This window comes from Stenotrophomonas sp. RG-453, from assembly GCF_033843685.1.
GTDB classification, from domain to species: domain Bacteria; phylum Pseudomonadota; class Gammaproteobacteria; order Xanthomonadales; family Xanthomonadaceae; genus Stenotrophomonas; species Stenotrophomonas bentonitica_A.
In genome coordinates this window covers 57313-172655 of the sequence record NZ_JAMYED010000002.1, presented here as the reverse complement: position 1 = coordinate 172655, position 115343 = coordinate 57313, and the positions used below count along the sequence as shown (strand labels likewise).

The 115343-nt window shown below is 66.9% G+C and carries 92 protein-coding genes, 1 tRNA gene and 1 pseudogene (2 of these 94 only partly in view); 60 read left to right on the top strand and 34 right to left on the bottom strand.

The features are described 5' to 3' along the window. The 3 genes from rplU to obgE form a co-directional block, all read left to right on the top strand. Positions 1-272, top strand: the 3' portion of a protein-coding gene (gene rplU / locus NJD74_RS03330) for a 50S ribosomal protein L21 (protein WP_019184518.1). Its footprint begins 46 nt before the window's first position; only the last 272 of its 318 coding nucleotides appear in the window; the start codon falls outside the window, past its left edge; it ends in the stop codon at positions 270-272. A 15-nt stretch (positions 273-287) separates the two neighbouring features. After that, entirely contained in the window at positions 288-548 is a 261-nt protein-coding gene (rpmA, locus tag NJD74_RS03325) for a 50S ribosomal protein L27 (protein ID WP_019184517.1), read from the top strand. Between the two features lie 194 nt (positions 549-742). After that, complete coding sequence (obgE, locus tag NJD74_RS03320; RefSeq protein ID WP_046272194.1) at positions 743-1795, top strand: GTPase ObgE; 1053 nt, start codon at positions 743-745, stop codon at positions 1793-1795. 184 nt (positions 1796-1979) lie between these two features. Here the strand turns inward: obgE and rpsT are convergent, their stop codons facing one another. Beyond that, positions 1980-2249 (bottom strand): 30S ribosomal protein S20, encoded by a 270-nt coding sequence (gene rpsT, locus NJD74_RS03315; RefSeq protein ID WP_019184515.1) that lies wholly within the window; start codon positions 2247-2249, stop codon positions 1980-1982. Between the two features lie 116 nt (positions 2250-2365). Between rpsT and murJ the strand changes: the two genes are divergently transcribed. The 6 genes from murJ to NJD74_RS03285 all read left to right on the top strand — a co-directional run bounded on the left by murJ (position 2366) and on the right by NJD74_RS03285 (position 11431). Then, positions 2366-3970: a murein biosynthesis integral membrane protein MurJ gene (murJ, locus tag NJD74_RS03310; protein WP_319623809.1), complete on the top strand. Its 1605-nt coding sequence runs from the start codon at positions 2366-2368 to the stop codon at positions 3968-3970. A gap of 75 nt (positions 3971-4045) precedes the next feature. Continuing rightward, positions 4046-4993 (top strand): bifunctional riboflavin kinase/FAD synthetase, encoded by a 948-nt coding sequence (locus NJD74_RS03305; protein WP_019184513.1) that lies wholly within the window; start codon positions 4046-4048, stop codon positions 4991-4993. Further along, positions 4990-7821: an isoleucine--tRNA ligase gene (ileS, locus tag NJD74_RS03300; RefSeq protein ID WP_319623660.1), complete on the top strand. Its 2832-nt coding sequence runs from the start codon at positions 4990-4992 to the stop codon at positions 7819-7821. The genes NJD74_RS03305 and ileS overlap by 4 nt, the downstream gene beginning before the upstream one ends. After that, the gene (gene lspA / locus NJD74_RS03295; protein WP_019184511.1) at positions 7821-8327 is read left to right on the top strand and encodes a signal peptidase II; all 507 of its coding nucleotides are present in this window, start codon (positions 7821-7823) and stop codon (positions 8325-8327) included. Before ileS ends, lspA begins: the two co-directional genes overlap by 1 nt. Before the next feature lie 53 nt (positions 8328-8380). Beyond that, complete coding sequence (gene ispH, locus NJD74_RS03290) at positions 8381-9331, top strand: 4-hydroxy-3-methylbut-2-enyl diphosphate reductase (protein ID WP_319623659.1); 951 nt, start codon at positions 8381-8383, stop codon at positions 9329-9331. Positions 9332-9550: 219 nt separating this feature from the next. After that, the gene (locus tag NJD74_RS03285; RefSeq protein WP_319623658.1) at positions 9551-11431 is read left to right on the top strand and encodes a peptidase M61; all 1881 of its coding nucleotides are present in this window, start codon (positions 9551-9553) and stop codon (positions 11429-11431) included. Positions 11432-11455: 24 nt separating this feature from the next. Here the strand turns inward: NJD74_RS03285 and treA are convergent, their stop codons facing one another. Further along, on the bottom strand, positions 11456-13084 hold the full coding sequence (gene treA, locus NJD74_RS03280; RefSeq protein WP_319623657.1) for an alpha,alpha-trehalase TreA: 1629 nt from the start codon (positions 13082-13084) through the stop codon (positions 11456-11458). 162 nt (positions 13085-13246) lie between these two features. Between treA and NJD74_RS03275 the strand changes: the two genes are divergently transcribed. From NJD74_RS03275 to NJD74_RS03250, 6 genes are all read left to right on the top strand, one after another. Further along, positions 13247-13322, top strand: a tRNA-Thr gene (locus NJD74_RS03275). Positions 13323-13585: 263 nt separating this feature from the next. Continuing rightward, complete coding sequence (locus NJD74_RS03270) at positions 13586-14137, top strand: hypothetical protein (protein WP_319623656.1); 552 nt, start codon at positions 13586-13588, stop codon at positions 14135-14137. Positions 14138-15027: 890 nt separating this feature from the next. Next, positions 15028-15306 (top strand): hypothetical protein, encoded by a 279-nt coding sequence (locus NJD74_RS03265; protein WP_319623655.1) that lies wholly within the window; start codon positions 15028-15030, stop codon positions 15304-15306. Between the two features lie 120 nt (positions 15307-15426). Beyond that, positions 15427-17634, top strand: coding sequence for a hypothetical protein (locus NJD74_RS03260; RefSeq protein ID WP_319623654.1), 2208 nt, complete (start codon positions 15427-15429; stop codon positions 17632-17634). Positions 17635-17843: 209 nt separating this feature from the next. Next, positions 17844-21404 carry an Ig-like domain-containing protein gene (locus NJD74_RS03255; RefSeq protein WP_319623653.1) on the top strand — a complete coding sequence of 1187 codons (3561 nt, stop codon included), beginning with the start codon at positions 17844-17846 and terminating at the stop codon, positions 21402-21404. Beyond that, complete coding sequence (locus NJD74_RS03250) at positions 21394-21972, top strand: hypothetical protein (RefSeq protein ID WP_156785752.1); 579 nt, start codon at positions 21394-21396, stop codon at positions 21970-21972. The genes NJD74_RS03255 and NJD74_RS03250 overlap by 11 nt, the downstream gene beginning before the upstream one ends. Before the next feature lie 235 nt (positions 21973-22207). On the opposite strand, the gene NJD74_RS03245 is transcribed toward NJD74_RS03250, so the two are convergent. The 6 genes from NJD74_RS03245 to NJD74_RS03220 all read right to left on the bottom strand — a co-directional run bounded on the left by NJD74_RS03245 (position 22208) and on the right by NJD74_RS03220 (position 29741). After that, positions 22208-25288, bottom strand: coding sequence for an efflux RND transporter permease subunit (locus tag NJD74_RS03245; RefSeq protein WP_319623652.1), 3081 nt, complete (start codon positions 25286-25288; stop codon positions 22208-22210). Beyond that, positions 25285-26385: an efflux RND transporter periplasmic adaptor subunit gene (locus NJD74_RS03240; RefSeq protein WP_319623651.1), complete on the bottom strand. Its 1101-nt coding sequence runs from the start codon at positions 26383-26385 to the stop codon at positions 25285-25287. Before NJD74_RS03240 ends, NJD74_RS03245 begins: the two co-directional genes overlap by 4 nt. Before the next feature lie 49 nt (positions 26386-26434). After that, positions 26435-27067 carry a TetR/AcrR family transcriptional regulator C-terminal domain-containing protein gene (locus NJD74_RS03235; RefSeq protein WP_070473388.1) on the bottom strand — a complete coding sequence of 211 codons (633 nt, stop codon included), beginning with the start codon at positions 27065-27067 and terminating at the stop codon, positions 26435-26437. Between the two features lie 156 nt (positions 27068-27223). Further along, positions 27224-28558 carry a sensor domain-containing diguanylate cyclase gene (locus tag NJD74_RS03230; RefSeq protein ID WP_070473386.1) on the bottom strand — a complete coding sequence of 445 codons (1335 nt, stop codon included), beginning with the start codon at positions 28556-28558 and terminating at the stop codon, positions 27224-27226. Beyond that, entirely contained in the window at positions 28555-29361 is an 807-nt protein-coding gene (locus NJD74_RS03225; RefSeq protein ID WP_083298812.1) for an alpha/beta hydrolase, read from the bottom strand. Before NJD74_RS03225 ends, NJD74_RS03230 begins: the two co-directional genes overlap by 4 nt. A gap of 35 nt (positions 29362-29396) precedes the next feature. Next, positions 29397-29741 (bottom strand): hypothetical protein, encoded by a 345-nt coding sequence (locus NJD74_RS03220; RefSeq protein ID WP_046272185.1) that lies wholly within the window; start codon positions 29739-29741, stop codon positions 29397-29399. A gap of 69 nt (positions 29742-29810) precedes the next feature. Here NJD74_RS03220 and NJD74_RS03215 point away from each other — a divergent pair, with 69 nt between their 5' ends. The 5 genes from NJD74_RS03215 to cyoD all read left to right on the top strand — a co-directional run bounded on the left by NJD74_RS03215 (position 29811) and on the right by cyoD (position 35258). After that, on the top strand, positions 29811-30815 hold the full coding sequence (locus tag NJD74_RS03215; protein WP_070473384.1) for a 2-hydroxyacid dehydrogenase: 1005 nt from the start codon (positions 29811-29813) through the stop codon (positions 30813-30815). Positions 30816-31190: 375 nt separating this feature from the next. Beyond that, positions 31191-32264, top strand: a complete 1074-nt coding sequence (gene cyoA / locus NJD74_RS03210; protein WP_019184500.1) for a ubiquinol oxidase subunit II — start codon at positions 31191-31193, stop codon at positions 32262-32264. Between the two features lie 8 nt (positions 32265-32272). Beyond that, on the top strand, positions 32273-34270 hold the full coding sequence (gene cyoB, locus NJD74_RS03205) for a cytochrome o ubiquinol oxidase subunit I (RefSeq protein WP_026069991.1): 1998 nt from the start codon (positions 32273-32275) through the stop codon (positions 34268-34270). Further along, the gene (cyoC, locus tag NJD74_RS03200) at positions 34267-34908 is read left to right on the top strand and encodes a cytochrome o ubiquinol oxidase subunit III (protein WP_046272182.1); all 642 of its coding nucleotides are present in this window, start codon (positions 34267-34269) and stop codon (positions 34906-34908) included. The genes cyoB and cyoC overlap by 4 nt, the downstream gene beginning before the upstream one ends. Then, positions 34908-35258, top strand: a complete 351-nt coding sequence (gene cyoD / locus NJD74_RS03195) for a cytochrome o ubiquinol oxidase subunit IV (RefSeq protein WP_019184497.1) — start codon at positions 34908-34910, stop codon at positions 35256-35258. Before cyoC ends, cyoD begins: the two co-directional genes overlap by 1 nt. A gap of 179 nt (positions 35259-35437) precedes the next feature. Here cyoD and NJD74_RS03190 read toward each other — a convergent pair whose 3' ends face one another. After that, positions 35438-37501 carry an EAL domain-containing protein gene (locus tag NJD74_RS03190; RefSeq protein ID WP_319623650.1) on the bottom strand — a complete coding sequence of 688 codons (2064 nt, stop codon included), beginning with the start codon at positions 37499-37501 and terminating at the stop codon, positions 35438-35440. 149 nt (positions 37502-37650) lie between these two features. Between NJD74_RS03190 and radA the strand changes: the two genes are divergently transcribed. From radA to NJD74_RS03175, 3 genes are all read left to right on the top strand, one after another. Further along, the gene (gene radA / locus NJD74_RS03185) at positions 37651-39030 is read left to right on the top strand and encodes a DNA repair protein RadA (RefSeq protein WP_070473530.1); all 1380 of its coding nucleotides are present in this window, start codon (positions 37651-37653) and stop codon (positions 39028-39030) included. Positions 39031-39155: 125 nt separating this feature from the next. Continuing rightward, complete coding sequence (locus NJD74_RS03180) at positions 39156-41012, top strand: ATP-binding protein (RefSeq protein WP_319623649.1); 1857 nt, start codon at positions 39156-39158, stop codon at positions 41010-41012. 51 nt (positions 41013-41063) lie between these two features. Beyond that, positions 41064-43370 (top strand): tetratricopeptide repeat protein, encoded by a 2307-nt coding sequence (locus NJD74_RS03175; protein ID WP_319623648.1) that lies wholly within the window; start codon positions 41064-41066, stop codon positions 43368-43370. Between the two features lie 101 nt (positions 43371-43471). On the opposite strand, the gene ccsA is transcribed toward NJD74_RS03175, so the two are convergent. Then, the gene (gene ccsA, locus NJD74_RS03170; RefSeq protein ID WP_019184492.1) at positions 43472-44266 is read right to left on the bottom strand and encodes a cytochrome c biogenesis protein CcsA; all 795 of its coding nucleotides are present in this window, start codon (positions 44264-44266) and stop codon (positions 43472-43474) included. A 131-nt stretch (positions 44267-44397) separates the two neighbouring features. On the opposite strand from ccsA, the gene ffh reads away from it, so the two are divergent. The 8 genes from ffh to NJD74_RS03130 all read left to right on the top strand — a co-directional run bounded on the left by ffh (position 44398) and on the right by NJD74_RS03130 (position 50448). After that, positions 44398-45777 (top strand): signal recognition particle protein, encoded by a 1380-nt coding sequence (ffh, locus tag NJD74_RS03165; RefSeq protein WP_019184491.1) that lies wholly within the window; start codon positions 44398-44400, stop codon positions 45775-45777. 76 nt (positions 45778-45853) lie between these two features. Next, positions 45854-46930, top strand: a complete 1077-nt coding sequence (locus NJD74_RS03160; protein WP_070473375.1) for a nitronate monooxygenase — start codon at positions 45854-45856, stop codon at positions 46928-46930. Beyond that, a complete protein-coding gene (locus tag NJD74_RS03155) occupies positions 46927-47715 on the top strand; it encodes an aminotransferase class IV family protein (RefSeq protein ID WP_319623647.1) in 789 nt (262 codons plus the stop codon). Before NJD74_RS03160 ends, NJD74_RS03155 begins: the two co-directional genes overlap by 4 nt. Before the next feature lie 127 nt (positions 47716-47842). After that, the gene (gene rpsP, locus NJD74_RS03150) at positions 47843-48103 is read left to right on the top strand and encodes a 30S ribosomal protein S16 (RefSeq protein WP_017356068.1); all 261 of its coding nucleotides are present in this window, start codon (positions 47843-47845) and stop codon (positions 48101-48103) included. A 43-nt stretch (positions 48104-48146) separates the two neighbouring features. Further along, positions 48147-48659 (top strand): ribosome maturation factor RimM, encoded by a 513-nt coding sequence (gene rimM, locus NJD74_RS03145; protein WP_019184488.1) that lies wholly within the window; start codon positions 48147-48149, stop codon positions 48657-48659. Positions 48660-48664: 5 nt separating this feature from the next. Further along, positions 48665-49423, top strand: a complete 759-nt coding sequence (trmD, locus tag NJD74_RS03140; RefSeq protein ID WP_319623646.1) for a tRNA (guanosine(37)-N1)-methyltransferase TrmD — start codon at positions 48665-48667, stop codon at positions 49421-49423. Between the two features lie 154 nt (positions 49424-49577). Then, positions 49578-49985, top strand: coding sequence for a 50S ribosomal protein L19 (gene rplS / locus NJD74_RS03135; RefSeq protein WP_019184486.1), 408 nt, complete (start codon positions 49578-49580; stop codon positions 49983-49985). An 85-nt stretch (positions 49986-50070) separates the two neighbouring features. Continuing rightward, on the top strand, positions 50071-50448 hold the full coding sequence (locus NJD74_RS03130) for a DUF6404 family protein (RefSeq protein ID WP_319623645.1): 378 nt from the start codon (positions 50071-50073) through the stop codon (positions 50446-50448). Here NJD74_RS03130 and NJD74_RS03125 read toward each other — a convergent pair. Next, complete coding sequence (locus NJD74_RS03125) at positions 50445-51932, bottom strand: MATE family efflux transporter (protein WP_319623644.1); 1488 nt, start codon at positions 51930-51932, stop codon at positions 50445-50447. The genes NJD74_RS03130 and NJD74_RS03125 overlap by 4 nt on opposite strands. Before the next feature lie 109 nt (positions 51933-52041). On the opposite strand from NJD74_RS03125, the gene NJD74_RS03120 reads away from it, so the two are divergent. Continuing rightward, positions 52042-52338 (top strand): hypothetical protein, encoded by a 297-nt coding sequence (locus tag NJD74_RS03120; RefSeq protein ID WP_083298810.1) that lies wholly within the window; start codon positions 52042-52044, stop codon positions 52336-52338. Continuing rightward, positions 52331-52735, top strand: coding sequence for a S4 domain-containing protein (locus tag NJD74_RS03115; RefSeq protein WP_046272160.1), 405 nt, complete (start codon positions 52331-52333; stop codon positions 52733-52735). The genes NJD74_RS03120 and NJD74_RS03115 overlap by 8 nt, the downstream gene beginning before the upstream one ends. A 69-nt stretch (positions 52736-52804) precedes the next feature. Here NJD74_RS03115 and katG read toward each other — a convergent pair whose 3' ends face one another. The 4 genes from katG to NJD74_RS03095 all read right to left on the bottom strand — a co-directional run bounded on the left by katG (position 52805) and on the right by NJD74_RS03095 (position 59136). Next, positions 52805-55039: a catalase/peroxidase HPI gene (katG, locus tag NJD74_RS03110; protein WP_319623643.1), complete on the bottom strand. Its 2235-nt coding sequence runs from the start codon at positions 55037-55039 to the stop codon at positions 52805-52807. Between the two features lie 204 nt (positions 55040-55243). Beyond that, entirely contained in the window at positions 55244-55855 is a 612-nt protein-coding gene (locus NJD74_RS03105) for a DUF937 domain-containing protein (protein ID WP_102789047.1), read from the bottom strand. 157 nt (positions 55856-56012) lie between these two features. Further along, on the bottom strand, positions 56013-58568 hold the full coding sequence (gene mutS, locus NJD74_RS03100) for a DNA mismatch repair protein MutS (protein WP_070426887.1): 2556 nt from the start codon (positions 58566-58568) through the stop codon (positions 56013-56015). A 172-nt stretch (positions 58569-58740) separates the two neighbouring features. After that, positions 58741-59136 (bottom strand): barstar family protein, encoded by a 396-nt coding sequence (locus NJD74_RS03095; RefSeq protein WP_319623642.1) that lies wholly within the window; start codon positions 59134-59136, stop codon positions 58741-58743. Between the two features lie 390 nt (positions 59137-59526). On the opposite strand from NJD74_RS03095, the gene NJD74_RS03090 reads away from it, so the two are divergent. Beyond that, on the top strand, positions 59527-59889 hold the full coding sequence (locus NJD74_RS03090; protein WP_019184476.1) for a glycine zipper 2TM domain-containing protein: 363 nt from the start codon (positions 59527-59529) through the stop codon (positions 59887-59889). A gap of 150 nt (positions 59890-60039) precedes the next feature. Here the strand turns inward: NJD74_RS03090 and fabR are convergent, their stop codons facing one another. After that, positions 60040-60702, bottom strand: coding sequence for an HTH-type transcriptional repressor FabR (gene fabR / locus NJD74_RS03085; protein WP_026069985.1), 663 nt, complete (start codon positions 60700-60702; stop codon positions 60040-60042). Positions 60703-60795: 93 nt separating this feature from the next. On the opposite strand from fabR, the gene NJD74_RS03080 reads away from it, so the two are divergent. Both NJD74_RS03080 and NJD74_RS03075 read left to right on the top strand, forming a co-directional pair. Further along, the gene (locus NJD74_RS03080; protein ID WP_319623641.1) at positions 60796-61869 is read left to right on the top strand and encodes a ferredoxin reductase; all 1074 of its coding nucleotides are present in this window, start codon (positions 60796-60798) and stop codon (positions 61867-61869) included. Positions 61870-61871: 2 nt separating this feature from the next. Beyond that, positions 61872-63005, top strand: coding sequence for an acyl-CoA desaturase (locus tag NJD74_RS03075; protein WP_070473362.1), 1134 nt, complete (start codon positions 61872-61874; stop codon positions 63003-63005). Positions 63006-63011: 6 nt separating this feature from the next. Here the strand turns inward: NJD74_RS03075 and NJD74_RS03070 are convergent, their stop codons facing one another. From NJD74_RS03070 to NJD74_RS03060, 3 genes are all read right to left on the bottom strand, one after another. Next, positions 63012-65186, bottom strand: a complete 2175-nt coding sequence (locus NJD74_RS03070; protein ID WP_319623640.1) for a TonB-dependent receptor — start codon at positions 65184-65186, stop codon at positions 63012-63014. 115 nt (positions 65187-65301) lie between these two features. Beyond that, positions 65302-66804: a M23/M56 family metallopeptidase gene (locus tag NJD74_RS03065; RefSeq protein WP_319623639.1), complete on the bottom strand. Its 1503-nt coding sequence runs from the start codon at positions 66802-66804 to the stop codon at positions 65302-65304. Beyond that, positions 66801-67187 (bottom strand): BlaI/MecI/CopY family transcriptional regulator, encoded by a 387-nt coding sequence (locus NJD74_RS03060; RefSeq protein WP_070473360.1) that lies wholly within the window; start codon positions 67185-67187, stop codon positions 66801-66803. Before NJD74_RS03060 ends, NJD74_RS03065 begins: the two co-directional genes overlap by 4 nt. Before the next feature lie 221 nt (positions 67188-67408). Here NJD74_RS03060 and NJD74_RS03055 point away from each other — a divergent pair, with 221 nt between their 5' ends. From NJD74_RS03055 to NJD74_RS03040, 4 genes are all read left to right on the top strand, one after another. Beyond that, positions 67409-69382, top strand: coding sequence for an oleate hydratase (locus NJD74_RS03055; protein WP_319623638.1), 1974 nt, complete (start codon positions 67409-67411; stop codon positions 69380-69382). A gap of 112 nt (positions 69383-69494) precedes the next feature. Then, positions 69495-70097 (top strand): ECF-type sigma factor, encoded by a 603-nt coding sequence (locus NJD74_RS03050; RefSeq protein ID WP_102789156.1) that lies wholly within the window; start codon positions 69495-69497, stop codon positions 70095-70097. After that, entirely contained in the window at positions 70094-72784 is a 2691-nt protein-coding gene (locus NJD74_RS03045; RefSeq protein ID WP_319623637.1) for a serine/threonine-protein kinase, read from the top strand. The genes NJD74_RS03050 and NJD74_RS03045 overlap by 4 nt, the downstream gene beginning before the upstream one ends. Positions 72785-72853: 69 nt before the next feature. Continuing rightward, entirely contained in the window at positions 72854-73129 is a 276-nt protein-coding gene (locus tag NJD74_RS03040; RefSeq protein WP_046272084.1) for a hypothetical protein, read from the top strand. Between the two features lie 32 nt (positions 73130-73161). Here the strand turns inward: NJD74_RS03040 and NJD74_RS03035 are convergent, their stop codons facing one another. Then, positions 73162-74295: a metallophosphoesterase gene (locus NJD74_RS03035; protein ID WP_319623636.1), complete on the bottom strand. Its 1134-nt coding sequence runs from the start codon at positions 74293-74295 to the stop codon at positions 73162-73164. Positions 74296-74422: 127 nt separating this feature from the next. Beyond that, the gene (locus NJD74_RS03030; protein ID WP_319623635.1) at positions 74423-75847 is read right to left on the bottom strand and encodes a diguanylate cyclase; all 1425 of its coding nucleotides are present in this window, start codon (positions 75845-75847) and stop codon (positions 74423-74425) included. Between the two features lie 143 nt (positions 75848-75990). Between NJD74_RS03030 and NJD74_RS03025 the strand changes: the two genes are divergently transcribed. From NJD74_RS03025 to NJD74_RS03015, 3 genes are all read left to right on the top strand, one after another. Then, positions 75991-77037 carry a cation diffusion facilitator family transporter gene (locus NJD74_RS03025; protein ID WP_319623634.1) on the top strand — a complete coding sequence of 349 codons (1047 nt, stop codon included), beginning with the start codon at positions 75991-75993 and terminating at the stop codon, positions 77035-77037. A gap of 87 nt (positions 77038-77124) precedes the next feature. Next, positions 77125-77874 (top strand): 2,3-diphosphoglycerate-dependent phosphoglycerate mutase, encoded by a 750-nt coding sequence (gene gpmA / locus NJD74_RS03020; protein WP_319623633.1) that lies wholly within the window; start codon positions 77125-77127, stop codon positions 77872-77874. A gap of 219 nt (positions 77875-78093) precedes the next feature. Continuing rightward, on the top strand, positions 78094-80187 hold the full coding sequence (locus NJD74_RS03015) for a M13 family metallopeptidase (RefSeq protein ID WP_319623632.1): 2094 nt from the start codon (positions 78094-78096) through the stop codon (positions 80185-80187). An 85-nt stretch (positions 80188-80272) separates the two neighbouring features. On the opposite strand, the gene NJD74_RS03010 is transcribed toward NJD74_RS03015, so the two are convergent. From NJD74_RS03010 to rlmJ, 4 genes are all read right to left on the bottom strand, one after another. Beyond that, positions 80273-80869: an HD domain-containing phosphohydrolase gene (locus NJD74_RS03010; RefSeq protein ID WP_019184460.1), complete on the bottom strand. Its 597-nt coding sequence runs from the start codon at positions 80867-80869 to the stop codon at positions 80273-80275. A 106-nt stretch (positions 80870-80975) separates the two neighbouring features. Beyond that, positions 80976-84443 (bottom strand): transcription-repair coupling factor, encoded by a 3468-nt coding sequence (gene mfd, locus NJD74_RS03005; RefSeq protein WP_319623631.1) that lies wholly within the window; start codon positions 84441-84443, stop codon positions 80976-80978. Between the two features lie 208 nt (positions 84444-84651). Next, on the bottom strand, positions 84652-85197 hold the full coding sequence (locus tag NJD74_RS03000) for a GNAT family N-acetyltransferase (RefSeq protein ID WP_019184458.1): 546 nt from the start codon (positions 85195-85197) through the stop codon (positions 84652-84654). Between the two features lie 127 nt (positions 85198-85324). Continuing rightward, positions 85325-86182, bottom strand: a complete 858-nt coding sequence (rlmJ, locus tag NJD74_RS02995; protein WP_019184457.1) for a 23S rRNA (adenine(2030)-N(6))-methyltransferase RlmJ — start codon at positions 86180-86182, stop codon at positions 85325-85327. Positions 86183-86227: 45 nt separating this feature from the next. On the opposite strand from rlmJ, the gene creB reads away from it, so the two are divergent. The 7 genes from creB to NJD74_RS02960 all read left to right on the top strand — a co-directional run bounded on the left by creB (position 86228) and on the right by NJD74_RS02960 (position 93939). Continuing rightward, on the top strand, positions 86228-86917 hold the full coding sequence (gene creB / locus NJD74_RS02990) for a two-component system response regulator CreB (RefSeq protein ID WP_070473347.1): 690 nt from the start codon (positions 86228-86230) through the stop codon (positions 86915-86917). Between the two features lie 2 nt (positions 86918-86919). Beyond that, positions 86920-88377, top strand: a complete 1458-nt coding sequence (gene creC, locus NJD74_RS02985) for a two-component system sensor histidine kinase CreC (protein ID WP_319623630.1) — start codon at positions 86920-86922, stop codon at positions 88375-88377. 89 nt (positions 88378-88466) lie between these two features. Further along, the gene (creD, locus tag NJD74_RS02980) at positions 88467-89786 is read left to right on the top strand and encodes a cell envelope integrity protein CreD (RefSeq protein WP_019184454.1); all 1320 of its coding nucleotides are present in this window, start codon (positions 88467-88469) and stop codon (positions 89784-89786) included. A 9-nt stretch (positions 89787-89795) separates the two neighbouring features. After that, positions 89796-90227, top strand: coding sequence for a hypothetical protein (locus tag NJD74_RS02975; RefSeq protein ID WP_070473522.1), 432 nt, complete (start codon positions 89796-89798; stop codon positions 90225-90227). 100 nt (positions 90228-90327) lie between these two features. Then, positions 90328-91914 carry a M20/M25/M40 family metallo-hydrolase gene (locus NJD74_RS02970; protein WP_070473520.1) on the top strand — a complete coding sequence of 529 codons (1587 nt, stop codon included), beginning with the start codon at positions 90328-90330 and terminating at the stop codon, positions 91912-91914. Between the two features lie 119 nt (positions 91915-92033). Beyond that, on the top strand, positions 92034-93437 hold the full coding sequence (gene gltX, locus NJD74_RS02965) for a glutamate--tRNA ligase (protein WP_070473343.1): 1404 nt from the start codon (positions 92034-92036) through the stop codon (positions 93435-93437). 16 nt (positions 93438-93453) lie between these two features. Beyond that, the gene (locus NJD74_RS02960; RefSeq protein WP_019184450.1) at positions 93454-93939 is read left to right on the top strand and encodes a Fur family transcriptional regulator; all 486 of its coding nucleotides are present in this window, start codon (positions 93454-93456) and stop codon (positions 93937-93939) included. Positions 93940-94096: 157 nt separating this feature from the next. Here the strand turns inward: NJD74_RS02960 and NJD74_RS02955 are convergent, their stop codons facing one another. From NJD74_RS02955 to NJD74_RS02935, 5 genes are all read right to left on the bottom strand, one after another. Continuing rightward, positions 94097-95281: an HlyD family secretion protein gene (locus tag NJD74_RS02955; RefSeq protein WP_070473342.1), complete on the bottom strand. Its 1185-nt coding sequence runs from the start codon at positions 95279-95281 to the stop codon at positions 94097-94099. Positions 95282-95289: 8 nt separating this feature from the next. After that, the gene (locus NJD74_RS02950; protein ID WP_102789162.1) at positions 95290-96975 is read right to left on the bottom strand and encodes an MFS transporter; all 1686 of its coding nucleotides are present in this window, start codon (positions 96973-96975) and stop codon (positions 95290-95292) included. After that, positions 96972-97538, bottom strand: a complete 567-nt coding sequence (locus NJD74_RS02945) for a TetR/AcrR family transcriptional regulator (protein ID WP_102789163.1) — start codon at positions 97536-97538, stop codon at positions 96972-96974. Before NJD74_RS02945 ends, NJD74_RS02950 begins: the two co-directional genes overlap by 4 nt. A 100-nt stretch (positions 97539-97638) precedes the next feature. Then, entirely contained in the window at positions 97639-98877 is a 1239-nt protein-coding gene (locus NJD74_RS02940) for an MFS transporter (RefSeq protein WP_102789164.1), read from the bottom strand. 151 nt (positions 98878-99028) lie between these two features. Then, on the bottom strand, positions 99029-101242 hold the full coding sequence (locus NJD74_RS02935) for a TonB-dependent receptor (RefSeq protein ID WP_102789165.1): 2214 nt from the start codon (positions 101240-101242) through the stop codon (positions 99029-99031). Between the two features lie 157 nt (positions 101243-101399). On the opposite strand from NJD74_RS02935, the gene NJD74_RS02930 reads away from it, so the two are divergent. Together NJD74_RS02930 and NJD74_RS02925 are read left to right on the top strand one after the other, a co-directional pair. Beyond that, positions 101400-101813, top strand: a complete 414-nt coding sequence (locus NJD74_RS02930; RefSeq protein WP_019184444.1) for a MerC domain-containing protein — start codon at positions 101400-101402, stop codon at positions 101811-101813. 118 nt (positions 101814-101931) lie between these two features. Beyond that, positions 101932-102114 carry a 30S ribosomal protein THX gene (locus tag NJD74_RS02925; RefSeq protein ID WP_019184443.1) on the top strand — a complete coding sequence of 61 codons (183 nt, stop codon included), beginning with the start codon at positions 101932-101934 and terminating at the stop codon, positions 102112-102114. Positions 102115-102185: 71 nt separating this feature from the next. On the opposite strand, the gene NJD74_RS02920 is transcribed toward NJD74_RS02925, so the two are convergent. Further along, a complete protein-coding gene (locus NJD74_RS02920; protein WP_319623629.1) occupies positions 102186-103310 on the bottom strand; it encodes an ectonucleotide pyrophosphatase/phosphodiesterase in 1125 nt (374 codons plus the stop codon). Here NJD74_RS02920 and NJD74_RS02915 point away from each other — a divergent pair. Then, the gene (locus NJD74_RS02915; RefSeq protein WP_254427854.1) at positions 103300-103458 is read left to right on the top strand and encodes a hypothetical protein; all 159 of its coding nucleotides are present in this window, start codon (positions 103300-103302) and stop codon (positions 103456-103458) included. The genes NJD74_RS02920 and NJD74_RS02915 overlap by 11 nt on opposite strands. A gap of 67 nt (positions 103459-103525) precedes the next feature. Here NJD74_RS02915 and NJD74_RS02910 read toward each other — a convergent pair whose 3' ends face one another. Continuing rightward, positions 103526-104017, bottom strand: a complete 492-nt coding sequence (locus NJD74_RS02910; protein ID WP_319623628.1) for a methylated-DNA--[protein]-cysteine S-methyltransferase — start codon at positions 104015-104017, stop codon at positions 103526-103528. Further along, positions 104014-105480, bottom strand: coding sequence for a DNA-3-methyladenine glycosylase 2 (locus NJD74_RS02905; protein ID WP_102789168.1), 1467 nt, complete (start codon positions 105478-105480; stop codon positions 104014-104016). The genes NJD74_RS02910 and NJD74_RS02905 overlap by 4 nt, the downstream gene beginning before the upstream one ends. A gap of 174 nt (positions 105481-105654) precedes the next feature. Between NJD74_RS02905 and NJD74_RS02900 the strand changes: the two genes are divergently transcribed. From NJD74_RS02900 to ubiM, 4 genes are all read left to right on the top strand, one after another. Next, positions 105655-106800 (top strand): hypothetical protein, encoded by a 1146-nt coding sequence (locus tag NJD74_RS02900; RefSeq protein WP_070473324.1) that lies wholly within the window; start codon positions 105655-105657, stop codon positions 106798-106800. Between the two features lie 59 nt (positions 106801-106859). Then, positions 106860-107390, top strand: a complete 531-nt coding sequence (locus tag NJD74_RS02895; protein ID WP_102789169.1) for a DUF4019 domain-containing protein — start codon at positions 106860-106862, stop codon at positions 107388-107390. A gap of 18 nt (positions 107391-107408) precedes the next feature. Continuing rightward, complete coding sequence (locus NJD74_RS02890; RefSeq protein WP_019184437.1) at positions 107409-107798, top strand: MAPEG family protein; 390 nt, start codon at positions 107409-107411, stop codon at positions 107796-107798. Between the two features lie 89 nt (positions 107799-107887). Further along, complete coding sequence (ubiM, locus tag NJD74_RS02885) at positions 107888-109060, top strand: 5-demethoxyubiquinol-8 5-hydroxylase UbiM (protein WP_319623627.1); 1173 nt, start codon at positions 107888-107890, stop codon at positions 109058-109060. 23 nt (positions 109061-109083) lie between these two features. Here the strand turns inward: ubiM and NJD74_RS02880 are convergent, their stop codons facing one another. Next, positions 109084-109314 carry an RNA-binding S4 domain-containing protein gene (locus tag NJD74_RS02880; protein ID WP_019184435.1) on the bottom strand — a complete coding sequence of 77 codons (231 nt, stop codon included), beginning with the start codon at positions 109312-109314 and terminating at the stop codon, positions 109084-109086. Between the two features lie 268 nt (positions 109315-109582). Between NJD74_RS02880 and NJD74_RS02875 the strand changes: the two genes are divergently transcribed. The 3 genes and pseudogenes from NJD74_RS02875 to NJD74_RS02865 all read left to right on the top strand — a co-directional run. Next, complete coding sequence (locus NJD74_RS02875; protein ID WP_070473318.1) at positions 109583-111526, top strand: DEAD/DEAH box helicase; 1944 nt, start codon at positions 109583-109585, stop codon at positions 111524-111526. A gap of 175 nt (positions 111527-111701) precedes the next feature. Next, a pseudogene (locus tag NJD74_RS02870) lies at positions 111702-114130 on the top strand (EAL domain-containing protein). A 102-nt stretch (positions 114131-114232) separates the two neighbouring features. Next, positions 114233-115343 carry the 5' portion of a diguanylate cyclase gene (locus NJD74_RS02865; RefSeq protein ID WP_102789171.1) on the top strand. It continues 524 nt past the right edge of the window, so the window shows 1111 of its 1635 coding nt (coding positions 1-1111); it begins with the start codon at positions 114233-114235; the stop codon falls past the right edge of the window.

Below are 115343 nucleotides of genomic sequence, written 5' to 3'. Positions count from 1 at the left end.
AGGGCGAAACGCTCCGCGTTGAAAAGCTCGAAGTCGAAGTCGGCAACGAGATCAAGTTCGACAACATCCTGATGCTGGGCGACAGCGATGGCATCAAGCTGGGCGACGCGCTGAGCGGCGCTTCGGTCACCGCCAAGGTCGTGTCCCAGGGTCGTGCCGACAAGGTCCGGATCATCAAGTTCCGTCGCCGTAAGCACCACATGAAGCGCCAGGGTCACCGTCAGTACTACACCGAAATCGAGATCACCGGCATTGCCGGTGGCAGCAAGTAATAAGGAGAAGCAGTCATGGCACATAAGAAGGGCGTAGGCTCATCGCGCAACGGTCGCGACTCCAACCCGAAATACCTCGGCGTCAAGATCTTCGGTGGCCAGGCCATCGACGCCGGCAACATCATCGTGCGTCAGCGCGGCACCCAGTTCCACCCGGGTACCGGCGTTGGCCTCGGCCGTGACCACACCCTGTTCGCGCTCGTCGACGGCAAGGTGGAGTTCTCGGTCAAGGGCCCGAAGAAGCGTCGTACCGTCAGCGTCGTCGCCGAAGCCTGATCTTCAGCGGTACGCAGGCGCCCACGCCACGGCGTGGGGTCGCTGACGAAAGCCCCGCTTCGGCGGGGTTTTTCGTTGGTATCGAATATCGGGCGGGACATTTCCCGCCGCCGGCCCTGGATCGTACCGGGGCCGTTAGACTCTGCGGTGGGGTGCACCTCGCGCCCGCCGCCTCCAGATTGGCATCCAGAATCATGAAACTTGTAGACGAAGCAGAAATCCAGGTGATCGCCGGCAATGGCGGCAACGGCTGCATCGGTTTCCGTCGCGAGAAGTTCATTCCGCTGGGCGGGCCGGACGGTGGCGACGGCGGTAATGGCGGCAGCGTGTGGATCCGCGCCGACGAGAACCTCAACACCCTGGTCGACTTCCGCCATGACCGCATCTTCAAGGCGCAGCGCGGCGAGAACGGCATGGGCCGCCAGGCCTATGGCAAGGGCGGCGAAGACCTGGTCATCACCGTGCCGGTCGGCACTGTGATCATGAACGTCAGCACCGATGAGGTGATCGGCGACCTGACCGGTCACGGCGACCGCCTGCTGGTCGCCAAGGGCGGCCGTGGTGGCTTGGGCAACATGCACTTCAAGAGCTCCACCAACCGCTCCCCGCGCCAGGCGCTGCCGGGCGAAGAGGGTGAAGAGCGCCTGCTCAAGCTCGAGCTGAAGCTGCTGGCCGACGTGGGCCTGCTGGGCTTCCCGAACGCCGGCAAGAGCACGCTGATCCGCGCGGTCTCCGCCGCGACCCCGAAGGTCGCCGATTACCCGTTCACCACGCTGTACCCCAATCTGGGCGTCGTGCGCGTGGAGAACTACCGCAGCTTCGTGATCGCCGATATTCCCGGCCTGATCGAAGGCGCGGCCGATGGTGCCGGCCTGGGCGCGCAGTTCCTGCGCCACCTGCAGCGCACCCGCCTGCTGCTGCACCTCGTGGACATCTCCCCGATGGAAGGTGGCGTGGAAGGTGTCTCGCCGATCGAGCAGGTCCGGGCGATCGAGCGCGAGCTGGAAAAGCACGACCCGGAGCTGCTGAACAAGCCGCGCTGGCTGGTGCTGAACAAGGCCGACCTGATGTTCGAGGACGAGGCCAAGGCCGCCGCCGAGAAGATCATCGCCGAGCTGGGCTGGACCCAGCCGTGGTACCTGGTCTCGGCCCTGGGTCGTGAAGGCACCTGGCCGATCATGAACAACATCATGGCCTTCTTCGATCGCCAGAAGGAAGACGAGGCGCAAGCGCGCGATGCGTACTGAGCGCACCCGCGCGCCCCTGAGAAACCCGGCTCCGGCCGGGTTTTTCTGTGGTGCCGCCATCGCCGCCAGCCGCGCAGGACGTCTCAGATCGCAGGCAACAAAAAACCCGGCCGGGGCCGGGCTTTTCTCTGCGGCTGGATCGAAGCCACGCGTGGCGTGGCTCTACGACACCCGCAGCGCCGTATCAGGCGGCCTTGATGGCCTTGATGCGCGCGGTCAGGCGGCTCTTGTGGCGAGCAGCCTTGTTCTTGTGGATCAGACCACGCGAGCTGAAACGGTCGAGGATCGGCTGGGCAACAGCGAAGGCTGCCTCGGCGCCGGCGGCGTCATTGGCATCCAGAGCCTTGATCACCTTCTTGACAGCGGTGCGCAGCATCGAACGCTGAGCCGTATTGCGCGCGTTGCGCACGACGGTCTGCTTGGCGCGCTTCTTGGCGGACTTGATATTGGCCACAGTGGTGGTTTCCTGAAAAATCGGTGTAATGGGAACAGCAAGCTGGAAAGTATGATGGCTCGAAAAATGTACGTCAAGTCAATTGTCAAGAGGGAACACGGGTGAGTTCACCAAGGATGTTGCGGGGCCTGCTGTCTTTCAGCAGCATGACCATGATTTCGCGGGTGTTGGGGCTGGTTCGCGACCTGGTCATCACCACCACGTTCGGCACCAATGCGGTGACCGACGCCTTCTGGGTCGCCTTCCGGGTGCCCAATTTCCTGCGCCGCCTGTTCGCCGAGGGCTCGTTCGCCACCGCCTTCGTCCCGGTGTTCACGGAAGTGAAGGAAACCCGCTCCCACGCCGAACTGCGCGAGCTGATGTCGCGGGTGGCCGGCACCCTGGGCGGGGTCCTGCTGCTGGTCACCGCGCTGGCGCTGATCTTCGCGCCCCAGCTGGCGACCCTGTTCTCCAGCGGGGTGGATACCGACCCGGCCAAGCATGGCCTGCTGGTGGACCTGTTCCGGCTGACCTTCCCGTTCCTGCTGTTCGTCTCGCTGACCGCCCTGGCGGGCGGGGCGCTCAACAGCTTCCAGAAGTTCGCGATGCCGGCGCTGACCCCGGTCATCCTCAACCTGTGCATGATCGCCGGTGCGCTGTGGCTGGCCCCGCGGCTGGGTGGTACGCCGGAGAAGCAGATCCTGGCGCTGGGCTGGGCGGTGCTGGCGGCCGGGCTGCTGCAGCTGCTGTTCCAGCTGCCCTCGCTGAAAGGGATCAACCTGCTGACCCTGCCGCGTTGGGGCTGGCGGCATCCGGGCGTGCGCAAGGTGCTGACCCTGATGGTGCCGACCCTGTTCGGTTCTTCGATCGCGCAGATCAACCTGCTGCTCGATACCGTGATCGCCGCCAAGCTGACCGACGGCTCGCAGTCCTGGCTGTCGCTGGCCGATCGCTTCCTGGAGCTGCCGCTGGGCGTGTTCGGGGTGGCGCTGGGCACGGTGATCCTGCCGGCGCTGGCCCGCCACCATGTGAGCACCGACAAGGCCGGCTTCTCCAGCGCGCTGGACTGGGGCCTGCGCACGACCCTGCTGATCGCCGTTCCGGCCATGCTGGGCCTGCTGCTGCTGGCCGAGCCGCTGATCGCCACGGTCTTCCAGTACGGGCGTTTCACCGCCTTCGATACCCGGATGACCGCGCTGTCGGTGTACGGCCTGAGCTTCGCGCTGCCGGCGTTCGCGCTGCTCAAGGTGGTCCTGCCGGCCTTCTATGCCCGCCAGGACACCCGTACCCCGGTCCGCGCCGGCGTGGCCGCGTTGGTGGCCAACATGGTGTTCAACTTCATTCTGCTGGCCGTGCTGTACCAGGTGATGGTGCCCGACGCGCTCAAGGCGCAGGGCGTGTGGGTCGCGCTGGGCAAGCAGCCGGGCCTGCACCTGGCGCTGGGCATTGCCAGCGCGCTGTCCAGTTATCTGAACCTGGGCCTGCTCTGGTACTGGCTGGGCAAGACCGATGTGTATCAGCCCAAGCCGGGCTGGGGCGGCTATGTCACCAAGCTGGGGCTGGCCTGCGTGGCCATGGTGGCGGTGCTGCTGGCCCTGCGTTACGGGATGGCGGACTTCACCGGCATGGACAAATGGCACCGGATCGGCAACCTCGCGCTGCTGGTCGGCGGCGGTGGCCTGACCTACCTGGTGGCCCTGATCGCGCTGGGCTTCCGCCCGCGCCACCTGCGGGAGCATTGATCCGGGGGCAGCCCGGCTATACTTCATGGCTATCTCTTGCAAAGCATCGGCCCTGGTGGGCCGCATTCCACGTAGATGAGCAGGCTGTTTAGAAGCGTCGAAGGCGGGCAGTTGTTCCCGCACGGAAGCGTGGTCTGCATCGGCGCATTCGACGGCCTGCACCTGGGTCATCGTGCGTTGGTGCGCCACGCCGTTTCGCGCGCGCGCGCATTGGGCGTGGCCGCCGTGGCAGTGGCCTTCGAGCCGCTGCCGCGCGAGTACTTCGCCCAGGGCGAGCCGCCGCCGCGGTTGACCCTGGCCCGCGACAAGGTCGCGATGCTGCGCGAGCTCGGCGTGGACGCGATCGGCCTGCTGCGCTTCGACGCGCGCATGGCCGCGATGCAGGCCGAGGATTTCGTCGAGCAGCTGCTGGTGCACCGGCTGAGCGCGCGCGAGGTGTGGATCGGGCCGGAGTTCTGCTTCGGCAACCGCCGCCGCGGCGATCTGGCCCTGCTGCAGGCGATGGGCCGCGAGCGTGGCTTCAGTGCCGACGAGATCGAGCCGGTGGATCTGCACGGTGAGCGCATCTCCAGCACCCGCATCCGCCAGTTGCTGCGCGCCGGTGATTTCAGCCACGCCGGCGATCTGCTGGGCAGGCCGTATACGATTGGGGGCAGGGTAGTGCGCGGCCGCCAGTTGGGCCGTACGCTGGGGTTCCCGACCGCCAACCTGCGTTTCCCGAAGACGCCGGCGCTGTCGGGGATCTATGCCACCTGGGTCCACGGCGTGTTCGACCAGCCGTGGCCCTCGGTCTCCAGCTTCGGGACGCGTCCCACCGTGGATGGCGTGGAGCCGCTGCTGGAGGCGCACCTGTTTGATTTCCAGGGTGACCTGTACGGTCGCCACATCGATGTCGAATTCGTCGCGAAGTTGCGCGACGAAGAAAAGTTCCACGATCTGGCCGCGTTGACCGACCAGATGCACCGTGACGCCGAACAGGCCCGTCACATCCTTTCCGAACACAGATTGCGAGCCACTGCGTGAGCCAGGACTACAAAGCCACCCTTCATCTGCCGGCAACCGAATTCCCGATGCGCGGCGACCTGCCCAAGCGCGAGCCGGGCATTCTGTCGCGCTGGGAGGACGAGGGCCTTTACGCCCGCCTCCGCGACAACGCGCAGGGCCGCCCGCTGTTCGTGCTGCACGACGGCCCGCCCTACGCCAATGGCCAGATCCACCTGGGCCACGCGGTCAACAAGATCCTCAAGGACATCATCGTCAAGTCGCGCTACCTGGCCGGCTTCGATGCGCCCTACGTGCCGGGCTGGGATTGCCACGGCCTGCCGATCGAGATCGCGGTCGAGAAGAAGTGGGGCAAGGTCGGCGTCAAGCTTGATGCGGTCGCGTTCCGCCAGAAGTGCCGCGAGTTCGCCGAAGAGCAGATCGAACTCCAGCGCCGCGACTTCAAGCGCCTGGGCGTGATCGGCGATTGGGACAACCCGTACAAGACGCTGAGCTTCGATTTCGAAGCCAACGAGATCCGCGCGCTCTCCAAGGTGTTCGCCAACGGTCACATCGTGCGCGGCGCCAAGCCGGTGCACTGGTGCTTCGACTGTGGCTCGGCGCTGGCCGAGGCCGAGATCGAATACCAGGACAAGACCTCGCCGGCGATCGACGTGGCCTACGTGTCGCGTGATTCGCAGCAGCTGGCCGCGCGCTTCGGCGTGACGCTGCCGGCCGATGTCGAGGTCGCGGTGCCGATCTGGACCACCACCCCGTGGACGCTGCCGGCCTCGCTGGCGGTGTCCCTCGGTGCGGAGATCGAGTATGTGCTGGCCGAAGGCCCGGCCCACCACGGCAAGCGCCGTTGGCTGGTGCTGGCCGCCGCGCTGGCCGAGCGTTCGCTGCAGCGCTATGGCGTGGACGGCCTGGTCGTGCACGGCCGTGCCACCGGCGCCGCGCTGGAAAACCTGCTGCTGGCCCATCCGTTCTATCCGCAGCGCGACATCCCGCTGCTCAACGGCGAGCACGTCTCCGACGAAGACGGTACCGGTGCGGTGCATACCGCCCCGGGTCATGGCCAGGAAGACTTCGTGGTCAGCCAGCAGTACGGGCTGATGGACAAGTACAACGCCGGCCAGATCAATCCGGTCGACGGCCGCGGCGTGTACCTGTCCTCGACCCCGCCGGCCGGCGATGTCGAGCTGGCCGGCGTGCACCTGTGGAAGGCGCAGCCGCTGATCGTCGATGTGCTGCGTGCCTCCGGTGCGCTGCTTGCGTATGTCGAGATCGTGCACAGCTACCCGCACTGCTGGCGCCACAAGACGCCGGTCGTGTTCCGTGCCACCCCGCAGTGGTTCATCTCGATGGACAAGGCCAACCTGCGCAGCGATGCGATGGCCGCGATCGACAACGTCGGCTGGTTCCCGAGCTGGGGCAAGGCGCGCATCGGCTCGATGGTCGATGGCCGTCCGGACTGGTGCATCAGCCGCCAGCGCACTTGGGGTGTGCCGATCGCGCTGTTCACCCATCGTGAAACCGGTGAGCCGCACCCGCGTACCGTCGAGCTGATGCAGCAGGTCGCCGACTGCGTGCAGGCCGCAGGCATCGACGTGTGGTACTCCCTGGACAGCGCCGAGCTGCTGGGCGATGAAGCGCCGCAGTACGAGAAGGTCACCGACATCCTCGATGTCTGGTTCGACTCGGGCGTGACCCATGAAGGCGTGCTGCTGGCGCGTGGCTTCGGCAAGCCGGCCGATCTGTACCTGGAAGGCTCGGACCAGCACCGCGGCTGGTTCCAGTCCTCGCTGCTGACCGGCGTGGCCATCGACAAACAGGCCCCGTACAAGCAGTGCCTCACCCACGGCTTCACCGTGGATGAGAAGGGCCGCAAGATGTCCAAGTCACTGGGCAACGGCATCGAGCCGCAGGACATCATGAAGACCCTGGGCGCGGACATCCTGCGCCTGTGGATCGCCTCGGCCGACTACAGCAATGAAATGTCGCTGTCGCAGGAAATCCTCAAGCGAAACGCGGATGCCTACCGGCGCCTGCGCAACACCGCGCGCTTCCTGCTCGGCAACCTGGACGGCTTCGACCCGGCCCAGCATCGGGTGGCCCCGGCCGACATGGTCGCGCTGGACCGCTGGATCGTGCATCGCGCCTTCGAGGTGCAGGAGAAGATCAAGGCGGCGTACACCGGCTACAACATGGCCGAGATCGTGCAGCTGCTGCTGAACTTCTGCAGCGTGGATCTGGGCTCGGTGTATCTGGATGTCACGAAGGACCGCCTGTACACCATGCCGGTGGACTCGCGCGGCCGCCGCTCGGCGCAGACCGCGATGTACCACATCGCCGAAGCGTTCACGCGCTGGATCGCGCCGATCCTGAGCTTCACCGCCGATGAGCTGTGGGGGTACCTGCCGGGCGAGCGCAAGGAGAACGTGCTGTTCGCCACGTGGTACGAGGGCCTGGCCCCGTTGCCGGCCGACGCACCGCTCAACGCGGCCGATTTCGACCAGCTGCTGGCCCTGCGCGAGCAGGTCGCCAAGGTGCTTGAGCCGATGCGCGCCAATGGTGCGATCGGTGCGGCGCTGGAAGCGGAGATCACCGTCGCCGCCGATGCCGAGACCGCCGCGCGCTGGCAGCCGCTGGCCGAGGAGCTGCGCTTCCTGCTGATCAGCGGTGACGTGCAGGTGCGCCCGGCGACCACCGACGAGGTGTTCGTCAGCGCCCAGCCGACCGGCAAGCAGAAGTGCGTGCGCTGCTGGCATTACCGCGCCGATGTCTGCTCGGTCGCTGCGCACCCGGAACTGTGTGGCCGCTGCGTGACCAACATCGATGGGGCCGGCGAAGACCGGCGGTGGTTCTGATGGCCGCCGCCCGTCCGCGTCCGAACGCGCTGATCTGGCTGCTGCTCTCGGCGGCGATCATCATCGCCGACCAGTGGAGCAAGGCCTGGGTGCTGTCCAGCCTGCCCGAGTACGAGCCGGTGGTGGTCATCGAGGGCTTCTGGAACTGGTTCCGCACCTATAACACCGGTGCGGCATTCAGCTTCCTGAGCGATGCCGGTGGCTGGCAGCTGTGGTTCTTCACCGCACTGGCAGTGGGCATCAGCGGCCTGATGGCCTACTGGATGTGGGGCACCGCTCGCGGCGCCTGGCGCAGCGCCGTGCCTTACGCGCTGGTGATCGGCGGGGCGATCGGCAACGTGATCGACCGCCTCATGCACGGTCACGTGGTCGATTTCATCCAGTGGCATATCGGGGACCATTACTGGCCCTCGTTCAATATCGCTGATTCGGCGATCGTGCTCGGCGCGGTGGGTATCGCCCTGTTCGGCCTGTTCGACGGCAAGGCTGCCAAAAAAGCGGGATAATTCCCTCCTGTATCCGTAACAACCCGGCTCACGCCGGCCGGAGTATCTGACCGATGGATGTGTTGCTCGCCAATCCGCGTGGTTTCTGTGCCGGTGTCGATCGTGCGATCGAGATCGTCAAGCGCGCGATCGAGACCCTGGGTGCGCCGATCTACGTGCGCCACGAGGTCGTGCACAACCGGTTCGTGGTCGATGACCTCAAGGCCCGCGGCGCGATCTTCGTCGAGGAGCTCGACGAAGTGCCGGACGACAACACGGTGATCTTCAGTGCCCACGGCGTTTCCCAGGCCGTGCGCCAGGAAGCCGACCGACGTGGCCTGAAGGTGTTCGACGCGACCTGCCCGCTGGTCACCAAGGTGCACCTGGAAGTGGCCCGCCACTGTCGCGCCGGCCGCGACGTGGTGCTGATCGGCCACGCCGGGCACCCGGAAGTCGAAGGCACGATGGGGCAGTGGAGCCGCGAACGCGGCACCGGCCAGATCTACCTGGTGGAAGACGTGGAGGACGTCGCCACGCTGGTCATCGACCAGCCGGAGAACTTCGCCTACACCACCCAGACCACGCTGTCGGTGGATGACACCCGCGGGATCATCGACGCCCTGCGCACCCGCTTCCCGGCGATGCAGGGCCCGAAGAACGACGACATCTGCTACGCCACGCAGAACCGCCAGGACGCCGTGCGCGACCTGGCCAAGCGTTGCGACCTGGTCCTGGTGGTCGGCTCGCCGAACAGCTCCAACTCCAACCGCCTGAGTGAACTGGCGCGCCGTGATGGCGTGGAGTCCTACCTGATCGACGGTGCCGACGAGATCGACCCGGCGTGGGTGGCCGGCAAGAAGCACATCGGCCTGACCGCGGGCGCCTCGGCACCGCAGGTCCTGGTGGATGGTGTGATCGCGCGCCTGAAGGAGCTCGGCGCTACCGGCGTCGGCGAACTGGAGGGCGAGCCCGAATCGATGGTGTTCGCGCTGCCGAAGGAACTGCGCCTGCGGCTGGTCGACTGACCGCGCAGCATTCCGCCACGCATGCCGTGGCGCTGCCCGGTAGTGCCGGCCGCTGGCCGGCAGCGCACCCCGGTTGGTCCTGATCCCGTCCGGCAGACAGAACGTCACTGCGCGCCGCTGTGCCAATCATGGCCGCAACGCGACGCATGACCTTTGGCCATGGGGCAGGGCGCAGGCGGAGGGCTAGGATCAAGAGCTTCCCCCGCTGGAGCCTGCCTGATGAAGATGCGTGCCATTGCCCTGTCCGTGTTGCTGGCCGTGTCCGCCACCGGCGTACAGGCGCAGACACCGCCGCCGCAGGATGTGGCCTTCCCCGGCCTGCTGCGCATCGACGTGGACGCACGTGACATCGGCCGACGGATCTTCAAGGTCAAGGCCACGGTGCCGGCCAGACCCGGCCCACTGACCCTGCTGTACCCGCAGTGGTTGCCCGGGGCACATTCACCGAGTGGCCCGATCGACAAGCTCGCCGGCCTGGTCGTCACCGCCAACGGCAAGCCACTGCGGTGGACGCGTGATCAGTACGACGTCTATGCCTTCACCGTGGAGGTCCCGCAGGGCGCCAGCGAAGTGGTGGCCGAGTTCAAGTTCCTCTCTTCGCAGGGCAGCCAGGGCCGCGTGGTGATGACCCCGGACATGCTCAATCTGCAGTGGAATGCCAATTCGCTGTATCCGGCCGGGGTGATCACCCGCAACATCCAGGCGCAGGCCACCGTCACGCTGCCGCCGGGCTGGTCATATGCCACCGCGCTGGATACCGAGCGCCGCGAGGGTGACACGGTGGTGTTCAAGCCGATCAGCTACGACCACCTGGTCGACTCGCCGCTGTTCGCCGGGCGCCACTTCCAGCGCTTCGACCTGGACCCCGGCGCGAAGGTGCCGGTGCACCTGAACGTCTTCGCCGATGAGGCCAGATCGCTGGCCGCCAAGCCCGAGCAGATCCAGGCGCACCGCGCGCTGGTGCAGCAGATGTACAAGCTCTACGGCGCACGCCACTTCGACCGCTACGAGTTCCTGCTTGCGCTGACCGACAAGCTCGGTGGCATCGGCCTGGAGCACCAGCGCTCCAGCGAGAACAGCGGTGACACGGGTTACTTCACCGAGTGGGACAAGACCTGGCTGGGCCGCGATCTGCTGCCGCACGAGTTCAACCACTCCTGGAACGGCAAGTACCGTCGTGGCGCCGATCTGACCACCGCCAACTTCAACGTGCCCATGGGCGACAGCCTGCTGTGGTTGTATGAAGGCCAGACCCAGTTCTGGGGCCAGGTGCTGGCCGCGCGTTCCGGGCTGTGGAGCCAGCAGCAGACCCGTGACGTGCTGGCCAATGTGGCGGGCACCTACGATCGTGGTCGCCCGGGCCTGGCCTGGCGCAACCTGCAGGACACCACCAACGATCCGACCATCGCCCAGCGCCGCGCATTGGCCTTCCGCAACTACCAGATGAGCGAGGACTACTACTCCGGAGGCCAGATGGTCTGGCTGGAGGTGGAGGGCAAGCTGCGCGCGCTGACGGGTAACAAGCGCGGGCTGGACGACTTCGCCAAGGCGTTCTTCGGCATGAACGACGGCGACTGGAATGTAAATCCCTACACCTTCGACGAGGTGGTGAGCACGCTCAACGGCGTGGCGCCGTTCGACTGGGCCAGCTTCCTGCGCGAGCGCCTGGACGGGCATGGTCCGCTCACCGGGGGCCTGGAAGCGGCTGGCTGGAAACTGGTGTACACCGATACACCGAACGAGGCGTTCAAGGCACAGGAAACCCGCGGCAAGAACAGCAACCTGCTCTACTCCATCGGAATGTCGGTCAGCGAATCCGGCTACATCGGCGATGTGCTGTGGGACAGCCCGGCCTTCAATGCCGGCCTGACCCCCGGCATGAGCGTGGTCGCGCTCAATGGCCGCGTGTTCAAGGCTGAGCAGTTGAAGGAGGCGATCACCGCGGCCAGGACCGACAAGGCACCGCTGACGCTGCTGGTGAAAAACGTCGATCGCATCGACACGGTGACGCTGGATTACCACGACGGGCTGAAGTACCCGGCGCTGGAGCGCATCGCCGGCAAGCCGGATCGGTTGGCGGAATTGTGGAAGGCGCGCTGATCCCGCGCCGCGGCGGCCGCTGGATCAGTCCGCGGCCTCCACATCCTGCGCGCTGTCGCAGACGCGCTTCGGCGCACACAGCCGATCCAGCAGCGTCAACGTGACCCCGTTGCTCCAGCCGAACCCATCCTGCAGCGGGTATTCGCCGCCACCGCCGCCCGTGGCCGAGCCGTCGACCGCATACTTCTCCACCAGCTTGCCCTCGCGCTCATACACGACCTGCACGGTGTGCAGGAAGCGCACGCCGATCCGGCGGGCGAGGGTGTCCTGCCCATGGCGCTGCAGCCCGTCCACGGCGACCCACTGCAGCGGCGCCCAGCCGTTGGGGGCATCCCATTGCTGGCCGGTTGCCACGGTGGTGGTCAGCAGGCCGCCGTCGCGCAGCAACTGTGTCTCCACCGCCTGGGCGGTACGGCGCGCCTGCGCGCGATCCGCCACGTCCAGCCACAAGGGGAACAGCGCCGCCGCGGTCAGGGCAGGGCGGGTCTGCCCCCGCTCCAGATCGCGGTCGACGTACCAGCCCTGGTCGTCATCCCAGAGCAGCGCGTTGATGGCGTGCCGGCGTGCCTTCGCCTGACGGGTGAAGGCGCGTGCCGCCGTGCGGTCACCGGCCGCCTTGCTGGCGCGGGCCAGCGTGGTTTCCAGATGGAACAGCAGGCTGTTCAGATCCACCGGCACGATCGCCGTCGTGTGGATGCTCGCCAATGCCGACGGCTCGGCGAGCCAGCGTGAGCTGAAATCCCAGCCCGATTCCGCACCGGCGCGCAGGTCGCGATACACCTGCGAAGGGGCGCGCTGCGGCGCCAGGGCGGCGGTGGCCAGATCATCCATCCAGGACTCGGTGCGCGGCACCGCGCGGCCGTCCCAATAGCGGTTGAGCAGTTGCCCGTCCGCCAGCCGCACGACGCGTTCGCGTGCCTCGCCCGCTGCCAGCGTTTCCGCGCCGCGCATCCAGAACGCATGCTCGATGCGCAGCTGCGGCAGGTAACGGCGGTAGGCATCATCGCCTTCGTGGGTGGCGAGTAGATCCACCATCAGGCTGAAGAAGGGCGGCTGCGAGCGGCTGAGGTAGTAGCTGCGGTTGCCGTTGGGGATATGGCCGTAGCTGTCGAGCTGGAACGCGGAGTTGTCCACCATGTCGCGCACCTGCTGCCAGCGACCACTGGAGGCCAGCCCGAGCAGGGTGAAATAGCTGTCCCAGTAGTACACCTCGCGGAAGCGCCCGCCGGGCACAACGTAGGGCTTGGGCAGCGGCAGCAGCGAGCCGTTCGGATCCACCGTGTCGGTGGTGCGGGTCAGCACGGGCCACAGCCCCTCGATGTGCGCGCGCAGCGTCTCGCCGGCAGGTGGCACATACGGCGGGGCGTCGCCCGGCACGGTGAAGTGCTCGGAGACGAACCCGGCGAGGTCGAACCCGGGTTGCGTCCTGGCGCGCTGCCACTGGGTCAGGACGGTCGCCGCCGGCTGGCGGGGTACCGCGTCGGCGAAGGTCTTCTGGTCCTTGAACAGGTGCGCGCCCTGGACCTGCTGGAACAGGGGTTGCCACTGCTGGTCCGGTGTCTGCGGCGTCGGTGTCGTGTCGCGTGCCAGCGCAGTGGCACTCAGCAGAAGGGACGAGAGCAGCAGGCCGGCCAGGCGGGGACAGGGGCGCATGGGATGCCTCCGGAAGTGGGGGATTCACTGTAGAGGCTGGTGCGTCAAGGGCTGGTGCGGCAGGAGCAGGTCTTGCCGGGCCATTGGGCGCGCGGGCCGTTCCACGGTGAGCGCTTCCCTGATTGACCAAAGTGGCCCAGACCCCCTAGAATTCACGACCTCGCCGGAATAGCTCAGTTGGTAGAGCGGCGCATTCGTAATGCGTAGGTCGTAGGTTCGATTCCTATTTCCGGCACCAGTTTCAGCAAAAACCCCGGCCCTGGTCGGGGCTTTTTGTTTGTGGCGATACGGCCGTTGGTAGCGCCGGCCGCTGGCCGGCCATCCAGTAGTGCCAGCCCATGGCTGGCACCCCAGAATTTCCGAGCCGCGCGACCTACGCGCCCCAGCGGCTTCCCAGACGCTTAGGTCCTGGCACCGTTCCTGACCTGGAAACTGCAGCCGCCCAGTCCTGTGCTATGAATCCCCGGCCTTGTTGATCCGGTGGCGGCGTATGAACAGCCCGTGGGGCAGTTCATTCGATATCGTTATGCCAACGGGAATCCTTACAATTTCAAGGATCCGGACGGGAGGCAGAGCCTGCCGCGTTCGGTCTATGAGACGGATTGGACCAAGCCTGAAACGAGGCAGGCATTCCGCGATGCTGCCTCGATGGTTGCAGATTTCACCCCCATCGTTGGCGACGCGAAAGGTGCCATTGAGGCAGTCCGCAACGTGGTCGCGGCTACCACCGGTCTCGTTCCGATCATTGGAGATGCCGGAAAATCGGTCCTTAAGCACGGGGACGAGGCCGCACAACTGGGTAAGAAGTTGGCAAGCGAGCAGCAGATGGCTGAGTTGGCGGGTGGGGGCACAGTGACGTACGGTCCGACTACGAAGCAGCCACTGCGACAGAGTGAGCGTCTTGCTGCCCAGCACGGAGGTGAAGCCGTCAGATATCAGAAAGTCTGCAGTTCGTCCTATAAAGCTGCAGATGGCGGGCATGTGGAAACGCATGCGTTCCGCAATTCTGAGACTGGTCATGGCATCGAGCCAAAAACTGTGATCAATCCATAGGTGAGTGTCGTAAGAAAGTACGGGCGTTGAGAATCGGCATGGATGTGTCGCCTTCGTTCGGTACAGATCGGCGGAGGGAATTCCCGATCAACGTTGGGCATGAGTACCTTGTGTGCACGGTTGCCTGCATCTTCAAGAAGGGTGAATACCATGGTTTGACTCTCTACGGAGTCGAAGATGAGTTCGGACGATTGATTCCTGTCCGTTCAGGGTTGTTCGAAATCACCGTTCCCAGAGCTTCACGCTTTTGGGTGGTCACCAGTGAAAGGATCGTTCTATATGCGGCCACGTGAGTTTGTATGCAACGTGTATCTTGCAGACGACATCCATGAGGATCTCCCTGGAGCACGAGCGACGCTTCAGGAGATCAAGGCTCGCCTTGAGGCCGAAAGCTTCGAATAGTTGATGCAGGTCCGGACTTCCTCATTGCGTAGTCGTAGGTTCGATTCCTATTTCCGGCACCGGATACAGCAGAAAGTCCCGGCCTTGGTCGGGGCTTTTTGTTTGGGCATTGACTCGGGTGGGGGGTAGGGCAGGCCCGGGCTCCGCAGAATTATCGGATTAATCTGATTCACATTCAGGCCGGAGCCTGCTATCAAGGGGGCGGGTGCGAAGGGGAATTCGTACCGGCTCCAACGACTGCACTGTCGTCTTTGGTCAAATGTCAGGGACGGGTGAAGGTGTGTCCGGAATCGAGGTTCCAGATCGCCAACGGACGGAGGATTCTTCAATCATTGCGCGCCTCCCGCTCTTGGGGGCATACGTAGGGAGGGGGAAGCATGCAGGAAAGACGGGTGCCTGGGACTGCCAGCACGTACAACTCCCGTAAAAGAGGTGCCTTAAAGGCGCGTGTCCGCAGCTGGATCCTCCTTGTCTCAGCTACCTGTGGCATGACCGCCTTTCACGCACAAGGGCAGGAGGTTCCCAGTTATGCCGAGTCGATCAAGGTTGGAAGTACGGTTGCCCCTCTTGACCAGAATGCCTTCGGCGAGCGCTTGGACAAATACAAGGGGGACCTGTCCTTTCATCAGACCGATCTGGTTCTAAAAGGCACCGGGCCGGATATCGTCATTGGCAGAACCTATGAGCTGGGACGCTATCGAAAAGGCGATGGCCCCCTGGGTTTTGCGGACTGGTCGCCGTCCATACCCCACATGCTCACAAGGTGAAGCGCGGAAAAGCCCTGGCGTGTGGTCCAGCAGGACGCGTTGAAACGCTGCACTTTCTTCTCTGCAAGTGGGCCGGTCATTCCCATCCCTGTGAGGGAATGGTGGGAAGGATACGAACTCGTGGACGAGCTGGGGCGAGTGCAGATGCCGATGCGCCGGGATCCCAACAATCCGGTGGCGCCTTCAAACAATCCGGCAGGCCATCCCGTTGTGACCCAGTCGGGCTGGCAGGCGAGTTGCCTGTCGCAGACATCAAATGGGCAGGAGGGTGAGGGTTTCAGCTTCTTGTCTCCAGCGGGTAACCGCTATCGGTTGGATCGTCTCCTGGTCTCCCGCCGATCGCAGGTCTACATCCTCGAGAGAGATCCGGCGCCGCCTGTACGCGCACGCGTAAGCACGCTCGCCATGGTTGCCAGTCGAATCGAAGATCGCTTCGGGAATTTTGTCGACTACAACTATGACGGCGACAGACTGATCTCGATAAGCGGCAGCGATGGACGTCTGGTCACGTTCGAATGGAAGGACGATGTCATCACTGCGATGAATGCCAATGGTCGTGTGTGGACCTACAGCTATACCATCGAGGGGACATCTACCATCTCCCAGTTCAAGACCCTGAAATCGGTGACCCAGCCGGATGGAAGCCGTTACAGCTTCGATCTGGGCTCGTTCTACTCCCTGGTTGCGCCGCCGCCACCCACGGAATGCGCACCCCCTGATACTTCGGCCATCAATCGGCCCGTACAGGCATCAATGGCCGGACCCTCGGGCCTGTCCGCGACGTATCTGCTGAATGTTGCCCGTCGTGGGCGGTCCAACGTGCCCTACGAATGTGTTCCCGCAAGCGCGATGAGCGAAGAGCACGTGGTGACCCCTTCCGCCTATGACGTGTATGCGCTGAGTTCAAGAAGGTATTCCGGTCCGGGTGTGAACCAGACGTGGCAATACGCCTATGGAGCTCCCAATCCCAGCTGGACTCATCAGTGCGCTGGGGGCTGTATCCGAACTGTGCAGACGACCGAAACGCTGCCGGGCGGCCGCTGGGTGCGCAGCACCTTCAGCAATGAATGGGGAGCGTACGAGGGCAAGCTGGTGGTGGTCGAGGACGGAGGCGCTGGGGCCACGCTTCCCACCAGAACGACTCGGTACCATTACGCTCCGTCCAGCGGGAATGCTTATCCTGCGGTGCTCGGCGCTGTGCCTGCCAGCTCCCCGTGGGCGTCAAATTTCGCTCCGCTGAGCAGCCTTACGCCGGTTCACCAGGTAGACATCGAACTGGATGGTGATTGGTACCGTTCCACTTTCGGGGGCTACAACGTGTTTGCGCAGCCCTCGTTCCGGTCCGATCTGGATTCCACAGGCGGAGGGCGCACTCTGGATTTCGCGCCCGTGAACAACGTGCAGCACTGGGTGCTGGATCTGCCGGGAAGAACATCTCTGGCTGGGAGCGCGGTTGCTTCCGAGCAGGTGACCTACGACGACAAGGCCCGTCCCGTATCGGTAAGCATCTTTGGCCGCATCGACCGCACCGCCGAGTATTGGCCCGACGGAAATCTGCGCAGAGTCGTGGACGGCAGGGGCAATGCGACACTCCTTTCGGAGTGGTACCGGGGAGCGCCGCGCCAAACCGTCTTCGCCGACGGTACCTCCCAGCGTGCCGACGTCGATGCTAATGGCTGGATCACCTCTGTGGTCGATGAGGCCAGCAACAAGACATGCTACGCATTTGATCGCATGGGCCGGATAAGTGGCATCACTTTTCCGGCCGCCACGGCAGGGCTTTGCGACGGCAGCATCAGCAATCCGGTGGCAGTGGTATTCGGACCGATTGGTAGCGCGGAGCATGGACTTGCTGCAGGGCATTGGCGAAGGACGGAGACACGAGGCAATGCAGTCAACGAACAGTTCTTCGATGCCTTGTGGCAGCCGGTTCTTTCTACCCGGCGCGACAATGGGCGTGCGGACTCTGTTGCCTGGATTCGGCGCAGTTATGACGAAGCGGGAAGAACTACGTTCGAGTCCTATCCCACGCGAACGCCGGACGGCACGACGTCAGGTGTATGGACCGAATTTGACGCGGTGGGACGCGTGAGTTCGACATCCCAGGACAGTGAACTTGGACTGCTGACCACAGTCACGACCTACCAGGCCGGCAACTCGGCGCTGACACGGCTCCCTGATGGGCAGGTCACAGCCTATCGATTCGACGGTTACGGTGCTCCGGTGAAAGAGCTTCCTGCCGTCATTGATCGTCCCGAATCCGCCAGGACGTCCATCCAGCGCGACGCGTGGGGCAAGCCCTTGAGCATTGAAAGGAGCCAGCGATGAGCCCTACTGGACCGATTCGGCAATCGTGCTTCGTCTGGCGCCGGGGGCTGCGTGCTGCGGTACTCGTGGTATCGCTTTTGTTGTGCGTATCAGCATTCGCCGCCCCGCCACGATGTGAGGATGGGAGCCGGCCACATCCAACGAAAGGTTGCCCAGAAGACTACGAGCCGCTACCAGGGGCCCGCCCCCGACAGTCGGATATTGCCTCGATGTCGGTGCCCACGCAGATGGTGGTCGGGCAGCTTTATGCAGTCAGTGTCACTTACAAGAACATTGGCAAGGACACATGGACGAATGAACAAAATTTCAGGCTGGGCTCCTGGTATCCCCCTGACAATCTGACCTGGGGTACTTCCCGGGCCAACCTGCCGGGGCCCGTCGCACCCAACGAGACGGTGACTATCCCCTTTACCGTGCGAGCCCCTACGCAGCCCGGTCCGCACGGGTTCCAGTGGCGGATGGTGCAGGACGGAGTGGAGTGGTTCGGCGGTGAAACACCCGCGCCGAGGGTCAACGTCGTTGCGTCCAACGTTACGGGCTACATCGACGGAATCTCTGGAGCCCACCTGGTGGGATGGGCCTGCTCGACGGGAATCGAAACTCCGATTGATGTCCATCTCTATGTGGGGGGCGCTGCTGGGCAAGGGGTTGGTGTCTCCTCGACCCGAGCAGATCTGCCTGCCGGTGCCGGTGTAGCGTCTGCTTGCGGGACGCAGGGTGATGCACACGGTTTCCGCATTCCCATTGATGGCGGGCTGATCGCAGCGCATCAGGGGAAGCCGATCCATGTGCACGGCATTTCGCCCGTTGGAGCAGCCAACTACGCGATAGTGCAGTCAGGCGTATTCGTGGTGCCGGCCAACCAGCAGCCCGTCGTAGCGCTGGTATCTCCGGCGCATGGCGCCGTGTACTCAGAAGGCACGGTCATTCGTCTCTCTGCAACGGCCAGCGATGCGGACGACGGCGTTGCATCGGTGAGCTTCGGCGTGGACGGCGCCACGATCGGCGTGACGTCCCCGCCCAATCACTTCGTTGACTGGGTCGCATCACCGGGCAGCCATACGGTGCAGGCATCTGTACGCGATACGCGTGGAGCCGTGGCGTTGAGCGACTCCCGGACCGTACATGCATCAAAGGTCTCAGGTGCAATCACGGGTCTGCGGGACGGTAATATCGTCGGCTGGGCCTGCTCGACGCATGTGCCTGGGCCGATCAAAGTGCGTGTGTTCATTGGAGGGCCTGAGGGCGCAGGACTGCCTGCTGGAGAGTATCTGGCCGACCGGGCAAGTCCGGCTGAAAGGGCGGCCCAGTGCGCAACAGGGAGCGCGCATGACTTCCTGATCACTCCTTCGGCTGAGGTGCTGCAGGCTGGCTTGGGAAAAACCATTCACGCTTACGGTGTTTCCGCGCTGACCGGACAGCCGGTTGCGCTCAACGGCTCGGGGCATCACGCACTTTCAGCGAACCAAGCGCCAGTCGTCCGCATTAGCGCCCCGCAAGCGACGACTGCGCTGACCTCCCCTGCGACCACGCTCTTCAGTGCCTTGGCGAGCGACGCCGACGGCGTTGTCAGTGATGTCAGGCTTTACCGGGACGGAGTGCTTGTCGCGGAATTGTCCTCGGCTCCCTATCAGGTGCAGCTGACTGGGCTGGGCGAAGGACCGCACACGCTGCGCGCCGTTGCCCGCGACTCTAGTGGAGCATCGGGTAGCGACGAGATCACGATCAGCGTGAGCGCGCCGCAGTCACCCGCCAGTGCGGTCCGGCGATACGTGTATGACGCCCAGCAGCGACTATGCAAGGTGATCGAGCCGGAAACCGGTGCGGCCGTGATGGAGTATGACGGAGCTGGCAATCTGACCTGGTCTGCTGCGGGCCTCGCACTGCCGGATGCCGGGCGCTGTGATCGCGAATCGGCCTGGTCTTCTGGACGTCGGGTCGATCGCGTCTACGATGCGCGAAATCGCCTTGTGGAACTGCGCTTTCCCGACGGCAGGGGCAATCAGCGCTGGGAGTACACGCCGGACGGGCTTCCCTCGAAGGTGATCACCAGCAACGCTGGGCAGAACGCCGCGGTCGTCAACAGCTATCGATACTCACCAAGCCGGCAGCTCATATGGGAAGAGTCGACCCTGGATGGCGGCAGCCCGCTTTCAATAGGCTATGGCCACGATAGAAATGGGAACCTGTCCAGCGAGACGCGACCAGGAGGGCTGATACTGAGCTATGAGCCCGACGCCCTCGGCCAGCCCAGACGAATCTCTGACAGTGCTGGAGCGCTCTATGCCGAGAACATCGCCTGGCATCCCAATGGCGCGCTCGCTGGCATGCGCTATGGCAATGGCATCGAGCATCAGGGCGTGCTCAATGCGCGGATGCTTCCGTCGCAATTAAAGGATGGCACTGCCAGCGAGCTTCTGTATCAGTACGGCGCCAATGGTGATGTTTCGGCAATCATCGATCGGCAGCAGGGAACTGCGCATGACATCCGCATGGGTTACGACGGCCAGGGCAGGCTGACGCTTGCGCAGTCGACTTCCTTCGGGGGCGATGGCGCATTCCGCTACACATATGACGTGCAGGACAATCTACTGAGCGTGCAGCTGGGTGGCGTGCGCAGCCAGCAGTTCTGGTACGACGGGCGCAACCAGCTGACCAATGTCCGCGATGATGCTGGCGCGACGGTGACCGGATTGGCCTGGGATGTTCAAGGCAATCTCTTGCTGCGCAACGGACGCAAGTACGACTTCGACTTTGGCAACAGGCTGCGCGAAGTGCAGGAAGCGGAGCGCTATGCCTACGATGCCTATGGGCGGCGTGCCGTGGCGTACGATGACCAGGGGCAAGGCCTGCGCGCGTTATATTCGTTGGCCGGGAAGGTGGTGCATGAAGATCGGCGAGGGAAGGGCGCCTCGGAGTACATCTATGTAGGTGGTCGACTGCTGGCCACCCGCGGCCCGACAGGGGTTACCTGGACGCATGTGGATGCGCTGGGCAGCCCGGTCGCTGTCACGGATGGCACAGGCAGTGTTGTCGAGCGCCGCCGGTTTGAACCGTACGGTGCCGAGCTGGGCGGGCAGGTCGAGGATGGGCCGGGCTACACCGGGCATGTGAGCGATTCGGCCACAGGGCTGAGTTACATGCAGCAGAGGTACATGGATCCGCAGTTGGGTGTGTTCCTGTCTGTGGATCCGGTGACGGCGTATGAGCAGCCTGTTGGGCAGTTCAATCGGTATCGGTATGCGAACGGGAATCCGTACAAGTTCACGGATCCGGATGGGCGCTCTGGAAAGCCGATCCTTCCGTTCATGGATCGGGTCGAAGTTAGATCGGAGCTCTCCGCGGGGGCCATCAAGGTGGAACGTATGCCTCAGTCGGACATGGGGCCGACAGTGGCTCAAGGGACAGTAGTTTTGCTGCCGCAACGCTCAATGCAGGGTGAGCCAGCCAGTGTCGGGACGGCTGTATTGGATAGCTTGCTGAACTTCAGTCAGTCAGAAGGTAAGTCTGTGGAAGTGACAAGCGGTCAAAGAACCGTGCAGCAGAACTCAGACGTTGGAGGAGCTCAGAAGAGTCAGCACCTGCAGAATAATGCGGCTGATATAAGAATATCGGGTTACACAAAAACGCAGACTGCCGACGCAGCGCATGCATCCGGGAACTTCAATCGAGTGAACGAGTATCCTGATAACCGGGGTGTACATGTGGATCTAAAGTCGGGCGGTAATCAAGGGCGGTTCAATAACTGGAAGCCTCAGCGTGAAAAATAACTTTCTAGTTTTGCTGGCTATCGTTCTTTCAGGTTGCGGCGCAAGCGGGTCACAAGAGTCAGCGGGAAGCAGGGCGCCGCGTACAGAAGAGTCCTCGACGCAACCTTCTGATTGGATGGTGGATCCAGTCAGTGGATCTTTTGGACTGCTTCACGTCGGGATGTCCAAGGAGAGAATTATTTCGCTCGATCTTCCCCTCAAGTGGGGGGAAGACCAGCAGGAGGGGCTGACGTATGAAGTAGTAACCGTGAGTGCGCCGGGCGACATCGCGATTGAATGCGTCCTCAGTGACGATATTGTGTATAGGTGTTCGAGTGAGTCGAAAAGGCTGCGTGATCCAGCGGGGGAGGGGGTTGGTTCATCTCTCCGTGAGCTGAAGCGTGCCCACCCGCAGGGGCGCCTTCTAGTTAGCTATGAGAATGGTAAGAATGCGAATTTCGTCTTGGGTGGGCGAATGATGTTCGCGATGGATGTTCGTTTGATCAAGGAGGAGTGTTTCGAGTTGGAGCAATGCGTTTTCGACGAGGATGCTCTCCGCGTCGTACGTATTGTAATAACGGATGTCTGACGCAGGCACAGACGAGTCCTTGTGGATCCCGCATGACGGGTGCTTCGCAAATGAGTGGCTGGATCAACGCCCCTTCGCGAGCCTGAGGACGTGCGCGACGCAGTGCACTGGTGGATGATCGATTACAACGAGACCCGTCCATGTGACTCCCATTGCGGCGTGAGCCCCGTCGAGTACTGTGCCGCTCACGTCAGAAGCTCTACTTTAGACATGTCTGCTTGACCGGGGGGGGAGCTTACGACTCCGCACCACTCCCCGCCGGATGCGAAGACCGCCGCCGGAACTTCCGCGACAGCCAATCCCCCGCATCATCCACCACGGTGAAGGCCGCCGGAATCACGATCAGGCTCAGCAGCGTGGAGGTGATCAAGCCACCGATCACGGCAATCGCCATCGGGGCCCGGAAACTGGAGTCACCCGCAAAGCCCAGCGCGATCGGCATCATGCCCGCGCCCATCGCCAGGGTGGTCATGATGATCGGCTGTGCACGCTTGCGGCAGGCATCGATCAGCGCGTCGTGCTGGCTCATGCCGTGCTCGTCTTCGGCCATCACCGCGTAGTCCACCAGCAGGATGGAGTTCTTGGTGGCGATGCCGATCAGCATCAGCAGGCCGATCAGCGCCGGCAGCGAGAGCATGTTCTGGGTGATCAGCAACGCGCCGAACGCACCGCCGGCGGACAGTGGCACCGCCGCGAGGATGGTAACCGGCATCAGCGCGTGGTTGAACAGCAGCAACAGCACCATGTAGATGCAGATCAACCCGGCCGCCATCGCCAGCATGAAGCCGATGAACAGCTCGACGAACACTTCCGCATCGCCGGTGTTGAGGAAGGTCACGCCCGGTGGCAGCTGTTTGACGCCCGGCAGCGCCTGCACTTCGGTCATGACATCGCCCAGCGGGCGACCGTTGAGCTCGGCGGTGAGGGTCACGTTGCGCTGGCGCTGGTAGCGCGAGATCTGCGACGGGCCGCTGCCTTGCTGGATATCGGCGACCGCTGCCAGCGGCACCGGGCCATTGCGGCCGGGCACGCGCAGCTGGCTGATCAGGCCCGGGTTGGCCAGCGTGGCTTCGGCAAAGCCGACCCGGATCGGTACCTGCCGGTCGGGCAGGTTGAGCTTGGCCAGGCGCTGCTCGTAATCGCCGGCGGTGGCGATGCGGGCGGCTTCGGCGATGTCGGCGGTCGCGACGCCCAAGTCCGCGGCGCGGGCGGGGTTCGGCACGATCTGGAGTTCCGGGCGCAGCAGCGAGGCGGTGGAGGTGACGCTGCCCAGCCCCTGGATGCCGCGCAGGTCGCGCTCCAGCGCAGTGGCGGCATCCTGCAGGCGTTGCGGGTCGTCACCGGAGAGGACCAACTGCAGCAGGTTGCCGGGCTCGGAGCTGACATAGCTGACGCGCACGCCGGGCAGGTCGGCCAGGCGCTCGCGCGCCTCCCGTTCCAGCGCGCGCTGGTCGCGTTCGCGTTTGTCCGCGCTGCCCCAGTCGAGCACCAGGGTGGCCTTGCGCGGTTCGCCGATGCCGGTCGCACCGGGGTCGCCCAGGTCCAACACGCTGCCGACGGCGGTGTAGACCTGCTTGAGTTCGGGCATGTCCCTGAGCAGGCCGCGCGCGCGTTCGGCGACGGCCACGGTCTCCTGCAGGCGGGTGCCCGGCGGCAGTTCGAGGTTGAGGTTGCTGCGGCCCAGATCTGACTGTGGAATGAAGGTAGCCGGGATGAACGGCACCAGCGCCAGTGAGGCCACGAACAGGCCGGTGGCGATCCACAGGGTGCGGCCGCGATGGCGCAGTGCGGCGTCCACCCAGCCCAGGTACCAGGTCATCAGCCGGGATTCCGGTTTCTCCTCGCCATGTGGTTTGAGCAGGTAGGCAGCCATCATGGGGGTGAGCAGGCGCGCCACCAGCAGCGAGAACAGCACGGCAGTGGCGGCGGTCCAGCCGAACTCGCGGAAGAACTTGCCGGCGATGCCGGGCATGAAGGCCACCGGCACGAACACCGCAGCCAGGGTCAGCGAGGTGGCGATCACCGCGTTGCCGATTTCACCCGCAGCTTCGCGCGCAGCTTCCAAGGGCGGCTTGCCCATGCGCAGGTGGCGCACGATGTTCTCGATCTCCACGATCGCATCGTCCACCAGGATGCCGACCACGACGGAGAGCGCCAGCAGCGTGATGATGTTGAGGGTGAACCCGAAGAAGTACATCACCGCGAACGTCGGGATGATCGACAGCGGCAGCGCCAGCGCCGACACCCACGTCGCGCGCCAGTCGCGCAGGAACAGCCACACCACCAGCAGCGCCAACAGCGCGCCTTCCCAGAGCATGGTCATCGAGGAATCGTAGGAGCGGTGGGTCTCATCGATCGCCGTGGTCACCAGGCGGAAGTCGATGCCGGGATGCTCGGCCTTGATCTTGTCCAGCGCGTCATGCACGCCGGCTTCCACCTTGACCTCGCTGGAGCCGCGCGTACGCGACATCGAGAAGGCCACCACGCCCTTGCCATCCAGCAGGGCGGCCTCGGTGGGGTCAGCGGCGCCGTCGGTCACGGTGGCCAGCGTGGAGAGCCGCACCGCGCGCCCGTCCGGCAGCGCAATGGAGTAGTCACGCAACGCCTGCGCGTCACCGACAGTACCCAGCGTGCGGATGGTCTGCTGCGCGCCTTCAACCTCGGTCTTGCCGCCGGCACGCTCCACTTGGATGCGGGCCAGTTGCTGCGAAACATCGCCGGCGGTGATGCCCATCGCGATCAGCGCATTGGGATCCAGATCCACCCGGACCTGGCGCTGCACGCCGCCCACGCGGGTAACGCGTGCGACACCGGGTACGCCGTACATCGCACGCGAGATATCACGGTCGACGAACCAGCTGGCCTCATCGGTGGTCATGTGCGGGGCGACCAGCGCATAGGTCATCAGCGAACCGCCGATATCGACCTTGGAGATCACCGGTTCCTGGATGTCCTGCGGCAGGTCGGTGCGGATGCGGGTGACTGCGTCGCGGGTGTCGTCCAGCGCGGTGGCCAGATCGGCTTCCAGCTGGAACTCGATGGTGGTGGTGCTGACGCCTTCGCTGACCGAAGACATCACGCGCTTGACGTTGTTGACCGTCGCCACCGAGTCCTCGACCTTGCGGGTCACCTCGGCCTCCAGCTGGCTGGGCGAGGCGCCGGGCTGGGTGACGGTGACGGTGGTCATCGGGAAGGCGATGTCCGGGAAGCGCGCCACCGGAAGCTGATGGAAACCCCACAGGCCGGCCACGCACAGCACGAAGAAGATCAACAGCGCAGGCAACGGGCGTTTGATCGCCCAGGCGGAGATGTTCATCGTGCGGCGGCCTTGGTCGCAGCGACCACACGCACGCGGTCGCCCTCACCGAGGAAGCCGGCGCCATCCACCACGACCTGGTCACCGGCCTTCAGGCCTTCAAGGATCGCAGTGCGGCCCTGCACGGCCTGGCCGGTGCTGACGCGGTGGCGGGTGGCCTGCTGTTTTTCGTTCACGGTGAACACATAGTTGTGGCCGTCGCGCTGCACGATCGCCGCGGTCGGGATGGTCAGCACCGGGCCGTCGCCGGTGACGATGCGGCCGTCCACGTAGATGCCCTGCTTGAGCGGGCCGGGGGCTGGCAGGTCGGCGTAGATCGTGCCGGTGCGGGTCTGTCCATCGACACCCGGGGTGACCGCGCGGATGCGGCCACTGACCACCTGGCCCGCATACGGCAGCTCAACCGTGTTGCCGACGGTGACATCGGCCAGCTGGTTTTCCGGCAACTCCGCACGCCACTCCAGGCGGCCATCGCGGATCAGGCGCAGCAGCTCGGTACCGGCGGAGACCACCTGGCCCGGCTGCACCAGGCGCTTGGAAATCAGGCCGTCGGCGGGTGCGCGCAGGTCGGCGAAGTCGCGGCGCAGCTTGGCCGCGTCGCGCGCGGCACGTGCGGTGGAGGTCTGCGCTTCGGCATTGATGCGTGAGGCGCGCAGCTCATCCAGGCTGCTTTCGCTGATCAGTTGCTGGGCGGCCAGCTTGGCGCTGCGCTCGTAGTTCATGCGGGCCAGTTCCTGCGAGGCCTGCGCCTGTCGCAACGAGGCGTCGGCCTGCGCCAGCTCGCTGTCCAGGGTGCGGTGGTCCACCTGCAGCAGCACCTGGCCCTGCTTGACCCATTGCCCCACGTCCACCAGCAACGCGGTCACGCGCTGGCCGCTGATCTCCACGCCGAGCTGCATTTCTTCATAGGCGGTCACCGGCCCGGAGACCAGCACCGTGCGGGCCATGGTCTGCTGCTGCGCGGGCGCCAGCGAGACCGGCAGCGCGGAGCTGGCGGCCGTGGCGTCGGCCGCGGCCTTGTCGTCCTTGCCGCCGCAGGCGGACAGCAGCGCGACAGCCAGGATCAGGGAAAAACTGCGGAGGTAGGGTGCACGCATCGAGAGGCTTTCCGGGTCGGAACAGCGGGAAAAGAAAGGAATCGGGAAATCAGGATTCGCGCGACAGGCGTCGTTCGATGCCATCGAGCATCAGGCCCAGCCCCTGCTCGAAGCGGGCGTCGAAATCGACCTCGCTCCATGCATCACGGGCCTGCCAGCAATGGGGGAAGCGCGCCTCGGCCAGCGCCATGAAGGCCTCACCCAGCGCTTCCATGCTGCCGTCGCCGGGCCAGGACTGCTCCTCGATCACGAAGCCCATCGTGTAGTACACCAGGTCCATCGCCGCGGTCGCGGCAAAGCGTGCCGGCGCGCCGGCGCCCATCAGCGCGGCGATGCCGGCCTCACCTACCCGCAGCACGTTCTCGGTGGCCAGGAAGGTGCCCGCATACACCCGCGCACCATCGCGGCGCGCTTTGAACGCCCGGCGGAACTCACGCCCGATCTGCAGCAGCGTCTGCCGCCATGGCTGTCCGTCGGGAATCACGCGAGCCACGTCGCAGATCATGGCGTCGGCCATGGCGTCGATCAGCGCCTGTTTGCTCTTGAAGTGCCAATAGAGCGACGGCGCCCGGATGCCCAGCGAGCAGGCCACTTTGCGCAGGGTAATGCCCTCCGGGCCGGCCTCGTCGAGGATCCGGAAGGCCGCCTTGACGATGTCTTCCCGCGCGATGGGTTGGCGCACTGTGCTCTGGCCTAACGTTGTTAGGGGGCGAATCTAACAGTGTTAGGTTCGCGCCGACAAGTGCCCGTGCACAGACCTCCAATGGGCCCGCGGGACGTGGCTGATGGGTTCAGGCGCGCCGAGGGGGGGGGAGGGGGCCCCAGGCGCCCGGTTGGCTCAGAGGTCGATCAGGTCAGGCTGCAGGACCGCCATCCGGACCCGGTTGCGCCCGCTGGTCTTGGCGTCATACAGCGCCTCATCCGCCCGGGCGATCAGCGCCTCCAGCAGCCGCTGGTCGCCACCCGGCAACGCCTCGCCGATCGCGCCCCCGACGCTGACGGAGACGGCAACGCGCTCGCTGCCCACGAGGATCGGCTCAGCGGCCACCGCACTGCGCAGTCGCTCGGCGGCGGCGGGAATCTCATCGACGGCGGACGCCGCCAGCAGGGCGATGAACTCTTCGCCGCCGAAGCGGGCGAACAGATCGCGCTCCCGCAGGGCGTCGCGGCAGCGCTTGGCGACTACTTTGAGGACTTCATCGCCGACCGGATGACCGTAGGTATCGTTGATCTTCTTGAAGTGGTCTACGTCCACCATCAGCACCGCCACCGCGCGGCCGTTGGCTTCGCGGGCGGCGATGATCTGGGCCGAGCATTCTTCGAAATGGCGTCGATTGGGGACGCCGGTCAACGGGTCCGAGGACGCCAGGCGGCGCAGCTCGGCGGCCATCAGCAGGTCCGCGGTGACATCGGTGAACAGCCAGATGCGCCCGTGCGCGCCGTTGCCGCGTACCGGATGGGTGTCCACTTCGAAGGTGCGTTCGCCCAGAGTCCAGTTCTGCTTGGCGGCGAACTGATCGTTGTTCATCTGAGCGCTGTAGGCCAGTTCCAGCTCGGCGTGGTTGTCGCAGCGTTGGCGCAGGGCGCGCATCGGACCGGCCAGATCCGCCGCCCGGTGATTGCCAGCCGTGCAGCCCAGCAGCTCCGCGGCGTGCTCGTTGACCGCCGCGCCGATGCCATCCCCGTCGATCAGCACGATGCCCGCCGGCACGCTTTCAAACAGATCCAGGAACTGATTGCGGACGATCGTGCCGCGCGCGGCTTCGCGCCGTGCGGACAGCAGCCGGGCCACGCTCGTGGCCAGCAGTGGCACCTGTGCCGTCAAGGTTGCCGGGGCAGGGACGCTTCGCCAGAGCAGCAGCAGGCCACTCAGTGGCGCGCCGTGGGAGGGGGCCGGAACGTACAGCAGGCGGGCGGGGCGGCCTTCCAGGGCATGGATGATCGCCGTCGGCAGCCGGAAGTCCGCTGCGTCCATGGCCTCGCCGCTCCAGCGCGCCTCGAGGATGCCGCTGCGCGCCAGGTTGAAGCTCGGCGAGGGCAGTGCCGGGGCCGAGACAGCCCAGGTCGCCCTCCCGCCGGCGTCCACCTCCACTGCCATCACCAGGTCGGCGTGGGAGGCGAGACGGGCGAACTGGCACAGCGCGGCAAGCGCTTCACTGTCGGAGGTCGTCACCGCGTGGGGCCTGCCAGACGCTGTTCGAGAATGCGCATGACGTCATCGGGTGCCGTCATGTGCGGGAGGTGACCGGAAGCATCGATCACATCCAGGGTGGCGCCATCGATCGCGTTGGCCAGCCACTGGCCGACGGCGACCGGTACCGCCACGTCGTGCGCGGTCTGGATCAGGTGGACCGGCGTGGAAACCCGCGCAGCCAGGCTGCGCAGATCTGAGGTGAAGATCGTGCGCGAGGTATTGAGCGCGATGTCCGGGCGCATCTGGAACAGGGTGTTGGAGAAATCGGCAACGACCGCGCTGTCTTCCACGCCGACGACCATCGGGGCGAAGCCTGCGATCCAGGCCTGGTAGTTGGCGCGCATGCTCTCGAACAGTTGCTCCAGGTCCTGCGGTTTGAAACCGCCGGTGTAGCCGTCATCGTCGAGATAACGCGGCGACGCACCGATGATGACCAGGCGCTCGAACAGCTCCGGCCGTGCCACCGCAGCGGCCGCGCCGATCATGCCGCTCATCGAGTGGCCGATGTAGGTGCAGTTGTGCACGTCGAGCTCATCCAGGATGTCGAGCAGATCGTCGGCGTAGCCGAACAGCGAACCATGGCGTTCGAAATCGTAAGTCTGCGCACCTTGCGGGCCACAGCCGGCAAGATCGAAGGAGATCACGTCGTAGCGCGCTTCAAACCACGGGCGCAATGCATTCCATGCGGTCTGATCGGTACCAAAGCCGTGTGACAGGATCGCGACCGCCTTGCCCTCACCACTACGGCGCCCGTTGAACCGCTCGAAACTTTCCACGCACATCCACCCATGGCGTCTTGCAAGGGCCGAATACTAGGTCACGGGCGCGCGTGGGTCCAACGCGTGGCCATGGCGAATACCAGTTGCCGCAGATAGCCGCCGATGAAACTGGCGATGGCACCGGCGAGGGTACCCAGCAGCAAACGCAGGGTGATGCGCGCGATACGACGGGCATGCAGCCGCACCCATGGCAGCAGTGCCATCGCCTGCGCACCCATGAGCAGGACCAGTACATCCAGACCCAGCGCATCCACCACGGGCAGCAAGGGCGCCAGCAATGGATTGCAGGCCATCACGATCACGGCCGCGCACGTGAGCACGAACAGGCCGCGCCGGGCCATCGGCGTGGCGGTCCAGCGGAGAAGGCGGGCAGTCAGGGACACGGCAGGCTCCAGGCAGTTGGCCGGAGTGTACTGCGGTATCGTGATGCTCGAACTCCCGGGGATCGCCTCATGAAGATCGCAGTATTCAGCGCCCGCCCGTACGACCAGCAGTTTCTCGATGAGGCCAAGCAACGCCGCGGGGCAGGGACGTCCTTCGAGTTCCTGTATTTCGATGCCGCGCTGGAGGTACATACCGCGGCACTGGCGCAGGACTGCGAGGCGGTCTGTGTGTTCGTGAACGACCGGTTGAACGCCCCGGTACTGCAGGCGCTGCATGCACAGGGGGTGCGCGCGATCCTGCTGCGCTGTGCGGGCTTCAACAATGTCGACCTGGCCGCGGCGGAGCAGTTGGGCCTGTTCGTGGCACGCGTGCCGGCTTACTCCCCCGAAGCCGTGGCAGAGCATGCCCTGGCCATGGTGATGACGCTCAACCGGCAGACCCACCGCGCCTACAACCGGGTGCGCGAGGGCAACTTCATGCTCGATGGGTTGCTCGGCCGCACCCTGCACCGCAAGACCGTGGGCATCGTCGGCACCGGCCAGATCGGCCTGGCCACCGCCCGCATTTTCAAGGGCATGGGCTGTACCGTGCTGGGCTACGATCCGTATCCATCGCCCGGGTTCGCCGCCGTTGGCGCATCGGTCGCGCTGGAGGACCTGCTGGCCCGATCAGACATCGTCTCGCTGCACTGCCCGCTGACGCCGGACACCCATCACCTGATCGACGACGCCTCACTGGCCGCAATGAAGCCCGGGGCAATGCTGGTCAATACCTCGCGCGGCGGACTGGTGGATACCCATGCGGTGATCCGCGCGCTGAAGTCGCGCCGCCTCGGCCACCTGGCCATCGATGTCTACGAGCAGGAGAGCGGGCTGTTCTTCCAGGACCGGTCCGGCGAAATCATCGACGATGACGCGTTCCAGCGCCTGATGACCTTCCCCAACGTGCTCGTGACGGGGCACCAGGGCTTCTTCACGGTCGAGGCGCTGCAGGAGATTTCCGACATCACGCTGCGCAACCTGGCGGACTTCGCCAGTGGGGCGGCGTGCGCGAATCGGGTGCGGGCGGTCTGAGCGGCGCCGCGGGTGACGTGGGGCGTCGGTACGTGTACCGTGGCCGCCCGCCGGCCGTTGCGCAGCACGCGCCGGGACACTGCAACCGGGTCCGCGCTGGCCAGCCCCGGAACTGACCCGTTCATGTCTATACAAGGGCCGGAATGTTGCCGAATCGGGTCATTGCCCGGCACTGCGACAACGTGTCGCAGCCCAAAACAGGCCTTTCCTGCGCTGGATCATTGTCAATGCCTTTCTTAAATGATGCGTGACGGCCTAAAATTGGAAGGCTGACATGATCGTCCTCCGTGCCTGTCCCCTTGGACCGGCACCACCGGCTTTGGCTGGGACGGAGGCGGGCTTGAACTGGCATTCCCTACGCAATTGGATCGACCGATGATTCCGTTGAAACCCCTTGGACGCTTCCTGCGTCCGGGCCTGCTGTTTGCGTTGTCCGTGTTCCTGACGGGCTGCAACTCGGCCATCCTCAACCCCAAGGGCCAGATCGGCCACGACGAGAAGACCCTGCTCATCACGGCGACCGTGCTGATGCTGCTGGTTGTCGTGCCGGTCATCATCATGACCCTCACCTTCGCGTGGAAGTACCGTGCGACCAATACCAAGGCCCGTTATGAGCCGAAGTGGTCGCACTCCACGGCCATCGAAGTGGTGGTCTGGTCGATCCCGTGCATGATCGTGCTGGTGCTGGCTGTGCTGACCTGGCGTTCCTCGCACGCGCTGGATCCGTACCGTCCGCTGGACTCGGACAAGAAGCCGGTGGTGATCGAAGCCATCTCGCTGGACTGGAAGTGGCTCTTCATCTATCCCGAAGAGAACATCGCCACCGTCAACGAGATCACCTTCCCGGTCGATACCCCGCTGAACTTCAAGATCACGTCCGATTCGGTGATGAATGCGTTCTTCATCCCGCACCTGGGCAGCATGATCTACTCGATGACGGCCATGGAGACCAAACTCCACCTGATCGCCAACGAGACCGGTGAGTTCCCGGGCATGTCCTCGCACTACAGCGGCGCAGGCTTCAGCAAGATGCACTTCTCCGCGCACTCGGTGACCGAGGCGGAGTACCAGCAGTGGCTGACCAAGGTGCGTGCCCAAAGCGCGACCCTGGACAAGACCGCCTTCGCTGCGCTGGTCGCCGAGAAGAACCACGACTGGCACCCGGTGACCTATTACGGCACCACCGAGGCCGGCCTGTTCGACTGGGTCATCGCCAAGCACATGGGCGACAACCAGCACTACGGCATGAAGCACGACCACAAGGCCATGAAGCATGACGGCGCCGAAGGCGAAAGCCATGAAGGCCACGACATGCAGGCCATGAGCGGAGCCCACGACGAAGCGAAGCTGCCGGTCCATGCCGACCAGCCCGCTGCCGCGGACGCCGCACACACTGCAGACGAGCACGCCGCAGCCGGTCACGCCGGTCACGACGGCTCGGGAGAATGACCATGAATCTGTTGGGTAAACTGACCTTTGCCGACATCCCGCACGACCCGATCATCATCACCACGCTGATCGGCGCGGGGATCGGTGGCCTGCTCGTGCTGGCCCTGATCACCAAGTTCAAGCTGTGGGGCTATCTCTGGAAAGAGTGGTTCACCTCGGTAGACCACAAGAAGATCGGCGTGATGTACCTCATCGTCGCCTTCGTCATGCTGCTGCGCGGCTTCGCCGACGCGATCATGATGCGCGTCCAGCAGGCCATGGCCGCTGGCGGCAACGAGGGCGTCCTGCCCCCCCATCACTACGACCAGATCTTCACCGCCCACGGCGTGATCATGATCTTCTTCGTGGCGATGCCGCTGATCACCGGCCTGATGAACGTCGTCGTGCCGCTGCAGATCGGCGCACGCGACGTGGCCTTCCCGTTCGTCAACTCGCTCAGCTTCTGGCTGTTCGTGGCGGGCGCGGGCCTGGTGATGATCTCGCTGGGTGTCGGTGAGTTCGCGCAGACCGGCTGGCTGGCCTTCCCGCCGTTGTCAGGCAAGGAATACAGTCCAGGGGTAGGTGTCGATTACTACATCTGGGGCCTGCAGGTAGCAGGCCTGGGTACCACGCTGAGCGGCATCAACTTCTTCATTACCATCCTGAAGATGCGTACCCCCGGCATGAAGCTGATGCAGATGCCGGTGTTCACCTGGACCGCGCTGGTCACCAACGTGCTGATCATCGCCGCCTTCCCGGTGCTGACCATCACCCTGGTGCTGCTGACCCTGGACCGTTACCTGGGCACGCACTTCTTCACCAACGATGGTGGCGGCAACGCCATGCTGTACATCAACCTGATCTGGATCTGGGGTCACCCGGAAGTCTATATCCTGGTCCTGCCGGCCTTCGGCGTGTTCTCCGAGGTCATCGCCACGTTCTCGCGCAAGGCGCTGTTCGGCTACAAGGGCATGGTCTACGCCACCGCCTGCATCGGCGTGCTGTCGTTCATCGTGTGGCTGCACCACTTCTTCACCATGGGCTCGGGTGCCAACGTCAATGCCTTCTTCGGCATCACGACGATGATCATCTCGATCCCGACCGGCGTGAAGATCTTCAACTGGCTGTTCACCATGTTCCGCGGTCGCGTGCAGTTCACGACCCCGGTGCTGTGGACGATCGGCTTCATGGTCACCTTCACCATCGGCGGCATGACCGGCGTGATGCTGGCGATCCCGGCCATCGATTTCGTGCTGCACAACAGCCTGTTCCTGATCGCCCACTTCCACAACGTCATCATCGGCGGCGTGGTGTTCGGCATGTTCGCCGGCATCACCTACTGGTGGCCGAAGATGTTCGGCTTCCGCCTCAATGAAACCTGGGGCAAGCGCGCGTTCTGGTGCTGGTTCATCGGCTTCTATGTCGCGTTCATGCCGCTGTACATCCTGGGCTTCATGGGCATGACCCGCCGCATGCAGAGCTACCCGAACATGGAATACCAGCCGCTGCTGATCATCGCCATGTGCGGTGCCTTCATCATCGGTGCCGGCATCCTGTGCCAGATCATCCAGATCGCCGTGTCGATCCGCGACCGCAAGAAGACCGCCGACCTGACCGGCGACCCGTGGGACGCCCGTACGCTGGAGTGGGAAACCTCTTCGCCGCCGTCGTTCTACAACTTCGGCTCGCTGCCGCGCGTCACCGAACTGGACGAGTTCTGGGAGCGCAAGCAGCGTGGTGAGGCGTGGGAACGCCCGGCCAAGTACACCGACATCCACATGCCGCGCAACACCGGTACCGGTGTGGTGATCGGCGCCTTCAGCCTGGTGTTCGGCTTTGCGATGATCTGGCACATCTGGTGGCTGGCCATCGTGGGTCTGGTCGGCATGATCGGCACCTTCATCTGGCGCACCTTCGACAAGGACGTGGATTACTACGTGCCGGCCGCGGAAGTGGAGCGGATCGAAAATGAGCACCGTCGCCACCTCGTGGCGCAGGGCCTGGTGAAATCGGAGCTGAAGGCATGAGCACCACTATCCCCAACACCATGAACCATGGGCACGCCGCGCACGCGGCGGCCCACGGCCATGACGACCACGAGCACCACGACACCGGCGGCAATACCGTCTTCGGTTTCTGGGTGTACCTGATGAGCGATTGCCTCATCTTCGCCACCCTGTTTGCGACCTACATCGTGCTGTCCGGCGGCACCGACGGTGGCCCCGGCCCGAAGGACCTGTTCGAACTGTCCTTCGTCGCCTGGGAAACCACGCTGCTGCTGGTCTCCTCGCTGACCTTCGGCCTGGGCATGATCGCCATGCACAAGCAGAAGGTGGGCCAGATGTATGCATGGCTGGCCCTGACCTGGCTGCTGGGCTTTGGCTTCATGTGCATGGAAGTGTGGGAGTTCAACCACCTGATCCATCAGGGCTACGGTCCGGACCACAGTGCGTTCCTGTCGGCGTTCTTCGCGCTGGTTGGTACCCACGGTCTTCACGTGAGCGCGGGTCTGCTGTGGCTGCTGATCATGTTCATCCAGATCAAGCAGAACGGCCTGACCCAGACCAACAAGACCCGCATGGCGTGCCTGAGCCTGTTCTGGCACTTCCTGGATCTGATCTGGATCGGCGTGTTCTCCGTCGTCTATCTGAATGGAGCGCTGTAATGGCCGCACATGACAATCACGCACACGATCATGGCCACGGTGCCGCCGGCGAAAGCCACGGCAGCGTCAAGTCCTACCTGATCGGCTTCCTGCTGGCCGCGGTGCTGACCATCATCCCGTTCTGGGCGGTCATGCATGGCGACCTGCCGCGGTTCACCACCGGCGTCATCATCGTCGTTGCGGCGGTGCTGCAGATCCTGGTGCACCTGGTGTTCTTCCTGCACCTTGACCGTTCCTCGGAACAGCGCTGGAACGTCAGCGCGGCGGCCTTCACCGTCGTGGTGATCGGCATCATCGTCGCCGGTTCGCTGTGGGTCATGCACAACATGAACGTGCACATGATGCACTGACGTCTTCGCGACGTTGCCACACACGGAAAGGCCGCCCTCGGGCGGCCTTTCTGTTTGGCGCGCATGGCGACGCAGCGAACGTTGTTCAGGGTGGTGGCCGTTCCAGATGCGGCCGGTGGGGGATGGCCCAGCGTGTCCAGACTACTGGCGCCCTACGGCAACGGGCTGCTCTCCGCGCGTTACGCCACTTTCGCCAGCCGCATGAACTCGGCGGCGTCGACCGGCCGCCCGAGGTGATACCCCTGCAGCTGGTCGCAGCCCATGTCGCTCAGGTACTGGCGTTGCCCGGCCGTTTCCACGCCCTCGGCGACGATCTGCAGCTGCAGGGACCGGCCCAATGCGATGATCGAGGAAACGATCGCCGCGTCTTCGGCGTTGTCTTCCAGGTCGTGCACGAAGGCGCGGTCGATCTTCAGCTCGGTGGCCGGCATGCGCTTGAGATACAGCAGGCTGGAGTAGCCGGTGCCGAAGTCGTCGATGGAGATGTTCACGCCCATCGCGGTCAGCCCGTGCAGGATCAGCAGGCTGGCTTCCACATCGCGCATCGCGGTGGTCTCGGTGACTTCCAGGGTCAGCCGCTTCGGGTCCAGTCCGTGTTTGTCCAGCGTGCGGCGCACGGTCTCCAGCAGCGTGCTCGACCCGAACTGCAGCGGTGAGAGGTTCACCGCCATGGTCCAGTCCGGGTGGCCGGCGTCGTGCCAGTGCCGCAGCTGCGCGCAGGCCTGGTCCAGCACCCAGTCACCGATGGAGAGGATCAGGCCGCTGCGTTCGGCGATCGGAATGAACGCGTCCGGTGACAACAGGCCCAGCTCGGGATGTTGCCAGCGCACCAGCGCCTCGGCCCCGATCGGCGATGTCCCGCTGGCCTGGAACTTGGGCTGGTAATGCAGCACCAGCTCGCCTCGGCTGACCGCCTTGCGCAGTTCCTGCAGCAGCTTCAGCTGGCGGTTCGCGCTCACGTTGAGCGACTGGGTGAAGAAGGTATAGCCGTTCCGGCCCGAATCCTTGGTGTGGTACATCGCCGCATCGGCGTGGGCCATCAGGTCGCGTTCGGTGGTGGCGTCGGCCGGGTACAGCGCGATGCCCAGGCTGGCACTGACCTGCAGTTCCAAGGCATCGATCTCGAACGGCTCGGCCACGCTGGCGATGATCCGTTCGGCGACCACGGCCGCATCTTCCGGATCCTCCACCTGGAACACGATGACGAACTCATCGCCCCCCAGTCGCGCGAAGGTGTCCTGTGCACGCAGCAGCGCGGTGATCCGCTTGCTGACCTGGATCAGCAGTTGGTCACCAAGCTGGTGACCGTAGGCATCGTTGATCGCCTTGAAGCCGTCCAGGTCGCAGAACATCACCGCGAAGCTGAACTGCCGGCGCTGCGCCTTTTCGATCGCCTGCTCGATGCGGTCCTGCAGCAGCATCCGGTTGGGCAGCTGGGTCAGCGGATCATGCAGGGCGGCCTGCATCAGCTTCTCGTTGGCCTGGGCCAGCGAATCGGCGAGCAGGCCGGTGCGGGTGCGCATCTGGCGGTCGAACACCGATGCGATCAGTGCGATCCCCAGGGTCGCCAGCGTCGTGACGATCACCAGCACCGCCAGCCACTTGGTCTCGATGCCCTCGCCATACGCCGCGCCACACATCGCGCCCTCGGGGAAGTGGGCCGCGGCCATGCCGGTGTAGTGCATGCCGACGATCGCCAGGCCCATCACCAGCGAGGCCAGCCCGCGCAGCACGAACGGGCGGCGCTGTTCCAGGCGCAGGCGGAAGGCGATCCACAGCGCCGCAACGGCCGCGCCGATGGCGATCAGGATCGAGGCGGCAAACCACAGGGGGTCGTAGTCGATGCCCGGCTGCATCTCCAGCGCGGCCATGCCCAGGTAATGCATGGCCGCGATCCCCAGGCCCATCAGCACCGCGCCGGCGCACAACCTCGACCACGGCAGCTCCGCGCGTGAGACCAGCCACAGCGCATAGGCCGAAGCCCCGACCGAGACGGCCAGCGAGTACAGGGTAATGGCCAGGTCATAGCCGACCGGGATCGGCAGGTGGAAGGCGAGCATGCCGATGAAGTGCATCGACCAGATGCCCAGCCCCATCGCACCAGCACCACCGGCCAGCCACCAGCGTGCCACCCGGCCGCGGGTGGTGGCCAGGCGGCCGGCCATGTCCAGCGCGGTGTACGAGGCGAGGATGGCAACCAGCAGCGAGAACACGACAAGACTCTGGCTGTAGGTGCCGGTCATGGAAAAGCCTGGAAAAATGGAAAGGAGGGACAGTGGCCCGCCGGAGTATCGGCAACGGGGCCGGAAACTTGAGCCCACCCGCCCGGCGTCTCGGTTGCTGCGACGCGGCTCGGCTATCCTGCCTGACAATTGATGATGTGGAAGTGGACATGGCCAAGCGACTCACCGCTTACGTCTGCAGCGAATGCGGCGCCGAATACAGCAAGTGGCAGGGCCAGTGCACCGAGTGCGGCGTCTGGAACACGCTGAGCGAGATCACGCTGGAAAGCGCCACGCCCACCAAGGCGTCGCCCGCGTCGCGGCGCTCCGGCTGGGCCGGCAAGGTCGATGCGCCGAAGATCATGGCGCTCAAGGAGGTGCAGCAGACCGAACACCTGCGGGTGAGCACGGGCATCGGTGAGTTCGACCGCGTGCTCGGCGGTGGCCTGGTCGAAGGTGCGGTGGTGCTGGTCGGTGGCGATCCGGGCATCGGCAAGTCCACCCTGCTGTTGCAGGCCGTGGCGAAGATGGCCGCGTCGCTGCCGGTGCTGTACATCACCGGTGAGGAATCGCTGTCGCAGGTGGCCGGCCGTGCAGTGCGTCTGGACCTGCCGCTGGATAACGTCAACGCGCTGGCCGAAACCCAGGTGGAGGCGATCCTCCAGCATGCCAGCGTGGCCAAGCCGCGGCTGATCGTGGCCGACTCGGTACAGACGCTCTGGACCGAATCGCTCACCGCCGCGCCCGGCTCGGTCAGCCAGGTGCGCGAGAGCGCCGCACGGCTGGTGCGCTTCGCCAAGGAAACCGGCACCGCCGTGTTCCTGGTCGGTCACGTGACCAAGGAAGGCGGCATCGCCGGCCCGCGCGTGCTCGAGCACATGGTCGACGCGGTGCTGTACTTCGAAGGCGAGAGCGGCAGCCGGTTCCGCCTGCTGCGCGCCTTCAAGAACCGCTTCGGCGCGGTCAACGAACTGGGCGTGTTCGCCATGGGCGAGAAGGGCCTGAAAGAGGTCTCCAATCCCTCGGCGATCTTCCTCTCCGGCGGCAGCACCCAGCAGCCGGGCAGCTGCGTGATGGTCACGCGCGAGGGCACGCGCCCGCTGCTGGTGGAAGTGCAGGCACTGGTGGACGCCTCGCCGCTGTCCAACCCACGCCGCGTCGCGGTGGGTCTGGAGCAGAACCGCCTGGCGATGCTGCTGGCGGTGCTGCACCGCCATGGCGGCGTGCTCGTGGGCGACCAAGACGTGTTCGTCAACGTGGTGGGCGGCATCCGCGTGCAGGAGACTGCGGCCGATCTACCCGTGCTGCTGGCGGTGCTGTCTTCGTTGCAGGACCGGCCATTGGCAGAGAAGACGATCGCCTTCGGCGAGGTGGGCCTGTCCGGCGAGATCCGCCCGGTGCCCAACGGAGAAGATCGCCTGCGCGAGGCGGCCACGCATGGCTTCAAGCGCGCCATCGTGCCCAAGGCGAACGCGCCGAAGACCGGCAGCGTGAAGGGGATGGAAGTGATCGCGGTGGAGCGGCTGTCCGAGGCGATCGACGCGCTGTAAGGGGGGGCGGGGCAGACGCTGGGTGCCACGGGAAAGTGCGTCAGCGCTCAGCCGGCCTGTGCTAGTTTTTCCGGCTCGACGAAGGCGCCCTCCGGCGCTTTCCGTGGCAAGGAGTAACCGATTACATGCAGGACCCGATGTTCAGCGCCCCCGCCGCCGAAATCCGCCGCGCCGGGGTCGATCTCAATGGATTGATGACGGTGCTGGGCAAGCACCTGTATTCCACCCCGATGGTGGCGCTGCGCGAACTGGTGCAGAACGCGCACGATTCGATCATCCGTCGCCGTATCGAGCAGCCCGGCAGCCCGGGTCTGTCGCGCATCGACGTGCAGGTGGACGCCGCCGCCGGCGTACTGCGCATCACCGATACCGGTGCCGGCCTGACCCGGCAGGAAATCCACGATTACCTGGCCACGGTTGGTGTGGGTTACACCCGGGGGCTGCGCCAGGATGGCGAGGACAATGACGGCCTGATCGGCATGTTTGGCCTGGGGTTCCTGTCAGCCTTTGTATTGGCGCGCCGCGTCAGTGTGCGCACCACTTCCTACCAGGCACCGGAACTGGGCCACCTGTACGTGTCCAGCAATGCCGAGCAGTACACCGTCAGCGACGTGCCGGCGCGCGCGATCGGCACCGAGGTCGAGCTGGAGCTGCATCCGGACTTCCTGCCGCTGGCCAACGAAGCGCGCCTGCACGAGGTGCTGGGCCGCTACTGCGCGCTGCTGTCCGAGCCGATCTTCATCGGTGCGGCGACCACCGCGATCAATCCCGAACCGCCGCCGTGGCGCGGGCAGGGTGACGTCGCGCTGCATCCGGTGCAGGCACGCCGCCAGGCGCAGCAGTTCGCGGCCCGTTTCGAACACGATTTCGAGCCCATCGTGACGATGCCGCTGCAGTCCGATGGCAGCAGCGACGCCCTCGGCATGCTTTGGGTGCAGGACGGTGCCACCTACGGCACCAGCGACAACCGCAACCTGTCGGTGTTCGTGCGCGGCATGCTGCTGGACGACGATGCACGCGACCTGCTGCCGCCGTGGGCCGGTTTCATCGGCGGGGTGATCGAATCATCGAAGCTGACCCCGACCGCCAGCCGCGAGGACCTGCAGCGCGATGACCACTATCGCGCCGTGCAGCATGCCCTGCTGGAAGCGCTGATCGATGGCCTCGCCGATGTCGCGCGGCAGCAGCCGGAAGCCTGGCGCCGCGTGCTCAGCCGCCACAACGAGGCCCTGCTGGGCGCGGCGCTGTGCGATGAGCGCCTGTTCGACCTGCTGCTGGAACACGTGCGCGTGCCGACCTCGCAGGGTGACCTGCCGGCCAGCGCGTTGCCGGCCCGCGGCGCAGTGCATGTGATCCTCGACAACGGTGGTGGCTTCGAGGAAATGCTGTTCCGCGCGATGGGCGTGCCGGTCGCGCATGGTCATCGCTATGCAGTAGTGCCGTTCCTGCGGCGCTGGGCACAGGCCAAGGGCCTGCGCCTGGTCGAACTGGGTACCGAGCAGGGCAACCGCGCCCTGTTCCGCACCGACGACAGCCTTGACGATACGCAGTTGGCCTGGCTGCGCGAGCACCTGGGCGATGGCGAGCAGCTGCTGCCGGCGCGGTTCAGCCCCGAGGCGCTGCCGGTGGTGGTGGTGCCCGACCGCGAAGCCGAACTGAAGCAGCGCCTGGAAGACGACGAGAACGACAAGCGCGTATCGATGGCCGCATTGCGACTGGCCCGCCAATTCACCGCGCGCATCGAGGCACGTGCGCCGTCGCGGCTGTACCTCAACCTGGACAATCCAGCGGTGCAGGCGTTGCTGCAGGCCCAGCGCGAGGGCCACCCGCAGGCCGGGGCGGCCGCGCGCCTGCTGCGCTCACTGAAGATCATCGTGTCCGCGCAGGGCCGGCCGTTGCAGCGGAGCACCGCGACGCCAGGCCCCGATCTCAACGGTGCATTTACCGATATTGCCGGTGCCCTGCAGCAGATGCTGCGCTGAGTACCGCCCCCTCTCTCATCAAGCCTTCGCTAGACAGGAGCCTCAACCCCCATGGATATCTGGAACTGGGTCGAAAAACTGCAGGAAGACCTGCGCCAGGCAGGCCAGGCACAGAACGCCCACCTGCTGACACGCCTTGCCGATGACGTCAGTGAACTGCAGGTCGACCGCGTCGATGCACTGCTGCCTGAAGCGCGCGCGCTGGGCAAGGCATTGGACAACCCCTGGGTCGACGTCTATGTCGGCCACTGGGCCCTGCGCAACCGCGTCGGCAACCGCATGGAAGGTGAAAGCGCGCTGGGCGAGTCGGTGGCGCTGTTCGAGCGCGCACACCGCGCCGATACCCTGGACTGCCCGCAGTCGATCTGCGTCACCCAGGATCTTGCCGCCTGCTACGGCAACATCGATGGTCCGGGCTGGGTGCCCGAACGCATCGAGGTCTGCGACGAGACGCTGGGCCGCATCGACCCGAGCTGGGCCTGCTTCCAGTGCCTGAGCTGCGAGAAGGCCGACGCGCTGCTGGACGACGGCCGCGGCCAGGACGCGCTGGAGTACCTGCAGGTGCAGGCGGCGGCGATCCAGGCGCGCGGCAAGGAAGTGTTCGACAGCTTCCCTGAAATGCAGATCAAGATCCTGCTTGCCAGTGGTCGTGCGCAGGAGGCGCTGGCGCTGATCGAGACGCGCGAAGCCGAGGTGGCCGCTGCGGGCGAATACGAACCTGCCAACTGCACGGTGCCGCGCCGGCTGTCCAAGGCCTGGGCACTGGCCCAGCTGGGGCGCGATGAAGAGGCGCTGCAGCAGCTGGTGCCCTGGAGCGAGCTGACGCCGAATCACTGGCGGCTGTGGGCCAATACCGCTTCGACGCTGTGCAGCCGTGATGGCGCACGCAATACATGGGATCTGGGGACGCGCTTCAACACGATCATCGAGCACTTCGCCGCTGTCGGTGCGCATCGCCTGGTGATCGAGATCGCCGCGTTGAGCCTTGAACTGGCCCTGCAGCGCGGTGCACGCTGGGTGGCGCAGCGCCAGCTTGGACTGGCCCGTACCCACCTGGCGCAGCTGCGGCAGGATCGTGGCGCTGCCGCGCTGGTGGGTGGATTGGCGGCGCGGATCGAGGCGCTGCCGGAGATGGCACCCTTGCCGGTGCCGGCCGATGAACTGCTGGCGTGGCTGCAGGCCCAGGGCGAACAGCACCAGTCGCGCGATCCCGAGCGCGAGGCGCAGTGGCTGCTGCAGGCGCACGCCGAGCGGCCGGACGACGGCGCACTGGCCGAAGTTGCCGCCTCGGCGTTGCATGCCTGTGGCGCGAAGACCGAAGCGCAGGCACTGCTGTGGGACTTCGTGCGCGCCCACGCGCAGGAAGATGGCGCAGCGGCCTATACGCTGATGCGTTGGCTGGCCGAGCAGGGCGATGATGATGGCCTGCGCAGGCTGGCGGCGACCTACCGCGACAGCGTGCCGGTGTTCGCGCACTGGTGCGAGGTGCAGCGCGCCCGGCGCGCGTCCGAATGGCCGGCGCTGGAACAGGCCGCGCAGGCGTTGCTCACGCTGTCGCCAGGCTCGAACGGCGCACGCGGGACGCTTGCCCGCATGTACATGGAGACCGGCCGCTTCAGCGACGCCCAGGCCTGCTATGCGCAGCTGGTGGAGACGCTGGATGAGCCCAACGCCGCGCACTGGGACCACATGAGTGCGGCCAGCGCGGCGCGCGACTGGGAGGCGGTGCGCCGCTCGGCGGCGGCGATCGGCATGGAACTGTCCAGTCAGCAGGGCGCGGTCGAAGAGGCCTGGGGCTGGGTGATCATCCGCAGCGAAGAAGGCGGCGAGCCGATGGAGTACTACGGCCGCCGCACCGGACCGGTGACCGCGCGCATCGTCGAGAACGCACCGGCCAACCGCGCGCAGCAGGTGGGGGACTGGGTGGTGTTTGACGCCGGCCTCGTACACCCCGCGCCGGAGGACGAAGCGGAGCGCGAGCACTTCATTCCGACCTATGCGCAGGTGCACGTGCTGGAGCGGGGCGGTTTCGCACGCAGCTGGCTGGTCGACGGCGCGCACCCGGGCGAGGAGGCGTGGAACGCTCTGGTAGCAGCGGCAGAGGCACAGGGCTGGAAGGTGTGGGCGCACAGCCGGCCGGACTACACGGTGACCGATCCGGATGCGGAAGGCGGGACGCTGCCGGGCCTGCTGTTCACTGTCGCCCAGCCACAGGATCACGCGCCGCTGGCACTGCATCGCTTCCTGCAGCAGGTGACGGCGGAGTGGGCGCACCCGCACTGCTGGCTGCGCCTGGCCGAGGCCTGCGACCAGGACCGTCAGCCGCATCTGGACGCGATCGAACGGTACGGGTTGTGATCAACGGATAGCGGATTGGTGCCCGCCAGCGGCCTGCCGGCCAACAGTCGGCAGCTTCCCTGCGAGATTCGGGTAGGTGCCGACCGCTGGTCGGCACGCCGCTATCGCGTGCGGCCGAACACCAATTCGATCACGAACTGGCTGCCGAAGAACGCCAGCAGCAGCAGCGCCATCGCGGTCAGGGTCCAGTGCACCGCCTTCGCGCCGCGCCAGCCGTAGCGGCGGCGGCCGATCAGCAGGGTGCCGAACACGATCCAGGACAGGATGCTGAGCACGGTCTTGTGGACCAGCTTCTGTGCCAGCAGGTCATCGACGAACAGCACGCCGGTCACCAGGGTGAGCGTCAACAGCGCAAAGCCCACCGCGATCACGCGGAACAGCAGGGCTTCCAGATCGGCCAGCGGGGGCAGGGCGCGCAGCCACGGCCGGAAATCGCGGCGGCGCAGGGCGCGCTCCTGCAGCCACAGCATGATGGCCAGCAGGGCGGCCACGCTGAGGGTGGCGTAGGCAAGCAGCGCCATCCAGGCGTGGGTGGCCAGCTGCCAGCCCAGCGGCCTGCTCGGCTCGTGGCCGTAGGCGTGATAGATCCACAACACCGCGGCGGCCATCGGGAACACCAGCACGCCAAGTGCGGCCATGCGCCCGCGCGCGGCGACCAGCGAGGTCAGCCACGCCATGCCCAGGCCGACCAGCGACAGGGCCGCGAAAAAGTGCATGTCCGGGCCGCCGCTGGTGCGCATCGCCACCAGCACGTGATAGCCGCCGTGCAGCAGCATCGCCGGGAGCGCCGGCCACAGCCAGGCCGGGGAGGTCACCGCATCATCGCGGACGACCGCGCGCACCAGCAGGCCGGTGGCGGTCAGGTACAGCAGGGTCGCGATGAGAACGATTGTCATCGTGTCAGTTTCGCATACCCCCGGGGTGCTGGCGATGCCCGGCGGGCGGCAGCTTGCGGCCGGTCCGGGAGCCGGGGCGGAACCGTTATACTGGCGGTCTCATTGTCTTTTGTTCTGAACAGGTCGCTTCCATGTTCGAGTCCCTGACCCAGCGCCTCTCCGGCACCATCGAGCGGCTGCGCGGCCGCGGTCGCCTGACCGAGGAAAACATCCGCGAGGCCACCCGCGAAGTCCGCATCGCGCTGCTCGAGGCCGATGTCGCGCTGCCCGTGGTGCAGGCGCTGGTCGAGCGCATCAAGGTGCGCGCGGTCGGCCAGGAAGTGCTCAAGTCGCTGACCCCGGGCCAGGCGCTGATCAAGGTCGTGCGCGACGAGCTGACGGCGGTCATGGGCTCGGCCGCCTCGGACCTGAACCTCAATGTGCCGGCGCCGGCGATCATCCTGATGGCCGGCCTGCAGGGTGCGGGCAAGACCACCACCGTGGGCAAGCTGGCCAAGCACCTCAAGGAAAAGCGCAAGAAGAAGGTGATGGTGGTCTCGGCCGACGTCTACCGTCCGGCCGCGATCGAGCAGCTCAAGACGCTGGCCGACCAGGTCGGTGTGCTGTTCTTCCCGTCCACCGCCGACCAGAAGCCGGAAGCCATCGTCCGCGCCGCGATCGATGACGCGCGCAAGTCGTTCGTCGATGTGCTGATCGTCGATACCGCCGGTCGCCTGGCCATCGATGAAGCGATGATGGCCGAGATCAAGGCGCTGCACGCCGCGGTCAACCCGGCCGAAACGCTGTTCGTGGTCGACGCCATGACCGGCCAGGATGCCGCCAACACCGCCAAGGCCTTCGGCGATGCGCTGCCGCTGACCGGCGTGGTGCTGACCAAGACCGACGGTGACGCCCGCGGCGGTGCCGCGCTGAGCGTGCGCTACATCACCGGCAAGCCGATCAAGTTCGTCGGTGTGAGCGAAAAGCCGGACGGCCTGGATGTGTTCCACCCGGACCGTATCGCCAGCCGCATCCTGGACATGGGCGATGTGCTGTCGCTGGTGGAGCAGGTCGAGCAGCAGGTCGACAAGGACAAGGCCCAGAAGCTGGCCGAGAAGGTCGCCAAGGGCAAGAAGTTCGATCTGAACGACATGCGGGACCAGCTCGAGCAGATGCAGAACATGGGCGGCATCGGCGGCCTGATGGACAAGCTGCCGGGCCTGGGCCAGATCCCCGAGCACCTCAAGCAGCAGGTAAGCCAGGGCAAGGAAGTGCCGCGCATGATCGCGATCATCAACTCGATGACCAAGAAAGAGCGCCGCAACCCGGGCCTGCTCAACGGCTCGCGCCGCGCCCGCATCGCGCGTGGTTCCGGCCTGACCCCGGCCGACGTCAACAAGCTCATGAAGCAGTTCCAGCAGATGGAAAAGATGATGAGCAAGATGGCCGGCGGCGGCATGAAGGGCATGATGCGCAGCATGAAGGGGATGATGGGCGCCATGGGCGGCCGCGGCGGCATGCCGTTCCGCTGAGTCCTGCGCGCATGCATTCCGGGCGGGGGCGGTGCGGCGTATGCTGGCGCCGTCTCCTTCCCCAGGTGCGCCGCGCGTGAATGGTTCCCCGCTTCTCGAACGCGCCGACAGCTTCTGTCGGCGTTTTGCATTGCAGGCCCCGATCCTGCTCGCGCCGATGGCCGGCGCCTGCCCGGTGCCGCTGTCGGCGGCGCTGGCCAACGCCGGCAGCATGGGCGCGATGGGCGCGGTGCTGTCCCAGCCGCAGGACATTGTGGCGTGGATGACCGATTTCCGCGCGCAGTCCGCAGGGCCGGCGCAGGTCAATGTCTGGATTCCTGATCCGCTGCCGCGGCGTGACGCCGATGCGGAAGCCGCGACACGTCGCTTCCTGGCGCAGTGGGGGCCTGAGGTAGCGGCCAGTGCGGCCGATGCAGGACCGGCCGATTTCGATGCACAGTTCGAAGCCCTGATCGAGGCGCGCCCGGCGGTGGCCTCGACCATCATGGGCGTATTCTCCGCAGCGCAGGTGCAGCGCCTGAAAGACGTCGGCATCGCCTGGATCGCGTGCGCGACGACCCTGGCCGAAGCGCGCGCCGCACAGGCTGCCGGCGCCGACGCGGTGGTTGCGCAGGGGTTTGAAGCCGGCGGGCATCGGGGCGCGTTCGATCCGGATGCGGCCGAGCGCCAGCTGGTCGGGTTGTTCGCGCTGCTGCCGCGGCTGGCCGATCATCTGGATATTCCGGTGATCGCGGCCGGTGGCATCGCCGATGGGCGCGGCATGGCCGCGGCGCTGACGCTGGGCGCGAGTGCAGTGCAGGTGGGCACCGCGTTCCTGCGCACCCCGGAGTGTCATTTGAATCCGGCGTGGTCGCAGGCATTGGCCGAGGCCGAACCCGAAGATACCTGGCCGACCCGCGCCTTCAGTGGTCGCCTCGGCCGTGGCCTGGCGACCGCGTATGTACGTGCCGCCGCGTCTGCCGATGCGCCGCCGCCGCGCCCGTATCCGGTGCAGCGCGGCCTGACCGCACCGATGCGCGCGCAGGCGGGCCGCGACAGCAACCTCGATGCGATGCAGGCCTGGGCCGGGCAATCCGCATGGATGGCACCGGCACGCCCCGCCGCCGAGGTGCTGCAGCAGATGTGGTCCGACGCCAAGGCGTTGCTGGGATGACGCTGTATTGCAATGGCCGGCCGGCCACGGTCGATGATCTTGCCGGGGCGCTGACCAACTACGGCCATTTCACCTCGTTGCAGGTGCGCGGTGGTGCGGTGCAGGGCCTGGACCTGCATCTGCAGCGCCTGCAGCAGGGCACGGCCGAGCTGTTCGGCAGCGCACTGGATCCGCTGCAGGTGCGGGCCTGGATGCACGGCGCGCTGCGGGTCGAGGACGTGGTCGATGCGTCGCTGCGGGTGACTGTGTTCTCGCGCCAGTTCGATTTCCGGCGGCCGCTGCAACCGGTGGCCGTCGATGTGCTGGTCGCCGTGGCGCCACCGGTCGATCTACCGGCGATATCACGGGGGCTGCGGACGGTGCGCTATCAGCGCGAGCTGCCGCACGTGAAGCATGTCGGGACGTTCGCGCTGTTCCAGCATCGTCGCGAGGCATTGCAGGCTGGCGTGGACGACGCGCTGTTCGTTGGCGACGACGGGCATATCAGCGAAGGCACCACCTGGAACATCGCCTTCGCCAGCGGTGGCACGCTGGTCTGGCCGCAGGCGCCCGCGCTGCGCGGCACCCACGAACGCCTGCTGCAGGCAGGGTGGGGCAGCGATCAGCAGGTGCGGCCGGTCGCGCTGGGGGACCTGGCCGGGTTCGACGCCGCCATCGCCTGCAATGCCGCCGGCATCTGGCCTATCGCGAGGGTCGATGGCGTCGCACTGGGGAACTCGGAAGCCCTGTGCGCCAACGCCCGGCGGGTGCTCGCCGGGACACCCTGGCAGCCCTTGTCGTCGTGAACGCCCCGATCAGTGGGCCCTGTTCAGCTTTCACGGCCTTCACAGGCTTGGAATGGCGGGAGGCCGCCGCTATAATCGCCGGCTTACCGCGCCATCCTGGCGACTGGGCAATTGAGGAAACAACACCATGGTCAAGATTCGACTGACCCGCGGCGGCGCCAAGAAGCGTCCGTTCTACCACATCATCGTGACCGACTCGCGTAGCGCCCGTGATGGCCGCAACATCGAGCGCGTCGGTTACTACAACCCGGTTGCCCAGGGTGCCGAGTCCCGCATCGTGCTGGACCTGCCGCTGGTCGACAAGTGGGTCGCCAACGGCGCCCAGATGACCGACAAGGTCCGCAACCTGTACAAGGAAGCGACCAAGGCCCAGGCCTCCGCGGCCTGATCCTGAAGGGCCGCGCCTGCCGCGGCCCATTCGGTCTATTCAGATGAAAGATACCGAGCGCCGGATCCTGCTGGGCAGGATTGTCGGCGCTTTTGGTGTGCGAGGCGAGATCAAGCTCGAGTCCTGGACCGAGCCGCGTACCGCCATTTTCCACTATCAGCCCTGGATCCTGCGGACCCCCGCCGGCCAGGAGAGTACGCTCACCGGTGCGCGCGGACGTCAGTCCGGCAAGCATCTGGTTGCCGTGTTTCCCGGCATCACCGACCGCGACGTGGTCGAGGCGATGTACGGGACCGAAGTCTATGTCGCGCGCAGCGCACTGCCGCCGCCGAAGCCCGATGAATATTACTGGGTGGATCTGGAGGGCCTGCAGGTGCGTACCGTCGATGGCGTCGAACTGGGGCGGGCATCCCACCTGTTCTCGACCGGCTCCAACGATGTGCTCGTGGTGCAGGGCGACCGTGAGCGGATGATTCCGTTCGTGCAGCCCGAATTCGTGGTGTCGGTGGATTTCGAGGCCAACCTGATCGTGGTCGACTGGGATCCGGAGTTCTAGGCCGGATGCGTATCGACGTCGTCACGTTGTTCCCCGAGTTCATGGCGCAGTCGGCCGCGCTGGGCGTGGTCGGCCGTGCCGCTGAGCGCGGTCTGCTGGACCTGCACGGCTGGAATCCGCGTGACTATGCCGAAGGCAACTACCGCCGGGTGGACGACCGTCCGTTCGGGGGTGGCCCGGGCATGGTCATGCTGATCGAGCCGCTGCGGGCCTGCCTGGCTGCGGCCAAGGCGGCGGACCCGGCGCCTGCACCGGTGATCTACCTCAGCCCGCAGGGCAGGCCGCTGACCCAGGCCAAGGTCCGGGAACTGGCGGCACTGCCGCGCATGATTCTGCTCTGCGGCCGCTATGAAGGCATCGACGAGCGTTTCCTCAAGGCCGAGGTCACCGAGGAGATCTCGCTGGGCGATTACGTCCTGTCCGGCGGAGAGCTGGGCGCGGCGGTGATCGTCGATGCGGTCACCCGCCTGCAGGACGGGGCCCTCGGCGATGCCGAATCGGCCGCCCAGGACAGTTTCGAAGGCCCGCAGGGGCTGCTGGACTGCCCGCACTACAGTCATCCCGCGCAGCATGAATGGGGCACTGTCCCGGACGTGTTGCGCTCGGGCAACCATGCCGCCATCGCCCGTTGGCGACGGCAGCAGTCGCTGCTGCGTACCGCGCTGCGGCGGCCGGATCTGCTCGATGAAAGCCAGTTGCCCAAGGGCGACCGCCTCCTGCTGGAGCAGGCACGGCAGGCCCTTGCCAAGGATCCGACCCCCTAGCGCGGGGGCGGGATCTTGTTTACAATTCGGGATTGCCATCGGCCTTTTGGGCGCGGTGGCAGGAATCCCTACAAAAAACGTGCAGCACAGTCCGGTGACTGCATGAGCCCACGTTGTCGAACGACACGACCACCCGAACACTATCGGTGCACCCATGAGCAAGCTGAACAAATCCATCCTCTCGGACTTCGAATCCGCCCAGATCACCCGCGAGCTGCCGAAGTTCAGCCAGGGTGACACCGTCGTCGTCAACGTGAAGGTGAAGGAAGGCAACCGTGAGCGCGTGCAGGCTTACGAAGGCGTCGTCATCGGCACCAAGAACGCCGGCCTGAACTCCGCGTTCACCGTCCGCAAGATCTCGCACGGCTACGGCGTCGAGCGCGTCTTCCAGACCCACAGCGCCATCATCGACTCGGTCGAAGTGAAGCGTCGTGGTAAGGTCCGCGCCGGCAAGCTGTACTACCTGCGTGGTCTGGAAGGCAAGGCTGCCCGCATCAAGGAAGATCTGGCTGCTGCTGCGCAGGCCAAGGCCGCGCGCCTGGCTGCCAAGGCTGCCCAGTAATTCCCGGCCGACAACTTCGGTTGTCGCCTCAAACGGCCACCTTCGGGTGGCCGTTTGCGTTTGTGACCTCGTGATGGAGAAGCACATGGACCGTTATCCCGCTGATGTTCGTCACGCGCTGCAGGCCATGGCCGACGCCAACGTGCCTGCCGGCATGCGCGCACCGCCGCTGCATCGGCTGCTGTGGCGCATGGGGCTGCGCGTGCCGCCACCGCTGCTCGCCAGCTTCGGTGCCAATCTGTTCGTGATGGGCGGGCTGTTTGGCGTGTTGTGGGGCGTGTTGTGGCGCGGCTTGATGGGGCTGGTCCTGGACCTTGGCTCGCTCACGCTCGGCATCACCGTTGGCAGTGCTGTCATGGCCGGGCTATTGTTCGGCGTGATGATGGCGCTGCTGATGCGGTACCAGCGGCGACGCTACCAACTGCCTGCCTGGAAGACGCTGCGGCAGGGGCGCGTGGCTTAATCCGGCCGTGCGGTGCCCGCGCGGGCGGGCTGGAGCGGCGTGGTCGGATTCGGATCCGCCACCGGTGACGGCGGCGACGCGGGGACCTCGGCCGGGGCGGCCAGTTCCTCGTGATGGCTGGGCAGCATGCGTGCCTTGCGCCAGCCGCCCCAGCGGTAATACGCCAGCGACATCAGCATCGCGCAGAACGAGCTGACCGGGAAACTCCACCACACCGCGTCGGCGCCCCAGCGGTCCTGCAGCAGCTCGGCGAAGGGCACGCGGATGCCCCACAGCGAGGCGGCCAGGATCAGCAGCGGGGGGATCACCGCGCCGGTCGAACGCACCACGCCGGAGATCACGAAGTTCACCCCGAAGAACAGGAACGACCACACCGCGATGTGGTTGAGGTGGCGCGCCACCTCCAGCGCCTGGCTGCCTTCGGGCAGGAACAGGGCGAGCGTGTATCGGTCGAGCAGGATCAGCGGCAGGATCAGCACGCCGGTCAGCAGGAAGTTGTAGAGCACGCCGCTGCGGGCGGTGCCGCGCACGCGGTCCCAGCGCTGCGCGCCGACGTTCTGCGCGGCCATGGTCGAGCACGCCGCGCCGATCGCCATCGCCGGCATCTGCACGTAGGTCCACAGCTGCAGCGAGGCGCCATACGCGGCGGCAGTGTCGGTGCCGTAGCTGTTGACCATGGTCATCATCAGGATCATCGACAGCGAGATCAGCACCATCTGCAGGCCCATCGGCACGCCCTTGACCACCAAGGCGCGCAGGATCTCGCCATCGATCTTGAACAGCGCCATGTCCTTGCGCCCCAACCACAGCACATGCCGCTTGTTGCGCATGTACCAGAGCAGGCCGAGCAGTGAGAGGGTCTGCGCGATCAGCGTGGCCCAGGCCGCGCCGGCGATGCCCAGCTGCGGGAACGGGCCGATGCCGAAGATCAGCAGCGGGTTGAAGCCGATGTCCAGTAGCACCGAGAGCAGCAGGAAGCGGAACGGCGTGCGTGAATCGCCCACGCCGCGCAGCGCCGAGCTCAGGAAGGCGAAGGCATACAGCGTGGGCATCGCCAGGAAGATGATGCGCAGGTAGGCCTCGGCCAGTGGCAGGGACTCGGCCGGTGTACCCATCGCCGCCAGCAGCGGGTGTGAGAGCCACCAGCCGGCGATCGCGATCACCACCGACAGGCCGATGAAGAAGGTCGCGCTGGTGCCCATGACGCGGCGCGCCTGCGGCAGGTCACGCGCGCCCATGGATTGGCCGATCAGGATCGAGGCGGCCATGCCGATGCCGAACACCGAGCCGATCAGGAAGAACATGATGTTGTTGGCGTTCGCGGTGGCGGTGAGCGCCGCTTCGCCGAGGAAGCGGCCGACCCAGATCGCGTTCACCGAGCCGTTCAGCGACTGGGCGATGTTGCCGGCCAGGATCGGCAGGGCGAACAGGAACAGATTGCGCCCGATCGGGCCGGTGGTCAGGTCAAGCGGCGCTTTGGCCATGTGCGCTGGAGATCATGCTCAGAGAGCGGCACACTAGCACCAAGCCCATCAAGGGGATATCGCGATGCGCACTTCCGCGTCTCAACGCACGTCAGCCGCTCCCCCGGCAGTGCCGGCCGCTGGCCGGCTGCCTATCCTCCTGGATGACCGGTTCATCCCCACCACGCTGGCCCTCTTGATTGCCGCCTCGCTGGCCGCATGTTCGAGTACGGACGACCGCCTGCGCGACGCACAGGTAAGGCCCATGGACCGACCGGAATGCCAGGTCGGCAGCCAGCGCCGTGATCTGGATGCCGGAGTGCCGGTGCTGATCGGTGGCACGGGGTGCCGCGGCAATCCGGACGCGACGCAACCGCTTAACCGACAACCGGCCAACGCCGTGGAGCTGGGTAGAAAGCATGACTGAAGCAACACCGGTAGCCGCCGTGCGGCTGGACGTGTGGCTGTGGGCCGCACGGTTTTTCCGGACCCGCAGCCTGGCCAAACAGGCGGTGGAAACCGGCAAGGTGGACGTGGCCGGGCAGCGTCCGAAATCCTCGCGCGCGGTACGCGTGGGCGAAGCCCTGCAGATCAGCCGGGGCGATGAAGTGTTCGAGATCGAGGTCCGTGGCCTGAGCGACATGCGCGGCCCGGCACCGGTGGCGCAGCAGTTATATGTCGAAAGTGAAGCGTCGCTGGCTCGCCGCGCGGAGGTGCGCCTGCAGCGTGCGGCGGCGAAGAACGGTTACCTGCCGCCGGAGCACAAGCCGGACAAGCGTGCGCGTCGATTGATCCGTGCGCTGGGCGATCTGGACGCGCTGTAAGGGGCACCCTGCAGAAATGAAAAGACCGGGCCAGTGGGCCCGGTCTTCGTGTGTGCCTGCGACGGCGGATCAGCGCAGGTCGTAGCGGTCCAGCTCCATCACCCGCGCCCAGGCAGCGACGAAGTCGCGAACGAACTTCTTCTCGCCGTCCGCGCTGGCATAGACCTCGGCCAGTGCACGCAACACCGAGTTCGAGCCGAACACCAGGTCCACGCGGCTGCCGCTCCAGCGCTGCGCGCCGGTGCTGCGGTCGCGGCCGCTGTAGCCATCGCCGTTGGCCACCCACTGCGTGCGCATGTCGAGCAGGTTGACGAAGAAGTCGTTGCTCAACGTGCCGACGCGATCGGTGAACACGCCGTCCTGGCTGCCGCCGACGTTGGTGCCGATCACGCGCAGGCCACCGACCAGTGCGGTCATTTCCGGGGCGGTCAGCGTGAGCAGCTGTGCGCGGTCGATCAGCATCGCCTCGGCAGGCACGGCGTAACGGCCCTTGACGTAGTTGCGGAACCCATCGGCGTACGGTTCCAGCACCGAGAACGAGTCCACATCGGTCTGCGCCTGGCTGGCATCGGTGCGGCCCGGGTTGAACGGCACGCTCACCTCATGGCCACCGGCCTTGGCCGCCTGCTCGACGCCGACATTGCCGGCCAGCACGATCAGGTCGGCCAGCGACACCTGAGCACCGCCATCGCCCTTGAAGCCGCTCTGGATCTTCTCCAGCGCGGCCAGCACCTTGCCCAGCTGCTGCGGCTGGTTGACCGCCCAGTCCTTCTGCGGGGCCAGGCGCACGCGCGCACCATTGGCGCCACCGCGTTTGTCCGAACCGCGGAAGGTGGACGCCGACGCCCACGCGGTGGAGACCAGCTCACCTACGCTCAGCCCGGCCGCAGCAATCTGCTGTTTCAGCGAGGCGATGTCCTGCGCGCTGATCGTGGCCTGGGGGGCTGCCGGCACCGGGTCCTGCCAGACGAATTCTTCGGCCGGAATCTCCGGCCCCAGGTAGCGTGCGCGCGGGCCCATGTCGCGATGGGTCAACTTGAACCACGCACGGGCGAAGGCATCGGCAAAGGCCTGCGGGTCGGCCAGGAAGCGACGCGAGATCTTTTCGTACGCCGGGTCCACCCGCAGCGACAGGTCGGTGGTGAGCATGGTCGGGCGATGCTTCTTCGACGGATCGTGCGCATCGGGAATGATCGCCTCGCTGTCCTTGGCTACCCACTGGTGCGCACCGGCCGGGCTCTTGGTCAGCTCCCACTCGTGGCCGAACAGGATCTCGAAGAAGTCGTGGCTCCACTGCGCCGGCGTGCGCGTCCAGGTCACTTCCAGGCCACTGGTGATGGTGTCGCCGCCCTTGCCGGTGCCGAATCGGTTGGCCCAGCCCAGGCCCTGGCTTTCCAGCCCGGCCGCTTCTGGTTCGACGTCGACATTGTCGGCCGGGCCGGCGCCGTGGGTCTTGCCGAAGCTGTGGCCACCGGCGATCAGGGCGACGGTTTCCTCGTCGTCCATGGCCATGCGGCCGAAGGTATCGCGGATGTCGAATGCTGCCTTGAGCGGATCGGGGTTGCCGTCCGGGCCTTCCGGATTGACGTAGATCAGGCCCATCTGCACGGCGGCCAGCGGGTTCTCGAGATCGCGTGAGTGGATGTCGCCGTCCGCGTCGTCATCGGAGACCAGCACACCGTGGTCTTCCTGCACGCCTTCAGAGCCGTGCGCATACCGCACGTCGCCGCCCAGCCAGGTGGTTTCACGGCCCCAGTACACGTCCTGGTCCGGTTCCCAGGTATCGGGGCGGCCGCCGGCGAAGCCCAACGTCTTGAAGCCCATCGATTCCAGTGCGACGTTGCCGGTCAGCACCAGCAGGTCGGCCCAGGAGATTGCCTGGCCATACTTCTGCTTGATCGGCCACAGCAGGCGGCGGGCCTTGTCCAGGCTGACATTGTCCGGCCAGCTGTTGAGCGGTGCGAAGCGCTGCTGGCCGCGGCCGGCGCCACCCCGGCCATCGCCGATGCGGTAGGTGCCGGCGCTGTGCCAGGCCATGCGCACGAACAGGCCGCCGTAATGGCCGAAGTCGGCCGGCCACCAGTCCTGCGAGTCGGTCATCAAGGCCTTGAGGTCGGCCTTGAGCGCGGCGTAATCCAGGCCCTTGAAGGCCTCGGCGTAATCGAAGGTGTCATCCAGCGGATGCGAGCGGCTCGAGTGCTGGTTGAGCAGATCCACCCGCAGCTGCTTGGGCCACCAGTCCCGGTTGGTGGTGGCATCGCCGACGAGGGCGTGGTTGAACGGACACTTGGCTTCGCTTTTCATGGGTATCTACCTGTGGACTGGCGAACGTGGAGACCACCGGCGCGGGGGAGGCGATGGCGACGTCGGGTAACGTGGCACCTGCACGTGCGGCGCGTGGGGCGGCGCGATGTGAAGGCATACGTCCACGTTAGGCACTGCCGTTCATTCAGTAAATTCGAATGAATCAACCGATGTGATAGGCGCAGGCTATTTCGCGTCTCGCCCTCAGCGCTTGCCGAACAGCCCGCCACCGAGCGTGAGCAGATCGCCGACGCCCAGCTGGCCGTCGCCGTCCTGGTCCAGCACGGAGGTCAGCAGGCCACCGCTGTTGGCGCTCTGCGCTTCCTGGCCGAGGGCCTGGCTGAGCTGACCCGGGCTGGCGTTGCCGCCGCTGGCGAAGCGCTGGGCCAGATAGGACATAACGATGGGGGCGAGGATGGCGAGCAGCTGGCTGGTCTTGCTGCTGTCCAGCCCGGTGGCCTGACTCAGGCCTTGGGTGGCGCGGTCGGTATTGCCACCGAAGACGTGGCCAAGGATGCCGGCGCCGTTGGTCGCATTGCCGCCGCCACCGCCGAGCACGCTGCCTAGCAGCCCGCCCAGATCGAAGCCGCCGCCGCTGGCCGGCGCGTGGTCGCGCTGCAGGGCGCCGAGCAGGGCCTGCGCGCCTTGGGGTTCCTGGGCATTGCGGCCCATCGCGCCCAGCAAGAGGGGCAGCGCCGCCCCGATGGCGCCACTGGCCTGGTTCTGATCGATGCCCAACTGCTGGGATACCTGCTGCAGGCCTTGGCCCTGCTGCAGTTGCTGGAACAGGGACGCGGCAAGCGATTCGGTATTCACGGCGGACTCCAGGGCAGGGATGGGGACCGCCCGAGCATAGCGCCGCGTTCACTACGGGAATGCGAAGAATTCACGCGGGCCCGCGCGCGCACCCGACCAACGGTCGGGTGCTACCGGCTCTGCGGGGAGCCGGCCAGCGGCCGGCACTACCGGATCGTCAGAGCAGTGTCTTCAACCGGTACAGCGCTTCCAGTGCCTGCTTCGGGGTCAGCTCGTCAGGATCGATCGCGGCCAGCGCGTCCTGGGCAGCGGTGTTGGGCGCGTTGAACAGCCCGAACTGCTGCGGTGCATCCAGCGCCTGCGCGGCCACCACGGCGGACTGCGTCTCATGGCTGCGCTGCTCCAGCTCGGCCAAGCGACGTCGCGCCTGGGCGACGGTCGATTTCGGCAGGCCAGCCAGTGCGGCCACCTGCAGGCCGAAGCTGCGGTTGGCCGGGCCATCCTTCACGGCGTGCATGAACACCAGCGCGTCGCCGTGCTCCACCGCATCCAGGTGCACGTTGGCGATGCCGCTGGCGCCGCCTTGGTGCTGTTCGTCGGCCAGGGCGGTCAGTTCGAAATAGTGCGTGGCGAACAGCGTGTAGCAGCGGTTCTGGTAAGCCAGATGGCGTGCGACCGCATCAGCCAGCGCCAGGCCGTCGTACGTGGACGTGCCGCGGCCGATCTCGTCCATCAGCACCAGCGACTGTGCGCTGGCGTGGTGCAGGATGTAGCTGGTCTCGGCCATCTCGACCATGAAGGTCGATTGCCCACGGGCCAGATCGTCGCCGGCGCCGATACGGGTCAGGATGCGGTCGATCGGGCCGATCACCGCGCGGCTGGCCGGCACGAAGCTGCCGATGTGGGCCAGCAGCACGATCAGTGCGTTCTGGCGCATGTAGGTGGATTTACCGCCCATGTTCGGGCCGGTGATCACCAGCATGCGGCGGTCCGGATGCAGGTCCAGGTCGTTCGGTTCAAACGGCTGCTCCCGCACCGCCTCGACCACCGGGTGACGCCCGCGCTCGATCTTCAGGCAGGGCGCGGTCTCCAGTTCCGGGCGCGCCCAGTCCAGCGCCTGCGCACGCTCGGCGAAACCGGCCAGCACGTCCAGTTCGCTCAATGCCGCAGCGCACTGCTTGAGCGGCTCCAGCCCGCTGGCGAGGATGTCCAGCAACTGCTCGTACAGGAACTTCTCGCGGCTCAGCGAGCGCTCGCGCGCGGACAGCACCTTGTCCTCGAAGGACTTCAGTTCTTCGGTGATGTAGCGCTCGGCATTGGTCAGCGTCTGGCGGCGCGTGTAATGCACCGGTGCCTTCTCCGACTGGCCCTTGCTGATTTCGATGTAGTAGCCGTGCACGCGGTTGTAGCCGACCTTGAGCGTGGCGATGCCGCTACTGATGCGCTCGCGCTGTTCCAGGTCGATCAGGAACTGGTCCGCATGCGTGGAGAGGCGGCGCAGCTCATCGAGCTCGGCGTCGTACCCTTCGGCGATGACACCGCCGTCGCTGAGCTTCAGCGGCGGGGTCGGGGCGATCGCGCTGGCCAGCAGGTGCGCGCATTCGTCATGCGAGCCCAGCGCATCGTGCAGGGCGATCAGGCGCGGCGAGTCCAGCGGGGCGAGCACCGCGCGCACGTCCGGCAGCAGGCCCAGGCCATCACGCAACGTGGAGAAATCGCGCGGGCGCGCCGAGCGCAGGGCCACCCGGGTAAGAATGCGTTCCAGATCGCCCAGGGCGCGGAAGGCATCGCGTACGTCGCTGTCGGCACCGCGGTCGATCAGCGTGGCGACCGCATCGTGGCGATGCACCAGCACCTCGCGCAGGCGCAACGGGCGGTGCAGCCAGCGCCGCAGCAGGCGACCGCCCATCGGCGTCACGGTGGTGTCGAGCACACCGAGCAGGGTGTTGCGGGTATCGCCATCCACGCGCGTGTCCAGTTCCAGATGGCGGCGCGTGGCCGCGTTCATGGCGATGGCTTCGCTGGCGGTTTCGGTGGCGATCGCAGTCAGGTGCGGCAGGCGCTGTTTCTGGGTTTCTTCGACATAGCCGAGCAGGGCACCGGCGGCAGCGGTGGCGCGCGGCTTGTCGTCGATGCCGAACCCGGTCAGGTCGTGCAGCTTGAAGAAATTCAGCAGCTGGCGGCGGCCGCTGTCGGCATCGAACAACCAGGGCGCACGGCGCCGGATGCCGCTGCGGTACTGCAGGAAGGCCGGCCAGTTTTCTTCATCGGGCACCAGCAGCTCGGCCGGTTCCAAACGCGCGAGCTCGGCTTCCAGCGCATCGTCCGAATCGACTTCGTTGACCAGGAAGCGGCCGCCGGCCAGATCGGCCCAGGCCAAGCCGTAGCCGTGCTTGCCGCGCGACAGCGCCATCAGTAGCGTATCGCGGCGCTCGTCCAGCAGCGCTTCATCGGTCACGGTGCCGGGGGTGACGATGCGCACCACCTTGCGCTCGACCAGGCCCTTGGCCAGCGCCGGGTCGCCGATCTGCTCGCAGATCGCCACCGACTCGCCCAGGGCGACCAGACGCGCCAGATAGCCTTCGTAGGCGTGGACCGGGACGCCGGCCATCGGGATCGGCGCGCCGCCGGAGCTGCCGCGCTGGGTCAGGGTGATGTCCAGCAGCCGCGCCGCCTTGCGGGCGTCGTCGTAGAACAGCTCATAGAAGTCGCCCATCCGGAAGAAGAGCAGCAGGTCCGGGTAATCGGACTTGGCGGCGAAGAACTGCTTCATCAGCGGGGTGTGTTCGGGCTGCTTCTCTGTCACGCGGGGTCCATCACAGTCGGGGGCAGCCCGGAAGGCCGCCTGGTCGGCCATTGTAGGGGAGGGGGCAGGCAGGGCGAAGCGCGCCCGGCGCAAGCGGCCTGGGCAGCGGCATCAACGCCCGTGCGTAACGCGCAGCCGGTCAGTCCGTGCGCAGCTGCAAGGTGGGATGGGCGGCGAATACCTCCATGATGATGTCGAAATAGGTCTGGCCGACGCCGCGTTCCAGCGCGTCCAGCTGGGTGGCGATTCCCGCGGCATTGAACATGCCGGGGCGCGCCTGTTTTTCCTGCAGCCAGGCACGGGTGGCCGCCACCCCGAGCGCGGCGCGGCTGTGTGCGATGTGCGTCCAGTGCACGGTGGCGGATGCGTGCCCGGCCAGTGCGCCATAACCGCCGTAGAGCAGGTCATCCAGCGCATCCAGGCTGGGGCCAAGTTCCCAGTCCTCGTTGGCCATGAACACGCGGTTGATCTCGGCGTAGAAGCCGGCGATGTCGTCGATGGCGCTTCCGTCCAGCACCAGGGTGGGTCCGGTCATGCCCGGGTCCGTGCGTGCAGGGGCCGCGTGCACCGGGCGATGGTTGTCGAGGGCAGGGCGGTGTCATGCATCGGCAGCAGTCCTCATGATGCGTTGGGTGGGTGATCGTCCGGGACGCGACATCGTCGGTCACCCTGGCGGGTTCCAGTGATCGATTGTGTGCGCAACAGGGTGAGGCACGGCGCTTTGCCATCCAATGAATGCCCGGGTATCCACTTCGGCGTCCCGTTCGATGCGTCAGACGACCTGCACACGGCGGCAAGCTCCGTCGGATGGATGGCTGCGGCCTGAACGCCCCCACGTGCCTTGACGCAGTGTCGACGCGAATTCACCCGGGCTTGCCGCAGGCAGGCAGACACTCGGCCCATGTTCCATAAACAGGGATCGACCATGAAGACGAGCATCCGCGTGTTGTGCCTGGGCAGTTTGCTGGCGGTGTCGGCAGTGGCTGGCGCGCAGACGTACGGCCCCAAGGACGAAGGACGCCGCTTCAACGACGGCAGCAAGGTCGTCTGCCACAACGTCGAGGTCCAGCGTAATTCCAAGGATCCCAATCGCATCACCGGCACGGCGACAGGTGCGGTGGTCGGTGGTCTGCTTGGCAACCAGGTGGGCGGCGGCAACGGCAAGAAGCTGGCCACCGTTGCCGGTGCCGTGGCAGGCGGCGCGGCCGGGCGCCAGATCCAGGGCAACCAGCAGTCCAAGAACGGTGACCGCGTGGTCGAGCGTCGCTGTGAGCGTCAGTACCGTTGATCGATCGCTGTTGCGGCAGCCTTGGCTGTCGCGCCCGTGGTGATGAAATCAGATGGCGGCCTCCGGGCCGCCATTTTCATGGGCCGTGATACGGCGCAGCGCTGAATGCCTTGGTTCGCACGCAGCCGAGCTGGCCGTTCAAGGGCGTGATCACCGCAGCGGCGGACTGCCTGCCAGTGTGCGCGCGCCGGTGATGATCATCCGCAGCATCTGGGTCAGCTGCTCGATCAGTTCCGGATCTTTCTCCGGCGGCAGGTCAACCGCCGTAGCGCCCATCGCAAACACCAGCCGGGTGATCGCCTTGGAGGCCAGCGCCGGTTCGTGCAGGCGCGCGCCGTCGGCGGCGGCCAGGCGGATCAGATCCACCCGCAACTCGTCTTCGAAGTAGTTCAGTTCGCGGTCGACCGCGTGCTTGAACGCATCCGAACCCGCGGTGCCCTCGCGCAGCAGCACGTGCAGCAGCCGATCATCGGCGCGCAGCTGTTCCATGAAGGTCTCCACCGAGAGGCGGATCACGCTGCGGTCGGAGGAGGCTGCCCGCTGGCGGGCCTCGCCGATGATCGTGCGCAGCGAGCGCCCGGCCAGGTCGATCAGGGCCACGGTCAACTCGTCCATGTCGCGGAACTGGCGGTAGAACGAGTTCGGGGCGATCCCGGCTTCACGCGCGACCTCGCGCAGGCTCAGCGTGGAGACGCTGCGGTGCGGCCCGATCAGGGCCAACGCGGCGGCCAGCAGATCCTCGCGCGAGATCGAGGCTTTGCGCGCGGGATGGGCGTCGTCGGAGGCGGGCAGGGGCAGGTCTGGGGAGGTCATCAGGGGCAGCGCGGTCAAGTCCCTGAATCATAGCCCGTCCCGGCAATATACAACTGTATACACAGTCGTATGCTCGGCCGTATAGTGCACAGCATGAGCACCGTCCCGCGCATTGCCGCCCGCCGTCACGCCGCCAGCCCCCGCCGCTGGGTCTCCGAGGAGCTGTTCGACTTCTGGGGCACCCGCCTGCATCCGCTGTGGACCTTGCGCCGCCCGCTGGCCCGGCTGGTGTCGCGCACGGCCGAGAGCGCGGATGCGGTGACCCTGGTGCTCACGCCCAACCGCCATTTCCGCGGCCTGCTGCCGGGCCAGCACGTGACCCTCGGCGTGGAGGTCGACGGGCGCCGCCTGTCGCGCAGCTACAGCCCGACCGTGTTGGCCGATGGGCGGCTGGCAATTACCGTCAAGGCGATTGCCGGCGGCGCGGTCAGCCAGCATCTGGCCGGTGCCGCGGCGATCGGTGAGGTGTTCGAACTCGGCCAGGCGTTTGGTGAGATGACCTTGCCGACGCCTTCCAGCGAACGCCTGCTGCTGTTGGCCGCCGGCAGCGGCATCACCCCGATGCGCGCGCTGCTGCGCCAGCTTGATGGCGCCGGGATGCCCGGCCAGGTGGACCTGGTGTACTGGGCACGCCGCCGCGAGGAACTGTGTTTTGCCGATGAGCTGGCCGCGCTCGCGGCACGCCATCCGTCGTTCACGCTGCACATCGCGTTGACCCGCGATCCGGCGTCGCCCGCTTCGCGTGTCGATGCGTTCGCGTTCGACGCACTGGGCGATCTGAGCAGCGCCCGTGCGCTGGTATGCGGCCCGGGTGGCTTCGTCGATGCAGCGCAGACGCGCCTGCTGGGCCAGGTCGCCTCGCTGCAGTCCGAAGCGTTTACCCCGCCGGTCCTGCCCGAGGCCGAGAGCGGCACGGTGCAGGTCGAACTGCGCCGGAGCGGGCGCACGCTCTCCTTGCCGCGCGGCACCTCGCTGCTGCAGGCGCTGGAAGCCGAAGGGCTGCGCCCGGCCAGTGGCTGCCGGATGGGCATCTGCAATACCTGCGTCTGCGGCAAGGTGTCCGGCGTTACCCGCCACACCCTCACCGGTGAACACGCGGCCGAACCGGCGACGCAAGTGAAGCTGTGCGTGAACAGCGCCAGCACCGACCTGATCCTGGAGCTGTGACCATGTCTTCCGTGCATAACCGCGCGCTGTCCCCGGCCGAACTGCAGGCCTTCGGCGATGAACTCGATGCCCTGCGCGCGCGCCATCTGGCCACGCTGGGTGCGCGCGATGCGCGCTATATCCGCCGCGTCGTGGCGGCGGTGCGCTGGACCGGCGTGGCGGGCCGCGCGCTGCTGTTCCTGGGGGCGTTCGTACACAGCGTGCTGATTCCGGCGTGGATCGCCGGCGTGGTGATGCTGGCGCTGTCCAAGATCCTGGAAAACATGGAGCTGGCGCACAACGTCATCCATGGCCAGTACGACTGGATGGGCGATCCGCAGCTGCAGGGCAGCACCTATGAGTGGGACATCGTCGGCACCGCCGACAACTGGCGCAAGACCCACAACTTCCGCCACCACACCTATACCAACGTGCGCGGGCTGGACGACGATATCGGCTACGGCCTGCTGCGGATCTTCCCCGAGCAGCGCTGGCGCCCGTTCTACCTGATGCAGCCGGTGGTGGCGGTGGTGTTCGCGCTGCTGTTCGAATGGGGCATCGCGATACAGGACCTGCGCCTGGGTCGCGTGTTCGCCGGCAAGATGACGCTGCGTCAGCTGGGCGCGCAGTTCCGTCCAGTCGGCCGCAAGATGGGCAAGCAGATGTTCAAGGACTACCTGCTGTTCCCGGCGCTGGCCGGGCCGTTCTTCCTGCCGGTGCTGCTGGGCAATGTGGCCGCCAACCTGATCCGCAACGTGTGGACCTACGTGATCATCTTCTGCGGCCACTTCACCGCCGACGCGGAGACCTTCCCGAAGGAATGCGTGCGCGATGAAAGTCGCGGCCACTGGTACCTGCGCCAGCTGCGCGGCTCGTCCAACCTGACCGGCGGCAAGCTGATGAATGTCATGTCGGGCAACCTCAGCCACCAGATCGAGCATCACTTCTACCCGGACATCCCGGCGAACCGCTATGCCGCGATCGCCGTGGAAGTGAAGGACATCTGCGCGCGCTACGGCCAGCACTACAACACCGGTTCGCTGCCGCGGCAGTTCGGCCAGGTGATGTGGCGGATCGTGCGCCATGCCTTCCCGAGCAAGCCCGGCCGCGCACGGGCACTGCCGGCGGTGGGTGAGGCCAGCCGACAGCCCGGCTGAGCCGGGCTAGAGCGGCAGTTCCAGCTGAAGGCGCAGCAGCGGGGATGCCCTGCGCTGGCGCCGCAGCTGCTCGGTACCGTCTTCGCTGACCCGCTCCTGCCCCGTGTGCAGCGCCCCGTGCAGCGCGTTGTTGAGGCTCAGCCGCAGCTTGCTGCCTGCGCGCAGCGACCACAGCGAGTACAGGTCCAACTCGCGCCCGTACGCACTGATCTCGAACTGGCCGGGGCTGACCTGCACCGTGCCGCCGGTGCGGTAGGTGTAACTGCCGCCGACCGTCCAGCCGGTGCGGATCTCGTAGTCCGCGCCCAGGGTGCCGCTGAAGCGCACCTGCTCATCAAGACGGTTGTCCGGACCGGGCACATCATCCACGCGCGAATCGTTGGCGGTCGCATTGAAACGCACCGCCACGGCCGGCGCGCCTGCGATCAACTGCGGCAGACGGAATGCCGTATCCATCTCCAGCCCCCAGGTCATCGCAGTGCCGCCGTTGACCGGCGTGGCCACCCAACGACCGTCCTGCAGATGTGTTTCGGTGCGGATCACCTCACTGATCCGGCGCGCATAACCGCCGATGCTGAGCTGCGCGCCCTCCTTGCCGTAGGTTTCGTAGGACAGGTCCACGCCGGTCGCCAGTTCGGGCCGCAGCGCCGGGTTGCCGCGTTCGTCGGGGTTGAGCGGGCGGTTGTTGGTCGAGGTGTACGGGCGCGGGATCAGCGAGGCCAGCGTAGGCGAGCGATAGGTGCGGGTCAGCGCGACGCGCAGCTGGTCGCCCCGGGTGCCGGGCATTTTCCAGAGTGACTGCAACACCGGTGAGAGCACCTGGTCACGGCGCTGGATGCCGCTGAAGCTGCTGCCGTCACTGCGGGTATCGATCTGTTCCCAGCGTGCGCCGGCATAGAGGGACCAGCGCTCGCTCAGTGAGATGTCATCCTGCACGTACAGCGCCAGGCGACGGATGCGCGCGTCGAAAGCCAGATCGCTGATCGCCACCACGTCGCCCTCGTGGACAGGCAACAGCTGCTGCACGCGTGCTTCATCGCGGCGATCCTCGCTGCCCTCCCAGCCGAGCTGCAGTGCATGCCGCCCGCGGGCGGGCAGCGTGTACTTGCCACTGCTGTTCAGATCGCCCACGGTCAACCGCGCGTCGGTGTGGTCCTCCAGGTTCTGCCGCCCATCCGCGGCCTGGCCCTGTTCCCGATAGGTGTAGCGCTCGCGGTTGCCGCCCAGGCGCAGTTTGGTGGTGAACGTGCCGCCCCGTTCGAACGCCCGCGTCCACGTCATGCTGCCATTGGCCTGCGCCACGTCGATGCGCGTGCGTTGTTGATAGCGGGTGGTCTGCAGTGGGGCGCCGAGCGTGGTGGCCCAGTCGATGTCGGTGATGCGGTTGAACCGGCTCGCATCGGCGAAGCCCTGCAGCGCGAAGGTGTCCCCGTTCTCCAGCGTCGCTTCAAGGCTGGGCGCCAGTGAAAGCACATCGCGGTTTCCGCTGGCGCGCAGGGAGGTGTCACGCAGGGTGGTCGGTATTCCCTGCCGATTCCATGCACGCTCGGTACCGGTTTCCTCGACCAGGAACTCGCGGCGCGATGCGGTCGCCGTGATCGCGCTGCTGCGGTGGTCGGCGCGCCGGTTGCGCTGCCAGCTGACCGAGGGCGTGTTCCGGCCGTTGCTGTTGCCCCAGGCCACCGACAGCTGCCCGCTGTCCTTTCGTGCGCCTGCGGCCAGCACGATGTTGATCGAGCCGGCGATCGCTTCGGCGCGCTGGTCGGCGGTGGGTGCGCGGATGATCTCCACGCGCTCGACCATCTCCGGCGTGAGCGAGTCCAGGTCGAACCCGGCGGGCGCTTTCTGGCCGTTGAGCAGGATCTGGGTATAGCCCGCACCCAACCCCCGCAGTGACAGCGTGCCGCTGCGGCCGGGCGCACCCGTGCCGACGGTAATGCCGGGCAGGCGCTTGAGCGCATCCACCAGGCCGATGTCGCCGTACTGGCGCAGCGCTTCAGCGCCGACCACGATCCGGGTGGCGGTGTCCTCGCGGCGTGCGTCGTACACGGTGCCCTGCACCTGCACGGTCTCCAGTTCGGTGGGCGGCGGCGCCTGCGGTGCGGGCAGTGACTGTGCAGCGCTGGAGAAGGCGGCACACAGCGGGGTCAGGGCAAGTACGGTGCGGAACGTCGGTGACATGGGGCGGTCCGTGCAGGAGGGCAGGGGGCATTTCGCGGGGCAACACGCGCCCCTCCTGTGGCCAGGAAAACGAAATGCAGCGGAGGGGCGGACGTGTGGGGGAGCGGTCAGCCGGTCATGGCAGATGCGCCTGCGGGTCGACGCGCTCGCCGTTGCGGAGCATTTCCAGGTGCAGGTGCGGACCGGTCACGCGTCCGGTGCTGCCGACGCGGGCGATCTGCTCGCCGGCCTGCACCTGCTGCCCGACCACGACATCGGTGCCCTGCAGGTGCGCATACAGCGTCTGCCAGCCTTGGCCGTGATCGATCACCACCACCGTGCCGTACTGGGGACCGTCCGGGTAGGCAGTCGTGGCCGCGACGACGCGCCCGTCGGCGGGGGCCAGCACGGGCGTGCCGGAGCGTGCACCGAAATCGGTGCCGCGGTGCGGCCGCTGCCGGATGCTGCCGGTGTCGCCGAAGTGACCGGTGACCCGCGGTGTCTCCAGCGGCGCCTGGAAACGCATCTCGCTGGAACGCTGGCGCACCGGTGGCAATGGCAGGGGCAGTACGGCATGCGTCATCGAGGCCGCAGGCGGCGCATTGCCGGCGGCAGGATCCGGCAGCGGCCGCGCCGTACTCGCCTGCATCACCATCAGCAGACTCCCGACCAGCAGCGCGCTGCCCAGCAGCATCACGCGCCGTGATCGTGCCAGCGGCCGCGCGGCATCGCCATGCAGCATGTGGCGGATGCGGATTTCATGGCCGGCCAGATCGCGGTGGGTCAGTGCCTGGGCAGGCGTGTGGGCGGCGGCGGACAGGCGCAGCGTGCGCACATAGGCGGTGGCGAACTCGCGCCCGCCCTGGGCATCGTCTGCGAGTGCCCGCGCATCGCAGCGCAGTTCTGCCGCCAGCTGCACGCGTGCGGTGAGGCGGGGCAGGAACGGGTTGAACCACAGCAGGGCGTTGATCATCGCCATCAGACCCGCGCGCTGCGGATCGCGGCGCACCAGGTGCGCTGCTTCATGGCCGAGGATCAGGCTCAACGCACGGTCCTCCAGGTGTGCCAGGGCCGACCGGGGCAGCACGATCATCGGTCGTGGCCAGCGCACTGCGAACGGGCTCATTGGCATTGCGCTGACGCGACAGACAACGCCGGCCGACATCAGCCGCTGCGCGCAGGCACGGCTGCGCGGTCCCGGCCAGTCTGCGGGCGTGATCGGGGTCGTGGCGCGGCACAGCCGGGCCGTGGCCCGCATGCCGTAGGCCACGCGCAGCAAGGCGACGCCCAGGCCGGCGAAATACAGCGCCGCCAGCAGCATGGCGGTGGAAGGACGTATCCAGGGAGAGGTCGCCGCAACGCCGCCGGCGGTGCCGGCGTCTCCCAGGTCCAACGCGACCGGCAGCGGCATCGTCAGCACGGGCGGCAGCGCGACAAGCGGTGCGGGCACCCACAGCGCCACCAGCGTCGACAGCAGCACGGGCATCACCGCCAGCAACCACAGCCCCAGCCAGTAGCCATAGGCCGCGTGGGACAGGCCCAGGTGGCGGTGGAGGCGTTGGCCGGCAACCCAGGCCAGCCCGCCAGCGGCGAGGGCGCCCGCGGCCTGCACCGCCCAGAATCCCAGCGTCAGGCTCATGCCTGGTCGTCCTTGGCAGGTGCACGCAGCAGCGCGTCGAGCTGCTGCAGCTCCTGTTCGCTGAGCAGGCGGCTGTCGGCGAACGCCTGGGCCGGCAACGCGCCATCGATTTCCAGCACCCGGCGCGCGAAGTCGGTGCTGAGGGCGGCCAGCGTGGCGACCTTGCCGACCCGGGCGCGGTACATGTTCAACCCGTGCTCGACGGTTTCTTCGACCAGTCCCTTGTCGATCATCCGTTGCAGCGTCTTGCGCGTGGAGGAATAGGACCAGTCGAGCGCGGCCACGGCGCCGTTGTGAACTTCGCGCGCGCTGCAGGCGCCCTGGCGCCACAGTGCCTTGAGCAGTTCGAGCTCGGCGTTGGAGGGGGTTGGCAGCGCGGACATGGGAATCCCGGTTTGGCGGAGTGTCGCAAGTGTGCGACATATGTCGCACGGAATGCAACCGCGAGGGCATTGATGCGGATCAATGCCGTCACAGGTGGGGTGCGTACCATCGTGGTGTGCAGCGCGGTGCCAGGAGGGGCCGCGAGCGGTAGGGAAGCCGTGCTGCCGGGCGCCGGGTCATCCGGTGCCTCCCGTGGGTCCATCGAATAAGGAGTGGAGATATGGCTGCCGAGGAAAAGAACGTGCACACCGCGACGGTGATCGACAAGGAGCCCGACGCAACGGGTGGCTACTGGTCCAACCGGCCGGAGAACACGCTGCCGCCGCCGGACATGATGGGCGCCTACATGCGCAACCGCCCGGTGGCACCGGAGGGCGTGGCGACACGCAAGGCGTGGATCATCGGCACCGGCATCGCCGGCCTGGCCGCCGCGTTCTACCTCATCCGCGATGGCGGCATGCCCGCAGGCAACATCACCCTGATCGACAGCCTGGACATCGAAGGCGGCTCGCTCGATGGCGCCGGCGACCCCGAGCAGGGTTATCTCGTTCGCGGCGGGCGCGAAATGAACTGGAACTACGACAACTTCTGGGATCTGTTCCAGGATGTGCCGGCGCTGGAGCTGCCCGCCGGCTACAGCGTACTCGACGAGTACCGGGCGGTGAACGACAACGACCCGAACTACTCCAAGGCCCGGCTGATGCACCAGCAGGGGAAGATCCAGGATTTCTCCACGTTCGGGCTGAGCAAGCCGCAGCAGTGGGAACTGGTCAAGCTCATGCTCAAGCGCAAGGAAGATCTCGACGATGTGACCATCGAAGACTACTTCAGCGACGGCTTCCTGCAGAGCAATTTCTGGTTCTTCTGGCGCTCGATGTTCGCCTTCGAGAACTGGCAGAGTCTGCTGGAGATGAAGCTCTACATGCACCGGTTCCTGGATGCCATCGACGGATTGAACGACATGTCCGCGCTGGTGTTCCCGAAGTACAACCAGTACGAAAGCTTCGTCAAACCGCTGGTGAAGATGCTGCGCGAGCAGGGTGTGCAGGTCACCTTCGGCACCCGGGTATACGACCTGGAGATGCGCGTGGAGGGGGAGACGCGTACCGTCACCGGCCTGCGCTGCCGCGTGAACGGCAACGACACCCTGTTGCCGGTTGCGCAGGGCGATCTGGTGTTCGCGCTGACCGGCTCGATGACCGAGGGCACCGCCTACGGCGACATGGAGACGGTGCCGGTGCTGAAGCGCCCCCGCGAAACACCCGGGCAGGACAGTGACTGGGCGCTGTGGCACAACCTCGCCGCGCAGTCGCCGATCTTCGGCAAGCCGGCGAAATTCCATGGCGATATCGACCGCTCGATGTGGGAGTCGGCCACGCTGACCTGCCGGCCCTCGCCGCTGGTGGACAAGATCAAGGCGCTCTCGGTCAACGACCCATACTCGGGCAGGACCGTGACCGGCGGTGTGATCACCTTCACCGACTCCAACTGGGTGCTGAGCTTCACCGTGAACCGGCAGCCGCACTTCGTCGATCAGCCCAGGGACGTGCTGGTGGTGTGGGTGTATGCGCTGCTGATGGACCAGAACGGCAACCACGTGGCCAAGCCGATGCCGGCCTGTACCGGCCGCGAGATCCTGGCCGAGCTGTGCTACCACCTGGGCATCGTCGACCAGCTTGACGAGATCGCTGCCAACACCAAGGTGCGCACCGCGCTGATGCCGTACATCACCGCGCAGTTCATGCCGCGCGCTGCCGGTGATCGCCCACACGTCGTGCCCAGGGGCTGCACCAACCTGGGCCTGCTCGGCCAGTTCGTGGAGACCCGCAACGATGTGGTGTTCACCATGGAAAGCTCGGTGCGTACCGCGCGGGTGGCGGTGTATACGCTGCTGGACCTGCCCAAGCAGGTGCCGGACCTGAGCCCGACCCAGTACGACATCCGCAACCTGGTCAAAGCCGCGCGTGCGCTCAACAACAACGAGCCCTTCCCCGGTGAGCGGCTGCTCCGGCGCGTGCTGGACAAGACCTACTTCGCGCACATCCTGCCGCCGCTGCCGGACACCGAACGCAGCCGTAGTGGTTTCGTCGAAGAGGAAGTGTCCTGGCTGGTCGGCAAGGGCAGCAGCGCGCTGAAGGATCTCTCCACGCGGCTGGAAACGCTGCGCGAGACTCTGTCCAAGCGCGGGAAGTAGGCCGGTTCCGGTGCCGCGGTGACCGGGCATCACCGCGGCCCCCTCTCCATGCGGAGGGGGATCGGCGATACTGCAGGCTGATCGCCTGCTGTGATGCACGGACCCGCCCCACATGCCTTTTGATGCGACACCGCCTGCGGCCGAACGCCAGGATGTCACCCGCCTGCTGCGCCGCTGGAGCGAGCAGCAGGACATCGCCGCCCGCGATCAGCTGCTTGCACTGCTGTATACGCAGCTGCGTGGCATGGCCGTGGCGCGCCTGGGCACGTCCCAGGATGGCGTGCTGCAGCCGACGGTGCTGGTGCACGAAGCACTGATGCGGATGATTGATGGCGAGGTCGGCTACCGCGACCGTGTCCACTTTCTTTCCCTGGCGGCCCTGAAGATGCGCAGCGTCCTGGTCGACCACGCGCGCGCGATGGCGGCCTCCAAACGCGGCGGTGGCGTGGTCAACCTGACCCTGTCCCATGTCGATCGGGAAGCCAGCACGGACCATGACGCCTTGGAGGTGTTGGCGCTCAATCGCGCGCTGGAAGCACTCGCCCGACTGGATGAACGTGCCGCCCGTACGGTGGAATGGATGTATTTCGGCGGGATGGGCCGCGAAGAGATCGCCCTGGCGCTGGATGTCTCGGTACCCACGGTCGATCGCGACCTGCGGTTCGCCAAGGCGTGGTTGAACCGCCACCTGGCCGGACCGGCCACGCGCGCATGAGTGAGGCCGGTCGCTGGCAGAGCGTGCGCGGGCTGTTCGACGCGGTCTGTGACCTGCCCGAGGCGCGTTGGCATCCGGCCCTGCATGAGCTCTGTGACGACCCGGCCACGATCGACGAAACCCTGCAACTGCTGCGTGCGCAGACGGCAGACCTGGGCGGTATCGAGCAGGCGCTGGCGGCGGTGATGGCCGCGATGGACGATCCGGCCGCACTGGTCGGGCAGCGGCTGGGGCCGTGGCGGTTGAGCCGCCTGCTCGCCGTTGGCGGGATGGGCGTGGTATTCGTGGCCGAGCGCGCCGATGCGCTGTACCGGCGCGAAGTGGCGATCAAGCTGATGCGCCGCACCTACGATCCGCTGTTGGCCACCCGGCTGGCCAGTGAAAGCCAGATCCTGGCCGATCTGCAGCATCCGCATATCGCCCGGCTCTACGACGTTGGCGTGGCCGAGGGCGGGCAGCCTTTTCTGGTGATGGAATACGTACCGGGCGAGCCGCTGGACCGGGCCTGCGGCACGCTGGACCTGGCCGCCCGCCTGCGGCTGTTCGTGCAGATCTGCCGCGCGGTGCAGGCCGCGCATTCGCAGTCGGTGGTGCATTGCGACCTCAAGCCCGGCAATGTGCTGGTGCGGGCCGACGGCCAGCCGGTGTTGCTGGATTTCGGCATCGCGCATCTGCTGGGTGACGCCGAAGATACCGCGCCATTCCTTACTCCGGCCTATGCCAGCCCCGAGTGGCTGGCGGGGCGCCCGGCCAGCGTGGTGGGCGATGTCTACAGTCTTGGCGTGATGCTGGAGCAGCTGCTGCAGCCCACGCCGCCACCGGTGCGCAGGGTGCCTGCCGACCTGCTGGCGGTGGCCACCAAGGCCCGTGCCACGGATCCGGCCGAACGTTATGCCTCCGCCGAAGCGCTGGCCGAGGATGTTGAACGGCATCTGGCCCATCGGCCGGTGCGTGCGCGGCGGCCAGGCCGCTGGCATCGCGCGCGCCTGCTGCTGCGGCGGCAATGGCGCGCCAGTGTGATCGTCGCGCTGGTGGCGGTGATGGTGCTGGCCTTCGTGCTGCGGCTGAGCGAGGCGCGCCACCAGGCCGAACAGAATGCGGCCGCCGCGGCAGGCATCGCCGATGTGCTGGTGGCCGCGTTCGACGCAGCCGATCCCGGCCTGCGCAACGGCACGCCGATGACCGCGCGCGAGGTTCTCGATCTGGGTGCACGCCGGCTCGCGCATGACCGTACCGTGTCGCCGGCGCTGCGCGCACGCATGCAGGCCGCGCTGGGGCGCGCCTACCAGAATCTTGGTCAACCCCTCGATGCGCAGACCCTGCTGCGCGACAGTGTCGATGGCCTGGTGCGCACCGGCGCCGCGCCGCACGAGATCGCCGACGCGCGCGCCAGCCTGGCTTTGCAGCTGCTCAGCGCGGGGCAGGAAAAGGAGGCGCTGGCCAGTGCCGGGCACGCACTGGCGCTGCTGGAGCAGGACGATGATCCGGTGGTACGACTGAAGGCCTTGAACGCCCGCGGCCTGGCCCAGGCGCGGCTGGAGCAGCCGACTGCCGCAGAGCAGTCCTTCCGCGCCGCACTGGCGTTGAGCCGGGGCGGCAACCGTGCACCGCTGCAGCGCGGCGCCCTGGCCACGATGGCCAACCTGGGCGATCTGTACCGCAGCCAGGGCGAGCTGGACAAGGCCGAAGCGATTCTGCGCCAGGCCATGGCCGAGGCATCCCGCGAACAGGGTGTGCAGGGGGCGGAGTACCAGCGGGTCCTCCGCGCGCTGTCCTCGACCCTGCTCAACCAGGGTCGTATCGATGAAGCGCTGGCACTGGCCGAGCGCGGCTTCGCGCTGACCCGGCAGATGTTCGGCGCAGGCAGCAGCTACACCGCCTCGGCGGAAGCCGCGCTGGCGGGCCAGTACCTGGACCTGGGCCGTTACCAGGCCGCAGATCAGCACTTCCGCAACAGCCTGCAGACCAGCGCCGCCGTCGATGGCGTGGACAGCCGCGCCTACGCGGTCAAGCAGTACGCGCATGGGCTGATGGAGGAAGCGCGCGGCGACTATGCGCGGGCCGAGCAGAACTACCGCGCCGCGCTGGCGCGCTATCGGGCGCTGCTCGGGCCCGGGCACGCCGACACACTCGACGTGGAGATGGTGCTGGCCCGGTTGCTGTTGCGCACCGATCGCACGGCCGAGGCGCAGGCACCGCTGCAGCAGGTGGCCGCCCTGTGGCGACGCGAGCTGCCGCCCGAGTCGCCCCAGCTGCTGGTACTGCGCCTGGTCGAGATCGAATGGCTGACCCGTGCCGGGCAACTGGCCGAGGCCGCCCGTGCCCTTGCCGCATTCGGCCAGGACCATCCCGGCCTGCCACCGTGGCTGCAACTGCGCCTGCAGATGCAGCAGGCGCTGCTGGCCCAGCGCCGTGGCGATCCTGCGGCGGTACCGCTGTCGGCGCAACTCGTCGAGACGTTCACCGGCTTCTACGGCGCCGATTCCACGGCCACCGCCAAATGGCGCATCCCGCTGGCCGAGGCCATGTACGCCAACGGCGATGCCGCCGGGGCCCGCGCCCAGATCGCCCGGGCCCGGCCGCACCTGCAGGAACTGGCGCCGACGTCGGAGTTCCTCGGCCGCATCACCGTGCTGGAACAACGCCTCGACGGCGGCCATGCGCAGGATCTGGCCGGGACGCGATAGGTTTGTGATGGTTTTCACGGTTTATCGATCAGGAGGCCGATTCCGGGCCTCGTTGATCGAAGGGAAGCCATGTCAGACCATCTCCATCCCGATGCCAGCCGCACTGCCGCGCCTCCGCCGGCAGCCCCGGCCGACGCCATGGACCTCCATGACGCCGAGCTGGACATCACGCAGGCACGCGGCCCGTTCCGTGCTTTCCGCAAGGCCTACGGCAAAGCGCGCGACTGGCATTGTTCGCGGGGGCGCGCCGCGGTGGTCGCGCTTCGCTTCGCCCTGACCGGCGACAGCGGCCGCTTCCGCAGCCACGGTGGCTGGATGGTCTCGCGCATCTACAAGCCGCGCTGACGCGGACGGGCTGACCGGCAGGCGAAGCCCGGTCAGTCGCTCTCGCCCATCCTGCCTTCGGCCAGCGGCACCCGCGAGCCATCGAGCAGGCCGCGGCTCAGCGCGCCGTTCTCGATGAACAGCAGTTCGCCGTTCTCACCGTTCTTGATGCTGCTGTCGATGGCGATGATGCGGTCGCCGTGGAAGCTGCTGACATGCGGCATCGAGGTGTGGCCGACCACGATGCGGGTGAGCTCGAGCTGTTTGAGCAGGGCCGCGACCTGGGCGGTGTCCATGCGGCCATCGAAGTAGCCGCGGTACCAGATCGGACTGGTCTTGCCATCGAACAGGCGAGCGGTGTCCGGTGCAGCCTTGACCTGCTCCTTCGGCAGACCGACCGCCGCCTGGTAGCCGGCATTGGTGGCCTCCATGGTGCGCACCAGGTCCAGATTCTCCGGGGCGATGCCGCCGTGCAGGAACAGGGTATCGCCGATGCGCAGCAGCACCGGGCGGGTACGCAGCCACTGGCCGATGGTCGAATCCGGCCCATACAGCGCGGGATAGGAACGGCCAAGCAGCTGCGCGCTCTTGAGGTACTTCGGATTGACATAGCGCAGGTCGTTGTAGAGCACCATCGTCTCGTGGTTGCCGAGCACGAAGTGCACCGCACCGCCGGCCGCTGCGGCCTGCTGCTGCAGGCTGTACAGCAGCCAGAACGCCTCGGTGACCTGCGGGCCGCGATCGAAGACATCCCCGGCCACCACCAGCGTGGCATCACCCAGCGACCAGCGGTCGTCGTTGTCGATCACGTGATGGGCCCGCAGCAGTTTCACCAGCAGGCCGTACTGGCCATGGATATCCGACAGCGCGACGATCCGCGGCGTGGCCGGGAAGCGCGCGACCTCCGCCGTGCGCGGTGGCAGCACGCTCAGCGGGTGCGGATAGCCGCATTCGGGCGCGACCATCGTGGCCTGTTCGCCCGCCGGCAGCTCGCGGCGGATCACATGGTCCTTGCATACCCAGGCTGCCTCCAGCCCCGTGGCGGTACGGAACACATAGGGACCATCGGCATCGACGTGCTCGGCTGGCGCCGCCACCTCGCGTGCGGTGGCCAGCATCGGTGTGATCAGCAGCGCCGACTGGAGCAGCAGCAGAGCAGGGCGGGTCAGGGCGCGGCGGATCGACATCGGGAGGTTCCTGTAGCGGACGGCAGTATCGCGATGCTACGCCGCACCGGGCACGCCAGGCATGCGCCATTGGTCAGCCACCCTTGCCGCAACAGGCGGATGAGGGGGCGGCATCCGCGCCGGGGGATCACCCGCGCTGCAGGGCCTGCCGGCCCGGGGCGTCGGGGAGTGCGTCGGTAGCCACTACCACCTGGTCACGGCCCCGCTTCTTGGCCTGGTACATCGCTGCATCGGCGCGTGCCATCAGCCGCTCGTAATCGGGGTGGCCATCGTGTGCGGCCACGCCGATGCTGGTGGTCAACGACAAGCTGTGGCCGTTGGCCAGCTGCACCGGGCTCTGCGCGATGTGCTTGCGCAGGTTCTCGGCGATCACCTCGGCCTGCGCGGCAGTCGCGGCGACCAGCACCACCACGAACTCCTCCCCGCCATAACGGAACAGGTAGTCGCTGCCGCGGGTGAGCTGGCCGAGCAGGGCGGCCACGTGCTGCAGGGCGCGGTCGCCCCCATCGTGTCCGTGCGCGTCGTTGATCGCCTTGAAGTGATCCAGATCCAGCAGCAACACCGAGAACGGTGTCTGCGTGGAATTGGCCAGTTCGATCTCCCGGCGCAGCACGGTTGGCAGGAAGCGGCGGTTGAGCAGGTTGGTCAGGGCATCGCTGCCGGCATCGAGCTCACCGATCCGTTCGAACAACATGCCCATCAGCGTGCGGATCTGCGCCAGCCGCTCGCGGATCCCCTGCAATGCGCCGAAGCGCGCCGCGAAATCAGCATGCGCCAAGGCTTCCTGCAGCTGTGTATCGACCGCGGCCACCAGCGCGCCGACCTGGCCGGTTTCGCTGCTTTCGCCGAAGCTGGGAATGCCCTTGTGGGTAAACCACAGGCCGAACTCGGACTGGGCCAGCCCGGTGAGCTCGGCCTCGGCATTCTGGCTGGCCATCGCATAGAGCAGGGCGTTTTCCCAATCCAGCAGCAGGGCACGCTGCCGTTCGCGCTCGGTGCTGACGTTCTGCACCAGCGAGAACAGGCGGTAAGCCGCATCCGTCCGCGAGGAACGCTCGCGTGCATGCGTATACGCCAGCGTCATGCCTTCCAGCGCGATGTCCATCGAGGCGCTGAGGCAGTGGATCGCCGCGAAGGCGGTCGCACTTTCGTCGGCCTGCGCGATGATGCGGTCGAACAGGCGATGCTTGAGCACACGCGCACCGCGGGCCACGAGGTCCACCGGAATGCCCACGCGGGCATGCACGTCACCGATCACGCGCTGGGCGGCGACCAGCGCGTTGATGCTGTCCGGGGTAGCGGTGAGAATCTGCTGCAGCCAGCGCTGCATCGCCGGTTTCAGGCGCAGCCGCACCTGGTCGTGCGAGAGGAAGCGGCTGGCGCGCGGGTCTTCGAGCAGCACGTCGTAGAAATGGTGGGCCAGCCCGGGCGGGCTCGCCGCCGACAGGCCAGCCAGCAGTGTCGCCGCCGCCGCCGGCGTCCGCGCCAGCGTATCGGCCCAGGCCAGCGCCAGCGGTTGGCTGGCCTCATCAAGATTTGGAACGTTATGCACGATTGTCTTCCCGCCACACAGGCCGTCGAGAGGTAGCGGCCGGGCGCTGCTGTTATTGAATTGCAAACTGAACGCTGCGGTAAGTGTAATAGTCTCCGCGCGAGGCGCTGCTTAACCTGCCGGCATTGTCCAGGAGAGCTTCCATGGGTCACGACCACGACCATCTGCCCAGCGAGATCCGCCACGAGAAGCCGCTGTGGTGGGCGCTGGGCCTGACCACCACCTTCCTGCTGGTGGAGGTGGCCGGCGCGTTCTGGACCAACAGCCTGGCCCTGCTGTCCGATGCCGCGCACATGGCCACCGACACCCTCGCGCTGATGATCGCGCTGGTCGCGGTCCGGCTCAGCCGACGCCCGCCCGATGCCAAGCGCACCTATGGCTATGCGCGGCTGGAGGCCATCGGCGCGATGATCAACGGCGGCATGCTGTTCGTGGTCGCTGGCTACATTCTCTGGGAGGCGGTGCAGCGTTTTCGCGCGCCGCAGGAGATCGCCTCCACCGGCATGCTGGTGATCGCGGTGTTCGGGCTGGTCATCAACCTGATTTCGATGCGCCTGCTGCGTGCTGGCAGCGGCGAGAGCCTCAACGTCAAGGGGGCGTACCTGGAAGTCTGGGCGGACATGCTGGGCTCGGTCGCAGTGATTCTCGGCGCGCTGCTCATCCGCTGGACCGGCTGGAAACCGATCGATCCGATCCTGGCCGTGCTGATCGGCCTGTGGGTGCTGCCGCGCACCTGGGTGTTGATGCGCGAGGCGATCAACGTGCTGCTCGAAGGCGTGCCCAAGGGCATGGATGTCGCTGAGGTGCGCCGCACGCTGTGTACGCACGATGGGGTGGTGGATGTGCATGACCTGCACGTCTGGGCGCTGGCCTCCAGTACCCCGGCACTGACCGCGCATGTGGTGATGGGGGCGGGTGTGGATGCGGACCGTCTGCGCCGCGAGCTGGGCACCCGGCTGCACGAGCAGCACGGCATCGACCACGTGACCCTGCAGATCGAGACGGACCACTGCGGCGACCCCTGCAGCGTCGGCACTCCGCGTGACCCGCATGCCGACGACCATGCCGGGCATGACCACGCCACGCACGATCATGCTGGCCATGCACACGGCAGCCACGCACACGGCGGCAACGACAGCCGCCGCGCCGCACCGGACGCGCAGGGCCATCACGGGCATCCGCATCCCTGAGCGCCATGGGCGGCCCGGCGGCGGACGGGCAGGGCAGGGTTGCCGCTACAATGCGGGTCTGCCTTGCCATCTGTCGGAGATACTGCAGTGACCCGGAAACTCGTACTGTTGCGCCACGGCCAGAGCCAGTGGAACCTGGACAACCGCTTCACCGGCTGGGTGGACGTGGAACTGACTGATCAGGGCCGCCGCGAGGCTGCCGCCGCCGGCCGCCTGATGCGTGAAGAAGGCCTGCAGTTCGATGTCGCGCACACCTCGGTGCTCAAGCGCGCCATCCACACCCTGCAGGGCGCCCTGGCCGAGCTGGACCAGGACTGGCTGCCGGTCAGCAAGAGCTGGCGCTTGAACGAGCGCCATTACGGCGGCCTGCAGGGCCTGGACAAGGCCGAGACCGCGGCCAAGCACGGCGAGGACCAGGTCAAGATCTGGCGCCGTTCCTATGACATCCCGCCGCCGGCGATGGACATCGAAGACCCGGGTCACCCGATCCATGACCGTCGTTATGCCGGCCTGGACCGCAACGCACTGCCGGGCACCGAATCGCTGGCCACCACGCTGGACCGCGTGCTGCCGTACTGGTTCGATTCCATCGCCCCGCAGCTGAAGGATGGCAAGACCGTACTGGTCACCGCCCACGGCAATTCGCTGCGCGCGCTGTACAAGTACCTCAACAACGTCTCGCAGGAAGCCATCCTGGAGCTCAACATCCCGACCGGCATCCCGCTGCTGTTTGAACTCAACGACGACCTGACCGTGCAGTCGTTCCGCTACCTGGGCGACCCGGAAGCGGCGCGCAAGGCCGCTGAGGCCGTGGCGAACCAGGGCAAGGCGAAATAACAACGAAAGGCCGGCGCAAGCCGGCCTTTTCTTTACCCCCGCGGGCAGGGCCACCCCATGGGGGGCTGCACGCGACGCCGGCTTCCTGCAGCCACCCATGGGGTGGCTGCCGCTGCGCGATGGTGTGACCTTTGGCCGGTCCGCCCCGGCCCCTCCCGCGCTACGCTGCCCGATTGCCCGTGATCCGGGTGATGCATCCATCTGTAGCCGGAGAGTCGAATGAAGTTTTCCAAGCTGGTCCCGCTGGGCCTGACCGCCGCCATCGCCGTGTCGCTGGCGTCCTGTGGCAAGACCGATACCGCGCCTGCCGCCACTGCCGATGCCAAGCCGGTATTCGATCAGTCGCAGATCAAGACCGCGCTGATCTCGCTCAACAATGCCGATCTGGACACCGCCATCGCCGCCTGTACCGACCTCAACGGGTTCGTGAACAGCAAGTGGCTCAAGGCCAACCCGGTCCCGAACGACCAGACCACCTGGGGCAGCTTCGAAATCCTGCGCGAGCGCTCGCTGGAAGTGCAGCACGCGCTGGTCCAGCAGGCCGCCGCCAGCCAGGCCAAGGCCGGCACGGTGGAAGCCAAGATCGGTGACATCTGGAAGACCGGTTCGGACGAGGCCAAGATCGAGGCCGCCGGCATCACCCCGTTGCAGCCGCAGCTGGACAAGATCGCCGCGCTGAACGACACCGCCGCCATCACCCAGTACCTGCGCGACAGCCAGGCGGTGGGCCAGGGCGTGCTGTTCTCGCTGTTCGCCAACGCCGATTACAAGGACTCGGCCAACGTCATCGCCTATGTCGGCCAGGGCGGCCTCGGCCTGCCGGAGAAGGGCTACTACTTCGACGATTCGCAGGCCAAGATCCGCGACGCCTACGTCGCCTACATCGCGCAGGTGCTGACCCTCTCCGGCGTGGACGCCGAGCAGGCCAAGACCCAGGCCAAGGCCGTGATGGACTTCGAAACGCGTCTGGCCAAGGCCTCGATGTCGCGCATCGAAATGCGTGACCCGGCCAAGCGTTACAACCCGGTCAGCGCGGCTGACGCGGACAAGCTGACCCCGAACTTCAGCTGGACCGCGCTGTTCGACACCCTGAAGGTGCCGGCCGCGCAGAAGTTCTCGATGGCCCAGCCGGGCTTCTTCGGCGAAGTGGACAAGATGCTGGCCGACGTGCCGGCCGCCACCTGGCAGGCCTACCTGCGCTTCCACACCATCGATGACGCCTCGCCGTACCTGAGCAGCGCCTTCGAAAAGGCCAACTTCGATTTCTACAGCACCACCCTGCGTGGCCAGAAGGAAATGCAGCCGCGCTGGAAGCGCGTGCTGGAGTCGGTCAACGGCGCCATCGGCGAAGGCCTGGGCCAGATGTATGTCGACGCCGTGTTCCCGGCCGACTCCAAGGTGCAGATGCAGCACCTGGTGGAGAACCTCTCGGTGGCGCTGAAGGCGCGCCTGGAGAAGCTGGAGTGGATGAGCGAAGACACCCGCAGGAAGGCGCTGGAGAAGTGGGCCAGCTTCACCCCGAAGATCGGCTACCCGGACAAGTGGCGTGACTGGTCGGGCCTGGAAACCAACGCCGACAGCTACCTGGGCAACATGCAGGCCGCGCGCACGTTCAACTACCGCTACATGCTCAACAAGATCGGCAAGCCGGTGGACAAGACCGAGTGGGGCATGACCCCGCAGACCGTCAACGCCTACTACAACGCCACCAAGAACGAGATCGTGTTCCCGGCGGCGATCCTGCAGGCGCCGTTCTTCGACGCCAAGGCCGATCCGGCGCTGAACTACGGCGGCATCGGTGCGGTCATCGGCCACGAAATGATGCACGGCTACGACGATTCGGGCAGCCAGTTCGCCGCCAACGGCAACTTCGACAACTGGTGGACCGACAGCGACCGTGCCGCCTTCACCCAGCGCACTGACCAGCTGGTGGCGCAGTTCGACGGCTATGAGTCGCTGCCGAGCGTGAACGTTAAGGGCAAGCTGACCCTGGGCGAGAACATCGGCGACCTGGGTGGCCTGACCGTGGCGTACGACGCGCTGCAGATGGCGCTGAAGGAAGACCCGAAGGCCAACGTCGAGGTCGACGGCTATTCGCAGGACCAGCGCTTCTTCATGAACTGGGCCACCGTGTGGCGCCGCAACTTCAATGAAGGCGAGCTGCGCGTGCGCCTGAACACCGATCCGCACGCCCCGGCCAACTTCCGTGCCAACGGTGCGCCGTCGAACATGCCGGCGTACGCGCAGGCGTTCGAGTGCAAGGCCGGCGATGCGATGGTGCGGGCAGACGACAAGCGCGTTGTGATCTGGTGATCGCACGCGGTTGAGTGAGACATGAAAAACCCGGCGAAAGCCGGGTTTTTCTTTTCCCGCACGCTCGCGCCAAACCAGGCGGAGACTACGTAGTGGCGGCCATCATCCGGGTGAACAGGCCGAACACTTCCGGGTCGATCAGGCCGCCCTGCTGGTCGGCAAGAATGCCCATCGCCTTGGCATGCGGCATCGGCCCGCGGTACGGGCGGGCGCTGGTCATCGCGTCGTAGCCATCGACGATGGTCAGCACGCGTGCACCCAGCGGGATCGCGCTGCCTTTGAGCCCATCCGGATACCCGCCGCCGTCGAAGGCCTCGTGGTGTGCGCGGATCAGCCGCGCCACCTCGGCCGCGTCGCTGCGCCCGGTCGCGGCGAAGATGCGTTCACCGCGCTCGGGGTGGGTTCGCATGATCGCGCGCTGTTCGTCATCCAGCCGGGCCGGGTGCAGCAGCACGTTGTCCGGAATGCCGATCTTGCCGATGTCGTGGAAGCGCGCAGCCAGGGCCAGGTGTGCGCGCTGCGCGTCATCCAGATCGCACAGGCGGCCGAGCTGCTCGCCGAGCAGGCCGACGCGGTCGCAATGGAATCGGGTGTACTGGTCGCGCATCTGCAGTGACATCGACAGGGCATCGATGGAACACGCCTGCGGATGGGCAGCGTCGAACCGGGGGGAGTCGAACATGGGGGCGTCCGGTGGTGGGCGGCCGGAAGACCGCCATCCTGGCAGGGCGGCATGCCGCCCGTGCCGGTGGAAAGATACCGCCTGGCGACCGGCGCCAGGCGTGAAATCAGCGCGGGGACAGGGTCAGCAGCAACGCCTTGGCGGCACTGAAGCGGTCTTCAGGCAGCGGCAACGGGTGCTTGATGCGCAGCTTGTCCGGCCCATCCATCGTATACAGCTTGGGCTGCTTCTGGATCAGCTGGATCACCGCCATCGGGTCGATCTCCGGGTTGGGATTGAACACGATGCGGCCACCGTTCTCGCCCAGTTCCAGCTTGCGGATACCCAGCACGTTGGCCTGCAGCTTGAGCTCGGCGATGGCGAAGAGGTGCTTGGCCGGGTCCGGCAGCAGGCCGAAGCGGTCGATCATCTCCACCTGCAGTTCGCGCAGCTCACCGCTGTCGCGCGCGCTGCTGATGCGCTTGTACAGGGTCAGTCGGGTGTGCACGTCGGGCAGGTAGTCGTCCGGGATCAACGCCGGCACATGCAGTTCGACCTCGGCACCGCGCGCTTCTTCGCCCGCATCCAGGTCCGGCAGTTTGCCTAGGCGGATGCTGCGCACCGCCCGTTCGAGCAGTTCGGTGTACAGGCTGAAACCGACCTCGGCCATCTGCCCGCTCTGGTCTTCGCCGAGCAGTTCGCCCGCACCGCGGATCTCCAGATCGTGGGTGGCCAGGGTAAAGCCAGCGCCAAGTTCGTCCATCGAGGCGATCGCCTCCAGGCGCTTTTCGGCATCGGGCGTCATCGCGCGCTTGTCCGGCACCACCAGGTAGGCATAGGCACGGTGGTGCGAACGCCCCACACGGCCGCGCAGCTGGTGCAGCTGGGCCAGGCCGAAGCGGTCGGCGCGGTTGATGATGATGGTGTTGGCGTTGGGGATGTCGATGCCCGATTCGATGATCGTGGTCGACAGCAGCACGTTGAAGCGCTGCTTCTGGAAGTCGAGCATCACCCGCTCCAGCTCGCGCTCGGGCATCTGCCCGTGCGCGATGCCGATGCGGGCCTCGGGCACCAGCTCGGCCAGCTCGCGCTGCATGCGGCCGATGCTCTCCACGTCGTTGTGCAGGAAGTACAGCTGGCCACCACGGGCCAGCTCGCGCTGGAACGCCTCGCGCAGCAGCGCGTTGTCCCAGGCGGTGATGAAGGTCTTGACCGCCAGGCGGTTCGGCGGCGGCGTGGCGATGATCGACAGATCGCGCAGCCCGGCCATGGCCATGTTGAGCGTGCGCGGAATCGGCGTGGCGGTCAGCGTGAGCAGGTGCACGTTGGCGCGCATCGCTTTGAGCGCTTCCTTCTGGCGCACACCGAAGCGCTGCTCTTCATCGACGATGACCAAGCCCAGATCCTTGAACTTCACGTCCGGCTGCAGCAGCCGGTGCGTACCGACGATCACATCGATGGTGCCGGCCGCGACCTTCTCCAGTTCGGCCTTGATCTCCTTGGTGGATTTGAAGCGCGACAGCACCTCCACCTTGAGCGGCCAATCGGCGAAACGATCGCGGAAGTTGCGGTAATGCTGTTCGGCCAGCAGCGTGGTCGGCACCAGCACGGCCACCTGCTTGCCTGCACTGGCCGCGGCGAACGCGGCGCGTACGGCGACTTCGGTCTTGCCGAAGCCGACGTCGCCGCAGACCACGCGGTCCATCGGCTGGCTGCTGGCCAGATCGCGCAGCGTCGCGTCGATCGCGGCGAGCTGGTCGGGCGTCTCCTCGAACGGGAAGCCGGCCGCGAACGGCTCGTACATCGCGCGGTCCACGTGCAGCGCCAGGCCGGCACGGGCACGGCGACGCGCCTGGATTTCCAGCAGTTCGGCGGCGACGTCGCGGACCTTTTCGGCGGCCTTGCGCTTGGCCTTGGTCCACTGCTCGCCACCGAGCGAATGCAGCGGTGCGGTTTCCGGCGAGGCACCGGAATAGCGGCTGATCAGGTGCAGCTGGGCGACCGGCACGTACAGACGGTCGCCCTTGGCGTATTCGATTTCCAGGAACTCGCCGGGCATGCCGCCGGCATCGAGCACGATCAGGCCGCGGTAACGGCCGACACCGTGATCTTCGTGCACGATCGGCGAGCCTTCGCTCAGCTCGCCGAGGTCGCGGATGATCGCTTCGGGTTCGCGCCCGGCGCGGCGGCTGCGGCGCTGCTGGCCGGCCCGTTCCGGGAACAGCTGGCGCTCGGTGAGCACCGCGATCGGCGGGTTCTCCAGCGCGAAGCCGTCTTCCAGCGGCGCCACGGTGATGCCGAAGCGCACGCTGTCATCGGCCAGGAAGCCGGGCAGGTCGGCGACTACCGGCGGCTTCAGCTCCGCGGCGAGCAGTACTTCCAGCAGCGCTTCGCGGCGGCCGGCGGAATCGGCGGCGATCAGCACCCGGCCCGGGTAATGCCCGATGAAGGATTTGAGCGCTTCCCCGGCCGGCGCATCACGCGCGGCGACCGGCAGCGCAGGCAGCGGCTGGTCGCCCAGCGGCTGCGCATCGGCGATGCGGTCGTGATCCGGCGGCCAGACTTCCACGCGGGCCAGCCCGTTGAGCGTGGCGCGCAGCTGTTCGGGGCTGGCGTACAGCTCTTCCGGGGCCAGCAGCGGGCGCTCCACATCATGGCGGCGCTGTTCGTAGCGGTTCTGGGTCTGCGCCCAGAAGGCGGCAGCGGCCTCGAACACGTTCGGCGCGAGCACCGGCAGTACGTTGGGCTGCAGGTAATCGAGCAGGGTCGCGGTCTGGTCGAAGAACAGCGGCAGGTAATACTCGATGCCGGCCGGTGCGATGCCGGCCTTGAGATCCTGGTACAGCGCGCTGCGGCGGGTATCCACGTCGAAGCGTTCGCGCAGCGTAGCGAGCACCCGCGAGACGCTGAGATCGTCCAGCGGCACTTCGCGGCCGGGCAGCATGTGCACGGCCTCGACCTTGTCCAGCGAACGCTGCGATTCCGGATCGAAGGCGCGGATCGAATCGATGTCTTCGTCCAGCAGTTCCACCCGCAGCGGCGCATCGGCACCCATCGGATAGACATCCAGCAGGCCGCCACGCACGGCGAAATCACCCGGGTCCATCACCTGCGGCACGTTGCGGTAGCCGGCCGATTCCAGGCGGCGCTTTTCCGCATCCAGATCCAGCCGCTGCCCAACCGTCAGGTCGAAGCTGCCGCCGATGACGTACTTGAGCGGGGCCAACTGCTGCAGCAGCGTCTGCACCGGCACCACGACGATGCCGCGCTTGAGCGCGGGCAGCGCGTGCAGCGCCGCCAGGCGCTGGGAAATGATGTCCGGATGCGGGCTGAAGGCGTCGTAGGGCAGGGTTTCCCAGTCCGGGAAGGCCACGATCGGCACATCGCCGGCACTGCCCAGCAGGGTGTGCAGGTCGGCTTCGATCTGGTTCGCGCCATGGTTGTCGCGCGCGACCACCAGCAACGGCCCGTCGTGCGACTGTGCCGCGCGGGCGATGTACCACGCCAGCGCTGTCGCCGAAGCGGGAGCGCGCCACCAGGCGCGGAGCTGTCCAGGACGTGGCAGCGGCGGAGCGGGATAGGAGGTGCGTGACATGAACCGTCGATTTTAGCAGACCGCAACGTGGCGGCCGCGTCATCCAGCGGCGGCAAGCGCAGGGACGATCCGTTGCCGGCCGTGCTGATAGTGCCGGGAGTGCGGTAGTGCCGGCCGCTGGCCGGCTCCAGGCGATGCATGATGTCCGCGAGCCGGCCAGCGGCCGGCTCTACGGATCAGGATCAGGGCGCGGACACGCGCCCCCGTTTCAGCTGTCCAGTTCCAGCACCATGCGCACCAGGCCCGGGGTGCCGTTCGGGTGCGGGATCGGCTGGAAGCCCAGCGAGGCGGCCAGCTGCTTCATCGGCTCGTTCTCTTCGGCGACATCGCCGTACAGACGATCCAGGTACTTGCCGCGCGCCCATTTGACCAGTTTGCGCATCAGCTGGCGGCCCAGGCCCTGGCCGACCAGGAAGCGGCTGACCAGGATCGCGTACTCGGCTTCGCGGGTGCCGGGAATGATCGAGGCGCGCGCAACCGCACCCACCACGGCTTCACCGGCGGGCAGGGACTCGGCCGCGACCAGGGTGATTTCGCTCTTGGGATTCGGGTGGGTCAGGCGCTGCGTCGTTTCCGGCGACAGTTCGGTCACCGACTGCAGGAAACGGTCGCGGATCTCTTCCGGACCGAACAGACTGAACGCGGCATGCAGCGGCGGGCCGTCTTCGGGCCGGATGGGGCGGATCAGCAGCTCGTGGCCACTGGGTGCCTTGAAAATCTCGTGCCAGGGCGGCATGCGGTTACGGGTAGCCATACCGGTGATTCCTTGGTGGTCTTCGGATTCTCGCATCCCGGGGGCAGCGTTCCGTGAACGGATCACTCACGCCGTGTCGGCCGGGAGGCGCCGGCCAGGCCGGGGTGCCGGCCTGGGATTCAGGGGGTCATTCGGCCTGCTTGAGCCACTGCAGGCGGGTCGAGGCGCCTGCCTCGCCCAGGTGCTGCTTGAGCGCCGGCATCGCCGGGGCCAGCACCTGGTCGAACTGCCACGGCGGGTTGAGCAGCAGCATGCCGCTGCCGTTGAGCCGCAGCGGGGAGTCGTCCGGGCGGATCAGCAGCTCGGCGGTCAGCACCGATTTCACCGGCAGGGCGCAGGCCTTGCGCAGGAAATGCAGGATGGTCCGGCGCTGCTTGATCGGGAACCAGATCGCGAAGCTGGCCTGCGGCCAGCGCCCCAGGATCTCGGTCACCGAGGCCAGGATGGCCTGGTACTCGGCGTCCTGCCCTTCGTAAGGCGGGTCGATCAGGACCAGCCCGCGGCCGATCTTCACACCGTTGGCCTTGGGCGGCAGCAGTTTCTTGTTCTGGGCATAGCCATCGGCGTGGTACACGCCGACCCGGCTGTCATGGGCGAACAGTGCCTTCAGCGCCGCGGCCTCGGCGTCCTGCACTTCGCAGACGGCCATGCGGTCCTGCTCGCGCAGGGTCTGGGCGGTCAACAGGGGCGAGCCGGGATAGCTGATCATCGCCCCGACCGGGTTGTCGGCTTGGACCGCCTTGAGGTAGCGCTCGACCACGGCCGGCAGCTGGGGCTGGGCCATCAGGCGCATCACGCCGTCTTCGGCCTCCAGCGTCTTGCGGCTTTCCTCGCTGGCCAGCAGGTAGCGGCCAGCGCCGCCGTGGGTGTCCAGCACGAAGAACGGGCTGTCCTTGCGCTTGAAGGTGTCGAGCAGGGCAAGCTGCACGATGTGCTTGAGCACATCGGCATGGTTGCCGGCATGGAAGGCGTGGCGGTAATTCATCGGCGCAGTGTACGGGGCGGCGGGCCCAGCGGCTATGCTGCGCGCATGAGCCACCCCCTGCACAACGTCCTGGTGGTCGAGGACGAAACCGCCATCGCCGACACCGTCCTGTATGCGCTGCGCAGCGAAGGCTACGGCGCCGAGCACTGCCTGCTCGGCGGGCAGGCGCTGGCCCGCCTGCGCCAGCACGCCTTCGACGTGGTGGTGCTGGATGTCGGCCTGCCGGACATGAGTGGCTTCGAGGTCTGCCGCACCCTGCGTACCTTCAGCGAGGTGCCGGTGATCTTCCTGACCGCCCGCAACGACGAGTTCGATCGCGTGCTCGGCCTGGAACTGGGTGCGGATGACTACATGGCCAAGCCCTTCTCGCCACGCGAGCTGGTGGCACGGGTGCGCGCGCGCCTGCGCCGTGCCGCGGCCCCCGCCGAGACGTCGGGCTGGCAGCAGCACGGCCGCTTTGCGATCGACCGCGAGGGCAGCCGGATCCGGTTCGGCGACCAGCCGCTGGACCTGACCCGCTACGAATACGCGCTGATGGCCGCCCTGCTGCAGCGACCCGGCGCGATCCTCAGCCGCGCCCAGTTGATGGACCGTGGCTGGGACAGCGACGCCGACAGTGCCGACCGGACCGTCGATACCCACGTCAAGACCCTGCGCGCCAAGCTGCGTGCCGCCGGTGCCGAGACCGACCCGATCCGCACCCACCGTGGCCTGGGCTACGCACTGGAGGTGTAGGCATGCGGCTGGGCCTGAAACTGTTCCTGGGCTTCTTCCTGATCGTGGGCATCGCCGCGTTCTTCGTGATGCGCATCTTCGTCAACGAAGTGAAGCCGGGCGTGCGCCAGGCGATGGAATCGACCCTGGTCGATGCGGCCAACGTGCTGGCGGAAATGGCGGCGGCCGATCTCAAGGCCGGGCACATCCGCGACGGCCGCTTCGTCGCCGACCTGGCGCGTGCGCAGCGACGCGACCCCAAGGCGATGGTGTGGCGCTTTCCCAAGCGCACGCTGGATTACCAGGTCACCATCACCGATGCCAAGGGCATCGTGGTGTATGACTCGACCGGCCGCGATGTCGGCCGCGACAACTCGCGCTGGAACGATGTCTATCGCACCCTGCGCGGCGAGTATGGTGCGCGGTCCAGTCCGGAATCCCCCGGCGACGATACCCACTCGGTGATGCACGTGGCCGCGCCCATCTTCGATCCCGCCGATGGCCGCCGCTTGATCGGCGTACTCAGCCTGGCCCAGCCCAACCGCAGCATCGATCCCTTCATCGCGGCCAGCCAGCGCGCCATCATCAAGCGTGGTGCGTGGTTGATCGGCTTGTCAGCGCTGATCGGCCTGCTGATGACCGCGTGGCTGATGCACGGGGTGAACCGGCTCAACCGCTATGCCAAGGCCGTCAGCGCTGGGGAACCGGTCCCGCCGCCGAAGCCGCGCCGCGATGAGATCGGCGATCTGGGCCAGGCCCTGGAAACCATGCGCCGCAAGCTGGAAGGCAAGGCCTACGTCGAGCAGTACGTGCAGTCGTTGACGCATGAGATGAAGAGCCCGCTGGCGGCCATCCGCGGCGCGGCCGAGCTGCTGCAGGAGCCGCTGCCGGATGCCGACCGCGCGCATTTCGCCCGCAGCATCGAAAGCCAGGCACAGCGCCTCACCGAAACCATCGACAAGCTGCTGGCGCTGGCCGAGGTCGAGCAGTACGGCTGGCTGCAGAAGCATGAGCGCCTTGCGTTGGCGCCCTTGCTGCAGGCCGCGGCCGATGCGGTGGCGTTGCGTGCGCAGGCGGCCGGCGTAGCGATCCGGGTGGAAGCCGGGGCCGAAAGCATCCAGGGCGATGGCTATCTGCTGCGCCAGGCACTGAACAATCTGCTGGAGAACGCGGTGGCCTTCTCACCGGCCGGCACGGTCATCGCGCTCGGTGCGCACGCAGAAGGCGATGGCATCGCCCTGACCGTGGCCGACCACGGCAGTGGCGTGCCGGACTATGCGCTCGACCGCGTGTTCGAGCGCTTCTATTCGCTGGCGCGCCCGGGCACCGGCCAGCGCAGCTCCGGCCTCGGCCTGTCCTTCGTGCAGGAAGTGGCGCGCCTGCACGGCGGGCGCATCAGCCTGCGCAACCGCGAGCAGGGCGGCGCGCAGGCGGTGCTGTGGCTGCCGTCGCGGCTGCCCTCGGTACCGCCGCGGCGCTGACCGCGCCACTTCACACAGACTTCAACGTCGGCACAAACCCCGCACACCGGCGCGCGGGAAGCTGGCCCCCTCCCAACCGAGGACGGGTCATGAAATCCCTGAAGATGCTGTTGCGGTTCGCCATCGTGGGCGGACTGATCCTGTTGCTGCTGATTCCGCTGAGCCTGATCAAGGGCGTGATCCGCGAGCGCGAGGCCTACCGCGACGAGGCTTACCAGCGCGTGGCGCAGAGCCGTGCCGGCGCGCAGATCCTGACCGGCCCGATCCGGGTGGTGCCGTGGACCGAAACCCGCGAGGTCGAGGTGGTGGACGCGGCAGGCACCAAGAAAAAGGAGAAACAGGTCGAGCAGGGGCAGTGGCTGCAGATGCCGGCCACGCTCAAGGTGGACGGCGTGATGCAGCCGGACGAGCGCCGCGTCGGCCTGTTCCGCGTGCCGGTCTACAGCTGGAAGGCGACGATCAGCGCCGAGTTCGCCGATGACGACTATCCCGTGAAGGCAGGCCGCGTGTATGGCGCCCCGTTCCTGACCGTGGGCATCGCCGACGTGCGCGGTCTGGTCGGCTCGCCGAACCTGCGTGTGGATGGCTCGGCCTTGGCGCTGCTGCCCGACGCTGGCGGCGTCAGTGGCATCGGCACTGGCCTGCACGTGGGCCTGCCGGGCCTTGAGGATGAGCGCGGTGGCGTGCTCAAGGGCAGCAAGGTCGAGCTGGAGCTGGTGCTGGATGGCACGCGCTCGCTGTCGGTGGTGCCGGTGGGCGATGACAGCCGCATCGCGCTGCGCTCGCCGTGGCCGCATCCGCTGTTCGGTGGCAGCTTCCTGCCCAACGAGCGCAAGGTGGATGCACAGGGCTTCGATGCACAGTGGGCGGTGTCCTCGCTGGCGTCGCGCGCCCAGCACCAGCTGCGCAACCGCCCGGACATCGATGCCGAGGCCGTGAGCGTGGAGCTGGTCAATCCGGTCGACGTGTATACCCAGGCTGATCGTGCCAGCAAGTACGGCATCCTCTTCATCCTGCTCACCTTCGTCGGCTTCATCCTGTTCGAGCTGATCAAGCAGCTGCGCATCCACCCGCTGCAGTACCTGATGGTGGGCCTGGCGCTGGCGATCTTCTTCCTGCTGCTGCTCAGCCTCTCCGAGCACATCGCGTTCTGGCAGGCCTACGCGCTCTCGGCCCTGGCATGCATCGGCATCCAGACCGTGTATCTGTCCGGCGTACTGAAGAGCTGGCAACGCGGCCTGGGGTTTGCGGTGATGCTCAGCGCCCTGTACGGCGCGCTGTATGGCCTGCTGATCTCGGAGAACAACGCGCTGCTGATGGGCTCGCTGCTGTTGTTCGGCGTGCTGGCCGCGGTGATGTGGGTGACCCGTCGGGTGGATTGGTACGAACTCGGCGCACGCCTGAGCTGAGCAACGATGATGAGCCTGCATCGCTGTCTGCACGAACGTATGCGCCGGGCGCTCCCCGCGCGGCTGGAGGTGGCCTCGCTCCTGGAGGGGGAGGCTTCGGGCTGGCCCTCACCGTTGATGGCGCTGCCCGGCGTGCAGGGAGCGCCGGGGCTGGTGCGCTTCGGCCTGGCGCCGGCCACCTGCGCGGCCATCGCCGCACACGGGCTTGGCTTCCTGGAACAGGCACGGCAGGCGCGTGGGCGCCTGCCGATCCCGCACTGGTGTGGCGCGTACCGGCCGTGGCGCGAAGGTGCGCAGGCCCTGCGCGAGATCGGCATCCGCGGGCTGCCGGGTGACTGGCCGGTGCATGCGCCGGTTTACGCCAGCGCCTCGGTGGACCGCAGCCGCTGGCTGCTGGTGCTGCCCACCCGCAGCCAGCTCTGGTACGGCTGGATGGAATGACCATGACTCTTGGCCCGGGGGCACCGGGCCGGTGCTCGATAGACTCGGGGATTGTTCGTGGTCTGGCCGAGAGGCGGGGGTAATCGTGTTCAAGTGGGGCATGTTGAGCGTGGCATTGGCACTGAGCGGCGTCGCCGGTGCACAGACGAAGGAAACGGTGGACCTGGACATGGTCAGCCGCATCCGCCAGGAAGCCTTCCACCGGTCGCAGGTGATGGCTACCTTCAGCCATCTGACCGAGCAGATCGGTCCGCGCCTGACCAATTCCCCGGCCATGGGCGAGGCCAACACCTGGACCCGCAGCAAGTTCAACGAGTGGGGCCTGGTCAATGTGCATGACGAGGCCTTCGATGCATTCGGCCGCGGCTGGGAGTTCAGCAACGCCAGCGTGGAGCTGCTGAGCCCGCGCGTGGCGCCGCTGTATGCGCTGCCGAAGGCCTGGACCCCGGGCACCAACGGCCCCGTGGAAGGCGAGGTGATCAAGGTCGAGATCAAGAAGCTGGCCGACCTGGATCAGTACAAGGGCAAGCTCGCCGGCAAGATCCTGCTGCTCAACGATGCACGCGATTACGAGCGGGCCACCACGTCCGATTCGCACCGCCACGACGACGCCGGCCTGGCCGAGCTGCAGGTCTTCGCGGTGCCCAAGGACGTCGCCGATGCCAAGGCCGACCGTGCCAAGAAGGCCAAGGAATACCTTGAAAAGCAGGAGCTGACCCGCGCCACCAATGCGTTCTTCGCCGAGCAGGGCGTGCTGGCCACGATCAGCATCAGCGGCTGGGACAACGGGATCATCCGTGTCGGTGGCGGCGGCTCGCGCAAGGCTGGTGAACCGGTCGGCGTGCCCGAGCTGGCGATGATGGCCGAGCACTACAACCAGCTGGTGCGCGCGGTGGACCACAAGCAGGCGGTCAAGCTGCGCGTGAATGTCGAGGCCCGCTTCACCGACGAGCAGGACAAGCCCGGCTACAACACGCTGGCCGAAATCCGCGGCAGCGGCAAGGCGGACGAGATCGTCATGCTGGGCGCGCACATGGATTCCTGGCACACCGGCACCGGCGCAGCCGACAATGCCGCCGGCGTGGCGGTGATGATGGAAGCCATGCGCATCCTCAAGGCGGTGGGCGCCAAGCCCAAGCGCACCATCCGCGTGGCGCTGTGGAGTGGCGAGGAGCAGGGCCTGATCGGCTCGCAGGATTACGTGTCCAGGCACTTCGCGCGCTACCCCGAACCGACCGACCCGGCGCAGCTCAAGCTGCCGGCCTCGATGCGTGAGCCGACCGGTGCCCTGCAGCGCCAGCGCGATTACGACAAGTTCTCGGCGTACTTCAACATGGATAACGGCTCGGGCCGCTTCCGCGGCATCTACGCGCAGGAGAACCTGGCCGCGGTGCCGATCTTCGAAGCGTGGCTGGCCCCGTTCCATGACGTGGGCGCGACCACCGTGGCGACCCGCAATACCGGCAGCACCGACCACATCGCATTTGACCGCGTGGGCCTGCCCGGATTCCAGTTCATCCAGGACCGGCTGGACTACTTCACCAACGTCCACCACAGCAACCTGGACACCTGGGACCACGCCGAGCCGGAAGACCTGAAGCAGGCCGCCGCGATCGTGGCCTCGTTCGTCTACAACGCGGCGATGCGCGATGAAAAGCTGCCGCGCAAGCCGTTGCTGACCCCCTGAGGGCCAACGCGTGGACCGCCTGGAACGGGCGGTCCACGCCATCCCGGGCGAGGAGTGCCCGGTTTGCGGCCGGGGCGGGGTAAAATTGCCGGGATTCCGTTTCCCGCCCTGAGCCCCCCATGACCTGCCGCACCCGTTTTGCCCCCAGTCCCACCGGCTACCTGCACATCGGTGGCGCCCGCACTGCGCTGTATTGCTGGCTGGAGGCCCGTCACCGTGGCGGCGAATTCGTGCTGCGCATCGAAGACACTGACCGCGAGCGCAGCACCCAGGGCGCGATCGACGCGATCCTGGAGGCGATGGAATGGCTGGGCCTGGGCTACGACGAAGGTCCGATCTACCAGACCCAGCGCGTGGCCCGTTACCAGGAAGTGGCCGAGCAGCTGGTCGCGCAGGGCAAGGCGTATTACGCCTACGAGACCAAGGAAGAACTGGACGCGATGCGCGAGGCCGCCATGGCCAAGCAGGAAAAGCCGCGTTACAACGGCGCCGCGCGCGATCTGGGCCTGCCGTACAAGGACGACCCGAACCGCGTGATCCGCTTCAAGAATCCGCTCGAGGGCACGGTGGTGTTCGACGACCTGATCAAGGGCCGTATCGAGATCGCCAACAGCGAACTGGACGACATGGTGATCTTCCGTCCGGACGGGTTCCCCACCTACAACTTCGCGGTGGTGGTGGATGATTGGGACATGCGCATCAGCGAGGTCATCCGCGGCGACGACCACATCAACAACACCCCCCGCCAGATCAATCTGTACGAGGGCATTGGTGCGCCCGTGCCGAAGTTCGGCCATATGCCGATGATCCTGGACGAGCAGGGCGCCAAGCTGTCCAAGCGCACCGGCGCGGCCGATGTGATGCAGTACAAGGACGCCGGCTACCTGCCCGACGCGCTGCTGAGCTATCTGGCCCGGCTGGGCTGGTCGCACGGTGACCAGGAGCTGTTCAGCCGCCAGGAGCTGATCGATCTGTTCGACGTGACCAACTGCAACTCCAAGGCCGCGCGCCTGGACATGGCCAAGCTGGGCTGGGTCAACCAGCACTTCCTGAAGACCGAAACGCCGGAGAGCATTGCCCCGCACCTGGTCTACCAGCTGAACAAGCTGGGCCTGGACCTGAACGCCGGTCCCGCGCCGGCGGACGTGGTGGTGGCGCTGCGCGACCGCGTGCAGACGCTGAAGGAAATGGCCGAGAAGGCGGTGGTCTGGTACCAGCCGCTGACCGAGTACGACGAAGCGGCGGTGGCCAAGCACTTCAAGCCGGGTGCGGAACTGGCGCTGGGCAAGGCCCGCGAGCTGTTGGGCGCGGCCGGCGAGTGGACGGTGGAGAGCGTTTCGGCGGCATTGCACGACGTCGCCACGGCGCTGGAGATCGGCATGGGCAAGGTGGCGCAGCCGCTGCGCGTGGCCATCACCGGCACCCAGGTCAGCCCCGACATTTCGCAGACGGTGTTCCTGGCCGGGCGTGAAGAGGCCTTGAAACGCATCGAGGTCGCACTCACTAAAGTACCGACGGCCTGACCACAGGAGACCGCGCATGTCCGCCAAGACCGCTTGTACCGCTCCGCACCATCACGTTCACGACGCCTCCGACTTCGTGAAGGTGGTCGAACGTGTGTGCTCGGAACGCGGGCTGCGGCTGACGCCGATCCGCGCGAACGTGCTGCGCCTGATCGCCGAGGCCGGGAAACCCGTCAAGGCGTATGAGTTGCTGGAGTGGGTGCGCAATGGCAAGGGCGTCGGTGCCGACGCCCCGCCGACGGTGTACCGCGCGCTGGATTTCCTGATGGCCAATGGCTTCGTGCACAAGCTGGAATCGGTGAATGCGTTCGTGGCCTGCCACCATCCCAGCAGTGCCCAGCATTCAGTGCCGTTCCTGATCTGCAACAGCTGCCACAGCGCGGTGGAGCTGGAGGACAAGGAAATTGTCAGTCAGCTGGAAAAGCGGGCCAAGGAGCTCGGGTTCCAGCCGCAGGCGCAGACGCTGGAAGTGCATGGCCTGTGCGCGCGGTGTGCGGGGTAAGGCAGGTACCGACCGTGGGGTGCTGCATCCGCCGGTAGGTACCGACCGTTGGTCGGTACGCTGTTGATGTTGAAACGCCGCGCATCTGCGCGGCGTTTTCATTTCTGCACGAGAGCGGATGTAACGCAGCCTGGGGCGAGGAAAGGCTGCAAGCGCATCACCGCTTCGCACCGGCCGGCTCATGCACTTCCGCGGCGGTATCCACCTTGACGATCACCGACATGCCGGGGCGCAGGCGCGGGGCCAGCGGTTGGTCGGGGTCGATGGCGATGCGGATCGGCAGGCGCTGGACCACCTTGGTGAAGTTGCCGCTGGCGTTGTCCGGACGCAGGACGCTGAACTCCGAGCCCGTCGCCGGGGCGATCTGTTCGATGTGGCCATGCAGTTTCTGACCGTCGAAGGCATCCACGGAGAAGGTGGCCGGTTGGCCGATGCGCATCTTCCAGGTCTGGCCTTCCTTGAAATTGGCGACCACCCACAAGGCATCGGGCACCAGGAACAGCAGCTGCGAGCCGGCGGTGACATATTGGCCCAGGCGCACCGAGGCTTCGCTGACCTGACCGTCGCGCGGCGCCTGGATCACCGTGTTGGCGAGATCGATCTTCGCCAGTTCCAGCTGGGCCTGGGCCGTCTCGACGCGGGCTTCCAGGCCTTTGCGGGCAACCTGGGTGGAGGTCAGGGTTTCCTCGGCGATGCGGATCTGGGCCTGCGACTGCAGCACGCTGGCCTGCGCCGATTGCGTGGTGGTGCGGAACTTGTCACGGTCGTTGAGGGCGACCAGTTGCTGGTCGGCGAGTTCTTCGTAGCGCTTGAGTTCGGTACGCGAGCGCGAGAGCTCGGCCTGGCCGGCAGACAGGTTGGCCTGCGCGGCCTGGATCTGCGCGCGGTTCTGCGCCTGCGACTGATCGGAGTTGGCCAGTGCTGCCTTGGCGCTGTCCAGATCGGCTTCGGCCTGGACGACTTTCTCGCGGTAGATGCGGTCGTCGATGCGCAGCAGCGGTTCGCCTTGTTTGACGTGCTGGAAGTCCTTCACCAGCACCTCGGTGACGTAGCCGCTGACCTGTGGTGCCAGCACGGTGATCTGGCCACGCACATAGGCATTGTCGGTGGTCACCCGCGAGGTTTCGAACGGCCACAGCGACCACGCGCGCAGGATCAGTGCGATGCCGATCAGCGCGATCACGATCATGATGATGACACTCCGCAGGCTCGGCTTGAGGTACTTGGGCACGCCGGAGGGCGCGGCCGCCGGTGGCGGCGCGGGAGCGGGCGCGGCGTCGGTCGGTGGCGGCGGATTGACGTTTTCCGGGGCGTTATCGTCGTGCGGAGGTTGGGTCGACATGGGCGGGCTCATCGGGGCGCGACGCTGCCAGGCGTCGGCGCGGAAAGGGGAGGTGTCGGCGCGTGGCGTTTGCGCCATTGCTTGAGCACGGCGGTGCGGACCGCCAGCAGCAGCAACCAGCCAAGGAAGACCAGCGCGACGCGGCCGCTGAGCGCGAACACGTCATTGAACGCGCGCACGTTGGCTTCGCGGCGGGTGATCTGGGCCAGCTGCGCGGTGCCCTGCGCGCTGCGCTGCACCGGATCGGTGATCAGCCTGGCGTAAACCTGTTGTTGCTGCTTCAGGCGCTGGGCGACCACGTTGTCGGCCGGATCCAGCTGGCTGACCAGCGCGCCGGAATACACCTGTTCGCGGTGCAGCTGATAGGTGCCCAGCACGGCCGAGCCGGCCAGACCGCCCAGGGTCTGGGTAATGGAGAGCGTGACCAGGAAGGTGATCATGTGGTCCACGCCCTGTTTCAGCGCCTGGGTGATGCCGAGCATGATCAGCGGTCCCATGAACATGCCGGCGCCGACCGAGGCCAGGAACTGGCTGGCGAAAAAGTCGTGGGGACGGTCCTGGCTGGTGCGGCTCTGGTCGAGCAGGGCGGCGCTGCCGAGCAGCAGGATCGCCATCAGCAGCTGCGGGATCAGCCGCTTCGGCCCGAAGGTCAGCGAGCTGGCGGCGATGCCGGTGATCACGCCGGCCAGGATCACCGCGAACAACGGGCGCAGCTGGTCCGGGCCCATGCCCAGCGTGCGCATCAGGCCGACCACGCCGTAGGACTGCTCGGTGGTCAGGAAGCGGATCAGGAACGCGCCGATGATGAAGTGGATCACCGGCAGGCTGGCCAGCCACCGCGTCTGCAGCAGCGGATTGCGTCGGTAGTGCTCGATGATGAAAGCGGTGGTGGACAGCGCGATCGAGGCGACCAGCGCCCAGCCCAGCCATGGCGTGTCCAGCCACCAGCGCGTGTAGCCCTGCGCGAGCACCACCACGAGCAAGCCGACCGCGGGGGCAAGCAGGGCAAAGGTGAGGAAGTCCAGCGGCTCGAAGGCCTTGATCTGCGCACCGGGCGGCAGCTTGAGCACCACCACGGCGGCGAACGCGCACAGCGCCAGGCCGGCCTCGAACAGATACAGGTTGTGCCACTGCCCGGTATCGACCAGGCCCGGCGAGACCAGCCAGGCGATCGGCACGGCCAACTGCGCGATACCGACGCCGATCACCAGCAGGTTACCGGTGTATTTGCGCGGCAGCGACTGCAGCATGTACAGCGTGCCCAGGGTGCTGCAGGCCGCGCCGGCGAAGCCGCTGGCCGCGCGCATCAGCACGGTGGTTTCAAAGGTGCCGACAAACAGGTGCAGTACCGCAAGGGCGGCATACAGGCCCAGCCCGATCTCGGCGAACAGGCGGATGCCGTACTGCTGGCGGAACTTGAAGGCGAGCAGGTTGGCGGTGACATTGACCATCGCATAGGCGGCCACCAGCCAGCTGCCCTGCGCCGGGGTCAGCCCGAGCTGGCCCTGCAGGAACGGCAGGTTGGCGCTGACCAGGGCGTTGCCCAGGCCGCCGGTGATGCCGACCAGCAGCGCGACCAGGGCATATGCGAGGCGGCGGTGCGGCGGATGCCACGGCATCGAAGCCGAGCCCGGCAGGGTCGGTTTTTCGTGCTCCTCCCAGTCCGGAACCGGCTTGAGGTACTGCGGCATCATCCCTCCCCGTCGGCAGGCCCCCGCAATCCGCCACGCAGCAATTGCAGGGCGCGCGTGGCCAGCCGGGCGCGTTCGTCACGCGTCTTGCCACGCAGCGCGGCTCCCAGCATGCCTGAGATGAGTGAAATGTCCGTCGTTTCCAGGTCCGGGCGGCACAGGCCGGCGCCGACCGCGCGGGCGATCGGTTCGCGCAGCAGTTCGTAGATGGTCTCGCGCGCGGCCCGGATCGGTATCTGATCGGGATCCACCGCGCGCCAGTAGTCCGACAGCACGGGCGACTGGACGATTCGGTTGGCCATGCCTTCGAGCAACTCGAACAGCGCGTCGTCGCGATCGCCCAGGCTCTGTACCTGGCGCGCGATGCGGTTGACAGTGCGCTGGAGCAGCGCCTCGACCAGTGCGGTGCGGTCGGGGAAGTTGCGGTACAGCGTGGCCCGGCCGACCTGGGCGCGTTCGACCACCAGGTCCAGCGGTGCGTTCACGCCATGCTGGCCGAACACGGCATCGGCAGCGTCGAGGATCTGGGCGCGGCGGGCCGCCGCATCGGCACGTTGGGTAGGCATGTACGCATCATCGGACAGAATTGTCCGGCGCGGAAGGGGGCGTGTCGGGTTCGGCGCGTCCTGGTTGGCGCGCGCTGGGCAATGTCGATGGCGGGTGAGTTCAGCGCGGCGCAGGCAGGCCGTGGCAGCCGAGGCGGGCTTCGCGGATCGGCAGGTTGATCAGCGCGGCGATCACGGCCAGGCCCATGTCCGCATACCACATCCATAGATAGTTGCCGGTGTGGGCCAGCGCCAGGCCGCCGAGCCACGCCCCGAAGAAGCCGCCCAACTGGTGCGAAAGCAGGGTCAGCCCGAACAACGTACCCAGATAGCGCGGGCCGAACAGCTTGCCGACCAGGCCGGCGGTGGGCGGCACCGTGGCCAGCCAGGTGAAGCCGAGCGCGGCGGAGAAGAGGTAGAAGGTCAGCGCGGTCGGCGGCGAGACGAGATAGACGCCGATCATCACGGCGCGGCTGGCGTACATCCAGAACAGCAGGTACTTCATGCGGTAGCGCTGGCCGAGGGCGCCGACGATCAGGCTGCCGGCAACGTTGAACAGCCCGATCAGGGCGATCGACGACGAGGCGACGGTCGGCGATAGGCCGCACAGGGCGATCTCACCGGGCAGGTGGGTGACGAGGAAGGCAATGTGCAGGCCGCAGGTGAAAAAGCCCAGATGCAGGTACCAGTAGCTGCGGTCGCGGGCGGCGATGCGGAGCTGCGCGCCCAGGCCGTCATCGTCGGCCGCCCCGGCAATGGACGCATGGTCGCCGGCGCGACGCCGAAGCGGCCAGGCCAGGGGCAGCGAGAGCAGGGTGATGACGGCCATGGTGATCATGGCGCGCGCCCAGCCGGCGGTGCCGATGATCCATTGGACCAGCGGCGCGAACACGAACTGGCCCAGCGAGCCGCCCGCATTGATGAGACCGGCGGCGAATGATCGCTTCTCGGCCGGCAGACGGTGGGCAGTGGCGCCGATCAGCACCGAGAAGCTGCCAGCTCCGGCACCGGCGGCCATCAGCAGGCCAAGGGTGAAGGTGATCCCCAGCGGGCTGGTCAGAAGCGGCGCGAGCAGCAGCCCGGCCGCCAGCAGCAGGGCGCCGACGATGAGCACGGGCACTGCGCCGCGCTGGTCGGCAACGGCGCCAAAGACGGGTTGCACCGCGCCCCAGACAAACTGGCCGATGGCCAGCGCAAAGCTGATCTCGACGATGCTGACGCCGGTGCCGCGGTGGATGGGATCTACATACAGGCCGGAGGTCTGGCGTACGCCCATGGTGACCATCAGGATCGCCGAGGCGGCGACCAACAGCCCCCAGTGCATGGAGGGGGCACGCGTGGCGGCGGTGGACGTACTCATGCGTCGGCTCCGGCAGGCAGGGCGTGGGCGAACGGCACGCTCGGTGTGCACGTTGCCACAGTGTGCGGGCAGGGCAAAGCACGCCGATGGCCGCGCACAAAAAAGGGGGCCTTTCGGCCCCCTCGGGTAACACAACCACCCAATGAATCGATCAGAAGTACGCGCGGATGCCGAACGCGACGCCGCGGCCCGGCAGCGGCGAATAGTCGCGCAGCAGGGAGGTATGCGGGCGGACCTCGCGGTTGGTCAGGTTGCTGCCATCCAGGAAGACTTCGTAGCTGTTGCTGCCGGTACGGTCCCAACGGTAGGCGACGTGCGCGTCGACCAGGGTGTAGCCGTTGCTCGGTTCCTCGTTCTGGGCCACGTCCTTCTGGCTGCTGTAACGCACGGCACCGACCGACGCACGCCAGCCGTCACGCGACCAGCGCAGGTCCGCGCCCACGCGGCCCGGGGCGATCCGCGGCAGGTAACCCGTGTTGGCCAGCTCCACGCTGTAATTGTGGTTGTGGTCACCGTGCGGGACGGCGATGTCGACGCTGCGGCTGCCGCTGCCATCCAGTTCGGCTTTCACGTAATCGCCGAACACGCGCAGGTCCCAGTCGCCGCCGTTGCCTTCGAAGAGATGGAACAGGGCTTCGGCTTCGGCACCCTTGAAGGTGGCGTCCTGCTGGGTCCACAGGCGGACCGGCAGCGATTCGACCACGCCGGTGTCGGCCAGGTAGATGAAGTCCTTGAACTTGGTCTGGTAGATCGAGGCGGAGAAGTCGACGCGGTCGCTGTGGGTGTGGATGCCCAGCTCGACGCGCTGGCCGCGCTCGGTCTTCAGGTTGGCATCGCCGATTTCCAGCGAACGGGTGGCGATGTGCGCACCCGCGGCATACAGCTCTTCGTTGGTCGGGGCGCGCTCGGAACTGTCGATGCCGAAGCGCAGATCCACGGCGTCGTTGAGCGTCCAGATGCCGGCCGCGGACAGGTTCGTCGCATCGAACTTGCGCGCGCGGTAGTCGCCGGTCGGGTCCAGCTTCACCTGGTCATGGCGACCGCCGAGTTCGAGCTTGAACGGGCCGAACTGCTTTTCCTGCAGGACGAACAGGCCGATGTTCTTCGTGCCGGTATCCGGCACGAACGCCTCTTCACCCTTGGCACCGAAATCACTGTTGCCGAACTGCAGGCCGAACGCGCCATCCCAGCCGCCGATCTGCTCCTGCACGGCTTCCAAGCGGCCTTCGATGCCCCGGTTGGTGAAGCGGGTGGCCGGGGTGCCGGCCTCCAGCTCCACGTGTTCGTAATCGGTATAGGCCACGCGTGCGTTGATGTTCTTCAGGAACGAGACCGGGTTGTAAATGCCGGCCTTGGTCTCGAAGCGGTTCTGCACCATGTCGATGCGGACGTCATGCTCGTCGCCTTCTTCCTCGTCGCCATGGTCGTGATCATGATCGTGATCATGATCGTGGTCATGACCGTGGTCGTCCTCGGCATGCACGTGCGCACCGTTGGGAATGCCGTAGTTGGTGCGGTAGGTGCTGGCCGAGACGCCGAAGTAGCCGTCATCGCCCAGCCACGTGGCACCGACGCCGCCGGCGCGGGTGCGGACCGAGCTGTTGTCCAGGCGGCCGCGGCGCGGCTCGTCCGAATCGCCTTCCTCGTGGTCGTGGCCGCTGTGGTCTTCCAGGCCATCGATCACGGCATAGCCGGGAATCCGGTAGTCATCGCCATTGCGGACCAGGCCATCGACATGCAGCACGACGTTGCCACTGACACCATCCAGCCGGAACATCCCGCTGCGCTCGTCGTTGACCGAGTTGCCACGCAGTTCGGCGCGGCCGCTGAGCGGACGGTCCGGCAATTCGCGGGCGATGCGGCCATCGACCACGTTCACCGCACCACCGATTGCGCCGCTGCCGAACAGCAGGGTGGCCGGGCCTTTGAGCACTTCGATCTGATCGGCCAGGAACGGTTCGATGCTGGTGGCATGGTCGGCGCTCACGGTGGAGGCATCCATGTTGCCCATGCCATTGGACAGCACCGCCACGCGCGGGCCTTCCTGGCCGCGGATGATCGGGCGGCCGACGCCGGGGCCGAAGAAGGTGCTCTGCACGCCGGGCAGCTTGGCCACGGTGTCGCCAAGGGTGCCGGCCTTCTGCTCGTCCAGGCGCTCACCGGCCAGCACGTCGACCGGGCGGGCCAGCGATTCGGCATCGCCCTGCAGCGGCGAGGCGGTGACCTTCACGGTGGACAGTTCGGTCAGGTGACGGTCGCGGTGGCTGCTGGCGTCATCGGCGGCGAGCGCCAGCGAAGGCAGCATTGCCGCGGCAAGGGCCAGGGAGAGGGCATGGGGTTTGAGCAGGAGGGAGCTGGAGCGCATAGGGCAAGGGCCTTCGGTCAATTGTTACAATATATCAATGGTGGGGCGCGCGAATCCCGTCATGGGACGGGTAAAGGGCAAGTCAGGGGGAGGCAGGGTGCGCGTCGGGATTGATGTTATATTATTCCATAACGCTTCGCCGACCCTGCTGGAAGTCATGCCCCTGTTCGCTCGAGTTCGCCATCTGCTGGATCGTTTCGGTGCCACCGGCTCGCTGCTGTGTGCCGTGCACTGCGCTGTGCTTCCGGTGCTGCTGGCCGCTGCGCCATCGCTCGGCCTGTCCGTGTGGATGAGCGACGGGGTGGAGCTGGCCCTGGTCAGCTTCGTGACCCTGCTTGGCCTGTTCAGCCTGGTCTGGGGCTGGCGCCGTCATGGCGCATTGCGCGCGCTGGGCTTCCTGATTCCAGGCCTGAGCGCCCTCTGGGCGGGGCTGTTGTACGACCCGCTGCACCACTCGGCGGTGCCGCATGCGGTGGTGATGACCCTGGGCGGCGTGCTGGTCGGTGTGGCCCATCTGGTGAATCTGCGGCTGAACCACGGCCACGTCCACGATGCCAGCTGTGCTCATTGAGAGCGCGCATGGTAGGCTTTCCGATCGTGCGCGGGGGCGCCTGAGAGGGCGGCCCCGCCGAACCCGTGTCAGTACGGGGTAATCAGATTTCGCAGCATTCAGACTAAGGAGTTACGACATGGGTAAGGGTGACCGCAAGACCGCCAAGGGCAAGCGCTTCAATGCCAGCTACGGCAATTCGCGTTCGCACGTCGTGAGCAAGGCGGCCGTGGGCGCAGCTGCGCCGGTTGCCAAGAAGACCGTGACGAAGGCGCCGGCCAAGAAGGCCGTTGCCAAGAAAGCGGTGGCCAAGGCCGGCTGATCCAGCCAGGCGGGTCCATGAAAAACGCGGCGCTTGCGCCGCGTTTTTTTTGCCTGCGCGCCGGGATCGCCTCAGCGCAATGCGGGCAGCAGGCGCTCGGGGTTGCCGTCATTGGGTGCGGCCGGAATGCCGAGCAGGCGGGTCAGCAGCGGATACACATCCACGTTGTCGAAGGCAGGCAGCGACTGCCCCTGCTTGAATGCCGGACCGCGCGCGACGAACACCGCGCGCATCGACGGCAGGGCGTTGTCATAGCCGTGCGAACCCCGGTCACCTGGGCCGCGTTTGGCTATCCGCTCCCGGGTCAGGGCATCCCAGCCCTCATGCATCTGGCAGATGATCGGTGGAATGCGCGGGTTGCTGCCGTACTTCCAACGCGCCGGCAGGGTTTCACGCGTCCAGCAATCGTAGTTCGCATGCGCGCCCAGCAGGATCTGCTCGGCTTGGGCCTGCTTGCCTGGCAAGGGCGCGAACCCGATCGACTGCCCTACCGAAATGTCGCGGGCAATCGTCGGATCGATCATGTCTTCGGTCGCCACCACGTGGCCAGCCGGTACGCTGGCCATCCCGTGATCGGACACCAGGATCACGTTGGTGGTGTCGGCCAGTCCATCGGCCTGCAGACCATCGAGCAGGCGACCCAGCGCGCTGTCGGCCAATGCCACCGCGGCGGCGTACGCCGGAGATTCCGGGCCGTGATTGTGGCCGGCCTTGTCGACCTGCTCCATGTACAACGTGACCAGGCGCGGCGCCTGCGGGCCCTGCTGGCCCAGCCAGCCCAGCACCTGGTCAACGCGATCGGGCAGGGCCACGGCTTCATCGTAACCATGCAGCTGGCTGGGGCGGGTGCCTTGGATCGCGGCTTCGCTGCCAGGCCAGGACCACACGGCAGTACGTAGGCCGGCCTTTTCCGCACCGACCCAGATCGGCTCACCGCCCCACCAGCGCGAGTCGGCCACCGAATCGCGCATGTGCAGCTGGAACTGGCCCAGTCCGTCCTCGTGCATGCTGTTGTGGATGATGCCGTGGTGATCCGGGCGCAGTCCGGTCACGATCGTGTAGTGATTGGGAAAGGTCAGTGCCGGATACGACGGTGTCATCCATTGCGCCCGCACACCCTCGTGGACAAGCCGGCTGATGTTCGGGGTGATGCCCCGATCGAGCATGTCCGCCCGCAGGCCATCGATGGAGATCAACAGCACTTTCTGCTGCGCGGCCGGGACACTCGGCGCTGCGCTGGCGACAGGCGCGACAGGCGGGGTGGATGATGTCGTGGCGCAGGCGGCCAACGAAAGAGCGGCGGCAAGCGCCATGGAAAGGCGAGCGGAAATCATCGCGCCATGATAGTGCGTGGCGGTGACGCGTCGAAGACAACCAATGGCACACGCCACGCATGACGCATGACCTGCAGCTACGCGAACAATGAATCGCGCCGGGCTTCCAACTGCAGCAGGGCCGCCTTGGTGGCCAGCCCGCCGCCGAATCCGGTGAGTGCCCCGCTGCTGCCGATCACGCGGTGGCAGGGCAGCACGATCGGCAGCGGATTGCGGCCATTTGCGGCACCGACCGCGCGGCTGGCGGTGGGGTGGTTGATGTGCCGTGCCAGTTCGACGTAGCTCCAGGTCTGGCCGAAGGGGATATCGGCCAGCGCTTTCCACACGCGCAGCTGGAACGGCGTTCCGTGCGGGGCGAGCGGCAGATCGAAGCGCGTGCGTTCGCCGCGCAGGTACTCCAGCAGCTGCCCGCGTGCGCCGCGCAACGCATGGGCGTCGCGCTGCCAGTGCTCGCGGCCTTTGGCGTCGTAACGGTTGTTCTCGAACAGGATGTGGTGGATGCCCTGGCTGTCGCCGGCCACGGTAAGGGCGCCGATCGGGCTGTCGAAGGTGTCGTAGAGCAGGGTCATGAGGGAACTCCCGGAGCAGGGGTGGCCATGTGCCACAGGTGCAGAACGGCGTAGGCGCGCCAGGGGCGCCACGATTGCGAACGTGCCTCGGTGGCGCGCTCGCTCAAGCGCGTGCCATCGCCGAGCACCTGTTGCAGGACCAGATCGCCGGCGGGAAACGCATCGGGCAGGGCCAAGGCGCGCAGCGCGATGTAATGCGCGGTCCATGGGCCGATCCCGGGCAGGGCGACGCAGCGTTCGACGAAGCCGGCCAACGACTGGCCGGCGCCAAAATCGAGCCGGCCCTCGACCACCGCCTGGGCGACACCGCGCACGGTGGCGGCCCGGGTACGCGGCAGGCCGATCGTTTCCAGTGGCGCCTGGGCCAGCACCGCGGGCGAGGGGAACTGGCGGTCCAGTCCTGCCGGCATGCCTTCCAGGGTGGCCCCGAAGCGGTCCACCACGCGGCGTGCCAGCGTCGCGGCGGCGGCCACGCTGACCTGTTGGCCGAGCACGGCGCGCACGGCCACTTCAAAGCCATCCCAACCGCCGGGCACGCGCAGCCCCGGGCGCTGCGCGATGCCCGCAGCGAGCAGCGGCTCCTGCATCAGCGTGGCGTGCACCCTGAGCAGATCCGCATCCAGATCGAAGATGCGCCGCACGCGCCGGACGATGCCCGGAATCGCGCGCGGATCGACCTGGCCCAGCCGCAGCAGCAGTTCGGGGCGCCGTGGATCGGCGGTCACGCTCAGCAGTGAGGGGCGCTCGGGCGGCCCGATCACGCGCTGGTAGCTGTCCGTGCCGATCTGCTCGATGCCGGGAATCGCGCGGCGGCGCAGGAAACCGAGCATCGCGGTGAAATCGAGCGGCGGCCGATAGCCCAGGCGCAGCGTGAGCGCGCCATCGGTCAGCGCGCCACGCTGGCGGCGGATCGCGGTCGGGGGCATGCCGCAGCCATCCAGGAAGGCCGCGTTGAACCGGCGCAGGCTGTTGTAGCCCGAGGCCATCGCGACATCGGTCACGGGGAGCGCGGTTTCGGTCAGCAATTGCTTGGCCAGCAGCAGCCGCCGCGTGGCGTGGATCTGCGCTGGTGCGGCGCCGAGGCGGGCGACGAACAGGCGCTGCAGCTGGCGGGCACTCAGGCCGACGTGCGCGGCCAGATCGGCGACCGGCTGATCCTGCAGATAACCCTCATGGATCAGCGCCAACGCGCGCTGCAGGGTTTCATTGTCCAGCGCGTCCTGGGCCTCGGGCGCCAGCTCGGGACGGCAGCGCAGGCAGGGGCGGTAACCGGCTGCCGCTGCGGCGGCCGCGGTCGGGTAGTAGATGACATTGGAAGGCTTCGGCGCCGGTGCCGGGCAGACCGGACGGCAGTAGATGCCGGTACTGCGCACGGCGGTGAAGAACACCCCGTCAAAGCGCGCGTCGCGGGCCAGGCGGGCACGTTCGCAGGCGGTGTGGTCCAGGGGCAGGGCGTTCTCCATGGGGGCCAGTCTATGCCCGCCGCCCGGGCCTGGCTCGCCATTTTCGGACAGCAATGCCATGCCGGGGTCGCCCGGTTCAGGGCAGGTTGCCGCGATGCGCCGGCCGCGCACTAGACTGTGCGTGCGCGCTCATTTTGCCGCGCATTCCCCCCTTGCGAGGATTCCGGGTTGTCCATGTTGCTCAAGTCGTGGTGGTTGCCGTTGTTGTACCTGGGCCTGGCCGGTTGCAGCCAGCTGGAGAACCCGGGCAATGTCACCGCCGCCGACAAGGCCGTGCGGGCGCAGACGGCCGATGGCGATCACATGGTGTCCATCAATGCAGCCGATGCGCCGCCACCGCCGCCGCCCGCGCCCGAGCGGGGCGACCTGAGCTGGCCGCAGGCCGCGCTGGAAAACGGCAAGGCGTGGATCAGCTGCGATACCGACTACGCCGGTGACGCCGGCGATGGCGCCCCGCTGGAGGCGCTGGACCGGGCCAGCATCGAGGCCGCGCTGCAGCCCTGCGCCGAGCGCGGCCTGCTGCGCGTGCGCTATGTGGGCAAGATCAATCCGGGCTTCTCCGAGCTGGTCGCCCGGCTGGCGGTGGTCGCCGATGCGCAGCGGATTTCGCGGCGCATCCTGGACCTGGATTCCAGTGGTGGCCAGGTCGAAGCCGCCATCGTGGCCGGCGACCGCATCGGTGAATCCAACTGGACGATCTGGGTGCGCGAAGGCTCGGTCTGCCACAGTGCCTGCGTGTTCGTGCTCGCCGCCGGCGATAACCGGCTGGTCTCGGGCAAGGTCGGCATCCATCGCATGATGCGGATCAGTTCCAAGGCGACCTCGCGCGCTGAACTCAACCGCGAACTCCACGAGGTCTATGACAACGTGAAGGATTACCTGCAGCGCAACGGCGTGGCGGTGGGCGTGGCCGACCTGATGATGACCGTGCCCAACCGCAGCCTGCGCCTGTTGACCGCCGAGGAGCTGCGTCAGTTCGGGCTGGACGGCACCAACGCCGTGCAGGACGATCTGGAGCGGATCAAGCAGATGCGCAAATGCGGCGATGCGTTCGTGCGCCGCAAGGATGCCTTCCTGGTCGCCTTCGATCAGGAGTGCAAGCGCGAGGGCAGCGAGCTGGAGGCCGTCAACAGCTGCGGGCAGGCGCTTAAGCAGCGCTTCGGTTTCCCCGACGAGACGTGTCCGGACGAGAGTCCGCTGTCGGAAATCGATGTCTCCACTCTGCTGCCGACCACCGTGGCCCCGGACCAGCCGGAGACCGCCGAGCGGACCCTCGGTGACGCCCGTCCGGCATCGGGCGAGGCCGCCGAACGCAACTGACGGAGGACTCACGTGCTTCCCGTAGACTGGGCCCGTTCCTTCCAGCCAACGGTGTCCTGATGCGTGTTCCGCTGCTGCTGTTGTCCGCTCTGCTGCCTTTCGCCACGCTGGCCCAGGCGCCACCACCGGCCACCCCTGCACCCGCGCCGGCACGCCCCGCGCCTGCGGCTGCGCCCGCAGCGCGTCCGGCACTGAGCCCGGCGCAGCAGGCGCAGGTGCAGAAGCAGGATGCGGAAATGACCGCCGCCGCGTTGCAGGTGGCCAAGCTGGTCGATGCCAACCGCGCCGGCGAGGCGTGGAAAGGCGCTTCGGCCGTGGCGAAGAAGTCGGTGACCGAGCAGGCGTTCGTCAGCCAGCTCACCGCTGATCGCCAACGTCTTGGCGCACTGGCCTCGCGCGGCCAACCGGTGGTGACCCGGGTCAAGTACGCCGCCGGGGCAACCGTTCCCGAAGGGCTCTACATCAACGTCAGTTTCCCCACACGCTTTGCCAACAGTGCCCAGCCGGTGCGCGAACTGGTCTCCTTCCGGTTCGACGAAGACCGCATCTGGCGCCTGGCCGGTTACAGCGTGCGTGCCGCCACCCCCTGATTGCCGGAGCCTGCGCAGATGAGTATCGAGATCCAGATGCTGGTGTGGTCGATGGTGCTCGGCCTGGTGCACGTGTTCGCGCCCTCCACGCTGATCACCCGCGAGCGCGGCATCGGCTGGAACGCCTCCGCGCGCGATCAGCCGATGCCACCGCCAGGCCCGCTGGCCGGCCGCCTGCAGCGCGCGCAGAGCAACTTCATGGAAACCTTCCCGTTCTTCGCGGCCGCGGTGCTGGCGGTGGTGCTGACCCAGCGCCAGGATGGGATGACCGCCGTGGCCGTGCAGCTGTATTTCTGGGCGCGCCTGATCTACCTGCCGCTGTACGCCGCCGGCGTGCCTTATGTGCGCAGCCTGGTGTGGCTGGTCTCGCTGCTGGGCATCGTGATGCTGCTGTGGGCGTTGCTGTGAACCGGTGCTGGCGCGCCTGATCCAGATCAAGGACGGCGCCGACGCCGCGGCGCTAAGCTGCACCTGACACGTAACGGCAGGATGGGATCATGCAGTCTGTGGATGTGGTGGTGGTGGGTGCCGGCCCGACCGGGCTGTGCTTCGCACGCGCGCTGGCCGATACCGGCCTGAGCGTGACGCTGATCGAACAGCAGCCGCGCGCTGCGCTGGCCGATCCGGCCTTTGATGGCCGCGAGATCGCGCTGACCCACGCCTCGCGCCAGATCCTGGAATCGTTGGGCCTGTGGGAGCGGCTGGACCCGGCCGAGATTTCCCCGCTGCGCGATGCCAAGGTGATGGACGGCGGCTCGCCGTTCGCGCTGACCTTCGCTGCGCACGAGCGTACCGGCGATGACCTGGGCTGGCTGGTGCCCAATCATCTGATCCGCCGCGCCGCGTGGCAGAGCGTGCAGGCCCAGGCCGGGCTGGACATCGTGGACCAGACCAGCGTGACGGCCGTCGCCCCCGGCCCCACCCACAGCACGGTCACCCTGGCCGATGGCCGCCAATTGGCCGCGCGCCTGGTGGTCGCTGCGGACAGCCGCTTCTCCGCGACCCGGCGCCTGCTGGGGATCGGGGCGCAGATGCGCGACTTCGGCAAATCGATGCTGGTGTGCCGGATGCAGATCGAGGTGCCGCACCGGCACACGGCCTGGGAGTGGTTCGGCTATGGCCGCACGATGGCGCTGCTGCCGCTCAACGGCGACCAGGCCTCGGCGGTGATCACCCTGCCGCCGCGCCAGATCGCAGGCTTGATCGCCCAGGACGAAGGCGACTTCGGCCGCAGCATCAGCGCGTTCTTCGAGCATCGACTGGGCGCGATGCGGCCGCTGGCCACGCCGGTCGCGTATCCGCTGGTGGGCGTTTACGCGCACGCGTTTGCCGGCGATCGCTGCGCGTTGATCGGCGATGCCGCGGTCGGCATGCATCCGGTGACGGCCCATGGCTTCAATCTGGGCCTGCGGAGCCAGCATCGGCTGGCCGGGATCGTGCGCAGGGCGGCGGGGCAGGGGCGCGACATCGCCGCGCCGTCCGGGCTGGCCGCGTACGAGCGCGGCCACCGGTTGGCCTCCCGGCCGCTCTACGAGGCGACCAATGCGATCGCCTCGCTGTATACCAATGACCGCCTGCCGGCGCGGCTCCTGCGCCGGGCCGGGCTGCGGCTGGCGCACGGCGTGGCCCCGTTCCGCCAGTTGATCGCCGCCCACCTCACCGGTAGGTGACGACCGTTGGTCGTCACACAGGGTCAGGGCGCGTCGCTGTCGGCGATCACGTGGATGACGGTGTCGGCGAACTGCACCTGCTGGCCCGCGCGGATCTTGCAGGCCTTGCGCAGCTCCACTTCACCATCCACCAGGACCTGGCCGTCGCCGATCACGGTCTTGGCTTCGCCCCCGCTGGTGACCAGGTCGGCCAGCTTGAGCAGCTGCTTGAGCTCGACGTAGTCGCGGTCCAGTTCAAATTCGAGGGTCTGCATGAAAACGGGTATCCTGGGAAGGGGCGCGGGCGTTGGGCCCGGCCGGGAGAGGGCGCGTATTGTGCGCCAGCACGCGGCAGAACGGCATCCACGTGGCAATCTGTACGCGTTGTTCAGGAACGATGCGGTATCATCGCCCCCTGAGTGAGTGAATTCTCCTCCGACCGAGCAGCGCCAGGGCACGCAATAAGAAAGGGCGCCCAAAGCGCGGACCATCCCCCTTTTTTATCTCACTGCCGCGTAAAACGGCGGTGTTTCGGAGTTCCCCATGTCCCAAGATTCCACCACGCCGCTGCGGTTTGCAGATCTCGGCCTGTCCGACGCTGTCATGCAGGCCGTCGCCACCGTCGGTTACGAAACCCCCTCGCCGATCCAGGCCGCCACCATTCCGGCGATGCTGGAAGGCCGTGACGTGCTGGGCCAGGCCCAGACCGGTACCGGCAAGACCGCCGCCTTCGCACTGCCGGTGCTGTCCAACCTCGATTTCAACCAGACCAAGCCGCAGGTGCTGGTGCTGGCACCGACCCGCGAACTGGCCATCCAGGTCGCCGAGGCGTTCCAGACCTATTCCTCCGGCATTCCGGGCTTCCGCGTGCTGCCGGTGTACGGCGGCCAGCCGTATGGCCAGCAGCTGCAGGCCCTGCGCCGTGGCGTGCACGTCATCGTCGGTACCCCGGGCCGTGTGATCGATCACCTCGAGCGCGGCACCCTGGACCTGTCCGAGCTGAAGACGCTGGTGCTGGACGAAGCCGATGAAATGCTGCGCATGGGCTTCATCGACGACGTCGAAGCCGTGCTGAAGAAGCTGCCGGAGACCCGCCAGGTCGCCCTGTTCTCGGCCACCATGCCGTCGCAGATCCGCCGCATCGCGCAGACCTACCTGAAGAACCCGGCTGAAGTCACCATCGTCAGCAAGACGACGACCTCGGCCAACATCCGCCAGCGCTACTGGTGGGTGAGCGGCATGCACAAGCTGGACGCGCTGACCCGCATCCTGGAAGTGGAACCCTTCGACGCGATGATCATCTTCTCGCGTACCAAGGCGGCCACCGAAGAGCTGGCCGAGAAGCTGCAGGCACGTGGCCTGGCCGCGGCCGCCATCAACGGCGACATGCAGCAGGCCCAGCGCGAACGCACCATCGGCATGCTCAAGGAAGGCAAGCTGGACATCCTGGTGGCCACCGACGTGGCTGCCCGTGGCCTGGACGTGGAGCGCATCAGCCACGTGCTGAACTACGACATCCCGTACGACACCGAAAGCTATGTGCACCGCATCGGCCGTACCGGTCGTGCCGGCCGCACCGGTGACGCGATCCTGTTCGCCACCCCGCGCGAAAAGGGCATGCTGCGTGCGATCGAGCGCGCCACCCGCCAGCCGATCGAAGAAATGCAGCTGCCGAGCGTGGATGCGGTCAACGATACCCGCATCACCAAGTTCATGAGCCGCATCAGCGATGTCCTGGATGCCGGTGGTACCGAGTTCTACCGCGACCTGCTGCAGAAGCTGGAAGGCGAGAAGAACGTGCCGGCGATCGACATCGCCGCCGCGCTGGCCAAGCTGCTGCAGGGCGATTCGCCGTTCCTGCTGACCCCGCCGGTGCGTGGTGCCCGTGAAGAGCGTGCGCCGCACCAGCGCAACGAGCGCAGCAACGACCGTGGCGAGCGCCCGGCCCGTTTCGAGCCGCGCTTCGAGCGTGGCCCGCGTCGTGAAGACGACCGCGGCCCGCGCCCGCCGCGTCCGGAAGGCGACTTCGGCAACAGCGAAGGCGGCTTCGAGCGCGCCCCGCGCCGTGACATCGCCCCGCGCGGTGCCGCCGAGCCGGGCATGGAAACCTTCCGCATCGAAGTGGGCCACGTGCACGGCGTGAAGCCGGGCAACATCGTCGGCGCGATCGCCAACGAAGCCGGGCTGGAAAGCCGCTTCATCGGCCGCATCGACATCCACGACGACTTCTCGGTGCTGGACCTGCCGGCCGAAATGCCGCAGGACCTGCTGACCCACCTGAAGAAGGTGTGGGTCTCGGGCCAGCAGCTTCAGATGCGCAAGGTCGAGCCGGGTGAAGACCTGACCCCGTCGCCGCGTCCGGCGTTCAAGCCGAAGTTCGGCCAGGGCAAGCCGCGTGGTCCGGGTGGCCCGCGCAGCGGTCCCGGCGGCAACGACCGTCCGCCGCGCCGTGATGGCTTCAAGCCGCGCGGTCCGCGCAACTTCTGATCCCCCTCGGGTGATCGACGCGACGCCAGCCTCCGGGCTGGCGTCGTCGTTTCCGGCCCCCGCGTCCCTGGCTGCCGGTTTCGCGCCGTCTCAACAACACTGGCCCTAGCCTGCGGGTTGGACCATGCTCCAATGGAATGAGTTTCCACATCCGCAGCCCCGGGGGGGATCGGCGATGTATGGAGGTCGCAGGGAGAGTGGCGGCACCGCGATACCGTATTCCATGCGGGGCCTGACCCTGCGCTTCGTGCTGTTGACCGGCATGGCCATCGGCCTGGTCGGCATTTCCGCCCTGATCCAGGAGCTGCAGGCGGCCTCCACCGCATGGATCATGGGCCAGAGCCACTGGTCGCGCGGCCAGCAACAGGCCACCCACGCGCTGTCGCGGTACATCACCTCGGCCGATCCGGCCGATCTTGCGCTGACCCGGCAGGAGCTGCGGGTGCCGCTGGGCGACCTCATCGCCCGCCGTGCACTGGAACAGGCCGCCCCGGACATCGCCGCCGCACGCCGGGGCTTCATCGAAGGCGGCAACGCCCGCGGCGACATCAACCGGTTGATCCTGTCGTATCGCTACCTGCGCGATCAGCCGTATTTCCGCGACGCGGTGCGCCTGTGGCGCGACACCGACGACGATCTGCTGCAGCTGGTGGCCATCACCGACCGGGTCCAGGCCGGACATGCCGCCGGCAGCCTGACCCCGGCGGTACAGCAGGCACTGCTGCGCCGGGTGCAGGCGCTGGACGTGGACATGCAGAACCAGGCGCGGGCGTTCTCCAGCGCGTTGCTGCATACCGCGGCGATGGTGCGCATGACCACCTTCATCGTCGGGGGGCTGTCGGTGCTGGCGATCACGCTGATCGCGGTGCTGCTCGCGCGGCGTGTGCGCAACGACCTGACCGAGCAGGAAAGCCGGTTCCGCGCGGCGTTCTACCAGGCCACGGTCGGCATGCTCAAGCTCGACGAGGAGGGCGGCATCATGGAGACCAACCAGGCCATGGCCGATATCCTCGACCATCGCCGTGAGGCGCTGCTCAGCCTGTCGCTGGCCGATCTGCTGGTGGAGGGGGAGCTGGTCTTGGACGAGCGCGGCCGGATCGACTGGCCACGCCAGCTGCGCCCGGGCGAGCTGCGCTTCCTGCGCGCCGATGGCAGCCTGATGTGGGGGCGCTGGAGCGGGACGGTGGTGCATACCCGGGGGCGCGCGCCGGCGGTGTTCGCGCTGGTGGAGGATGTCTCGCAGAACCATGCGCTGGCGCGGGAAGTGGAACACCACGCCAGTCATGACCCGCTGACCGGGCTGATCAACCGCCGCGAGATCGAGCGGCTGCTCGATCAGGCGCTGTGGCGGTACGCGCCGAGGGCGGGATCCACTCGCTGTGCTACATCGATCTGGATTACTTCAAGCTGGTCAACGACGGGCTCGGCCATGCCGCGGGCGACCAGCTGCTGCGCAGTTTCGCCGATTACCTGGTCGGCGCCGTGCGCGATGGCGACTGGGTGGGCCGCCTGGGCGGGGACGAGTTTGCCCTGTTCCTGGCCAACGCCGGCCAGGACGAGGCCAAGCAGGTGCTGCAACGGGTGATCCGCACGCTGGGCCAGGTCAGCCTGCATCACGGCGACGGCGCCCCCCGGGTGAGCTGCAGCGTCGGCGTGGTGGAAGTGACTGCCGAGGTACCGGATGTGAACTGGCTGATGAGCGCGGCCGACAGCGCCTGCTATGCCGCCAAGGAGGCCGGTCGCAACCGTGTGCATTGCTACAACGAAAGCCGCATGGCGCTGGACGAACGTCGGCGCGAAGCCGAGCGCTTGGCCAATGTCTCCAGCGCGATGGCCGAGAACCGCATGCTGCTGTATGCCCAGCGCATCGAGCGGGTCGGCGATCCGGAGTTCCTGCACTACGAAGTGCTGGTGCGCATGCGCAGCCCGGAGGGTGCCCTGCAGGGGCCGGCCGAGTTCATGGGCGCGGTGGAACGTTACGGCATGGGTATGGCGCTGGACCGGCACGTGTTGTCGCTGCTGTTCCGGCATCTGCAGGTGTGCCCGAGCCACGTGCAGCAACTGGGCCTGTGCAACGTCAACGTGTCGGCGCAGTCGATCGCCGAGCCCAGCTTCCTGGCCTTCGTCACCGATCTGCTGGAACGCAACCGCGGCCTGGCCCGCAAGCTCTGCTTTGAAATCACCGAAACCGCCGCGGTCAGCAACCTGGCCCAGGCGCGTGCCTTCATCGACGCGGTCAAGGCGCGCGGCTGCCGCATGGCGCTGGATGATTTCGGCTCGGGGTTGTCCTCGTTCGGCTATCTGCGCCAGTTGCCGGCAGACATGCTCAAGATCGATGGCGTGTTCGTGCGCGACATGAACGTGGATCCGGTCAACCGCGCCGCCGTGCGCGCGATCACCGAGGTGGGCCGCGAGCTGCACATGATGGTCGTCGCCGAGTGGGTCGAATCGGCGGTGGTGGCCGACCAGCTGGCGCAGATGGGCGTGGAGGGTTTGCAGGGGTATGCGATCGAGCGCCCGATCCCGCTGGAGCGGATGACCCAGCTGGCGATACGGCCGGTGCGCGCGGGCCTGTCCTCCGACGCCTGGCGGGGCATGCCATGATGCGATAATCGCCGCCGACGGTTCCGGACACGGTGTGCGCGGACGAACACGGGCGGGCAGGACGCAGGTGTGAGCAACGGGGGCGGTGACTCAATCGGGTGGATGGCGTTCGCGCTGGTGCTGCTGTGGCTGTTGCCCTGTAGCCTGCAGGCGGCGCCGCGCGTGGGGCAGGACTTCCTGTTGCTGGGCGGGGCCACCGATGAGGTGACGCCGCAGCGCGCCTGCGCGCCGGATGTACTGGCACGCCACCAGGAAGTGCTCTCGATCCCGGCGCCCGCCGCCGGCTGGTCGGGCAAGCCACAGGCCGTGGACGTATTCGGGGTCCTCACCGGCGAGGTCCGCATCAGCCATGGCGACCGCGAGATCTGCGGCAGCATGCACGATGCCCGCACGCGCGATTCGCGCTTCCGGGCCGGGGTCGGGTTGGTGGTGGTGCCCAAGGCCGGCGATCACGAGCCGATCGTGGTGTCCTGGACCCGGCCGCTGAAGCCGCGCTGGGTACCGACCATCCAGCTTGGCGCGCCCAGTCCGGTGCAGCAGAACGACACCGCCCGGCTGCTGGTGCGCGCAGCCTGCATCGCCGTGGCGATCGCCCTGGCGCTGTCTGCGCTGATGGGCTGGGCCACCACCCGCGACCGGTCTTTCCTGGTGTATGTCGGCGCCTGCATTGTGTTCGTGCTCTGGCAGGCGGTGCTTGGCGGGCTGAGCGGCTATCCCGAGCCGTGGTTGCCGGTGCACGACCGCGCCTCCTGGTGGCTGATCGCACTCACCGCGTTCAGCCAGGCCTTGCTGCTGCCGATCCTGTGGCGCCTCACCGGCGGTGACCGGCGCTGGCCGCGCTCGCGTCCGGCACAGCACCTCGTGCTGTGGGGCCTGATCGCGCTCGGGCTGAGCGTGCCGCTCTGGGGGCTGGACGGGCTGAGCGCCGGGGCGGCAGCGCTGGAAGGCAGTTTCCTGGTCGTCTGCACGCTGTGCCTCGGTGCGGGCCTGTGGGGGCTGTGGCGGGGCGATGCGCATGCGCTGCCGGGGCTGGCCGCGCTGGCCCCCTGGTGGATCATGATCGGGGCCGACGCGCTGGACGCGCGCTGGCTGATGGCCTATCGGATCGAAGCGCTGCAGTTGTCGGCCACCTGGTTCTTGATGATGGCCGCCTACGCCCTGAATCTCCGGCTGGGCAGGCTGCGCCGCCAGCGCGATGAAATGCGCCAGCTGG

Bases quoted from the DNA above. Each gene is read 5' to 3' on its own strand.
- NJD74_RS02880 (WP_019184435.1), bottom strand. From the start codon at position 109,314: ATGCAGACCCTCGAATTTGAACTGGACCGCGACTACGTCGAGCTCAAG.
- rimM (WP_019184488.1), top strand. From the start codon at position 48,147: ATGAAAGATACCGAGCGCCGGATCCTGCTGGGCAGGATTGTCGGCGCT.
- NJD74_RS02950 (WP_102789162.1), bottom strand. From the start codon at position 96,975: ATGATGCCGCAGTACCTCAAGCCGGTTCCGGACTGGGAGGAGCACGAA.
- rplS (WP_019184486.1), top strand. From the start codon at position 49,578: ATGAGCAAGCTGAACAAATCCATCCTCTCGGACTTCGAATCCGCCCAG.
- radA (WP_070473530.1), top strand. From the start codon at position 37,651: ATGGCCAAGCGACTCACCGCTTACGTCTGCAGCGAATGCGGCGCCGAA.
- cyoD (WP_019184497.1), top strand. From the start codon at position 34,908: ATGGCCGCACATGACAATCACGCACACGATCATGGCCACGGTGCCGCC.
- NJD74_RS03180 (WP_319623649.1), top strand. From the start codon at position 39,156: ATGCAGGACCCGATGTTCAGCGCCCCCGCCGCCGAAATCCGCCGCGCC.
- rpmA (WP_019184517.1), top strand. From the start codon at position 288: ATGGCACATAAGAAGGGCGTAGGCTCATCGCGCAACGGTCGCGACTCC.
- NJD74_RS02890 (WP_019184437.1), top strand. From the start codon at position 107,409: ATGAGTATCGAGATCCAGATGCTGGTGTGGTCGATGGTGCTCGGCCTG.
- NJD74_RS03240 (WP_319623651.1), bottom strand. From the start codon at position 26,385: ATGCGTGCACCCTACCTCCGCAGTTTTTCCCTGATCCTGGCTGTCGCG.
- NJD74_RS02940 (WP_102789164.1), bottom strand. From the start codon at position 98,877: ATGAGTACGTCCACCGCCGCCACGCGTGCCCCCTCCATGCACTGGGGG.
- creB (WP_070473347.1), top strand. From the start codon at position 86,228: ATGAGCCACCCCCTGCACAACGTCCTGGTGGTCGAGGACGAAACCGCC.
- NJD74_RS02960 (WP_019184450.1), top strand. From the start codon at position 93,454: ATGTCCGCCAAGACCGCTTGTACCGCTCCGCACCATCACGTTCACGAC.
- NJD74_RS03070 (WP_319623640.1), bottom strand. From the start codon at position 65,186: ATGTCACCGACGTTCCGCACCGTACTTGCCCTGACCCCGCTGTGTGCC.
- NJD74_RS02970 (WP_070473520.1), top strand. From the start codon at position 90,328: ATGTTGAGCGTGGCATTGGCACTGAGCGGCGTCGCCGGTGCACAGACG.
- NJD74_RS03065 (WP_319623639.1), bottom strand. From the start codon at position 66,804: ATGAGCCTGACGCTGGGATTCTGGGCGGTGCAGGCCGCGGGCGCCCTC.
- NJD74_RS02935 (WP_102789165.1), bottom strand. From the start codon at position 101,242: ATGCGCTCCAGCTCCCTCCTGCTCAAACCCCATGCCCTCTCCCTGGCC.
- lspA (WP_019184511.1), top strand. From the start codon at position 7,821: ATGGCCGCCGCCCGTCCGCGTCCGAACGCGCTGATCTGGCTGCTGCTC.
- NJD74_RS03130 (WP_319623645.1), top strand. From the start codon at position 50,071: ATGGACCGTTATCCCGCTGATGTTCGTCACGCGCTGCAGGCCATGGCC.
- NJD74_RS03040 (WP_046272084.1), top strand. From the start codon at position 72,854: ATGTCAGACCATCTCCATCCCGATGCCAGCCGCACTGCCGCGCCTCCG.
- NJD74_RS03010 (WP_019184460.1), bottom strand. From the start codon at position 80,869: ATGTTCGACTCCCCCCGGTTCGACGCTGCCCATCCGCAGGCGTGTTCC.
- katG (WP_319623643.1), bottom strand. From the start codon at position 55,039: ATGAAAAGCGAAGCCAAGTGTCCGTTCAACCACGCCCTCGTCGGCGAT.
- trmD (WP_319623646.1), top strand. From the start codon at position 48,665: ATGCGTATCGACGTCGTCACGTTGTTCCCCGAGTTCATGGCGCAGTCG.
- NJD74_RS03285 (WP_319623658.1), top strand. From the start codon at position 9,551: ATGAAGATGCGTGCCATTGCCCTGTCCGTGTTGCTGGCCGTGTCCGCC.
- cyoC (WP_046272182.1), top strand. From the start codon at position 34,267: ATGAGCACCACTATCCCCAACACCATGAACCATGGGCACGCCGCGCAC.
- creC (WP_319623630.1), top strand. From the start codon at position 86,920: ATGCGGCTGGGCCTGAAACTGTTCCTGGGCTTCTTCCTGATCGTGGGC.
- NJD74_RS02945 (WP_102789163.1), bottom strand. From the start codon at position 97,538: ATGCCTACCCAACGTGCCGATGCGGCGGCCCGCCGCGCCCAGATCCTC.
- creD (WP_019184454.1), top strand. From the start codon at position 88,467: ATGAAATCCCTGAAGATGCTGTTGCGGTTCGCCATCGTGGGCGGACTG.
- NJD74_RS02910 (WP_319623628.1), bottom strand. From the start codon at position 104,017: ATGACCCTGCTCTACGACACCTTCGACAGCCCGATCGGCGCCCTTACC.
- NJD74_RS03055 (WP_319623638.1), top strand. From the start codon at position 67,409: ATGGCTGCCGAGGAAAAGAACGTGCACACCGCGACGGTGATCGACAAG.
- rlmJ (WP_019184457.1), bottom strand. From the start codon at position 86,182: ATGAATTACCGCCACGCCTTCCATGCCGGCAACCATGCCGATGTGCTC.
- NJD74_RS03305 (WP_019184513.1), top strand. From the start codon at position 4,046: ATGAGCAGGCTGTTTAGAAGCGTCGAAGGCGGGCAGTTGTTCCCGCAC.
- NJD74_RS02915 (WP_254427854.1), top strand. From the start codon at position 103,300: ATGGAGATCAACAGCACTTTCTGCTGCGCGGCCGGGACACTCGGCGCT.
- treA (WP_319623657.1), bottom strand. From the start codon at position 13,084: ATGCGCCCCTGTCCCCGCCTGGCCGGCCTGCTGCTCTCGTCCCTTCTG.
- NJD74_RS03190 (WP_319623650.1), bottom strand. From the start codon at position 37,501: ATGACCGGCACCTACAGCCAGAGTCTTGTCGTGTTCTCGCTGCTGGTT.
- NJD74_RS03060 (WP_070473360.1), bottom strand. From the start codon at position 67,187: ATGTCCGCGCTGCCAACCCCCTCCAACGCCGAGCTCGAACTGCTCAAG.
- obgE (WP_046272194.1), top strand. From the start codon at position 743: ATGAAACTTGTAGACGAAGCAGAAATCCAGGTGATCGCCGGCAATGGC.
- NJD74_RS03225 (WP_083298812.1), bottom strand. From the start codon at position 29,361: ATGTGCGTGGAAAGTTTCGAGCGGTTCAACGGGCGCCGTAGTGGTGAG.
- NJD74_RS02875 (WP_070473318.1), top strand. From the start codon at position 109,583: ATGTCCCAAGATTCCACCACGCCGCTGCGGTTTGCAGATCTCGGCCTG.
- NJD74_RS03090 (WP_019184476.1), top strand. From the start codon at position 59,527: ATGAAGACGAGCATCCGCGTGTTGTGCCTGGGCAGTTTGCTGGCGGTG.
- NJD74_RS03175 (WP_319623648.1), top strand. From the start codon at position 41,064: ATGGATATCTGGAACTGGGTCGAAAAACTGCAGGAAGACCTGCGCCAG.
- ccsA (WP_019184492.1), bottom strand. From the start codon at position 44,266: ATGACAATCGTTCTCATCGCGACCCTGCTGTACCTGACCGCCACCGGC.
- NJD74_RS02900 (WP_070473324.1), top strand. From the start codon at position 105,655: ATGTTGCTCAAGTCGTGGTGGTTGCCGTTGTTGTACCTGGGCCTGGCC.
- mfd (WP_319623631.1), bottom strand. From the start codon at position 84,443: ATGTCACGCACCTCCTATCCCGCTCCGCCGCTGCCACGTCCTGGACAG.
- NJD74_RS03125 (WP_319623644.1), bottom strand. From the start codon at position 51,932: ATGGCCAAAGCGCCGCTTGACCTGACCACCGGCCCGATCGGGCGCAAT.
- NJD74_RS03025 (WP_319623634.1), top strand. From the start codon at position 75,991: ATGGGTCACGACCACGACCATCTGCCCAGCGAGATCCGCCACGAGAAG.
- NJD74_RS03035 (WP_319623636.1), bottom strand. From the start codon at position 74,295: ATGTCGATCCGCCGCGCCCTGACCCGCCCTGCTCTGCTGCTGCTCCAG.
- NJD74_RS03215 (WP_070473384.1), top strand. From the start codon at position 29,811: ATGAAGATCGCAGTATTCAGCGCCCGCCCGTACGACCAGCAGTTTCTC.
- NJD74_RS03075 (WP_070473362.1), top strand. From the start codon at position 61,872: ATGTCTTCCGTGCATAACCGCGCGCTGTCCCCGGCCGAACTGCAGGCC.
- mutS (WP_070426887.1), bottom strand. From the start codon at position 58,568: ATGAAGCAGTTCTTCGCCGCCAAGTCCGATTACCCGGACCTGCTGCTC.
- NJD74_RS03015 (WP_319623632.1), top strand. From the start codon at position 78,094: ATGAAGTTTTCCAAGCTGGTCCCGCTGGGCCTGACCGCCGCCATCGCC.
- ispH (WP_319623659.1), top strand. From the start codon at position 8,381: ATGGATGTGTTGCTCGCCAATCCGCGTGGTTTCTGTGCCGGTGTCGAT.
- NJD74_RS03050 (WP_102789156.1), top strand. From the start codon at position 69,495: ATGCCTTTTGATGCGACACCGCCTGCGGCCGAACGCCAGGATGTCACC.
- NJD74_RS02905 (WP_102789168.1), bottom strand. From the start codon at position 105,480: ATGGAGAACGCCCTGCCCCTGGACCACACCGCCTGCGAACGTGCCCGC.
- ffh (WP_019184491.1), top strand. From the start codon at position 44,398: ATGTTCGAGTCCCTGACCCAGCGCCTCTCCGGCACCATCGAGCGGCTG.
- NJD74_RS02975 (WP_070473522.1), top strand. From the start codon at position 89,796: ATGAGCCTGCATCGCTGTCTGCACGAACGTATGCGCCGGGCGCTCCCC.
- NJD74_RS02895 (WP_102789169.1), top strand. From the start codon at position 106,860: ATGCGTGTTCCGCTGCTGCTGTTGTCCGCTCTGCTGCCTTTCGCCACG.
- cyoA (WP_019184500.1), top strand. From the start codon at position 31,191: ATGATTCCGTTGAAACCCCTTGGACGCTTCCTGCGTCCGGGCCTGCTG.
- fabR (WP_026069985.1), bottom strand. From the start codon at position 60,702: ATGACCTCCCCAGACCTGCCCCTGCCCGCCTCCGACGACGCCCATCCC.
- NJD74_RS03265 (WP_319623655.1), top strand. From the start codon at position 15,028: ATGACCGCCTTTCACGCACAAGGGCAGGAGGTTCCCAGTTATGCCGAG.
- NJD74_RS03095 (WP_319623642.1), bottom strand. From the start codon at position 59,136: ATGACCGGACCCACCCTGGTGCTGGACGGAAGCGCCATCGACGACATC.
- NJD74_RS02955 (WP_070473342.1), bottom strand. From the start codon at position 95,281: ATGTCGACCCAACCTCCGCACGACGATAACGCCCCGGAAAACGTCAAT.
- NJD74_RS02925 (WP_019184443.1), top strand. From the start codon at position 101,932: ATGGGTAAGGGTGACCGCAAGACCGCCAAGGGCAAGCGCTTCAATGCC.
- NJD74_RS02930 (WP_019184444.1), top strand. From the start codon at position 101,400: ATGCCCCTGTTCGCTCGAGTTCGCCATCTGCTGGATCGTTTCGGTGCC.
- NJD74_RS03000 (WP_019184458.1), bottom strand. From the start codon at position 85,197: ATGGCTACCCGTAACCGCATGCCGCCCTGGCACGAGATTTTCAAGGCA.
- NJD74_RS03080 (WP_319623641.1), top strand. From the start codon at position 60,796: ATGAGCACCGTCCCGCGCATTGCCGCCCGCCGTCACGCCGCCAGCCCC.
- NJD74_RS03255 (WP_319623653.1), top strand. From the start codon at position 17,844: ATGTCGGTGCCCACGCAGATGGTGGTCGGGCAGCTTTATGCAGTCAGT.
- murJ (WP_319623809.1), top strand. From the start codon at position 2,366: ATGTTGCGGGGCCTGCTGTCTTTCAGCAGCATGACCATGATTTCGCGG.
- NJD74_RS03115 (WP_046272160.1), top strand. From the start codon at position 52,331: ATGACTGAAGCAACACCGGTAGCCGCCGTGCGGCTGGACGTGTGGCTG.
- ubiM (WP_319623627.1), top strand. From the start codon at position 107,888: ATGCAGTCTGTGGATGTGGTGGTGGTGGGTGCCGGCCCGACCGGGCTG.
- NJD74_RS03045 (WP_319623637.1), top strand. From the start codon at position 70,094: ATGAGTGAGGCCGGTCGCTGGCAGAGCGTGCGCGGGCTGTTCGACGCG.
- NJD74_RS03155 (WP_319623647.1), top strand. From the start codon at position 46,927: ATGACGCTGTATTGCAATGGCCGGCCGGCCACGGTCGATGATCTTGCC.
- rpsP (WP_017356068.1), top strand. From the start codon at position 47,843: ATGGTCAAGATTCGACTGACCCGCGGCGGCGCCAAGAAGCGTCCGTTC.
- gltX (WP_070473343.1), top strand. From the start codon at position 92,034: ATGACCTGCCGCACCCGTTTTGCCCCCAGTCCCACCGGCTACCTGCAC.
- NJD74_RS03245 (WP_319623652.1), bottom strand. From the start codon at position 25,288: ATGAACATCTCCGCCTGGGCGATCAAACGCCCGTTGCCTGCGCTGTTG.